Below are 114,352 nucleotides of genomic sequence, written 5' to 3'. Positions count from 1 at the left end.
CGGCAAGCGCATGCGGCCGATCACCGACACGATCCCCAAGCCGCTGGTCAGGATCGCCGGCAAGACGCTGCTCGACTGGGGCCTCGACAGTCTCGCCGCGGCCGGCATCGGCAAGGCCGTCGTCAATGTGCACTATCTCCCCAAACAGATCATCGCCCATCTCGGTGCGCGCCATGCGCCACGGATCGTCATTTCGGACGAGAGCGAGCGGTTGCTCGATTCCGCCGGCGGCATCGTCAAGGCGCTGCCGGAGCTAGGCGAACAGCCCTTCTATATCCTCAACGCCGACACCTTCTGGATCGACCACGGGACGCTCAATCTCAATCGCCTCGCCCTTGCATGGGACGCCGCGAAAATGGATATTCTGCTGATGCTGGCGGATCTCCATCAGGCGACCGGACACTGCGGTAGCACCGATTTCCTGGTGGCGCCGGACGGCACCCTGCGGCGTTCCAAGGGCGATCCGGCGGGCCTGATCTATGCCGGGGCGGCGATCGTCCATCCGCGCATCTTCAAGGGTGCCCTGCCGGAACCGCATTCGCTTAACGCCTACTTCGACAAGGCGATCGCCGCCGGCCGGCTGTTCGGCATGCCAATGCATGGCCATTGGATCACCGTCGGCACCCCCGACGCCATTGCGAGCGCGGAAGCGGCGGTCGCCGACGCGCTAGCCGAGTCGCAATGAGCGGCCCGGGCCGCGTTTTCTCCATTCCTCCCGGTGCGCCGTTTCTGCCGACGCTTGCCGAGGCGCTGCTGGCCGGGCGTCTTGTTCCGGGCTTTCGCTTCGATGGCGACCCGCTCGCCTTGGCCGATGTCACCATCTATGTGCCGACGCGCCGCGCCGCGCGCGCCTTGCGCGGCGTCTTCGTCGACAGTCTCGCGGCGAGAGGCGGCGGCGGTTCGGCGATTCTGCCGGTCATCCGACCGCTCGGCGAATTCGACGAGGACGAGGCCGCGTTCGAGACGGAAGCGTCGGCGGCCATCGACCTCGCGCCGCCGATCGCGGCAACCGAACGCCTGTTGCTGCTGGCGCCGCTGGTGCGTGCCTGGAAACGCCGCTTGCCGGCGCATGTGGCGGCGCTTTTCGACGAGGAGATCGTCATTCCGGCCTCCGCCGCCGATGCGATCTGGCTGGCGCGCGACCTCGCCCGGCTTATGGATGAGATCGAGACGGAAGGCACGGACTGGACGCGGCTCGCCGATCTGGTGAGCGGCAATCTCGCGGGATGGTGGCAGGTCACGCTCGATTTCCTCGGCATCGTCACCGAAGCCTGGCCGAAATTCCTTGGGGAACGGAATCTCTCCAACCCGGCCGCGCATCGCAGCGCCTTGATCCGGCTGGAAGCGGCGCGGTTGCGGCGCAATCCGCCCGCTGGGCCGGTTATCGCCGCCGGTTCCACCGGCTCCATCCCCGCCACGGCAGAGCTGCTGGCCGCCATTGCCCACTTGGCGGGCGGAGCCATCGTACTGCCAGGCCTCGACCGGACGATGGATGAGCCGTCCTTCCAGGCCATCACGGCGCCGGGCGCACGTCCGGCCGTGCTCGGCCATCCGCAATACGGCCTCGCCAAGCTGATCGGCACCATGGGTGTGCTGCGGGGCGATGTCGAGGAGATCGGCGCGGCCGGACATGAACTCGCGCTTCGCGCCGCCCTCGTCGGCGAAGCGCTGCGGCCGGCCGAGACCACCGAATTGTGGGCCGAGACGCGCAGCGGCTTTTCCGTCTTCGACATCGAGCAGGCGTTCGCCGGCGTGAGCCTGCTGGAAGCGGCCAGCGAACGCGATGAAGCCGTGGCGATCGCCGTCGCGCTCAAGCGCGCGGTCGAGCAGCCCGGCCAAAGAGCGGCCCTCGTTACCGGTGACCGTGCGCTGGCGCGCCGCGTCTCGGTCGAACTCGGGCGCTTCGGCGTCGTCGCCGACGATTCCGGCGGTGTGCCGCTTTCCAACACGCCCACCGCCGGCCTGCTTGGGCTGGCGTTGCAGGCGGTGTTCCGTCCCGGTGACCCGGTCGGCCTGCTGTCGCTGCTCAAGCATCCCCTGCTTGCCCTTGGCCTGGACCGGATGAGCGTTCGCCACGCGGCGGAATTGATCGAGCTGGTGGCGTTGCGCGGCGGCACCGGCCGCCCCGACATCGCATCGCTGCCGGACCTGTTCGAAGCCCGCCTGGTTGACCTCGGCGGCGACAGCAGGCGGCCTTTCTGGTTTGCCCGGCTGACCGTGCGCGCTATCGAGGACGCGCGCGATCTGCTGCGGCGGCTGGTGGAAGCCGTGGCGCCGCTTGCCGCCTTTCGGGGTCAAGCCGACGCCGGTCTTGTGGCGCTCGTCGGGGCCAGCGTCGTGGTGCTGGAAAATCTCGGCCGTGCGGCCGATGGCGGACTTGGCGCGCTTTATGCCGGCGATGCCGGCGAGAAACTGGCCGACCTGTTGCGTGGACTGGTCGCGGCGTCGGTGCCGCTGTCGTTTGCCGCCGACGAATGGCCAGACGTCATGGCGGCGCTGGTCGCGCCCGAGACGGTCAAGCCGGCGCAAGGCACAGACAGGAACATTGCCATCTGGGGGGCGCTGGAAGCCCGCTTGCAGAATGTCGACACGCTGGTCATCGGCGGCATGAACGAAGGCGTGTGGCCGCGCAAACCCGAAAGCGACCGTTTCATGTCGCGGCTGATGAAGACCGGCATCGACCTGGAGCCGCCCGAACGGCGCATTGGCCTTGCCGCACATGATTTCCAGATGGCCATGGGGGCGGCGAAGGTGGTGCTGTCGCGCTCCGCACGCGCCGGCGACGCGCCCGCCGTGCCCTCGCGCTGGCTGCAGCGCATTCTCACTTATATAGGGAAGGATCAGGCAGCCAGGCTTGCCGAACGTGGCGAGGAACTCATCGCCTGGGCGCGCGCGCTCGATACCAGCCCGCGGCGGGACTTCGCGCCGCGCCCGCAGCCGAAGCCGCCGGTCGCGCTGCGTCCAACCCATTTCTCGGTCACCGAGATCGAGACGCTGCGTCGCGATCCCTACGCCATCTATGCCAGGCGCATCCTCGGCCTGCTGCCGCTCGACCCGGTCATCCGCGACCCGGGTGCGGCCGAGCGCGGCACGCTGTTCCATGCCATCCTGCATCTGTTCTCGGGCAGCGTGGCCGATCCGCGTGCTCCCGATGCGCTGGCCGGCCTGCTCGCCGCCGGCCGGACCTGCTTTGCCGAGGCAGCACTTCCCGCCGATGTCGAGGCGGTGTGGTGGCCGCGTTTCGAAAAGCTCGCCGCCAGCATCATCGAATGGGAACGCGGCCGCGCTGGGGCCGTGGCCCGGCGCCACGCCGAGGCGCGAGCGAGCAAAACCATGGTCGGCCAATCCGGCATCACCCTGTCGGGCTATGCCGACCGGGTCGATCTTCTCCATGGCGGCATGGCCGACATATTGGACTACAAGACCGGCTCCTCGCCTTCCAAGGCGCAGGCGCACACGCTGCTGTCGCCGCAACTGGCGCTGGAGGGCGCGTTGCTCAGGCGCGGTGCTTTCCAGGAACTCGGCGCGCGCGAGCCCTCGCAATTGGCCTTCGTCAGGCTGAAGCCGAATGGCGAGGTTTTCGAGGAATCGATCCTCGAATACAACCGGCAGCCACGCACCGCCACGGACCTCGCCGAGGAAGCCTGGGCGCGGCTGGAGAAATTGCTCATCCACTATGCCGATCCGGCGGCCGGCTATCTGTCGCGGGCACTGCCGTTCCGCGAAGGCGAGACCGACGGCGACTACGACCATCTCGCCCGCGTGCTCGAATGGTCGGCGGGCGGCGATGCGGATGAGGGAGGGGAGGCATGAAGAAAGCCTACCCCATCCCCGGCGAAACCGCCTCCAGGCAGGCCAGCGCGTCGGATCCGAGGAATTCCGCCTGGGTGTCGGCCAATGCCGGGTCCGGCAAGACCCATGTGCTGGCCCAGCGCGTCATCCGGCTCCTGCTTCGCGGCACCGATCCGTCGAAGATACTGTGCCTGACCTATACGCGTGCCGCCGCCGCCAACATGTCGAACCGGGTGTTCTCGACCCTGTCGGAATGGACCGCGCTCGGGGATGCCGAACTGGCGGTGAGGGTCGAGGCGCTCGATGGCCGCCGGCCCGACCGCGAAACCATGCGCCGCGCCCGCCGCCTGTTTGCCGAGGCGCTGGAAACGCCCGGCGGGCTGAAGATCCAGACCATCCATGCCTTCTGCGAATCGGTGCTGCACCAGTTCCCGCTGGAAGCCAACATCCCCGCGCATTTCGAAATGCTCGACCCGCAGATGGAGGCCTCGTTGTTCGCCGCCGCGCGCCGTGAGATGATTTCGGGCAGTGCGGCGGATCGGCCGGACCTCGCCGATGCCTTCGCCGCCGTGCTCGAGCGCGGTGGCGAGGCAGGGCTCGACGCCCTGCTCGCCGAGATCGTCCGCAAGCGCGACGAACTGGGCGCCTTCATCGGCGAAATCGATCGAGGCGGCCCGAACTTCCAGACGCTGTTCGACGAATTCCAATTCCGCCCCGGCCAGACCGCCGAAGGCATAGCGGCCTCCCTCTGGCCTCTGCCCGGCTTCCTGCCGGATTATTTTGCCGGCTTCGCCCAGGCGGCGGAAACCGCCGACGCCAGGACGGTGCTCAACAACATCTTGCCTCATGCGCGCCTGGCTTTCGCGGAAACCGACCCCGTGCGCCGCCTGCAACTGCTTTCGCGGGCTTTCCTGAAGGCCGACGGCGACGTCTACGATCCAGCCAAGGCCTTCAAAAAGGCGCTGCTCGACCGGCTGCCAGACCTGGCGGAGCGCTATCTCTCGGCGACCGCCGCAATCGTCGAGACGGTCGACCGGCTCGCCCTGTTTCGGATGCTGGAGGGGACGCGCGCCGCGCTGACGCTGGCCGACTGGCTGATCGCCCGCTACGAGCAGTTGAAGCGTGGCCGCGGGTTCCTCGACTTCAACGACCTGATCACCCGCACCGTCAGTCTCCTGGCCAGGCCCGATGCCGGCCCGTGGGTGCAATACAAGCTCGACCAGGGTATCGACCACATCCTGCTCGACGAGGCGCAGGACACCAGCCCCGACCAATGGGAGGTGGTGAAGCGGCTGGCCGAGGAATTCTTCGCCGGCATCGGCGCCCGCGACACTGCGCATCGGACGATCTTCGCCGTCGGCGACGAAAAACAGTCGATCTATTCTTTCCAGGGCGCGGCGCCGGATTCCTTCGCCGACAGCAGGCTCCTGTTTGCGGGCAAGGTGCGCGACGCCGAGGCGCCCTTCGCCGATCTGAAGCTCACCTGGTCGTTCCGCTCGACCGACGATGTTCTGGCCGCCGTCGACCGTGTCTTCGCCGATCCGGTCGTGCGGCGCGGCATCAGCCATGACCCCGACCCGCTGAGCCACAAGGCGATACGCAGTGATGCGCCGGGCTATGTCGAGGTCTGGCCATCCATCGGCGCCGACGTCGTCGACGAGCCGGACGACTGGACGCAGGCAGTCGACCATGCCCGCGCGCCGGCGGTTCGGGTTGCCGAAAACGTCGCCGCCACCATTACCGGCTGGATCGGCAATGGCGAGGTCATTGAAGGCCGCGGCAAGAGGCTGCGCCCCGGCGACGTGCTGGTGCTGGTGCGCAAGCGCGATCGCTTCGTCCATGCCCTGACGCGTGCCTTGAAGCGTCGCGACATTCCGGTGGCCGGCGCGGACCGCTTGAGCCTGCCCGGCCACATCGCGGTCAAGGACCTGATCGCGCTCGGCCATTTCCTGATCCAGCCGCAGGACGATCTGTCGCTCGCCGCCGTGCTGCGGAGCCCGATCTTCGATCTGTCGGAAGAGACGCTTTTCACACTGGCCGCGCAAAGACCGTCCGGCCTGTCGCTGGCCGCATCCCTGCGCCAGCATGCCAGCCAAAGCGAAGCGCTCGCGGCGGTCGCCGCTCAACTCGACATCTGGGCCAACGAGGCCGCCTTCAAGCCGGTGTTCGAATTCTATGCCGGCCTGCTGGCGCACGGTGGCGTGCGCAGGAAGATGATCGCACGGCTCGGGCCGGAAGCGGGCGACATTCTTGACGAATTCCTGAGTTTCTGCCTTGCCGAGGAGCGGACCGGCCTGCCCGGGCTGGAAGCCTTCCTGTCGACGCTGGAGAGCGCCGGCCCCGAAATCAAGCGCGAGATGGACCAGACCCGCGACGAGGTCCGCGTCATGACCGTTCATGCAGCCAAGGGGCTCGAGGCGCCTGTAGTCTTCCTGGTCGATGGCGGTTCGGCTCCGTTCAGCGATCAGCACCTGCCGCGCCTGATGCCGTTCGAGGGTTCGGGGCTGAACTGGAGCGGCAAGGGCTTTCTCTGGCGCTCGGCCAGCGATGTCGCCAACGGCATTTCGAAGGCTGCCGCGGCCAGGGCGCGCGATCTCGCCGATGACGAGTACCGGCGGCTGCTCTATGTCGGCATGACCCGGGCCGAGGACAGGCTGATCGTCTGCGGCTATCACGGCAAGCGCGCGCCGAACACCGGCACCTGGCATTCGCTCGTCAGCCGTGCCCTGGTCGGGGCGCCGGAGAGCGCCGAGTATCCGCACCCGGCCGGCGGCGTTTCAGTGCATCGCTTCCAGGTGACCGGGCTGCCGCCCTTTGCGCCGGTCGCCGAAAGCGAGGCCAGGCAGACGCGGGACTTCGGGCCGCCGCCCGAAACCTTGTTCAGGTCGCTGCCGCCATACGAGGACCTGCCGCGCCCGCTGTCGCCATCCGGAGCCTCGGTCCTGATCGACGAGGGCAAGGAAAGCGTCATCGAAACCGGCTCGCCGGTGCTGGATGGCGACGCCGAACCCGGCTTCGCCGTCATGCGAGGCCTGGCGCTGCACAAGCTGCTGCAGATGCTGCCCGGCGTGGCGCAGGACGAACGCCAGGGCGCGGCCGAACGCTATCTCGCCCGCGCCGGCGCGCAATGGCCGGGTGGAGAGCGCGAAAAAGCCGTCGCCTCGGTGATGGCGATCCTTGCCGACCAGCGCTTCGCGCCGCTTTTCGGGCCCTCTTCGCGCGCCGAAGTGGCGGTCATGGGCAGCCTCGACGTCAAGGGCACGAAACGCTCGATTTCCGGCAAGATCGACAGGTTGGCGGTGACGCCGGACCGCGTATCCATCGTCGACTACAAGACCAACCGGCCGGCGCCCGCTTCGCTGGGAGAGGTTCCGCCCGCCTATCTGCTGCAGCTCGCGCTCTATCGCGCCCTGCTGCGGCCGCTCTATCCCGGCCGCGAAGTCACGGCGGCCTTGCTGTTCACGGAGGCGCCACGGCTGATCGAGCTGCCGGCTCGGGCCATGGATGACGCACTTGCCCGACTCACGCGAGCGTGACACAAGAACTGCTTGAAGAAGGGCGCGGCAACCACCACATTTGGTGCGACGAAAAATTTCGAAAGGATTTCCGCATGGCTACCGTCAAGGTCGACAAGAACAATTTCCAGACCGCTGTGCTCGACGCCAAGGAGCCGGTCGTGGTGGATTTCTGGGCGGAATGGTGCGGTCCCTGCAAGATGATCGCGCCGGCGCTGGAAGACATCGCCAATGAACTCGGCAGCAAGGTGAAGATCGCCAAGCTCAACATCGACGAGAATCCCGAACTGGCAGCGGAATTCGGCGTGCGCTCGATCCCGACGCTGATGATCTTCAAGGGCGGCGAAAGAGCCGATGTGAAGGTTGGCGCCGCGCCCAAGACCGCGCTGTCGCACTGGATCAACGGTAATCTCGCCTGATCCATTCGAAATTCCCGATATCAAGCCCGGCCAATCGCGCCGGGCTTTTTGTTGGCGTCATCGGTCGCCCGTTCTGGCCCTGACATGCGGAGCCTCCATGTTTTCTGCTGACAGCAGAAGCAGGGAGAGAAAAAATGACCGGATCCGCCAAGGCCACCGTCTTCATCGACAATGAGCGCGTCATTGTCACGGAATATCGCTTTCAGCCGGGCGACAACACCGGCTGGCATCGCCATGGCCATGACTATGTGGTCGTGCCGTTGATGGACGGCAAGGTGAAGCTTCTGACCAAGGACGGCGAATCCTTCGCCGAAATGAAGAAAGGCGCGCCCTATTTCCGCAGGGAAGGCGTCGAGCACGACGTCATCAGCGCCAATGAGGGCGAATATGCCTTCATCGAGATCGAGCTAAAATAGCGGCGTTCGCCTCGAATACGGCAGCGGAAATTCATGGAGAGTGTGGCGAGCCATCAATTGCCATCTTGATGGCAGATACAAGCCGGGATACATGTCTTTTCAACAAGGAGTTTGAAATGGCCGAACCCCAGCTCTCAGTCCGTAGCGCAAAGGCACGCGACCTGGCTCATCGACTTGCTCGTCGCGAAAATCGTTCGATAGCGGATGTGGTGGAACGGGCGCTTGAATCGTACGAGATCCGGGAGGCGGGACGCGAGCCTGCCTCCACGTTCTATGCCCGCATTACGGCCAGTTGTGGCGCCGATATTGATCTGGAGGAAGTCATCCGCGACGGGCGCCTGGTTCATCCTGGACCCGAGCTTTGATTTTCGTCGACACCAACGTGATTTCGGAGACACTCAAGAAGGCACCGGACGAAGCCGTTCTGGCCTGGCTTGTCCGCAACGATGCTGAATTGGCCCTTCCCACGGTGACGATTGCTGAAATTGCTTTCGGCATCCAAAAAATCCGACCTGATGAGCGTGCGGACCGCCTAGAGGAGGGACTTTCTCAATGGCGCCGTCGTTTCGCCGACCGGATTTTTGGGCTGACGGAAGAGGCTGCGCTAGCTTACGGGGAGATCATGGGAACCGCCAGCCGCCTAGGCCGTGGAATGTCGGCTCCCGATGGCATGATCGCCGCGATCGCGCGTGTGAATGGTGGTCGGCTGGCGACGCGCAACCTCAACGACTTTGGCGCCGCCAACCTCGACCTGATCTCACCGTGGGATTTCTAGAGCCTTTCACGTTTTGACGGAAGCGTACCCGGCGTTTTCGAAGTAGTTCTTGCATTCGGCTGCCTCGATGGTTTCGACGAGGTGGCCGATGTGGCGCCAAGTTTCCTCGACGGTGCGTTTCTGAGCCTGACGCATCCAGTGTTTGATCTTGGCAAAGGCCTGCTCGATCGGATTGAGGTCCGGAGAGTAGGGCGGCAGGTACCAAAGCCTGGCGCCAGCAGCCTTGATCATCTGCCTGATGGCCGCCGACTTATGACTTCCCAGGTTGTCCATGACGACGATATCGCCGGGCTTCAGCACGGTGATGAGCTGCTGCTCGACATAAGCGCGGAAGCATTGGCCGTTGATTGGCCCGTCGAAGACACAAGGTGCCGCGAGCCGATCCCAGCGCAGCGCGCCAAGGAAGGTCAGCGTGCGCCAATGGCCGTGCGGAGCCAAGCCGCGAAGCCGCTTGCCCCTCGGCCCCCAGCCTCGCAACGGAGCCATGTTGGTCTTGATCCAGGTCTCATCGATGAAGACCAGGCACTGCGGATCGAGACCGGTCTGCCAAGATCGCCATCGCTGACGCCTGCGGGCAATATCGGCGCGCGCCTGCTCAAGGGCGAACAGCGTTTTTTTTGAAGCTCAGGCCCTCGCGGCGCAAGAACAGCCACACCGCGTTGTGCGAGACCTTGACCCCGCGACCAGCCAACTCATCCTTCAGACCGTGCAGCGTCAGATGCGGCATCTCACGTATACGCGCCTCGATGAAGGCACGGTGCGGCTCCAGTAGCCTCTTGCGATGCCCACCCATCTTGCCCGGTGCTACCGAGCCGGTCGTCCCATGACGCTGCAACAGCTTCACAGCGGCCGAAATCGAAATGCCAAACCGTTTGGCGGCAGACCGGCGGCTTTCACCACTCAAAACCGCCGCCACAACTCGCTCGCGAAGGTCATTGGAAAGAGGTCGGGTCATCAGATGCTGGCCTCCACTCCAGCCAGCATCTTGAATCACAAAACCGACAAATCGGGAATCCCCTTCGATTCCATCAAGCCGTGAACCGCTCTAGAGCAATTCCTGGAAAAATGTGTACGGTTTCCCGGAAAACGCGCGTAGCGCTTTCCCTTGGGAGTTGCGCAAAAACAAAGAGATAGAGCGGTTCGCCGTTTCCATGAAACGGTGAACTGCTCCAGCGTTGAAACGAATTCACGCGAAGCGTTTTTGGTATGTTGTGCCATGACGCCCAAGCCGAGATCGCTTCCGGCGCCGGGTAGGATAGATTTCTGATTATCGGTATGTCACGTCGGCGGCGTGCCGTTCTCCGCCAACACCGCTCCAGCCAGATAGAGCGACCCGCCGATCAGGATGCGCGGCGGCGGGCCGTCCCAGGTGTCACGCAGCAACATCAGCGCGCTGGCGACGGAACTCACCGGCTCGGCCGTCAGCCCGGCCTCCGTGGCGCGGGCCGCCAGTTCGTCGTTCGGCACGCTGGCGTCGCTCAGGCTCACCGGCACCGTATAGACGTGCCGGGCGAGGCCATTGAAGGCGCGGAAATAGCCGCTCTGGTCCTTGGTGTTGATCATGCCGGAGATGAGAAAAAGCGGCCTGGGGTTCTTCTCTTCCTGTTCGGCGAGCGCCTCGGCGACGACCACGCCGGCGCCCGGATTGTGGCCGCCGTCGAGCCAGATGTCGGCGCCCTTGGGCGCCAGTTCCGTCAGCCTGCCTTGCGACAGCTTCTGCATCCGCCCCGGCCAGGCGACAGTGGTCATCGCCTTCTCGGCGGCACGGTGGCTGATCTCGAAGCCGGCTGCCTTGACGGCGGCGATCGCCGCGGCGGCATTGGCGAACTGGTGGCGCCCGGGCAGCCGCGGCGGCGGCAGATCCATCAAGCCGTCATCGTCCTGATAGACCATGCGGCCGTTCTCCTCGAAGGCAAGGAAATCCTGTCCATAGACCAGGGTCGGGCAGCCAAGCCGCTCGGCGGTTTCGATCAGCACCTGCTGCGCCGCCTCGGTTTCCTGCGCCCCGATGACCACCGGGCAGCCGCGCTTGATGATGCCGGCCTTCTCGGCGGCGATCAGTTCGACGCGGTCGCCGAGATAGGCTTCGTGGTCCATCGACACCGGCATGATCACCGAGACAGCCGGCCTGGCGATGACATTGGTGGCGTCGAAGCGGCCGCCGAGACCGACCTCGATGATGGCGGCATCGGCCGGATGCTCCGAAAACAGGATGAAGGTGACGGCGGTGAGGATCTCGAAAACGGTGATCTTCTCGCCGCCATTGGCCTTGGCGACGCGGGCGATAGCCTCGGCGAAGATATCGTCCTCGACCAGCCTGCCGCCGCCATCAGCCGCCAGCCGGTAGCGCTCGTGCCAGCTGACCAGATGCGGCGAGGTGTGCACGTGCACGAGCCGGCCGGACGCTTCCAGAAGCGCCCGCGAGAAGGCGGCGCAGGAGCCCTTGCCGTTGGTGCCGGCGATATGGATCACCGGCGGCAGCAAGTCCTGAGGATTGCCCAGCCGCTCCAGCAGCCGTGAAATGCGGTCGAGCGAAAGGTCGAAGCCTTTCGGGTGAAGCGCCATCAGCGCTTCGATTTCACGGTCGGCGGCAAGCGTGGTCATGTAAGAGTCCTAAGCGCGCGATGGATCGCGCGCAATCGCGGTTCGCGGCAAAGAGTGTCGCGTCAGGCCTGCGGCCGTGCTTCCGTGGCGACCACCGCCGGCGGCAGGATTTCCGGTTCCAGGAGCTTGTGCTCTTCCGGCATCTTGAGCAGCATCTTCAAGAGCCGCGCGATGGTCTGGCGCATCTCCAGTCGCGACACCACCATGTCGACCATGCCGTGCTCCATCAGATATTCGGAGCGCTGGAAGCCGTCCGGCAGTTTTTCCCGGATGGTCTGCTCGATGACGCGCGGTCCGGCGAAGCCGATCAGCGCGCCTGGCTCGGCGATGTGCACGTCGCCCAGCATGGCGTAGGAGGCAGTGACGCCGCCGGTGGTCGGATTGGTCAGCACGACGATGTAGGGAAGGCCGGCCTCCTTCAGCCGGTCGACGCCGACCGTGGTGCGCGGCAATTGCATCAGCGACAGGATGCCTTCCTGCATGCGCGCGCCGCCGGAAGCGGCGAACAGGATCAGCGGCCGCTTGCGCTGCACGGCCACCTCGAAGGCATGAACGATGGCGTCGCCTGCGGCCATGCCGAGCGAACCGCCCATGAAGGCGAAATCCTGCACCGTCACCACCACCGGCAGGCCTTCCACGGTGCCCAGCGCGTTGACGATGGCATCTTCCAGGCCGGTCTTGGCCTTGGCGTCCTTCAACCGGTCGGTGTAGCGCTTCTCGTCACGGAACTTCAGCGGGTCCAGCATGACCTTGGGATTTTCGAGCTGCTCATATTTGCCGTCGTCGAGGAAGTATTTCAGCCGCTCCTTGGCCGAGATCTTCATGTGATGGCCCGAAGAGGGGATGACGAACTGGTTGGATTCCAGATCCTTGTGGAACACCATCTCCCCGGTCTCGGGATCCTTGATCCACAGGTTTTCGGGCATGTCGGTGCGCCGGCCGAGCATCGAATTGATCTTCGGGCGAACGTAGTTGGTGATCCAGTTCATCGCTTCGGCTCCTGTCCTGACGAAGAGTTAGAGCAATTCCAGGAAAAGTGTGAACCGGTTTCCGTCCGGAATTGCGGTAAAACAAAAAGATAGAGCGGTTCGGCGTTTCCGTGAAACGGCAAACCGATCCAGGGCATGCCGCCCGGGATGGCGACGTGCACAAGACCTGAGGTAGGAAAACTATTCGGCGGCAGCAAGGCGGGCCGAGCGCACGCCCTGTGCAAGGCCGCTGACCAGCGTGGCGACGGCCTCGGCCGGGTCGGCGGTCTTTTCGCCCTTCGGCCCCAGCACATTGGCGACCGCATTGACGATCGCGGTGCCGACGACGACGCCGTCGGCATTGGCGCCGATGACGCGCGCCTGTTCGGCGGTCTTGACGCCGAAGCCGACGCAGACCGGCAAATCGGTATGGCCCTTGATGCGCTTGACCGCCGCAGCCACCTTGCCGGTGTCGGCCAGCGCGGAACCGGTGATGCCGGTCATCGACACGTAATAGACGAAGCCGGACGTGTTCTGCAGCACCTTGGGCAGGCGCTTGTCGTCGGTGGTCGGCGTTGCCAGCCGGATGAAGTTGATGCCGGCTTTCAGCGCCGGGATGCACAGCTCCTCGTCCATTTCCGGCGGCAGGTCGACAACAATCAGCCCGTCGATGCCGCTGGCCAATGCGTCCTTGAGAAAGCGGTCGACGCCGTAGATGTAGATCGGGTTGTAATAGCCCATCAGAACGATCGGCGTCTCATTGTCGCCGGTGCGGAAGTCAGCCGCCATCTTCAGCGTCTTGACCAGCGTCTGGCCGCCTTTCAGCGCCCGCAAGCCCGCGGCCTGGATCGCCGGGCCATCGGCCATCGGATCGGAGAACGGCATGCCGAGTTCGATAATGTCCGCGCCGGCCGTTGGCAGCGCCTTCATGATCGACAGCGACGTCTGATAGTCCGGGTCGCCGCCCATGAAATAGGTGACGAGCGCCGGGCGGCCTTCGTTCCTGAGCTTCGCCATGCGTCGGTCGATGCGGGTGGTCATGTCTGGCCCTTTGGACGAATTTTGCTCATAATCAACTCCCAAATCGAAACTGTCCAACGGGCCTAGATCTCCATGCCCAGCATCGAGGCAACCGTATGCACGTCCTTGTCGCCGCGGCCGGACAGGTTGACGATGACGATCTGGTCCTTGTCCATGGCGGGCACGATCTTCACCGCATGGGCGATGGCGTGCGCCGATTCGAGCGCCGGGATGATGCCTTCGACGCGCGTGGTCAGCTTGAAGGCCTCCAGCGCTTCGTCGTCGAGGATCGGCACATATTCGACGCGGCCAGAATCGCGCAGCCAGGAATGCTCCGGCCCGACGCCGGGATAGTCCAGGCCGGCCGAGATCGAATGGCCGTCCATGATCTGGCCGTCGGCATTTTGCAGGAGATAGGTGCGGTTGCCATGCAGCACGCCCGGCGCGCCGGCATTCATCGAGGCGCAGTGTTCGACGCCGTCGAGGCCACGCCCGCCAGCCTCGATGCCGATGATGCGGACATCCTTGTCGTCGAGGAACGGATGGAACAGGCCGATAGCATTGGAACCGCCACCGACGGCGGCAATGATGGTGTCGGGCAGCCGGCCCTCCTGCTCGAGGATCTGCGCGCGCGCCTCCGAACCGATCACCGACTGGAAGTCCCGCACCAGCTCCGGATAGGGGTGCGGGCCGGCCGCGGTGCCGATCAGGTAATAAGTGTCCTCGACATTGGTCACCCAATCACGAAGGGCTTCGTTCATGGCGTCCTTCAGCGTGCCGTGGCCGGCGGTCACCGGCCGCACTTCGGCGCCGAGCAGCTTCATGCGGAACACGTTGGGGCTTTGGCGGGCAACGTCGGTGGCACCCATATAGACGACGCAGGGAAAGCCGAAACGGGCAGCGACGGTGGCCGACGCCACGCCGTGCTGGCCGGCTCCGGTCTCGGCGATGATGCGCGTCTTGCCCATGCGCTTGGCCAGCAGGATCTGGCCGAGGCAATTGTTGATCTTGTGCGAACCGGTATGGTTCAGGTCCTCGCGCTTGAAATAAACCTTTGCGCCGCCCCCGAGGCCCTTCGCGGAGGAAACCTCACGAAGATGTTTCGTCAGGCCCTCGGCGAAATAAAGCTTCGACGGCCGTCCAGCATAATGGGTCGAAAGATCGGTGAGCTCAGCCCTGAAATCCGGATCGTTCTTGACCTCGTTCCAGTGCCGTTCGAGGTCGAGGATCAACGGCATCAGCGTTTCGGCAACGAAACGACCCCCGAAAATGCCGAACATGCCCTGTTCGTCGGGTCCCGTACGGAAGGAATTGGGTGTCGCCGGCTTGTTCATCGCCGATCTCCTGGCATCTCGATTTTAGTTGAGCATGTCTTGTCGAAAACCGGTTCCACTTTCCGGGACATGCTCGGGTTTGAGCCGGTCAGGCGGCGCGGTCGTCTCGCGCTGCCTTGACGGCCCGGAAAAACTGCTCGATCAGCGCCGGATCCTTGACGCCCGGCGCGCTTTCCACGCCGGAGGAAATATCAATTCCGGGCGGGCTGGCAAGCCGAAGGGCATCGCCGATATTGGCGGCGTTGAGCCCACCGGAAAGCATGTAATCGAGCCCGGCGTCAAGGCCGGCCAGGATGCGCCAGTCGAACGCAACGCCATTGCCGCCCGGCAGTTCGGACCCCTTCGGCGGCTTAGCGTCGAACAGGAACCGGTCCGCGACCCCGACAAACGGTTTGATGCGCTCGAGATCGGCGGCTTCGCTGAGCGGCAGCGCTTTCATGACCGCCAGGCCATAGCGGGCTTTCAGTTCGGCCACGCGCTCTGGCGTTTCCGAACCATGGAGCTGCAGCATGTCCGGGCGCACGCGGTCGATGATCTCGTCCAGGATGGCATCATTGGCGTCGACGGTAACGGCAACCGCCAAAGCCTTGCCGCGGGCGGCTTCGCGCAGCCGCCCGGCTTCGGCGGGTTCGACGTAACGCGGGCTCTTGGCAAAGAAAATGAAGCCGACATGGCTGGCGCCGCCGGCCAGCGCCGCGGCCATTGCCTGGTCGGTCTTCAAGCCGCAGATCTTGATGTCGAGTGCCATGGCGCGGGAATTGGCATGAAATCGAGGCAGAGTCGAGAAAAAGCATGCTGTTTGCCGGCAAGGCCAAAGGCGCTACCTATTCATGGGAAGCATGCAAGGCGGGAGAACATCATGGCCGACAGAACCGTTGCCGAACTCAGGCAGAAGATCGCGCAGGCGCGCGAAGTGATTGCGCATCTGATGGAGAAGGCCGCCTTCAACGGCGCCGAGGCGCATCGGGCGCTCGACTATTTCGGCGGCGACGCATTCGACCGGAATTTTTTGCCCTGGCCGCATCACGCCGAAGAGGGGCTGCGGCCGGAGGAGCTGAATGCGGCGAATGACGATTGAGCGATTTGCGCCCTGGTAGATGCCCGGCAGGGCAGCGGGGGGCGAAGGAACGCTACCTAGCCATTTAATCGACGGCCGCCTCTGAGCGACGCGTTATTCTATTCAAACACAATCGCCTGCAGGGCGCCGCCATTGCGCTTCAGCCAGTCCTTGCAGCGGTCGGTGTCGGGGCAGAGCTTTTCGCACAATTTCCAGAATTTCGGGCCGTGGTTCATCTCTTTCAGATGCGCCACTTCATGCGCGACGAGGTAGTTGATGACGGGCGGCGGCGCCATCATGATGCGCCAGGAAAAGGACAAATTGCCTTCGGAGGTGCACGAGCCCCAGCGGCTGGACGTGTCCTTGTAGCGGATCGCCTTGGCGCGCTTGCCAAGCGCCTCGGTGTGCCTGGCCACCAGCTTCTCGATCTCCTTCTTGGCCTCGCGTTTCAAAAAATCGGCGATGCGGCGCGGCAGGTGGATGCGCTCGCCATGCACGACCAGCAGCGGGCCGCGCTCGTCGCGCGACACGGTGACGGTGCCGCGCTTTGACGGTTCATGGACGATGCGATGCGGCACGCCGCGTACGGGTATCTTGATGCCCGGCCGTACCTGCGGCCGCGTCGGCACCTTGGCCAGCCGCTGCTCCAGCCAGTCCTGATGACGGTCGAGGAACCGCTCCACCTCGCCGCGACGCAGGCCCGGCGGCACGGTGATACGCAGACCCTGGCCGCCGGAATCGATGCGCAGCGTCAGACGGCGCGCCCTGTCGCTCTCGACGATCTTGAGCGGCAGCGTGCGGCCGGCGACGCAATATTCGCGCTCCACGACAGGCTTGGGCTTCGTCAGATTGCGGAAGAATCCGAGGGTCATGGCCGGACGATACGCGATTCGAGAAAAACGAATAGAACAAAAAAGCAACGGCGCCGCTCGCGCGGCGCCGTTTTTTTGCAATCAGCTCTGCCCTGCCGCGCCACGCGTCCTGTGGGACGCACAAGCGACAGTGTAGCACTTAAAAGTGGCGCGCGACCCTCTCCGAAAATCGGTTCCGGTTCTCGGAGACATGCGCCGGGCTTCAGTCGTCAAGCAGGTTCGAGCCCTTGCCGCGCTTGGTGGGGGCCGTGCCGGTGCTTGGGTCGGATTTCGCCGGCGCGGTCGACTTGTTGCGGTTGGCCATGAAGCGATCGAACTCGTCCTGATCCTTGGCGCGACGCAATTCGCGGGCGTAGTCGTCGAACTCGGTCAGCATCTCGTCGAGCTTGCGGCGTTCCTCTGCCAGGCGCTCAAGCTCCTTTTCGCGCCAGTCATCGAACGCGACGTTGCCGGTGCGGGCGGAGCCGTGGCCCCAGCGCGCGGCTTTGTCGGAACCGCGGCGGCAGCCGGCGAAGATGCCGTCGGTCGCGCGGTTGACGTCACGCTTGAAGCCCTCGAGCCGGTCGCCCCAGATGATGTAGGCGAGCATGGCGAAGCCGAGCGGCCAGAACACCATGAAGCCGATCACCATCAACGCGATGGTTGCCGGCGTCCAGGCCGGGCGGATCAATGCAGATGTGTTCATTTTCTCCCATTCCTTCGGTTGGAGACAGCCAGGACCGGCTGCGTGGAATCGAAATGGGAAGGCAAAAACGGCGATTCAAGACAATGTCGGCTAAAACCGGACAAGCTGCTGAAATGATTATCGCTTTTTGAGCATATCGAGGAAAAGCACGACCAGCCCGGCAATCAGTCCCCAGAATGCGGCGCCGACGCCGAACAAGGTCAGCCCGGAGGCGGTGACGACAAAAGTGACGGTGGCGGCCATGCGCTCGCTTTCGTCCCTGAGCGCGATCGCCAGCGCGTTGGCCAGCGAGGCCATCAGCGCAAGACCCGCAACCAGCACGATCAGGCTCTGCGGCAGGACGGCGAAGATCGCCACCAGAGAAGCGCCGAAAATCGCGAAGATCAGGTAGGCAAGCGCATAGAACGGCCCTGTCTTCCAGCGCTCGGCGGGATCGGGATGAACGTCGAGCCCGGTGCAGATAGCCGCCGAAATTGCCGCCAGATTGGTGGTCGAGCCGCCGAACGGCGCCGAAAGCAGCGAAAACAGGCCGGTGATGCCGATCAGCGGACCGGGTTCCGGATGGTAGCCGGCGGCGCGCAGCACGGCGAGGCCCGACAGGTTCTGCGAAGCCATGGTGACCAGGTAGAGCGGCACTGCCAGGCCGATTATCGCCTTGCCGGTGAACACAGGCGCAATCACAGTGAGCGTCGACAGTTCAGGAGTGGGCAAACCGCCGACGCGGCCGGTGAGAAACGCGGCGAGCCCGCCGCCGACCAGCACTGCCAGCACCGACAGCGCCGGATTGAACAGGCGGATGACGAAGAAGGCAGCGATCAACGGCAGGATCAGCCAGGGGTCGACGGGAACAGTCTTGACCGCGTTGAGGGCGAAGGTGACGACAATGCCGGCCAGCATTCCTGAAGCGACCGAGGGCGGTATCCCCGAGATCAGTTTCGTCAACGGCCGAAACAGCCCGGTGGCGACCAAAAGAATGGCGGTAACGATGAAGGCGGCGACGGCCTCGCCGATCGAAAAGCCGCTCGACGCCGCCATCAGCGCCAGGCCCGGCGTCGACCAGGCGGTGATGACGGGCATCTTCGTTCGCCAGGACAGCCACAGGCTTTCTACCGCCATGGCCAGGCAGATGGTGGTCACCCAGCTCGCCGTCTGAATTTGCGTCGCGCCGACCGCGTGGGCGGCGGCAATGACGATGGCCAGCGTGCCGCCGAAACCGACGATGGCCGCGACAAAAGCTGAGACCGGGATGGAAAGGCGCATCGTCACTTGCCCCGCCCGGCCATGTCGCCGACCGCCCGCACCAGCATGTCGAGATCCTGCGGCCGCGACAGCCGGTGGTCGCCGTCGGGGATCAGCGACAGCGTCACATCGTCGGCCGGCAGCAGGCTGACCAGCTTCAGCGCATGGCTCGACGGCACGTCCCGATCGGCCAGCCCCTGCACGATGTGGACGGGGCAATGCGTGTCGAGCGGGCCGGTCATGACCAGGTTGTCGCGCCCATCCTCGATCAGGGCGCGCGTGTAGATGTAGGGCTCGGTGGAATAGTCCGACGGCTCCTCGAAGAAGCCTTTTTTGGCAAGGTCGCGCTTCTGCGCCTTGGTCAGCGCCGGTTCGACCAGTTCCGCGGTAAAATCCGGCGCCGGCGCCAGAAGCACCAGGCCGACGACGCTTGCCTCGCCTGCCTTGCGCAATTCCTGCACCATGCGCAGCGCGATCCAGGCGCCCATCGACGAGCCGACCAGGATCTGGCTGCCGCTGGCGAAATGCCGGAACACGGCCAGGCTTTGCGAAAGCCATTTCGAGATCGTGCCGTCGGCAAAGGCGCCGCCGGATTCGCCGTGTCCGGAATAGTCATGACGCAGGAAGGCGCGGCCTTCTTTTGCCGCCCAATCCGATAGCGTTTCAGCCTTCGTGCCCATCATGTCCGACTTGTAGCCGCCGAGCCAGACGACGCCAGGCGTCGCGCCCGCAATATGGCGCACCGCGATGTTCGATCCGTCGACATCCAGAAAGACAGGGGCAGTCATGGCTTTTTCCTCGCGCCGTCGTTCGGCGCAGGGTCTTGTGACACAGCCTGTGGCGTGGCGAAAAGTGCTCGCGATCTTTCTTTGTTTGGTGCAGGCAGCGATCAGGTGATTTTCTGTCAATGCTGTGCTATTGACTCCGCCCGCGCGCTCCCCACATTGGCGCGTCCACATATCAAGACCTGCAAATCCAGAACGAAACGGCCAAGGAGACCACGACCATTCGCAGACCTTTCAAAGCAGCGGCGCCGACCAAGGATGGGCCGCGCTCCAATCGTGACATCCGGGTTCCCCGGGTCCAGCTTATCGACGCCGAAGGCCAAAACCGTGGCGATGTTTCCATCAACGACGCATTGCTGCTCGCCGAAGAGGCAGGGCTCGATCTCGTCGAGATATCGCCCAACGCGCAGCCGCCCGTCGTAAAAATCCTCGATCTCGGCAAGTTGAAATACGCCAACCAGAAGAAGGCGGCCGAGGCGCGCAAGAACCAGAAGGTCATCGAGATCAAGGAGATCAAGATGCGCCCCAACATCGACAGCCACGACTATGAGACCAAGATGAAGGCGGTGCGCCGCTTCTTCGAGGAAGGCGACAAGGTCAAGCTGACATTGCGCTTCCGCGGCCGCGAGATGGCGCATATGGAGCTCGGCATGCAGCTTCTGAACAAGGTGCGCGAGGAAGTGGCTACCATCGCCAAGGTGGAAGCGGAGCCGAAGCTCGAAGGCCGCCAGATGATGATGGTGCTGGCGCCGCGCTAGATCACGATGACGTCAGGCTCGGACATCGCGCTCTAAATCCGCCTGAATTGTGCTACAGGGCGTCCCGGCGATCGGCGGGACGCCTTATTTCTTGGCTCAAAGCTGCGATCGCCGGCAAAGCTCTTCGACGATCGGATTCCTCCCTTGGACAAAAAACTCAAATACGGGCTGGGTAGCTACCAGCGCACCCGCAGGCTGGTGCTTGCCGTGCTCGTGGTGGTGCTCTTCGCAGCCCTGCTGTTCGGGCAATCGACCTTCCCGCCCGACACGGCGATGCATGAAACGATCGAGATGTTCGGCGTGCTGCTGATTTTCCTGGGCATCGTCGGGCGCCTTTGGTCAACACTCTACATAGGTGGGCGCAAATCTTCCGAAGTGGTGACGGGCGGGCCCTATTCGATCACCCGCAACCCGCTCTATGTGTTCTCGACCGTGGCCGCGGCCGGCGTCGGCGCGCAGATCGGCTCGTTTTCCGGCATCATTCTGTTCGCTGTCCTGTGTGCGGGCGCCTTCCATATCGTCATCCTGCGCGAGGAGAAATTCCTCAAGGAAGCGCTCGGCGCGCCCTATCAGGCCTATCTGGCAAGAGTGCCGCGCTTTTTCCCGAAGCTTTCCCTCTACCAGGAGGGCGACACCGGCAACTTCAAGCCGCGTCTGCTGTTGAACACACTTCTCGACGGCCTGGTATTCCTCATCGCGCTGCCAGCCTTCGAACTGATCGACGGCGCCCAGCAGTCGGGTATGCTGCCGGTGTTGTTTACGCTCCCCTGATCGAGGACCGAGCGACGCATCCCGGCGTCGGTAAAGCGCGGCGCGGGGGTGTGGTGCGGGGGGTGTTGCACAGCCGCCTGCTTTGACGTATAGGACCGCCGTTCCAAGAAAACCGCCCGGCAGGGCATGCCGTGGCGGTTTCATTTGCTTTTCGGGCTTTGGTCGGCCCGAAGCGAACAAAACAAGAGGCGTGAAGTGCCGCAGGCACGACAGGGACCTCATAGAAACGGAGTAGCAAAATGCCCAAGATGAAGACCAAATCGGCCGCCAAGAAGCGGTTCAAGATCACCGGTACGGGTAAAGTCCTGTCGGCTGCGGCCGGCAAGCGTCACGGCATGATCAAGCGTTCCAACAAGTTCATTCGAAATGCCCGCGGCACGATGGTTCTGGCTGAACCGGATGGCAAGAAGGTCATCAAGAATTTTCTGCCGAACGGCCTCTGAGCATTCGGCCGAACACGAATTTGTTTTACGCAATTCCGAACGGAAAACCGCAAGGCACTTTTCCTGGAATTGCTTTTAAGGAGATCATGACATGGCACGCGTAAAAAGAGGCGTCACCTCGCACGCCAAGCACAAGAAGGTCCTGAAAGCCGCGAAAGGCTTCTACGGCCGCCGCAAGAACACCATCCGCATCGCAAAGCAGGCGGTGGAAAAGTCGTTGCAGTACGCTTACCGCGACCGCAAGAACCGCAAGCGCTCGTTCCGCGCCCTGTGGATCCAGCGCATCAACGCCGCGACCCACGAGCACGGCCTGACCTATGGCCGTTTCATCGACGGCCTCAACAAGGCTGGCATCGAGATCGATCGCAAGATCCTGTCGGACATGGCCATCCACGAGCCGCAGGCTTTCGCCGCGCTCGTCGCCAAGGCCAAGGTTGCTCTTGAGTACCTCAAGAACACCACCCCGAATGCTTTTGAAAGCGCTGTCGCCTAGGACCAGCGCTTCCCAAGCATTCGAAATTCTGATTTGGGGAACCCGCGCTGGCACGGCTGGCGCGGGTTTTTTTCTTATGCCTGATGTAACCAAATTGGTGACACGCCCGGTGATGGTGGGTTGCCCGATCGAGAGAGTTTCGCCGTGAACGCCACCGCTGGAAATCTTGAAACCCTGGAAGCTTCGCTGCTCGCCGACATAGCGTCGGCTGCTGATGAGGCCGCGATAGAAGCCGTGCGCGTCGCGGCGCTGGGCAAGAAGGGATCGATCTCGGAAATGCTGAAGACGCTCGGCTCGATGAGCGCCGAGGAGCGCCAGGTCAAAGGCCCCGCCATCAACGGCCTCAAGAACCGTGTCACCGAGGCGCTCACCGCGCGCAAGGCGGAACTCAGGGATATCGCCATCACCGCCCGGCTCGCCGCCGAAAAGGTCGACGTGACACTGCCGGTGCGGCAGTCGCCGGCCGAGCGCGGCCGCATCCATCCGATCAGCCAGGTCATCGACGAAATCGCGGCGATCTTCGGCGATCTCGGCTTCGCCATCGCCGAAGGGCCCGACATCGAGACCGACTATTACAATTTCACCGCGTTGAATTTCCCGGAAGGCCATCCGGCGCGCGAGATGCACGACACCTTCTTCTTCCAGCCGGACGAGAAGGGCGAGCGCAAGCTGTTGCGTACCCACACCTCGCCGGTGCAGATCCGCACCATGGAGAAGCAGAAGCCGCCGATCCGCATCGTCATTCCGGGCAAGACCTATCGGCAGGATTCCGACGCCACCCACTCGCCGATGTTCCATCAGGTCGAAGGGCTGGTGATCGACAAATCGGCCAACGTCGCCAACATGAAATGGGTGCTGGAAGAGTTCTGCAAGGCCTTCTTCGAGGTGCCGTCGGTCAAAATGCGCTTCCGGCCGTCCTTCTTCCCGTTCACCGAGCCAAGCCTCGAGGTCGATATCCAATGCGACCGCTCGCGGCCCGGCGAGGTGCGCTTCGGCGAAGGCTCCGACTGGATGGAGATCCTCGGCTGCGGCATGGTGCACCCCAACGTGCTGAGGGCCGGTGGGCTCGATCCGGACGAGTACCAGGGCTTTGCCTGGGGCATGGGCATCGACCGCATCGCCATGCTGAAATACGGCATGCCGGACCTGCGCGCCTTCTTCGATGCCGATGTGCGCTGGCTGTCGCATTACGGTTTCCGGCCGCTCGACATGCCGACCTTGTTCGGAGGCTTGAGCGCGTGAGAGCCAAGACCCTTCCTGCTGCGATACATTACGGAACAGCATCATGAAATTCACCCTCTCCTGGCTCAAGGATCACCTCGAGACCGATGCTTCGCTCGATGAGATCGTCGAGCGGCTGACCTCGATCGGCCTCGAGGTCGAGCATGTCGACGACAAGGCGAGCCTGAAGCCCTTTGTCATCGCCAGGGTGTTGACGGCGGTGCAGCATCCCGACGCCGACCGGCTGCGGGTGCTGACCGTCGACACCGGCGACGGCAAGCCGCCGGTGCAGGTCGTGTGCGGCGCCCCCAATGCACGCGCGGGCCTGATCGGCGCCTTCGCCGCGCCCGGCACCTATGTGCCCGGCATCGACGTGACGCTGACGGTCGGCAAAATCCGGGGCGTCGAAAGCCACGGCATGATGTGTTCCGAGCGCGAGCTGGAGCTTTCCGACGAGCACGACGGCATCATCGACCTGCCCGAGGATGCGCCGGTCGGCACCAGCTTCGCCGCTTATGCCCATCTCGACGATCCGGTCATCGAGATCAATCTGACGCCCAACCGACCGGATGCCACCAGCGTCTACGGCATCGCCCGGGATCTCGCGGCGAGCGGTCTCGGCCGCCTCGTCGGCGGCGCAATCATGCCGCATGTCGGCAATGGAATGTGCCCCGTCAAGGTGACGATCGAAGCGCCGGAACTCTGCCCCGGCTTCGCGCTCAACCTGGTCAAGGGCGTCAAGAACGGTCCCTCGCCGAAATGGCTCCAGCAGCGGCTGATCGCCATTGGCCTCAGGCCCATCAGCGCGCTGGTCGACATCACCAACTACGTCACCTTCGATCGTGGCCGCCCGCTGCATGTCTTCGATGCAGGCAAGGTCGCCGGCAATCTCGTCGTACGCCGCGCCAGGGATGGCGAAAAGGTACTGGCGCTCGACGGCCGCGAATACACGTTGACGCCGGAGATGTGCGTCATCGCCGATGACAATGGCGTGGAATCGATCGCCGGCATCATGGGCGGCGAGCGTTCCGGCTGCGACGAGAACACGACCGACGTGCTGATCGAATCCGCACTCTGGGACCCGATCACCACGGCCCGCACCGGGCGTGCGCTCGGCATCATCACCGATGCCCGCTATCGTTTCGAGCGCGGGGTCGACCCCGAATTCATGGTGCCGGGCGTTGAGCTCGCGACCCGGCTGGTGCTCGATTTCTGCGGCGGCACGCCGACGGAAATCGAGGTGGCCGGCTATGCCGGCCATCAGCCCAAGATCGTCTCCTTCCCGCTGTCGGAAGTGAAGCGGCTGACCGGCATAGAAGTGCCGACGGCGGAAAGCCTCGATATTCTCACGCGTCTCGGCTTCAAGCCTGAGGGCTCGGGCGATGTCGTCAATATCGCAGTGCCGTCCTGGCGCCCCGATGTCGACGGCAAGGCCGACCTGGTCGAGGAGGTAATGCGCATCCATGGCGTCGACAACATCGCTTCGCAGCCGCTCGGTGCGCATGACGCGGTTAACGGCAAGATCCTGACGACGCTGCAGATCCGCACTCGCGCGGCCAAGCGGGCGCTGGCCGTGCGCGGCATGATGGAGGCGGTCACCTGGTCGTTCATCCCCGCCAGGCACGCCGAACTGTTCGGCCGCGGGCAGGCGTCGCTCAAGCTCGCCAACCCGATCGCCGCCGACATGTCCGACATGCGGCCCTCGCTGCTGCCCGGCCTGATCGCAGCCGCCCAGCGCAATGCCGACAAGGGCATTGGCGACGTGGCGTTGTTCGAGGTCTCCGGCACCTATGAGGGCGACGGCGCCGACCAGCAACGGCGCGTCGCCGCCGGCGTGCGGCGCGGCACCGCCAAGCTCGACGGTTCCGGCCGCAACTGGGCTGGCAATTCCGGTCCGGTCGGCGTGTTCGACGCCAAGGCTGATGCCATCGCCGCACTGGAAGCCTGCGGCGCGCCGGTCGAGCGGCTGCAGATCGAGGCCGGCGGCCCGTCCTGGTACCATCCTGGTCGCTCCGGAACGATCAAGCTCGGACCGAAGACGGTGCTCGGCACGTTCGGTGAATTTCATCCCAAAACGCTGGAAGGCCTCGACGTCTCCGGCCCGCTCTGCGGCTTCGAAGTGTATGTCGATGCCGTGCCCGAGCCCAAGGCAAAGCCGACGAAAACCAAGCCCAGGCTGGATCTCTCCGCCTTCCAGGCGGTGAAGCGCGACTTCGCCTTCGTCGTCGACAAGGCGGTCGAGGCCGGCACGCTGGTACGCGCGGCGCTCGCCGCGGACAAGAAGCTGGTCACCGGCGTCTCGGTCTTTGATGTTTTCGAGGGTGCGTCACTGGGCGAGGGCAAGAAGTCCATCGCCATCGAAGTGTCGATCCAGCCGGTCGAGAAGACGCTGACCGACGAGGATTTCGAGGCTCTGGCCAAGCGCATCGTCGAGAATGTCGGCAAGCAGACCGGAGGCGTGCTCAGGGCATAGCCTCTTTCCGGGATTGCGGGAACGTGGCGAATCGCCCTCCAAAGGGCGATGGACCATCTGCGCTATTCCGGGCTCCCGTTCGAAACACAGCGTGCTGCGTTTCTCGATGTCGTGTCGAAGGACGTCTTGCTCCATGACGCTCTGGCTCGGGCACGTCGCCTTGCTCTGCCCGACTGGCTGGTGGTCTCCGGCGTGCTCTACAACTCGGTCTGGAACCATCTGACGGGGAAGCCGTCGGGTTATGGCATCAAGGATGTCGACCTGTTCTATTTCGACGACAGCGACCTGTCCTACGAGGCCGAAGACGCCGTCATCCGCCGGGCGGCGAAGCACTTCCAAGGCTGCCCCTGCCGGTCGAGGTGCGCAACCAGGCGCGGGTGCATTTGTGGTACCCGCAGAAGTTCGGGCGGCCCTGTCCGCGTTACACGAGTTCGAGCGAGTCGGTCCGGTTCTTTGCGTCGAAGACGCATGCGGTCGGGCTGCGATACGACGCGGATGGTCAACTGGAACTTGTGGCGCCGTTCGGTCTCGACGACGTCTTCTCGTTCCGCATCACGCCGAACCGGGTAATGGACAATCGGCGAACGCATGAGGTGAAGGGGGCACGAGCCAAGGCGAACTGGCCGGAGATCACGGTAGTGCCGTGGTAGGGGCGCACAGATCAAGAATGTCTGAGCGAGGCATCCCCCTCTGCCCGGCAGGGCAGAGGGGGGCGTCTCGCACCAACGCCTCAGCCAAAGGCGCCGAGACTCCTCACCCATTCACCAACGCCAGCAATTCCTCGGTGTAGCGCTTGCCCATGACCTTGTCGGGCGACAGGGCATCGCCGATCGCCGCAACCTCCGCCGTGCTCAGCTCGATCGCCGCCGCCGCCGTGTTCTGCTCGAGATGGCGGATTTTCCGCGCGCCGGGGATCGGCACGATGAAATCGCCCTGGTGCAGCACCCAGGCCAGCGCCAGTTGCGCCGAGGTCACCCCCTTTTCGGTCGCCAGCTTCTCCAGCGTAGCGACAACCTTGGCATTGGCTTCCATGGCGTCGGCCTGGAAGCGCGGCAAGGTACGGCGCCAATCGTTGTCATCAAGCGTTTCCGGCTTGGCGATCGTGCCGGTGAGCAGGCCACGGCCGAGCGGGCTGTAGGGAACGAAGCCGATGCCGAGTTCGCGGCAGACGGCGAACACATCGTCCTCGGGGTCACGGCTCCACAGCGAGTATTCGCTCTGCACGGCCGCGATCGGATGCACCGCATGCGCCCGGCGGATGGTGGCGGCACTCGCTTCCGAAAGGCCGAGCGCGCGCACCTTGCCTTCGCGCACCAGCTCGGCCATGGCGCCGACCGTATCCTCGATCGGCACGTTCGGGTCGACGCGGTGCTGGTAGTAGAGATCGATGACATCGGTGCCCAACCGCTTCAGCGACGCCTCGGCGACGGCCTTGACGTGCTCGGGGCGGCTGTCGACACCCGCCATCCGATCGGTGCCGGTGCCTTCCTCCAGGATCTTGAAGCCGAATTTGGTGGCGATCGTCACCTTCTCGCGCACCGGCTTCAGCGCCTTGCCGAGCAGGATCTCGTTCTCGTAGGGCCCGTAGACCTCCGCCGTGTCGAAGAAATTGACGCCGATCTCGACGGCGCGATGCAAGGTGGCGATCGCCTCGGCTTCCGGCTGGCCGCCATAGCCAAAGCTCATGCCCATGCAGCCGAGGCCGACCGGGAAAACTTCCAGTTCAGTACCGAGTTTGCGGGTTTTCATCACGCGTCTCCTTGTTGCGATGCTCAGGAGATAGCGCCTTGCCTTATGTTCGATAATCGGCTCATATGTGCACGGGGCATTCGAGAAAATAGATCAATGAACCGAGCACATCTTTCACAGCTTGCGGTGCTGGCAACTGTTGCCCAATGCGGCAGCTTTCGCGGCGCGGCCAGGGAACTGGCGATCGCGCCGTCGGCGGTCAGCCATGCCGTATCCAGCCTTGAGGCGCGGCTTGGCGTGCGGCTGTTGGCACGCAGCACCCGCAGCGTTGCCCCGACCGAAGAGGGCGCGCGGTTGCTGGAACGATTGCGGCCGGCCCTGTCGGAGATCGATCTGGCGCTGGAGACGGCGGTCGAAGCGCGCGACCGGCCGGCCGGCAATCTGCGGCTCAGCGTGCCGCGCACGGCAGCACACCTGGTGCTGACGCCACGGCTCGGCGCCTTTGCATCAGCCTATCCCGATATCGTACTGGAGATCGTCATCGAGGACCGCTTCACCGACGTGGTGGAAGGCGGTTTCGATGCCGGCGTGCGGCTTGGCGAAAGCCTGCAACGCGACATGATCGCGGTGCGCATCGGGCCCGATATCCGCGGCGCCGTGGTCGGTGCTCCCTCCTATTTCGACACCATGCCCAGGCCGCGCCATCCGCGTGACTTGTCCGACCATCGCTGCATCCGCTTCCGCTTCTCCAGCGGTATTCTCTATCGCTGGGAATTCGCCAAGGATGGCGAGGAGATCGAGTTGGCGGTCGAGGGACCGTTGATTCTCGACGAAGACCAACTGATCGCCCAGGCGGCGGTCGACGGGACCGGGCTTGCCTTCGTCTTCGAGGATTATGTCCGCGGGCCGCTCCGCGATGGCCGGCTCGTTCGCGTGCTGGAGGATTGGTGTCCATCCTTCGACGGTTTCTTCGTCTACTATCCGAGCCGCCGCCAGATGCGTCCGGCGCTCAGGGCTTTTGTCGATTTCTTCAAGGTGAGCGGATAGGCTCTCCTCTCCCTTGTAGGGAGGGTGGAAGAAAGCCGACGCGGCATTCGTTCGCCTTCCATGCGAGCTTCGATCATAAATACCCCGACCCGCTACGGCTGGGCGGCAATCCTGCTTCACTGGCTGATCGGGCTGGTCTTCATCGGCCAGTTCGCACTCGGTTTCGTGATGGTCCGCATCAGCAGCCAGCGCGCGGCTTTCGAGCTCATCCAGTTGCACAAGTCGCTGGGATTCCTGCTGCTCGGCCTTGTCATCCTGCGCATCGCCTGGCGGCTCGGCAATGCGGCGCCGGCCTTGCCTTCCTCGGTCGGAACCTTGGAGCGCCGGGCGGCGCCGCTCGCTCATCTGGCGCTTTACGCTTTCCAGCTTGCTCTGCCTCTGTCCGGCTGGGCGCTGGTCTCGGTCTCGACGCTGGAGATCCCCAGCATGCCGTTCAACCTGTTCGTGATGCCCAATCTGCCGCTTGCCGAATCCGACGCCGCCGAAAATTTCTGGGCGGCTGCGCACTGGTATCTCGCCTATGCCGCCGCCGCGCTCGTGGCGCTGCATGTCGCAGCGGCATTGCGCCATCATTTCCGGCTGAAGGACGATGTGCTCGCGCGCATCGTCACGCCTTCCTCAGGCCGGGAATAGAACGGGTTTTGGCCTCGTTTGTAAGCGAGGCGCGAAGAGCGTTGCCTCCAAAAAGGAAATAATCTCATGTATGCGCGCATCCTCGGATCGGCGGTCCTTGCCACTTGCCTTGCCTTGCCCGCCTGGGCAGCAGTTGTCCTTGGCGATGCCGCCGGCAGCTATACGATCAGCCAGGCTGCCTCCTCGATCCGCTTCACCATCGGCAAGGCCGGCGGCGGCGGGTTCGATGGCTCCTTCGCCCGCTTCAAGGGAACGATCCGCATCGACAACAGCGATGTCGGGCGCTCGAAGGTCGACCTCACCATCTTTCCCGAAAGCGTCGGCACCGGCCAGGGCCGCATCGACGCCTTCCTGCGCTCCGACGCGGTGTTCGACGCGGCCAACAGCCCCGAAATCCAGTTCCGCTCGACCAGCGTGACCCGCACCGGCGATAGGACGGCCCTCGTCACCGGCCGGCTGACGGCGCGCGGCAAGACGTTTGCGGAAAAGTTCACCGCCGAGCTCGACAGCCTCAAGTCCGGCACGATCAAATTCCACGTCACCGGCAAGGTGCTGCGGTCGCGCTACGGCATGGATGTTGGCACGCCGCTCTATTCCAATGTCGTCGACTTCGACATGACGCTGACGGGAAAGAGGAGTTAGCCTTGGCGAGTTGGTCATGCCGAGGCGAAGCAAGAAACGAAGCGATGCAGCGCAGATGACGGCGGCGCAGATTGGCTTTTTCCCTGAATTAGGGCACACCTCCATCGACATAATCGACATGGAGAAGCCTGATGTTCCGATGGGGTGTATTGTCGACGGCCAAGATCGGCCGCGAGCAGCTTTTGCCGGCGATCGTGGAGGCGGAGAATGGCGTGCTGTCCGCCATCGCCAGCCGCGATCACTCGAAGGCTCGTGCGCTGGCCGACCGCTTCGGCGCGCCGCATGCTTTCGGTTCCTATGAGGAGTTGCTCGCCTCGAGGGAGGTTGACGGCGTGTATATCCCGCTGCCGACATCGCAGCATGTCGAATGGACGGCCAAGGCCATCCAGGCGGGAAAACATGTGCTGGTCGAAAAGCCGTTGGCGCTCGACGCCAAGGACATCCCGCCGCTGATCAAGCTGCGCGACCAGAAGAAGGTGCTGGTCTGCGAAGCCTTCATGGTCGTCTACCACCCGCAATGGATCAAGGTGCGCGACCTCATCGCCAGCGGCGCCATCGGCCGGCTGCGCCACGTCCAGGGCGCGTTTTCCTATTACAATGTCGACCCCAACAACATGCGAAACCAGCTCGATCTCGGCGGCGGCGCGCTGCCCGACATCGGCGTCTACCCGACCGTGTCGACGCGCTTTTCCACCGGCAAGGAACCGCTGCGCGTGCAAGCGACGATCGAGCGCGACAAAAAATTCGGCACCGACATCTATTCCTCGATCCGCGCCGATTTCGGCGACTTCGAACTGTCCTTCTATCTCTCCACCCAGATGGCCGCGCGCCAGGTGATGGTGTTCCATGGCGAGAACGGGTTCATCGAGGTGTTCTCGCCCTTCAATGCCGGGCTCTACGATCACCACCGCATCGAGCTGCACAATCAGAACCACACCGAGGCGCAGGTGTTCCGATTTCCCGGCACGCAGCAGTATCGGCTGGAGGTCGAGACCTTCGCGCGGGCGGCCCAGGGCGGCAAGGAGCGGGTCTTCACGCTGGAGGAATCCGTGCTCAACCAGAAGGTCATCGACGCCATCTTCCGCGCCGGGGGCAAGGACGGCTGGGAGGCGGTCTGACCAGCATTGATATAAATCCGGTTCGGGATCCATACATTAGCCAGCTAAGGGGAGGGGGAATTGGCTGACGACGCGGATGTGATCATTGTCGGCGCCGGCCTTGCCGGGCTGGTTGCCGCGGCGGAGCTGGCCGAGGCCGGCAAGAAGGTCGTCATCGTCGACCAGGAGCCGGAACAGTCGCTGGGGGGCCAGGCCTTCTGGTCGTTCGGCGGCCTGTTCCTCGTCGATTCGCCCGAGCAGCGGCGCATGCGCATCCGCGATTCGCACGAGCTGGCGCTCGAGGACTGGCTGGGCACCGCCGCTTTCGACCGGCCGGAGGATCACTGGCCGCGCCAATGGGCGGAAGCCTATGTCGGCTTCGCTGCCGGCGAGAAGCGCTCCTGGCTGCTCGAGCGCGGCATGAAATTCTTTCCCGTGGTCGGCTGGGCCGAGCGCGGCGGCGGCAATGCCATCGGCCATGGCAATTCCGTGCCGCGCTTCCACATCACCTGGGGCACCGGTCCCGGCGTGCTCGAGCCCTTCGTGCTGCGCGTACGCGAGGCCGAGAAGCGCGGATTGATCTGCTTCAAATTCCGTCATCGGGTCAACGAACTGACGCGGACCGGCAACGCCGTGACCGGTGTGCGAGGTGACATCCTCGAGCCGAGCACCGTGGAACGCGGCCACAAAAGCTCGCGTGAGATATCAGGTGATTTCGAGCTTCGTGCGCAGGCCGTGATCGTCGCTTCCGGCGGCATCGGCGGCAACCATCAGCTGGTCCGGGAAAACTGGCCCAAACGGCTGGGTGGGGCACCCAGGCGCATGATCACCGGCGTGCCCGATCATGTCGACGGCCGCATGCTGGCGATCACGGAAAACGCCGGCGGCAGCGTCATTAACCGCGATCGCATGTGGCACTATGTCGAGGGCATCAGGAACTGGGCGCCGATCTGGACCGACCATGCGATCCGCATCCTGCCCGGTCCGTCCTCACTGTGGCTCGACGCGCGCGGCAAGCGCCTGCCGGTGCCGCTTTACCCCGGTTTCGATACGCTCGGCACGCTCAGCCACATCATGAGCACCGGCTTCGATTATTCCTGGTTCATCCTGACCAAAAAAATCATCCAGAAGGAGTTCGCGTTGTCGGGCTCCGAGCAGAACCCGGACCTGACCGGCAAGAGCTGGCGCCAGGTGCTCGGCCGCGCCACATCAGGCATTCCGGGGCCCGTCAAAGCGTTCATGGACAAGGGTGAGGATTTCATCATCGAGGCCGAACTGCCCGATCTGGTGGCGCGCATGAACAAGCTGGCCGGCGGTGAACCGCTGCTCGACGTGGCGCAAGTCGAGCGCGAGATCCGCGCCCGCGACCGGCAGCTCGACAATCCCTTTTCCAAGGACATGCAGATCACCGCGCTGCACGGTGCGCGGGCCTATCTCGGCGACCGGCTGATCCGCACGGCCAAGCCGCACAAGATGCTCGATCCCGCCAACGGCCCGCTGATCGCGGTCCGCCTCAACATCCTGACCCGCAAGACGCTGGGCGGCCTGCAGACCGACCTCGAAAGCCGCGTGCTGAGAGCGGATGGCGAGCCGGTTCAGGGCCTCTATGCGGTCGGCGAAGCCGCCGGTTTCGGCGGCGGCGGCGTGCATGGCTATGCGGCGCTGGAAGGCACGTTCCTGGGAGGCTGCATCTTCTCCGGCCGCAGCGCCGGCCGGGCGGCGGCGCGTTCGGTGGCCTGAACTCCGGACAGCCGCATTTCGGGACAGGATTGCATTGCGGATAAGCCGCGCGATCAGACCGGCCGGCCGAACGGATTTCCGGCACACGCTGGCTTGGTCATCTTCTGTCAATTCCCATGCGAGGAGCTCTCACCAGATCCACTCGCCCCTTGCCGAGCGCCGACACCGCCTCGACGATGCGCGTGAAGCTGGCGCGGGCGCGGCCGACCGTGTGCCTCGCCCTGAGATAGCCGTGCACCAGCCCTTTCTCCTCCAGCCAAGTGGCCCGCCCGCCGGCCGCAACGATCCGGTCGCGATAGGCCTCGCCGTCCGACGACAGCGGGTCGCACTCGGCGGTGATCAGCACCGTTGGCGGCAGGTTGGCGAAATCGGCGTCGGCGAGCGGATACAAGGTGATGTCGCCGGTCTGGTCCACGCCGCCGGTACGGATGTGCTTGTAGAATTCCAGGTCGCGCGTGGTCAGCATCGGCGCTTCGGCGTGCCTCACATAGGAACCGCGCGAACGGTCGCCGCCGAGCCCTGGATAGATCAGCACCTGCCCGATCGGCCTCTTCGCGTGGCCGCGCGTGGCATGGCTGACCGCCGCGCAGAGATTGCCGCCGGCGCTGTCGCCACACAGCAGGACCGGTTGCGCATAGGAAGCTGCCGCCCATTCGAAGGCGTTCATCGCGTCGTCGAAGGCGGCCGGATGCAGATGCTCCGGCGCCAGCCTGTAGTCGACCGAGACCACCTCATAGCCGGTGCGGCCGCAAAGCTCGGCACAGACGTCGTCATGGCTGTCGAGCCCGCCAAGGATGAAACCGCCGCCGTGGCAATAGAGCACCGTTGCCGTGGCCTGCGATGCGCTGCGGTAGATGCGGATCGGGATATTGCACGCCGGCCCCGCAATAGCGGTGGTTTCCGCTGTCACCCCCTCGGGATAGCCGGCAAAGAACTCCCGGCACATGCGGTCATAGATCTCGCGCTGTTCGGCAATCGTGTAGTCGATCGTATCCGGCGGATAATAGGAACTGGTCCGCTCGATGAAGGCCCGGGTCTCGGCGTCGATGAGGATTTTGTAATCGGTCATCTTGACTGGGCCAATTGCCAACGTCGAGTCTGCGCGCCCCCCTCTGGCCTGCCGGCCATCTCCCCCTCAAGGGGGGAGATCGGATGTCGCGAAGGCTTTCGCCAACCTTCTACGTCGCCGGAAAAGCGCCGAGCCTGAAGCTGCCAATCTCCCCCCTTGAGGGGGAGATGGCCGGCAGGGCAGAGGGGGGTGCTTGGCGCTGTCATCTCCGCAGAGTCACTTCCCCTTCCAAACCGGGTCGCGCTTTTCGGCGAAGGCCCGAAAACCTTCCATGTTGTCCTCAGAACCATAAAGCGCGTCCACCGTCGCTAACTGCCGGCGCGTCACTTTGTTCATCGCGTCCTGGAAGGTGAGCGCTTCCGCCACGCGCGCGGTTTCCTTGATCGCGGCGAAGACAAGCGGTGGGCCGCTGGCGAGCAGGCGGGCGATCTCCCAGACACGGTCTTCCAGCTTCTCCTTCGGCAGCACCTCGTTGACCAGGCCCCAGCGATGCGCCTCGGCAACGTCCATCCAGCGGCCGGTGAGCAAAAGGTCCATGGCGACATGGTAGGGGATGCGCTTCGGCAGCTTGATGGTCGCGGCGTCGGCAAGCGTGCCGGCGCGGATCTCCGGCAGCGCGAAGGAGGAATGGTCGGAGGCGTAGATGAGGTCGCAGGACAGCGCCAGTTCGAAGCCGCCGCCCACCGCCATGCCGTTGACGCAGGCGATGACCGGCTTGTTCAAGTCGCGCAGTTCCTGCAGCCCGGCAAACCCGCCAACGCCATAATCGCCGTCGACCGCATCGCCGCCGGCGGCCGCCTTCAGATCCCATCCGGCGCAGAAGAACTTGTCGCCTGCGGTCTTGACGATGGCGACCCGCAGTTCCGGATCGTCGCGGAACGCCTTGAAGGTCTCCCCCATCAGCCGAGAGGTCTTGAGGTCGATGGCGTTGGCCTTGGGCCGGTCGAGCGTGACCTCGAGGATCGAACCTTCACGGCGGGTCGAAATGACGTCAGGCATTCTTGTTTTCTCCCAGCACCAGAAGCGCGTCGGCGATCCAGGCGCCCTTGCCTTCCGCGCAGACGATCAGCGGATTGATGTCGAGTTCCTCGATCTCGCCGGCATTCGTCTGCACGAAGGCAGCAATGCCCGAGATGGCGTCGATGGCGGCCGCGATATCGGCCTTGGGCCGGCCACGGTAGCCTTCGAGCAGCGGGAACAGTTTGAGGCCGCGAAGTGCGGCCTCGATGTCGTCGCGCGTCGCCGGCAGCATCAGCGTCACGCTGTCGCGCAAGAGCTCGACCAGGACGCCGCCGGTGCCCAGCGTCATGACAGCGCCGAACATTGGATCGCGGGTGAAGCCGACGATCAGCTCGGCGACGCCGTCGCGCACCATGCGCTCGACATAGAGGCCCGTGCCGAGCGGCAAAAGGTCGTGCGCCGCCGTGCTGACGGATTCGGCGTCCCTGAGGTTGAGCCTGACAGCGCCGACCTCGGATTTGTGGGTGACACCCAGCGCCTTCAGTGCGACGGGGAAGCCGAGCGCCATGGACGAGATCACCGCCTCGACGGCACTGCCGGCGCGCTCGCCCTTGGGCACGGGCAGCCCGGCCTTGATCAGCCGCGCCTTGGCTTGCGCCTCGTCGGGCGTGACATGCCCGCCGCCGGCAGCACCGGAGGCGGAGGTGTCGACCGGCTGCGCCTGCGGCTCGCGCCAGGCCCAGCCAATGAAGGCGGCCGCCTGGGCGGCATCCATCGCCTCGGAGATGCCGAATAACGGCACCATGCCCCGCGCCATCAGCTCGGCGGTGTATTCCTCGGGCAGGTTCTCGGGCAGTGACGAGACGATCGCGCCATGCGCCTTGTTGGTCTTGAGCGCCGATTCGAAGGCGCGCAGCGTCGCCCACCAGTCGGTCACCGAGCAGCGGTCCGGGCGCGGAAAGTCGAGCACCAGCATGTTCAAATCAAAGCCGCCCGACACCATGGCGGTGAAGGTGGCGGTCATTGCCGGTTCGTTGTTCCAGATGAAGGTGTGGTAGTCCAATGGATTGGCGACCGCGACCAGTGGCCCGAGCGTCGACTTGACATGGGCGCGGTGTTCTTCCGTCAGCACCGGGAAGTTGACCCAGCGGCCTTCGGCGCTGTCGGCCATGACCGACGCCTCGCCGCCCGAACAGCTCATCGATGACAGGCTGTAGCCGGGCAGCGGGCCGGTGACATGCAGCAGCTTCAGCGCCTCGATGAAGGCGGGGATGGAATCGACGCGCGCGATGCCCAGGCGTTTCAGGAAGGCCCCGGACGCTGCGTCGGAGCCGGCGAGTGACGCGGTGTGCGAGACGGTCGCTTGCCTGGCCTGTTCCGAGCGGCCTACCTTCATGGCGATGATCGGCTTTTTCAATTCCCTCGCACGTGCCGCCAGCCGCTCGAAGCCGGCTACCGAATCGAAAGCCTCGATGTGCAGGCCGAGCGAGGTGACGCGCTCGTCCTCGATCAGCCCGAGCGCCATTTCGGAGAGCCCGGTCTGCGCCTGGTTGCCGGCGGTCATCAGGAAGGCGATCGGCAGGCCGCGCTTCTGCATCGTCATGTTGATTGCGATGTTGGACGACTGGGTGATGATGGCCACCCCCTTGCCCCCGTCGGCCAGCCTGATGCCGCCATGCTGGTCGGGCCACAAAAGCGCGCCGTCGGCATAGTTGATCAGACCGTAGCAGTTCGGCCCGATGATCGGCATCTGGCCGGCGGCGGCGACCAGTTCGGCCTGCAGCCGCTCGCCATCGGCGTCATAGGCTTCGGTTTCGAGGAAACCGGCGGCAAAGCAGACCGCGCCGCCGGCGCCGCGTTCGGCCAGCGCCTTGATCACTTCGATGGTCAGGTGTCGGTTGACGCCGACAAAGGCGGCGTCCGGTGCGCCGGGCAGGTCGGCGACCGAACGATACGCCTTGCGGCCGGCGACCTCGTCCTTGCTCGGGTGCACCGGCCAGATCTCGCCGGCAAAGCCCATCTTGATCGACTGTGCCACGACCGCGGCGGCCTGCGCGCCGCCGAACACGGCGATCGATCTAGGGCGCAGAAGGCGTTCAAGCTTGTGCATCGATCAGGCTCCGAACGGGCGCAGCAGCGCCCGCGAAATGATGTGGCGCTGGATCTCCGACGTGCCTTCCCAGATGCGCTCGACGCGCGCATCGCGCCAGATGCGCTCCAGCGGCAGGTCGTCCATCAGCCCCATGCCGCCATGGATCTGGATGGCTTCGTCGGCGACGAAGGCAAGCATTTCGGTGGCCTTCAGCTTGGCCATGGCCATGTCCTGGTCGGTGACGGTGCCCTGATCGTACTTCCAGCCGGCTTCGAACACCATCAGGTCGGCGGCCTTGAGCTCCGTCGCCATGTCGGCGAGCTTGAACGACACGCCCTGGAACTTGCCGATCTGCTGGCCGAATTGCTGCCGCTGCGCGGCGTATTCGAGCGCGTGGCCAAGCGCCCGCTCCGCGCGGCCGAGACAGGTGGCGCCGACCTGCAGGCGCGTGGCCCCGAGCCAGGAATTGGCGACGTCGAAGCCTTTGTGGACTTCGCCCAACACCTGGCTTGCCGGAAGGCGGCAATCGTCGAATTCCAGGATGGCGTTGGTGTAGCCGCGGTGCGAGACGTTGCGATAGCCCTCGCGCACCGTGAACCCCTTGGTGCCCTTGTCGACGAAGAAGGCGGTGATCTTCTTGCGTTTGCCGCGCGGCGAATCCTCTTCGCCCGAAGCCATGAAGACGATGGCGAAGTCGGCGAGATCGGCGTGGCTGATGAAATGCTTGGTGCCGTTCAGCACCCAATCGCCGCCATCCTGAACGGCCGTCGCCTTCATACCGCGCAGGTCCGAACCGGCACCCGGTTCGGTCATCGCCAGGCAGTCCCATTTCTCGCCGCGGATGCAGGGAAACAGATATTTTTCGCGCTGCTCCGGCGTGCCGGCCAAAAGGATGTTGGAGGGGCGCGCGACGCAGGTCCAGTGCAGCGCATAATTGGCGCGGCCGAGTTCCTTCTCGTAGAGCAGCCAGGTCACCGTATCGAGCCCGGCGCCGCCGACGTCGGCCGGCATGTTGGCGGCATAGAGCCCGGCTTCGATCGCCTTGGCCTTGAGTTCCTCGATCAGTTCGCGACGCAGCACGCCGGTGCGCTCGACCTCGCGCTCATGCGGGTAAAGCTCATTCTCGACGAAGGCGCGCGTCGTCTCGACAATGAGCTTCTGTTCCTCCGACAGACCGAAATCCATGGTCTCAGCCTTTCTTCTTTTTCTTTGGCTTTTCCGCCTTCTTCACCGGCTTGGAGGCCTTCCCCTTCTCGGCCGCCTTGGACGCAGCCGGCTTTTTCGCCGCCAGCTTAGCCAACTGCCTAGTATAGTCCTTGTGCAGTGCGCCTGCGCCCCAGCCCTTGCCCTTGTTCTGCTTCGAGAGCGCATCCATGATGGCGACCAGATTGTCGTCGCGGATCTTTTCCAGTTCCCGAATCGACAGGCCATGCGCCTGGTCGTCCGACTGCGTGGCGATCAGGTCGACCAGCTCGTCGTTGAACTCCGGTACGTCCATCAGCTTGGTCCACGGCCATTTCAGGCAAGGGCCGAACTGCGCCATGAAATGGCGCATGCCGGCTTCGCCGCCGGCGACGCGATAGACCTGGAACATGCCCATCTGCGCCCAGCGCAGGCCGAAGCCATAGCGCATGATGTCGTCCAGTTCCTCGACGGTGCAGATCCCGTCCTTGATCAGCCACAGCGCCTCGCGCCAGGCGGCTTCCAGCAGACGATCGCCGACAAAGGCCTCGATTTCCTTGCGAATGACGACAGGCTTCATGCCAATCGAGGCATAGATCTCCCTGGCGACCTCGATCGCCTCGGGAAAGGTCTGGTCGCCGCCGACGATCTCGACCAACGGCAGGAGATAGACCGGGTTGAACGGGTGGCCGACGACCAGCCGCTCCGGATGCTTCTTCATCGCCACCTGCATATCGGTCGGCTTGATGCCTGATGTGGACGAGCCGACGATGGCGTTGGCCGGCGCATGGGTGTCGATCTCGGCCAGCACCTTGTGCTTGAGGTCGAGCCGTTCCGGCACGCTTTCCTGGATGAAATCGGCGTCGGCGGCCGCCTCGGCGATGGTCTTGGCGAAGGTCAGTCTGCCCTCCTTCGGCAGGCCGCCTGGAACCATCTGCTTATAGGCGCGGCGCGCGCCCTTCATCACTTCTGAGACCTTGCGCGAGGCTTCGGGATCGGGATCGAAGATCGACACGTCGATGCCATTGAGGAGCAGCCGCGCCACCCAGCCGGCGCCGATGACACCGCCGCCGATGGCGGCCGCCTTGTTGATGATGCTCATTGTCAGGCTCCGGTTCTTTTGCTGGCTGTCTGTGGATCCGACAGAGGCACGCGCTCGCCCGCACGGATCACCGATGGGTCGTAGGCCTTGCGGGCGAAGACTTCGAGCACGAAAGGCCGGAAGAACTCGATCGGCAGCGTCTCGTAGTCCGGATCGAAGCTCGACTGGTCCCAGCGCTCGCAAAACTGGTCGCAATCCTCGAAATAGGCATGGCCGGCGAAGCGGTCGCGCGCGTGGCGGTTGCCGCCGAGATGATGGGCATAATAGAGGCGCTGGAAGTCGCCGTGCTTTTCCACCACCCAGGTGCATTGCTCGCGCACGAAGGGTTTCAGGATCGAGGCGGCATATTCGTCGTGATTGTAGGGCGCGTAGATATCGCCGATGTCATGCAGCAAGGCGCAGGCGATCCAGTCGGTGTCGGCGCCATCACGCCAGGCCCGCGTCGCCGCCTGCAGCGAATGGCCGAGGCGGGTGATCTTGTAGCCCGACAGGCCCTCGTCGAGCTGCACCAGCGCGTCGAGCAGCCGCTCGCCGGTCCTGGCGGCATAGTCGATCTCGTGCGCGGTCAGGAATTCGTAGTCTTCCCTGTCGCCATCCTTCATCGCCGTGAATTTTACGGTAGCCATATCGACCCTCCCTGCGAATAATTTATGCCGCCAGCGGCGCCCGCTTCGTCAGGTTCAGCTTCTTGCGCACCTCTTCCGGGCCGAGGATCCTGGCGCCGAGATTGGTGACGATGCTGGCGGCGCGCTCGACCAACTGCGCATTGGTCGCCAGCACGCCCTTGTCGAGCCAGAGATTGTCTTCGAGCCCGACGCGGACATTGCCGCCGGCCAGCACCGCGGCGGCGGCATAGGCCATCTGATTGCGGCCGATCGAAAAGGCCGACCAGCTCCAGCTCGACGGCACGTTATTGACCATGGCCATGAAGGTGTTGAGGTCGTCAGGCGCCCCCCAGGGCACGCCCATGCAGAGCTGCACCAGCGCATCCGGCTTCAGCACCTTTTCCTCGACCAACTGCTTGGCGAACCACAGATGGCCGGTGTCGAAGGCCTCGATCTCCGGCTTGACGCCGAGCGCGGTCATCATGCCGCCCATGGCGCGCAGCATGCCGGGCGTGTTGGTCATGACATAGTCGGCCTCGGCGAAGTTCATGGTGCCGCAGTCGAGCGTGCAGATTTCCGGCAGGCACTGGCGCACATGCTCCATGCGGTTGGTGGCGCCGCCCATGTCGGTGCCCTTTTCATTCAGCGGCAGCGGCGCCTCGGGCGAGCCGAACACCATGTCGCCACCCATGCCGGCGGTGAGGTTCAGCACCACGTCGACATTTGCCTCGCGGATGCGCTCGGTCACTTCGCGGTAGAGATGAACGTCGCGCCGGGGCTTGCCGGTTTCGGGGTCGCGCACATGGCAGTGGACGATTGCCGCACCCGCCTTGGCCGCGTCGATGGCTGAATCGGCGATCTCTTTGGGCGAGCGCGGCACATGCGGGCTGCGGTCCTGCGTGCCGCCGGACCCGGTCACGGCACAGGTAATGAAAACCTCCCGGTTCATCGCAAGCGGCATGAAACTCTCCTCCCAATCGAAACAGGCGCCAAGCATCGCCCGGCTTGCCGAAAACTGCTTTGCGTTTTACGAAGCTTCCATGACTAAAGGCGAAAAATTGACGATCTTTCGCGCCGAGCGCTCGCCGCTCAAGGTGACGCTGCTGGTGTTTTCCGGCTCGTCCATCATGTGCGTGGCCTCGGCGGTCGACCCGCTGCGCGCCGCCAACCGCATATCCGGCGAGACATTGTTCGATTTCAAGCTGGTTTCCGTAACAGGCGAGGCGCCGGTCACCACCTGCGGCCTGCCGGTGGCGGTCAGCGGCCGCTTCGATGCGGCCGAGCCGACCGACGTTCTTGTCGTCGTCGCCGGTTTCGGCACGCAGAATTATGCGACGTCGGCTCTGCTCTCGGGTCTGCGCCGTGCGGCACGGATGGCCCGCGCGTGCGGCGGCGTCGAGGCCGGTACATGGCTGGTCGCGCGGGCCGGCTTGCTCGAAGGCCGCAGCGCCACCACCCACTGGGAAGACATGGAGGAGTTTTCGACCGCCTTTCCCGGCGTCGACGTCCGCCCGGACCGTTACGTCATCGACGGGCCGGTCTTCACCTCGGGCGGCGCCTCGCCGACCTTCGACCTGATGCTGCACCTCGTTCGCACCCGCCTTGGCATGGCCGTGGCGCTCGATGTGGCGAGCGTCTTCATTTACGACCAGGCCCGTGCGGCCACCGACGCACAGCCGCTGGTCTCGCTTGGCCGGCTCGACGGCTATGACCCGCGCCTGGCGCAAGCCATCCGGCTGATGGAAGCGCATGTCGACCAGCCGTTGACGGTTGCCGCCGTTGCAAAGCGCGCCGGGGTTACGGCGCGGACACTGGAGAGCATCTTCCGCAAGTCGATCGGCGAGACGCCGGGCGCCTATTATCTCAGATTGCGCCTGGGCGCGGCGCGCCGGCTGGTGGTCGACACCAGGGTGACGATGGCCGACATTGCCGGGCGGACGGGATTTTCGTCCGCCGCGGCATTTTCGAGAGCGTTTTCAAGAGCTTTCGGCGAGGCGCCGGTCAGGCTGCGCCGGGGTTGACGTGCATGTCGCGCAAAGCATGCCCACGGGCTTGACCCGAGGGTGGGAAGCGGTTGATCAGGCAGCGTTCTGCCGGTCGCCGCCACTATCGATCTGCGAGCGCATCTGTCTTGCCAGATGGGTCTCGAAACGGCTGGCAACGGCGCGGTCCCATTCGTTGGAGCGGCGCGCGCCATCCTTCGGATGCGGCATTGCCATCAGCCGGTCGATGATCGACCCGGCCTCGCCATTTGAGAGCAGGGCGTCGATTTCACGTTCGTGCTGCATATCGTTTCGCCTCCTTCTTTCCTCTCCCGCCACGAGCCCTTCTTATAGGAGATTCGTGACGGCCGTTTGAAGGCAAGAGCGAGGCGATTGAGGGGCGATGCGGGGCAAAACCTTGCTGTTGGTCTTGGCCCCGAGCGCAAACGATTCTAGGCATCAAATCCGGCTGTCAGTGAGGATTTCCGGCGAATCGTTTCTCACACATAGCGGTTGACGATGTTCTCCAGCAGTTCCTGGCGGCCGGAGCGCGGCTGCGGCTCGATCTTCTTCTTCACGACGCGCTCGGCGATGTCCTCCAGCGTACGCTTGCCGGCAAGCATCGCTTTGGCCTCGGCGCTGTTCCAGCCCGCGTAGCGCTCGGCAAGCGGAGCCGACAGCGCCTTGTCTTCGACCATCTTGGCGGCCGCTTTCAGGCCGCGCGCGCAGGCATCCATGCCGCCGATATGGCCGATCAGCAGATCCTGCGGATCGAGCGACTGGCGGCGCAGCTTGGCGTCGAAATTGGTGCCGCCGGTCTTGAAGCCGCCCGCCTGCAGGACCTGGTAATAGGCCAGCGCCATCTCCGGCACGTTGTTGGGGAACTGGTCGGTGTCCCAGCCCGACTGGTAGTCGTTGCGGTTCATGTCGATCGAGCCGAAGATGCCGAGCGCGTTGGCCAACGCCAGTTCGTGCTCGAAGGAATGGCCGGCCAGGATGGCGTGGCCCTGCTCGATATTGAGCTTGACCTCCTTCTCCAGGCCGAAGCGCTTGAGGAAACCATAAACGGTCGCGACATCGTAGTCATACTGGTGTTTTGTCGGCTCCTGCGGCTTCGGCTCGATCAGGATGGTGCCCTTGAAGCCGATCTTATGCTTGTAGTCGACGACGAGGTTGAGGAAACGGCCGGCCTGCTCCTGCTCGCGGGCAAGATCTGTGTTGAGCAGCGTCTCGTAGCCCTCGCGTCCGCCCCAAAGCACATAATTCTCGCCCTTCAGCCGCTTGGTGACGTCGATGCAGCTCTTCACCGTCGCCGCCGCATAGGCAAACACATCCGGATCGGGGTTTGTCGCGGCACCCGACATGAAGCGGCGGTGGGAGAACAGGTTCGCCGTGCCCCACAGGAGCTTGACGCCGGTCTGCTTCATCTTGGTGGCGAAATAGTCCGCGATTTCGTCGAGGCGGGCGGAACTTTGTGAAAAATCCTTACCCTCGGGCCGCACGTCGGCGTCGTGGAAGCAGAAATAGGGCACGCCGAGCAGCGAGAACATCTCGAAGGCTACATCTGCTTTCAGTTTTGCCAGTTCCATCGTATCGACGCCGCCGGCCTTGGGGAACCACGGCCGATCGAAGGTCTGGCCGCCGAACGGATCACCACCCGGCCAGGCGAAGGAATGCCAGTAGGCCACGGCGAAGCGCAGATGGTCTTCCAGCCGCTTGCCGGCCACCAGCTCGTCCGGGTTGTAGAACCGGTAAGCCAGCGGATTGGTCGAATCCGGCCCCTCATATTTGATCTTCTGGATGTCGCCGAAAAAGCCGCTGCTCATGGTTTCCTTCCTCTTCGAAATGGTTCCGCCGATTACCTCAGGCGTAATTGGTTCCGTTCTTCCATTGGGCGAAAAAGGTCATGTCAAAGCCAACGAAGGAGACAGATCATGACCGATCTCAACAAGATCGCCGAAAGCTACATCACCGCCTGGAACGAGAGCGACGCCGCGCGCCGTCAGGCCCTGCTCAGGGCGACCTTCACCGAAGACGTCAGCTATCGCGATCCCATTATGCAAGGCGACGGCCATGAAGGCATCGCGGCGCTGATCGACGGCGTGCAGCAGCGCTTTGCCGGCTTCCGCTTTTCGCTGAAAGGCACACCGGACGGGTTTGCCGACAAGATCCGCTTTTCCTGGAACCTCGGCCCGGAAGGCACGCCTTCCGTCATCGAAGGCACCGATATCGGCATCATCGAGAACGGCCGCCTGAAGAGCATCACCGGGTTTCTGGATAAGGTTCCTGCGCAGTGAGGCTTTGCTGTTAGGATGGGCGCTAGGCGCCCCCCTCTGGCCTGCCGGCCATCTCCCCCTCAAGGGGGGAGATTGGCTGTCACGCAGACTTTCGCCAACGACCAACGTGGAAAGAAATGAGGCATCGCCAAGCCTGCCGATCTCCCCCCTTGAGGGGGAGATGCCCTGCAGGGCAGAGGGGGGCGCCTCACGCAGACTCACGCCGTGGCGCCCTTGATGGCCGGGTACAGCGCCCGATATCGTTGATAGGCATCGGCGTAGGCGCCACCGAGCTTGGCATCCGGCTCAATGGTCGCATCCGTCCTCGGTGCCGTGCAGATGCTGAGCGGATCGGTGCCTGTCGCCGCGATCAGCCCCAGCCTGGCCGCGCCGAAGGCGGCGCCGAAATCGCCGTCAGCCGGGATATCCACCGGCACCTGAAGCGCGGTGGCGATCGCCTTCAGCCAGTAGCGCGAACGCGAGCCGCCGCCGATCGCCGTCACGCGTGTCAAGCTCGTGCCGGCCGTCCGCAACGCTTCGAGGCTGTCGCGGAAGGCGAACGCCACGCCTTCAAGCACGGCCTGGGTCAGCACGGCGCGGCTCGATTCATGCGCCAGTCCGGTGAAGGAGCCCCGAATGACAGAATCATTGTGCGGCGTACGCTCGCCCGAGAGATAGGGCAGGAAGGATACGCCGGTCGGCGCCTTCAGCGTGTCGCCAAGTTCTCCGGTCAGGTCGCCGGCGCTCTTGCCCGAGATTTCCGAGAGCCAGTTGAGCGAATCGGTCGCCGACAGGATGACGCCCATCTGGTGCCAGGTATTGGGCAGCGCGTGGCAGAAAGTGTGGACCGCGCTTGCCGGGTTGGGCAAATAGGATGCGTTGGCGGCAAACAGCACGCCCGACGTGCCCAGCGACACGAAGGCATGGCCGGCACGGACCGTGCCCATGCCGCAGGCGGAAGCCGCATTGTCGCCGGCGCCGCCGGCAATCGGGATGCCGGCTTCAACGCCCCATGTCGACGCCAGCTCGGCGCGCAGCCCACCGGCCTTCTGCGTACCCTCGACCAGGGACGGCATGTGCTTTTCATCGAGCGACGTCGCCGCGAGCAGGTCGGCGGACCAGCGTCGCTTGCCGACGTCGAGCCAGGAAGTGCCGGCCGAATCCGACATTTCCGAAATATGCTCGCCGGTCAGCCATAGCCGCAGGAAATCCTTGGGCAGCAGCACCTTGGCCACCTTGGCGAAGACGGCGGGTTCGTTGTTCTTCACCCAGGCGAGCTTCGGCGCGGTGAAACCGGGAAAGACGATGTTGCCGGTCAGCTCGCGAAACCGCGGGTCGGCGTCGAGCGCGGCCGCCTCGACATGGCTGCGCGTATCGTTCCACAGGATGCAGGGGCGCAGCACCTTGTCAGAGGAATCGAGCAAGGTCGCGCCATGCATCTGGCCGGATAGGCCAATGCCTTTCACCGCCGCGAACTGCCGGGGATGGGAGGCCTTCAGTTCGGTGATTGCGTCTTCGCAGGCGCGTATCCAGTGGTCCGGATCCTGTTCGGACCAGCCGGGATGCGGCCGCGAAACATCGAGCGCGCCATGGCCGGAACCGATGATGGTCTGTCCGGCATCGATCAGCAGCGCCTTGACGCCCGACGTGCCCAGGTCGAGGCCGAGATACATGGTTTCCTCCCCTGCCATTATTTTTTTCGGATCTCGAAAAAATCTGGCCGAGCCAGTTTTTAAGGCAAGATCCGTCGCGGGTCAATTCTCTGACAAATCGATCGCGCGTCGCGAAAACAATGCCGACAGCGGACTGTCCGGCCGGGCCAGCGCACGCTCGGCTGCCAACGCCTTCGCCAGGGCACCGTCGCCGGCCCGCAACGCCGCCTCGATCAAGGTGAGATCGATGATGTCGCGTTGCGCGTGGCTGCCGCCGAAACGGTGTGCGATCGCCCGGATCGGCCGGATCAGGCGCACGGTCTCGCCGAAATCGCCCTTGCCGAACGCTTCGGTCGCCCGCGCCAGCGGATAGCCGACGTCCCGGGTGAAGGCGGCATTGTCGTCGCTGCCGCGCATCGCCTCACGCTGAGCCTCGAGCAGGGTGTGTGCCGGCGCCTCCAGGCCGGCGCCGACAAAGGCCATCATCGCATGCACGTCGTTGAGGGCGTAGTTGCCGGCGCCTGCCTTTGGCAGCCAACTGGCGGCGAGCGTTGCCCAGCGATCGCCGACATCGACGCCGCCCAGATGCAGCCGCCACAGGATCGCCGAGGCATCGACCATGTTGAGCGCCAGCGTCGAGCGGGTGCCGTAGACCGGCCCGTCATAGAGCGCCAGCACCTCGTCGGCCTCGCCGAGATCATAATGAAACAATGCCAGATGCCACCAATTGTGCACCTGGAGAAAGCTCTCCTTCGTCCACGCGTCCGGGTTGGCCCGCATCCAGGCAATGCCGTCCCTTTGCCGGCTTTGCATCTCCATCACATGGGCAACGGCATGCTGCGCCCAGCCGTCGCGCGGCTCGATCTCGACCGCGGTCCGCCCGAACGTCTCAACCCGAAGGCCTGCATGCCGAGAATGGCGTGATAGCCGGGCATGTCGCTGCTCCAGGACGGCAGGGCGCGGGCTATGCGGTCGCGCAGCATACGCGCATTGCCGGTGAAGAAATCGATCTGGTGGCCGGCCTGCAATGCAAGTGCGTCGAGCGGCGTCTCGATGGCGATGTCCTCCAGAACGCCGGCGGCGTCGTGCCAGCGCCCGTCGGCGAGATGGCCGAGAGCCGCGACATGCGCCTTTTCGCGCATTGTTGCCGCAAGCGGCAGCGCCGCCGCGTGACATGCGCTTGCGATAGCCGTCGCCTCGCGCTCGGTGGCCAGGCCGAACAGGTAGCCCTTCAGCACATGCGCCATGACGAAGCCGGGATCCTGCGCGATGGCGCGGTCGACTGAGCCGACGGGATCGCCGACGAAACATTGCAATTCGCGCAGCGCCTGGCTGTAGGGCATGAACCCCGCTTCCGTCGCGCCCGAAAATGTCAGGCCGAATGCATCCTTGATCGCCATACCGACTTTCGACGTCCTGCTGATCGAAATCAGATGCTAGAGCATCGACGGTCGGACCGCCAACCGAAGAGGTCGGACCTCATCAACTCAAGCTGGCGGCGCGTGTCCTCAATTCCCCGAACGCATTGCCACCGTGGCGATGCCGGCGCCGACCAGCAGCGTGCCGCCTGTGCGGTTGAAGACGCGGATCGCCCTGGGGTTGCGCACAAGGTTGCGCGCCCGCGACGCGATCAGCGCGTAGCCGAAGGCATTGGCGAAGGCGAGCGCCAGGAAGGTCGTCTCGAAGATCAGCATCTGCGTCCAGAAATCGGCGTGCCGGTCGAGGAACTGCGGCAGGAAGGCGACGAAGAAGGTGATGCTTTTCGGGTTGAGCGCGGTGACCAGCCAGGCATGCCCCGTCATCCTGGCGGAGGACACGGCATCGGTGCGCGGCTCGGCCTTGAGCGCGCCGCCGGCGCGGAACAGTTTTACGCCGAGATAGACCAGATAGGCCGCGCCGATCAGCTTCAGGATCGTGAAGACGGTGGCCGAAGCCGCCAGCAGGGCGCCGATGCCCAGCATCGACAAGGTCATCGCCGTGAAGTCGCCCAGCGCCACGCCGACAGCCATCGGCAGTGCGGTGCGCCAGCCCTGGCCGAGCGCATAGGACACGACCAGAAGGATGGTTGGTCCCGGAATGACAAGGAGAATGGTCGAGGCGGCAGCGAAGGCGGCCCAGTTTTCGAAGGACATGCTCGTCTCCCTTGAGCTCAAAGAAGAGGATAAATCCTTGGGCCCGGGAGAATGTAAAGAGGTTTGTTTCCACGCAACTCCGGACGGAGAACCGCCTCGCATATTTCTGAAACCGCCGGCATTCAATGCCGCCAATGGCAACTCGGCGTCAGTTCGCGCCGCCCAGCATGGCCACGACATCGGCAAGGCTGACATTGGCACCGAGAACTGTCGCAGCCGAGACAATGGCCGCGGCAAAAAGCTTGATGTCGGTTTTTAAGGTCTTGCACATGGAACCCCCTCGCTGGTCACCAGGAGAGGTAGGAAGCACCGGTGCCGGGATTATGACCCCGACCGAGGTGATTTTGTGCAGGCGACGCTGGTTGGCGATCACGGAAGGGGCGCCACGGCGCCCAGCCAGCCCGCAAATGCAGGCGGCGCAAGGCCTTCACGCTTTATCAACCATGAATGATGAAAATGCCTGTCATCCGGCCGGACCGTGCTTCCCGCCGACAGCGTAGGGTTGGGTACATGCGTGAGTTGCCGCAAGGTCTGAGGCCGCCGCGAAACGGCCAAGCAATCGAAACCGATAGTCTTCTCTCCCGCCGCGCCGTTTTATCCGGGGCAGGGGCATTGGCCTTGCTCGGCGTCGCCGGCTGCTCGACTTCGGGCGGCGGCCTGCCGGCGCTCGAGCTCGACGACACGGTCACCGGTTCGCTGCGGCCGATCCGGCCGAGCATCAGCGTCGACAAGAACATCACCAGCCCCGACCTCATGTACGCATCCCTGAGCGACGGCGGCTTCAATGTGCCTGAGGTGCCCTACCTCAAGATCAAGCCGGAATTCCGCCGCCAGATCGTCGTCGACCAGACGGGCGAAGCGCCCGGCACCATCGTCGTTCATCTCAACGAGCGCATGCTCTATCTTGTCCAGCCGGGGGGCGATGCCATCCGCTACGGGGTCGGCATCGGCAAGGACGGCTTCCGCTGGTCCGGCCGCGCCAACATCCAGTACGGAAGGGAATGGCCGACCTGGACCCCGCCGCCGGAAATGATCGCCCGCAAACCGGAATTGGTAAAATGGCAGGGCGGCCAGCCCGGCGGCCTCACCAACCCGCTCGGCGCTCGCGCGCTCTATATCTATCAGGACGGCAAGGACACCGGCTACCGCATCCATGGTTCGCCCGAATGGTGGAGCATCGGCCAGGCCATGTCGTCGGGCTGCGTGCGCTTGATCAACCAGGACATCATCGACCTCTACAGCCGCGTTTCCAAGAAGAACCAGGTCGTCGTCGTCTAGCTAATGCCTCACCTCCCGGCCGCCGGCGTGGCCGGTCGTTTCTGCCGTTGCGCGATGGCCAAAGACAGGCGAAGGTGCCTGAAATTCAATCGCCCGGGAGAATTTCACCAATGGCCGGAACTTTCGTCATCGCGCAGGGCGGCGGCCCGACGGCCGTCATCAACCAGACCGTGGTCGGAGCGACGCTGGAGATCCGCAAGCGGCATCCCGGCGCCAAGGTCCTGGGCTCCATCCATGGCGTGCGCGGTATCCGCGACGGCAATTATGTCGATCTCTCCGCCGTCCCGGAAGATCGCCTGCGGCTGATCGCCGGAACGCCGAGCGCGGCCCTTGGCTCGACGCGCGACAAGCCGGATGCAGCCTATTGCGAGGTCGTCCTCGACGGCCTGAGGAAGGCCGGCGCGGATGCCTTCATCTATATCGGCGGCAATGACACGTCGGGCACGCAGCAGATCCTGACCGATGCCGCCGGCGGCAAGATCGCCTTCGTCCACGCGCCCAAGACCATCGACAATGATCTCGAGGAGAACGACCACACGCCGGGCTTCATCTCGGCGGCCGAGTTCGTCGCCGGCGCTTTCCTGTCCGTCGATCTCGATTTCCGCGCTCTGCCCGGCATTTATGTAGGCATCGTCATGGGCCGGCACGCCGGCTTCCTCACGGCCGCGGCCGCGGCCTGGCAGCTCGATCCCGACAGCGGTCCGCATCTCGTCTACGTGCCGGAGCGGCCGTTCTCGGCCGCCGCCTTCATCGAAGACGTGCGCGCCACGCTCGACCGTCATAAGCGCTGCATCGTCGCCGTCTCGGAAGGGGTCAGCACCGCCGACGGCAAGGCGCTGGTTGAAAGCCTGGTGCCGCCGGAAAAGCTGGAGCGCGACCAGCACGGCAACGTCAAGCTGTCGGGCAGCGACCTGCCGGCAGCACTCGAGCGGGCGCTCGCCGAAGGGCTGCCAGGCAAGCGCGCCCGCGTCGATGCGCTGGGCTACATGCCGCGCGGCTATGTCGGCGCCATCAGTGCCGTCGACGCGCAGGAGGCGTTCGACGCGGGAGCTTTCGCGGTCACCGTGGCCGAACAGGGCGGCGGCTCCGTGGCGCTGCAATATGACGGCACCAAAACCGTGCTGAAGAAGGTGCCGCTGAAGAACGTGGCCGGCAAGACCCGTCACATGCCCGAGAACTTCATGAAGCCGGACGCCAACCATTTGTCCGACGCCGGCATGGCTTACCTGAAGCGGCTGGTGCCGGAAAAATACAAGGTCGGAAAGCCCTTCGTCTGATCCCAGGCTCACACCTGATGCCAGGCTCACACCTGATGCCAGGCTCACACTTGATGCCGGGCCGCTTCTGATGGAGAACTGGTTCAGCAGGAGCATCGTCGACGACAAGACGACCATGCTGACCGAGCCGTTCGTGCATGCCTATGTGCGCGCCAACATATGGCACCTCACCGGCCGCGACGCCGACCTTTTGGTCGATACCGGCATGGGCATCCGCCCGCTGGCGCCGGAGATCGAAACCCGGGCCGGCAAACCGCTCATCGTCGTCGCCACCCACATCCATCTCGACCATGTCGGCTCGCTGCATGAATTCCCGCTGCGCGCGGGACCGAGGATGAGCGCCGCGCAATTCGAGAGCATGGATGAGGCGGCGACCTACGCCTACATGTTCCATGACCTCAACGGCGCCGTCTCGCAACTGCCGGCGCCGGGCTGGAAGGCTGCGGATTACAAGATCCCGCCAGCGCCGCTGACGCGCACCCTCGATGAGGGCGACGTCGTCGATCTCGGCGATCGCCGCTTCCGCGTGCTGCATCTGCCCGGGCATTCGCCGGATTCGATCGCGCTGTTCGACGAAGCAGACGGCCTGTTCTTCAGCGGCGACGCCATCTATGACGACCGGCTGATCGACGACCTGCCGGACTCCGACAAGTCGGCCTATCGCCTCACCATGCGGCGCCTGCTCGATCTGCCGGTCCGCATCGGCCATGGCGGTCACGGCCCGAGTTTCGACGGCGAGCGCATGCGCGACATCGCCTCGGCCTATCTCAGCCGAGCGGCTTGTCCATAAGCCGGCTCTAAAATTAAATCTTCGTAAGGTCGCCCGAAAACCCTAAATCGGGCCAATCCGCACCCTAGATGCTGGTTTGTCGATCCGGCCGGCTGCCATGCGCGGCGAGACAGGCAATCCGGCTGTCGACAGCCGACGGATGTTTCCCAGAACCATCCGCGGCCCAGGATCAACTCTCGCCCGGACAGAACGACCATGTCACCTTTCGATATTCTTCGCAGACATCGCGTCGCCGCCCTGCTGGGCGCCGCGCTTATTATCTCCCCCGTTGTCGTCTCATTCGCTCAGAATTCCGGCGGTGCCGGCACGAGCAACGCGGTTGCGACCACCCAAACCCCGGTTCCCGGGATAACTGCTCCCAACGGTTCATTCGCTCCGGTCGTGGCCACGGCCAAGCCGGCTGTCGTGACCGTCACCACGGTCATGAAAACACAGTCGGAAGCAATGGGCGACGCTTCGCCTTTCGATGGCAACTCGCCCTTCGACGACTATTTCCGCCAGTTCTTCGGCGATCAGGGCATGCCGATGCCAAAGACGCCGCCGCAGCGGCAGGGACCGCGGTCCGAAGCGCTCGGCTCCGGCTTCATTGTCAGTGCCGATGGCACCATCGTCACCAATAATCACGTCGTCGACGGCGCTTCCTCGATCAAGGTGACGCTCGACGACGGAACCGAGCTTCCGGCCAAGCTCGTCGGCCGCGACGCCAAGAACGATCTCGCCGTGCTCAAGGTCAAGGCGAGCAAGCCATTGCCGACCATCAAATGGGGTGATTCCGACCGGCTGATGACCGGCGACCAGGTGCTGGCGATCGGTAACCCGTTCGGCATCGGCACCACGGTCACCGCCGGCATCGTTTCGGCCCGCGGTCGCGATCTGCACAGCGGACCGTTCGACAATTTCATCCAGATCGACGCACCGATCAACCACGGCAATTCCGGCGGTCCGCTGGTGGATGTGAGCGGCCATGTCGTCGGCATCAACACGGCGATCTATTCGCCCAATGGCGGCAGCGTCGGCGTCGGCTTCGCCATTCCGTCCGACCAGGCCGAAAAGGTGGTCGCCAAGTTGATGAAGGACGGCTCCATCCAGTATGGCTATCTCGGCGTCGAGATCCAGCCGGTAACGCCCGATGTAGCCAATGCCATCGGCCTCGACCATGCCGGTGGCGCACTTGTTTCGCGAGTCAATGACGGCTCGCCCGCGGCAAGCGCCGGCATCGAAACCGGCGACGTCATCACCAGCTTCGCCGGTCAGGACGTGAAGGATCCCAAGGACCTGTCACGGGCGGTGGCGGACGTCTCGCCCGGCGCCAAGGAATCGCTCGAGGTCTGGCGCAAGGGCAAGGCCATGCAGATCTCCGTCGAGGTCGGGCGCAACGGCGACGATGTGAAGTCGGCATCGACCGACGACTCCGGCGCGCCGGGCGTCGAGCAGGGCCGACGCGCGCCGGCGATAGGCCTCGGCCTGATGGACATCACGCCCGACATTCGCCAGCAGATGAACCTCGCCGACAACGAGCACGGCGCGGTGGTCGCCAGCGTCAACCCCGACAAGCCGGCAGCGGCTGCCGGCATCCAGCCGGGCGATGTCATCGTCGCCGTCAACCAGGCTCCGGTCAAGAGCGCGAAACAGGTAACCCAAGCGATCGCGCAGGCCGGCAAGTCAGGCCGCAAATCGGTGCTGCTGCTGGTGGAACGAGGCGACGCCCAGATCTATGTCGCCGTGCCCTTCGCCAATGGCTGAAAGATGGCCGTTGAGGTAAAGGCGGGCGCGGCAGGCTCGGTCGTCGCCTGGACGAGCCTGCCGCGCCCGCCAAGATAAAGGTTGCCCGCCACCGCTTCTTCGAGAACACTGCGTATGGCCGACACAAGGCTCGACATCCGACGCAGGGGATTGCCGCAATGGTCACGCGAGGTTTCTTTTCAGGGCGGCGTCCACCGACGGATGGCGACGCGCGCATCCCGCCCGGCCAGTATCTCGAGCAAGGATTTCCGGTGCTGTCGGCGGGACCGACGCCGCACCTGCGCACCGAGGACTGGTCGTTCACGCTGAAGCACGGACCGCGCCCGATCAAGAAGTGGAATTGGGCCGAGTTCAACGCATTGCCGCTGAGCAAGATGACGCGCGACATCCATTGCGTGACCGCGTGGACCAAATTCAACACGGCCTGGCAGGGCGTGCTGGTCGACGATATCCTTGCCGATGCCGGTATCGAGCCGCCGACCGCCTTCACGCTGGCGCTGTCCTTCGACGGCTACACCACCAACGTGCCGACAAAGGATCTCACCGCCGGCAAGGCGATGGTGGCGCTGCTTTATGAAGGCAAGCCGATCACGCCGGACCATGGTGGCCCGGCGCGGCTGCTCGTCCCGCATCTCTATTTCTGGAAATCGGCCAAATGGCTGAATGGCCTGCAATTCACCGAACGCGACGAGCCCGGCTTCTGGGAACTGCGCGGCTATCACATCTATGGCGACCCGTGGCGCGAACAGCGCTATACGGACGATCCATGAGCGAGGTGCCATCGGTACAATCACCTGGGCAGACGGAGTCGCCTGGGCAGACGGGGTCGCCCTGGCAGACAGCCAGGATCGTCCGCGTCGAAAAGCGCACGCCGCGTGTCACCAGCTTTTTCTTCGAGCCGTCGCGGCCGTTTGCCTACCGGGCCGGACAGCATGTCGATGTCAGATTGACCGCGCCCGACGGCTATCAGGCGCGCCGCGCCTATTCCATCGCCTCCGCGCCGGAGGCCGGTCCGGTGATCGAACTGGCGATCGAAAGGCTCGAGGACGGCGAGGTCTCTCCCTTCTTCCACGAGGTCGCCGCGGTGGGCGACGAGATCGAGCTGCGCGGCCCGCTCGGCGGACATTTCATCTGGCCCGATGACGATGAGGGACCGCTCCTGCTGGTCGGCGGCGGCTCCGGCGTCGTGCCCTTGATGTCGATGGTCCGCCATCGCGCCGCGCGACGATTGACAGTGCCCGTCGTCCTCGTCTTTTCGGCGCGCGTGTGGGACGAAGTCATCTTTCGTGACGAATTGATCGGCCTCGACGATCGCGGCAACGGCTTCAACCTTGTGCTGACCCTGACGCGTGAGGCTGCGCGCCGCCCGGCGGATTATTCCCGGCGGGTCGACGTCGCCATGATGGTGCGATCCATGGCGCGGCTGCGCCGGCCGCCCGGCCTCGCCTTTGTCTGCGGCTCCAATGCATTCGTCTCCGCCGCCGCCCAGGCGTTGATCGATGCCGGCGTTCCGGCGGATGTCATCCGGACGGAACGCTACGGCGTCTGAGATGTCCGCCTGGCGCCGCTCCTTGGCTGCGGCTGCACGCGGGCTGGATTCTCGCCCGTCCCAGCCTTGCAGCGGCGAGGTCCGAAACCCTCCTGGCAAGAAGAAGCGGCTTCGCCGCCGGTCACGCCTCGATGTCAAGCGCCGAAAGCGGCTTGGAGCAGCAGGCGAGGATGAAGCCATCCTCGATCTCGTGATCGAGGATGCCGCCATTGTGGCTCATCTCGACATCGCCCGAGACCTTCTTGACCTTGCAGGTTCCGCACAGGCCGAATTCGCACGCGGCGGGGATTCTGACTCCCGAGGCGCGCGCCGTCTGCAGCACCGTCTGGCCGGCGACGCATGCGGCATCGACATCCGAAAGCAAGAACCGGACCGGCGTCGCGGCTTCGACAGGAATGGCCGCGCCGTCTCCAGCCGGCGAGGCGAACGGCGCCGGAATTTCCTCCGTCAGAGGCGCTGCAAAGCTTTCCTGATGGTATTTCGCAATGTCGAAGCCGGCGGCTTCAAGCATGCCGCGCACGGCACGCATGAAGGGGTCGGGGCCGCAGCAGAAGATTTCCCGGTCGCGGAAGTCGGGCGCCAAGAGCGGCAGCCGGATGGCGTCGATGCGGCCCATATGGCCGAACCAACCCTCCCGGCTCGACCGTTCCTCGATCATGAAGCCGAGCGACAGGCCTGGCATGCGGCTGCCGAGCAATTCCAGTTCCTTGCGGAAGATGATCTCTTCGGGCCGGCGCGCGCAATTGACGAAGCCGACATCGGTCCATGGCGCGCAGTCGTTCAGCCAGCGCAGCATAGACATCATCGGCGTCACGCCGGAGCCGGCCGAGATGAACAGATATTTGGCTGCCGGGTGGCTGTGCAGCGAAAAGTCTCCGGCCGGCCCATAGGCCTTGACGTGCGAACCGGGCCTCAAATGGTCGAACATCCAGCGCGTGCCGGTGCTGCCGGCCTGCGCCTTCACCGTCACCGCGATCGAGAACGGCCGCGAGGGCGAAGACGACAGCGTGTAGGTGCGCATCAGCGGCCCATCCGCTATCGGCAGTTCCAGCGTCACGAACTGGCCCGGCTTGTAGCGGAACCAGGTCTGGTTATCGGAGCGGAAGGTGAAGGTCTTTACATCAGGCGCCTCATCGCTCACGCCGATCACTTCCAGCACCTGGAGCCTGTCGTTCCAGGGCGTCATCTGATCGAGATGGCGATAGAGGCCGAGATCCGTCATCGCATTCATCCCTCACCTCTCAAGCAACGCTGCGCAGGGCCGGCCGGCCGCCTTCGGCGAGGCGCGGACCGATGAAACGCGCGTACCAGTCCACGAACTGGATGACGCCGCCTTCGTGCAGTTCGGAATAGGGGCCGGGTTCATAGGCCGGCGACAGGATGCCGAAGGCGTTTTCCTCGACGATGCGGCGGTCTTGGTCGTTGGTCTCGGTCCAGACATGGGTGAGCTCGGCGAGATCGTAGTCGACACCCTCGACCGCGTCCTTGTGAACCAGCCATTTGGTCGTCACCGCGGTCTCGGTGGCGCTGATCGGCAGCACCCGGAAGGTGACGGCGTGGTCGCCGAGGATGTGGTTCCAGGTCGTAGGATAGTGATAGAGCAGCAACGAGCCGATGCGGTCGGTGGCAACGCTGTCGGACAGGTTCTTCTTGACCGCGCGTTTTCCCGTCATCGTGTAACTGACGGCATCGCGCAGCAGCGGCGCGCGGGTGGCACGGTATTGCCCGGCCGGGTCGATGCGGAATCTGCTCGGCAGGCCGGCGGCCTCGCATTTGGCCCAGTGAGCCAGCATCTCCGGGTCGCTGTCGGCGCCTTGCACGCCGGTCACGGTCGGCGCCTCAGGAAAGGTCTTGCAGAGCTCCGGATGGTTGCCGGCGCAATGATAGCATTCGCGGTTGTTTTCCCAGACCAGCTTCCAATTGCCCTTCTCGACGATGGTGCTCTCGAAGGCGACCTTTGCTTCGCGCAGCCGATGCGGCAGCAAATAGGGTTCGATCATCGTCCGCATCGGCACGAAATCCGCCGGCTCGTCGGCGAGGCAAATGAAGATGTAGCCGCCGACGCTTTCGCAGGCGACCGGCTTCAGGCCGAACTGGCTCTTGTCGAAACCCTCGGCCATCTGCCTGGCGAACAGCAGCCTGCCGTCCAGTTCGTAGGTCCACTGATGGTAGGGGCAGACGAGCTTCGCCGCCGTGCCCTTGTCGGTGTTGCAGACGCGGCTGCCGCGATGGCGGCAAGAATTGTGGAAGGCGTTGATGTTGCCCTTCTGGTCGCGCACCAGCACCACAGGATAGTCGCCGATCTGCACGGTGATGAAGCTGCCGGGCCTGGGCAGTTCGCAATCATGACCGATGAACAGCCAGTCGCGGTACCAGATCAGCTCCATATCGAGCTTGAAGTATTCGGCGTCGGTATAGAAGGGCTGCTCGAGTGAGAAGCCGTCCCTGCGGCCTTGCAGCCGTTTCAGCATGTCGTTGCGCGCATCCATGTCCTGTCCTCGCATTGAAGTCCTGTCCTCGCATTGAAGGACTGAACGGAGGGGAGAGAGGAAGGATCAAGCCGCGCGCCGGCTTGCGCCGGACATGCACCATCCGCCTCTTGACCGCCCGCCGCGATCAGTCGAGTCCAACATCTCAGGCTGGTTTCCGGGCTCTGGAGCTGTCCTTGCGGACTGTCGCGACACCTTCCCAGGCCTTTGCCCAGTGGTCTCCCGTCGCGACCTGAACTCCACCACCGTTGCGGGGGCAGCGCCGGATTCTGACCGGCTTCCCAATTCTCCGCCTCGTCGTCACGTGGCGGCACCCGAGATGGCAGGATCTAACCATGATCGCCGACTTGTCGTCGGCATGAAAACGACATCGCATCAATGCCGCGCGACACGCATTGGAAACGGTGCGGCCGTCGTTGAAGGGGCAGAAAGGCTCGGCTCGCCGCCTCGGAATTCAACTCGTGGCGGAGCCAAAAAAGGTTAACGGTTTCGAAAAGTGACTATTAGCGCCCTCTAAAATCGAACCGAACGGTTCGTTTCTGTTGACGATGCGTGCAGGACGGTGTGAACACTGCGCCTTCGACACAGTTGGTGATCGCACGATCAGTTTACCTAACTATCTGATAGTAAACGGAAAAAAACGAATGTAGAAGGCCCTGGCACAATTTCAAGTGGTGGAAACTTGGTCCACGCGGAAAAACTTCGTGATTGGAAATGGCGGTATGGCTTTCCCACATCGGGGCTGTCCGAACGACGCGATTTCCTCCCAAGACACGCCGCTAGACGGACGGGAAAAATACTGGAGTATCAAAAATGAAAAAGATCATTCTCACTGCCGCCGCCCTTCTGGCTGTTTCCGGCAGCGCCTTCGCTGGTAGCGACCACTATGGTTCGAATGCCCCTGCGGCCACCGCCGTCGACAGCCCGTACACCGCTTCGACCAAGAAGTCGGAACCGGCTGCCCAGACGCCTGTCCAGGGCGCCGATCGCAACCTCTTCGGCAACAACTAATAGCCGATCTCCAGTTGACGGCGGGCTTTTCCGCCGTCCTGGCGAAATTTGAGAATTCAGGAGACTTGAAATGAAGAAGATCGTTCTTGCTGCCGCCGCCGTTCTGGCCGTTTCGGGCAGTGCTTTCGCCAGCAGCGACAACTATGGCTCCAATGGCGCCAACCAGCCTGCCGTCACCTCGGTCGACAACGCGCACACGGCTTCGGTCCAGAAGTCCGCGCCGTCTACCCAGGCGCCTGTTCAGGGTGCCGACCGCAACCTCTTCGGCAACAACTAACAGCCGATCTCCAGTTGACGGCGGGCCTTCCGCCGTCCTGGCGAAATTCGAAAATTCAGGAGACTTGAAATGAAGAAGATCATCCTTGCTGCCGCCGCCGTTCTGGCTGTTTCGGGCGGCGCTTTCGCCGGCAGCGACAATTATGGCTCCAATGGCGCCAATCAGCCCGCGGCCACGTCGACCGACAGCTCGTACACCGCTTCGACCAGGACGTCGACTCCGGCTGCTCAGGCCCCTGTTCAGGGTGCCGATCGTAACCTCTTCGGCAACAACTAACAGCCGATCCTTCAGCAGCTGGCGGGTAAGCCCGCCACTGCGGTGGAATTTGAGAATTCAGGAGACTTGAAATGAAGAAGATCATCCTTGCCGCCGCCGCCGTTCTGGCCGTTTCCGGCAGCGCTTTGGCCGCCAGCGACAATTACGGCTCCAATGGTGCCAACCAGCCTGCCGTCACCTCGGTCGACAAGTCGCACACGGCTTCGATCCGCGACAGCGGTTCGCCCGTCTACAAGCTGCTCAATTCCTCGGGTGACGTACAGAAGTCCGCCCCTCAGGGCAGTGACCGGAATCTCTTCGGCCACTAACAGCCGAAGCTGATATCAAACAGGAGAGGCGGGCTTTGCTCGCCGCTCCTGTTTTTGCGTGGCCGGCAATTAATTCATGCAATTCATGGCCTGCTCTCAGGCCGCCTTCGCTTCCGTCTCGTGCAGCGCGAAGGATCGCCCATCCGCGTCGAAGATATGAAGGTCTCCGGCGTCGGCGCTCAGCCGCAGCGTCGCCCCGCGCTTGACCTCGACATTGCCCGGCAGCTTGGTCACCAGCGGTAGGTCGGCGCGGCCGATGTCGACATAGACGAGTTGCACCTCGCCGAGCTGCTCGACATAGTCCACCGTCCCTTCGAAGAGATAGTCCGTGCCGCTGGCGATCGTCAGGTCCTCCGGCCGCACGCCGAAGCTCACCGAGGCGCCCTTGGCCGAGGCCGGCGTCGTGATCGGCACCGTAGCCTTGCGGCCGCCGACATGACTGATGACGGTCGGATTGCCTGATTTGTCGATGGTCGCCGGCAGGATGTTCATGGCCGGCGAGCCGATGAACTGGGCAACGAACAGATTGCCGGGTTTCTTGTAGAGCTCCATCGGTGTGCCGACCTGCTCGATATGGCCCTCCTTCAGCACCACGATGCGGTCGGCCAGCGTCATCGCCTCCACCTGATCGTGCGTGACGTAGATCATGGTGGTGTTGGGCATCGATTCCTTGAGCTTGGCGATTTCGATGCGGGTGGCGACGCGCAGCGCGGCGTCGAGGTTCGACAGCGGTTCGTCGAACAGGAACACTTTCGGGTTGCGCACGATGGCGCGGCCGATGGCCACGCGCTGGCGCTGGCCGCCCGACATCGCCTTGGGCAGGCGGTCGAGATAGTTGGTCAGCTGCAGGATCTCTGCCGCCTGGCGCACGCGCTTGTCGATCTCGGCCTTGCTTTCCTTGCCGATCTTCATCGAGAACGCCATGTTGTCGTAGACCGTCATATGCGGATAGAGCGCGTAGGACTGAAACACCATGGCGATGCCGCGCTTCGACGGCGGCACGTCGTTGACGACCTCGCCGGCAATTCTGAGCTCGCCCGAGGTGATCTCCTCAAGCCCGGCGATCGAGCGCAGCAATGTCGACTTGCCGCAGCCCGACGGACCGACGAAAACGATGAACTCGCCCGATTTGATGTCGAGGTCGATGCCGTGCAGAATATTGAGATTGCCGTATGATTTCTTCACTTGCCTCAGCGTGACATCGGCCATGTTTCTCTCCAGTGGTCCCTAGAATTCAGTCGATACGCCCGAACCAGGCGCCGTAGCCGCCGAGACGGATGGAGCTGGTGCTCGCCTGTCCCGAAAATCCGTGTCCGGGCAAAGGTTGCAGCGATCGGCCGCCAAGGTCAACCTCCGCCGGCCCCGATCCCAGGTTGAAGACGCAGACGATCTGCTCGTTGCCCGCGCGGCGCGTGAAGGCGACAGTGTCGCCCTGGCTTGCGATGAAGCTGATATCGCCCTTGGCCAGCGCCGGATGGGCGCGGCGGAAGCCGAGAAAACGCCGGTAGTGTTCGAGCAGCGAATGCTCGTCGCCTTGCTGCACATTGACGGCTTGCGACAGGTGCTTGGCCGGCACGGGCAGCCACGGCTTTGCCTGGGAGAAGCCGCCATTCCTGGCGTTGCCGTCCCACACCATCGGCGTGCGGCAGCCGTCGCGGCCCTTGAATTCCGGCCAGAAGCGGATGCCGTAGGGATCTTGCAGATCCTCGAACCGCAATTCGGCTTCGCCGAGCCCCAATTCCTCGCCCTGATAGATGCAGACCGAGCCGCGCAAGGACATCAGCAATGCCGAGATAACCTTGAGATAGGCGGTCGGGTCGGCTTCGTTGGCGGCCCAGCGCGAAGCCGGGCGCATCACGTCATGATTGGAGAAGGCCCAACACGACCAGCCGTCGCTGGCAACTTTGCCAAAGGTCTCCAGCACCGAACGGACCTTCGCGGCGCTGATCTTTTCCGGCGCCAGGAAATCGAAGGAATAGCACATGTGCACGCGCTTGCCGCCGGCTGTATAGGCCGCGACAACGTCCAGCCCGCGCTGTGAATCGCCAACCTCGCCGACCGCGGCCGTTGCCGGATATTCGTCGAGCAGGGCGCGGAAGCGTTCGAGGAAGCCGAGGTTCTCCGGACGGCTCTTGTCGTAGATGTGGTCCTGGTAGTTGTAGGGATTGACCGCGGGTGCGGTCTGGTCGTTGCGCTGTTCCGGCGGCAGCGGCGGGTTGTTTTCCAGCCCCTGGCTGTGGAAGTAGAAATTGATCGTGTCGAGGCGAAACCCGTCGACACCGCGCTCCAGCCAGAAGCGGGTGACGTCGAGCAGCGCGTCCTGGACTTCACCGTTGTGGAAATTGAGGTCCGGCTGTTCCGCGAGGAAGTTGTGCAGGTAGTATTGCTGGCGGCTGGTGTCCCATTGCCAGGCCGATCCGCCGAAGATCGACAGCCAGTTGTTGGGCGGCGTGCCGTCCGGGCTGGGATCGGCCCAGACATACCAGTCGGCTTTCGGATTGCTGCGATTCGATCGGCTTTCCCTGAACCAGGGATGGATGTCGGCGGTGTGCGACAGCACCTCGTCGATCATCACCTTCAGCCCCAGCCTGTGCGCCTCCGCCGTCAGCGCGTCGAAATCGGCCAGCGTGCCGAACATCGGGTCGACGTCGCAATAATCCGAGACATCGTAGCCGAAATCCTTCATCGGCGATTTGAAGAAGGGCGAGATCCAGATGGCATCCGCGCCGAGCGCGGCGATATAGGCAAGCCTGCCGATGATGCCCTTGAGGTCGCCGATGCCGTCGCCATTCGAGTCCTGATAGCTGCGTGGATAGATCTGGTAGATCACGGCACCTCGCCACCAGTCGCTATCGACGGCGAGATCGGGCCTCGAACTGGCTTTCAAAGCGGATTGCATGGTTTCAGCCTCCTTTCACCGAGCCTGCGAGCAGCCCACGGACGAAATAGCGCTGCAAAGAGAAGAACACGATCAGCGGCACGATGATGGTCACGAAAGCCGACGTCGTCAGGATCTCCCAGTCGCCGCCACGCGAGCCGAGCAAGGCATTGAGCTTGGCGGTCAGCACGATCTGATCCGCCTCCGTGCCAAGGAAAACCATCGCCACCAGGAGATCGTTCCATACCCACAGGAACTGGAAGATGGCGAAGGACGCCAGCACGGGAAATGACAGCGGCAGCACGATCTTGACGAAGATCTCGAAATCGCTGGCGCCGTCGATGCGCGCCGATTCCATGATCTCGCGCGGCAGGCCGGCAATGTAGCTCCGCAAGAGATAGATGGCGAAGGGCAGCCCGAAGCCGGTATGCGCCAGCCAGATGCCGAGATAGGTCTTGGAGGGCACGCCGAAGAAGGCGCCGACGCCGTTATAGAGCTTCAACAGCGGGATCAGCGACATCTGCAGCGGCACCACCAAGAGGCCGATGATGACCGCGATCAGAAGCGCGCGCCCGGGAAAGCGCATCCAAGCCAGAGCGTAAGCCGCAAAGGCGGCGATGAGGATCGGGATGACGGTCGCCGGGATAGTGACGGTCAGCGAATTCATGAAGGAGCGGCCGATGCCTTCCGAAAACAGCACGGTCCTGTAGTTGTCGGTGGTGAATTTCGGCGGCGCCGAGGAGGCATAGTAGACGCGCTGGCCGCGGTCGCCCTCGAACGCCTTGGGCGAGGTCATGACGAAGCTGCCGTCGGCATTGAGCTGCAAGGTAACGCCCTCGCCGAGATCGGCCGATGTGCCGGCCGGAAATTGCGTCGGTGCCGCCGACTTGACGCCGAAGGCGCTGATCTCGCGCGCCGCGCCATCGCCGAAAATGTTGCCCTGGAGGACGAACTTGCCGTCCTTCTCGACCTGCGCCGAGGCGGGCGGCAGGCGTCCGGCTTCGGTCTGGCTGGAACTGGCGAACGAGTTCCACCAGCCCGAGGCGATGATCTGGTCCTTGTCGCGCAGCGACGATACCAGAATGCCGAGCGTCGGCATGGTCCAGATCGCAACGAAGACCAGCACGGCGATGTGAACGCCGAAGCGGCTGGCGAAGGAGTTTCCGGTCGCGACGGTCATCTCAATGTCCTCCCGTCTCTTTGTTGGCCTGGCGTATGTTCCAGACCATGATCGGAATGACCGCGATCATGATGATGATGGCGATTGTCGCGCCGCGGCCGAAATCACCGCCGCCGCGGAACATCCAGTCGAACATCAGATTGGCCAGCACCTGGCTGTTCCATTGGCCGTTGGTCATGGTCAGCACGATGTCGAATACCTTGAGCACCAGGATGGTGATCGTGGTCCAGACCACGGCGATGGTGCCCCAGATCTGCGGCACCATGATTTTCCAGAAGATCTGGAACGGATTGGCGCCGTCGATGACGGCGGCCTCCAGCGTCTCTTCCGGAATACCGCGCAGCGCCGAAGACAGGATGACCATGGCAAAGCCGGTCTGGATCCAGATCAGGATCACCATCAGGAAGAAATTGTTCCAGAACGGCAGCGATATCCAGACCTGCGGCTGGCCGCCGAAATGCTGGATGATGGCGTTCAGGATGCCGATCTGCGTCTGGCCGTCGCCGCGATACTCATAGATGAATTTCCAGATGACGCTGGCGCCGACGAAGGAGATCGCCAGCGGCAGGAAGATCAGGCTCTTGGCGATCGTGCCCCACCAGATCTTGTCCGTAAGCACGGCGATGATCAGGCCAAGGAAGGTGCAGGCGGCGGGCACTACGGCCAGCCAGAGCACATTGTTGAGGATCGAATTGCGGAACTCGCGGTCGCCGAAGGCCCATTGATAGTTGGCCAGGCCGACGAAATTGACGCCGCCGCGATCGAGGAAGGACAGCCGCAGCGTCTCGACCACCGGATAGATGAGATAGATGGTCAGGATGATCATCGCCGGGCCGACGAACAGCCAGGGCCGGATCAGCCCCTGCCGGCGCAGATTGTCGACGGCGGCGGCCCCCGCGACGCCGCGCGAGGGAAAGGTGACGTCGAGCAGTTTGTTGGCGCCCCAGAAATAGGCGACGCAGCCGCCGACGCCGATGATGATGACGAATATGGCCGAGAAAATCTGAGCCGCCATGGGTCCCTCTCCCTGCACGACCCGCCAGGATGGAAACGATCCTTGCGATTGCGCCGCGCGCCGATCTCGTTGTTTGAGCGCGAGCAGGCAGGGAAGCGTGTGGCTCCGTGCCCGCCGCATGCCGGAATGTCTACGCCGTCACGACTGGAACCTGATCCGTCCCGGTCGGCCGGGCTGGGATGTTGCGATGGGCCGGTCGGATCCGGGCCAGTTTGGCCCGGATCCGCTCGGGAGGTGGAAGCCTAGGCCTCCGCGGGTGCGGCTCTTACTTGATCGCGTCCCAGCTCTTCTGAATGTCGGTGGCGACGTCCTGCGCCGACTTGCCGCCGACCAGGTCGATCATGCCGGTCCAGAAGGCGCCGGCGCCGATCTTGCCCGGCATCAGGTCCGACCCGTCGAAACGGAAAGTCGAGGCGTTGGCCAGGATCTCGCCCTGCTTGCGCAGCGCATCGCTGGCATAGGCATCCTTGTTGACCGCCTTGAACGGGGTGACGAAACCGCCTTCGGCCATCCAGATCTCATGAGCGAGCGGCATCTTCAGGAATTCGATGAAGGCGCGGGCGGCCTTCGAGTCCTTGGTGATCATCGCCAGCGTTCCGGCGCCGAGCACGGGAGTGCCCAGTTCGGGCTTGGACGCGTAGGGCGGGAAGTAGAAGAAATCCGCATCCTGGCCGATCTTCGTGCCTTCCGGGAAGAAGGTCGGGATGAACGACGCCTGATGGTGCAGGTAGCATTTCGGCGGCACCGCGAAGAGGCCCTTGGGGCTGTCGCGGAAATCGGTCGCCGCAACCGCCTTGGCGCCGCCATCGACCATCTTGTCGTCGGTCGCGATCTTGCCGAAGATATCGATTGCGTTGACCACTGCCGGGTCGTTGAACGGGATCTCGTTCTTCACCCATTTGTCGTAGGTTTCCGGAGACTGCGTGCGCAGCATGAGGTCTTCCACCCAGTCCGTCGCCGGCCAGCCGGTGGCGCCGCCCGATCCGAGCCCGATGCACCATGGCGTACCGCCGTCGGCGATGATCTTCTTCTCGAGGTCGGCGAGTTCTTCCTGCGTTTTCGGCACCTTGTAGCCGGCTTCCTCGAAATTGTCGGGCGAGTACCAGACCAGCGATTTCACGTCGGCCTTGTAGGGGAAGGCGAAGAAGCCCGGCTTGCCGTCCTTGTCCTTGAAGGTGCCGAGGTCGACCCATGACTGGCCGGCGCCGTAATTGTCCTTGACCCATTTGGCGGTGTCGTCGCCGAGCGGCGTTAGGAGACCCTTGGAAGCGAGATCCTGGATCAGGCCGGGTTGCGGCAGAACGGCGATGTTGGGCGGGCTGCCGGCCTGCGTGTCGATGACGATCTGCTGTTCGTAATTTTCCGAGGAGGAATATTTGATCTCGGCGCCGGTGGCTTCCGAGAAATAATCGAGTACACCGCGAACCAGGGCCTCGTCCTCGCCGCGCCATGGCCCGAAGATCGACAATGTCTCGCCCTTGAGGTCGACTTTCTTGAGCTCTTCGTAGTTTGCCCAGTTGAAACGCTTGTCCTCGCCCGGCTTGAATTTCAGTTCGGCCTGCGCGGGCGCGCCGAGGGCGAGCACGGCAAGCGCGGCGCCCAGCAAAAGCATTTTCTTCATCGGTATTCCCTCCCAGTGGGTCACAAACACCGGACGGAACCTCCATTCCGCCCGCCGACGCCGCAGGACTGTGACTCAGTCGGAAAGGAACCGCAACCTTTCGAAGAGTCTTCCAAAGCGCTTTGGCTTTTTCGATCTCGCCATTGAATCGTCCTGAAGTCAAGAGGTGCAACAAGTTAATCGATTTAATCTCGGGGTTCGATGCCTGGGATATCGCGCTGCAGCACGCTTTTTTTGGCAATGCAGCAGCAATTTATGTTTCAAACCTGCCCCAAGCCCGCCTATGGTCGTCATGGTGTGCCGAGCCTGTTGCAAGACTTGGGTCGATTCAATTTAAAAGCGCTTTGAGGAATGGAGGCCTCTCGTGAACCTGAAGCAGCTCGCGCATATGCTGGCGCTTTCGCAGACCACGGTAAGCCGGGCGCTGAACGGCTATCCCGAGGTCAACGAAGAGACGCGCCGGCGCGTCATGGACGCCGCCAAGCGCCATGGCTATCGCCCCAATCCGAGCGCGCGCCGGCTTGCGACCGGCAAGTCCGGAATGATCGGCTATGTCTTGCCGACGGGTGCTGCCGTCGACATCGACCCGCACTTCGTCGAATTCCTGTCCGGCCTTGGCGACTATGCGCGCTCGCACGAGCTCGACCTGGTGCTGTCTCCCGCCGACGCCGACGACCAGGAGACGACTTACCGGCGCATCGTCGCCAACCGCCAGGTCGACGCCGTTTACATCTCCTCGCCGACGCCGGCCGACCGGCGCGTGGCGCTGGTCAATACGCTCGGTATACCCTTCATCATCCATGGCCGCAGCGAAGGTTTCGATTTCGACTATCCCTATCTCGACATCGACAATGAGGGCGCGTTTCACGAGGCGGCGCGACTGCTCGTCCAGCTCGGCCACCGGCGGCTGGCGCTGATCAATGGCGATGACCGCGAAACGTTCGCCGTGCATCGCGAGCGAGGTGTGCGCCGGGCGCTCGCCGCGAGCGGCCTGACCCTGGGCGACCGCCATGTCTGTTCCGTCGCCATGACCGAGGAGAACGGCTATCGCGCCGCCCGGCGCCTGCTCGAACAGGATGGCGCGCCCACCGCGATCGCCTGCTCCAGCCTGATCATGGCGCTGGGAGTCGTGCGCGCCGTGCGCGACCTTGGCCTGAGCATCCCCGGCGACATCTCATTGATCGCCCATGACGACGTCTTTCCCTGGCTGAAGCCGGAGAACTTCTCCGTGCCGCTGTCGACGACGCGCTCCTCGATCCGGCTCGCCGGCGCCCGCATCGCCGAGCGCCTGGCGGCACGGATATCGGGGCTGGAGGAGGGCCCGCGCGGCGAGGTCTGGCCGGTCGATCTGGTGATCAGGGGATCGGTCGCCGGAGCCCCTGCTCTGGGATAGAGCCAGTCGCTCCGGTGGGCCGAGTTAGACCGCTTGCGGGCGTTGCCGGAAGATCGGTTGCAGTGTCATGGATAGTGGTCTGCCTGCACCGCGCTTGCTTTGGCTTTTAGAGGGTGGCAACCAGTAAGCCAAAGCCATCAACCAGTTCTCCTGGATGCCCACTTGCCGATATTCCCGTTCTCCGAAATGGATCCAATCCAACATCCTGGCCCACCGCCGAAGCGTTCGGAGGTGGTCATCATTGGTGGCGGCATCATCGGCGTAACGACGGCTCTTTTTCTGGCGAAGCGGAACATTCCGGTCACGCTGCTGGAAAAAGGCCGCGTTGCGGCCGAACAATCGTCCCGAAATTGGGGCTGGATTCGAAAGCAGGGGCGCGACGCAGATGAACTGCCAATTGTCATCGAGGCTTTTCGCCTATGGCGGCAACTGGCTGAGGAATGCGGCGAAGACATCGGGCTGGATCAGACAGGTGTGACCTATCTGGCGAACTCCGACAAGGACATGGCCGGTTTCGAAGAGTTCATGAAGATCGCCGCGATCCATGGGCTCGACACTCGCCTCCTGGACGCGGACGAAACCGCGAAACTCATCAAGGGCATGTCGCGCAAGTTCAAGGGCGCAATGACGACGCCCTCCGACATGCGCGCGGAGCCTTGGTTGGCGGTGCCTGCGCTTGCTCGTCTTGCCGTCCGAAAAGGCGCCAAGATCATAGAGAATTGCGCAGCGCGAATCCTCGAAATCTCAGCTGGCAGGATCAGAGGAGTGTGGACCGAGGCGGGATATATTGAAACCTCCAGCGTACTGGTCGCGGGCGGCGCCTGGTCGTCCCTCTTCCTGAGAAGACACGGCGTCTCCATCCCCCAACTCAGCGTCAGGGTAACCGTAGCCGCAACGGAGCCTATGCCTGAAATCTATGCAGGTGCGGCAGCGGACGAACACATCGCTTTCAGGCGCCGACAGGATGGCGGATACACGCTCGCCCCCGGAGGCAGTAATTTGCTCTACCTGGGGCCTGACGCATTCCGGCACGCCACCAAGTACCTTCCCGCCCTCATGGCCAATCCGCTCGGAACCCGCTACTTTCCGTACGCTCCATCGGGTTACCCTGACAGCTGGTCGATTCCGCGCGATTGGACCCCGGATTCCCGGAGTCCTTTCGAAAGAATGCGGGTGCTCAACCCGGCCGCTGAATGCTCCGGTCTCCGTTCTGTAGAGCGCAATTTCAGACGCCTCTTTCCACAGTTCGAAACAGTTCGCTTGAAGGCAGGGTGGGGAGGCATGATCGACGCCATGCCCGATGTCGTCCCCGTCGTGGACCACGCGCGGGCAGTCGTCGGTCTTTTCGTCGCGACGGGAATGAGTGGTCACGGATTCGGTATCGGACCTGGAATCGGTCGCGTCGTTTCCGACCTGATTCAGGGTAACGCGAGTGGGCATGATCTCAGCCGCTTTCGGCTGTCACGCTTCTATGATGGAAGCGCCGTTCGGTTGGGTCCGGCCCTCTAGATGTTTAGTCCAGCATTCGCTCCGTCTCGGCCGTCGCAAATAGCCGTCGACTGAATTTAGGGGCGTGTCGCCAAGGATCATTCCTTCGCTGTCTCGGCGGCCTTGATGTCCAGCAGCCCGTAGCCGAAATCATCGTCCCGCCCTTTCGAACCGAGATCCCGGGCCGTTGCGGCAAGCGCCTTTTCGATGGCGTCGGCCGATCGGTCGGGCGAAGCATGGATGAGATTGGCGATGGCACCACTGACGATCGCCGCCGCAAAAGAAGTGCCGGTGACCACATCCGAGCCCGCGCCGCTCGGCGCCACCATCTCGACGCCCGGCGCCGAGATGAAGACATAGGCGCCGCGATTGGCCTGCGGCATCAGCCCATCCCGGGCGTCGGTGGCGGTCACCGCGATGACGCCGTCGAAGGCGGCCGGGTAGCCATAGGGCGCCTTGGGCCCGTTGTTGCCGGCGGCGGCGACAAGAACCATGCCGAGCGCGCGTGCATTGCGGCAGGCGACGCCGAGCAGGTCGTTTTTCGGACCGACGAAACTCATATTGATGATGCGCACGTCTTGGCTTGCCGCCCAGTCGAGCGCCGACAGGATGACGTCCATGGTCGACTTGCCGCCTTCGAAGGCACGTGCGTGATAGATCCTGGCGCCGGGCGCCATGCCCTTGAGCGCGCCGACGCCGGCGATCAGCCCGTCGATCGAGGTACCGTGATCGCGCTTTTCGACCGCCACGTCGGGCATGGCGTCGAACTGGCCGGCGATGACCCCGGCCAGTGCCGGATTGGTCTCATCGATGCCGGTGTCGATGACAGCGACGCGGACGTTCTCGCCGCTCGCCTGGCTGGAATCGAGCGCGATGCGCTCGAACGCATAGTTGACGATGCCCGCCGCCTGCTGCAGCGAATAGATATGGTTGGGCTCGCGCCGCTGCGTGCGGCCGTCGGCAGCAAGCTGCGCCAGCACGACGCCGACCGGGCGGCCGTCGGGAATGCCGAAGCGCACAAGTGTGGTGCCGAGCAGAAACGATTGGCGCTGCGAGCGCACATCGAGGCCGAAGGAAGCGGCGATCTGCTGCACGGCGCCCGCATCGCCATCGACGGTGACCAGCACCTCGTCGGGCACGAAATCGCCGGCCACGGCGCGTGGCGGCTGAACGGCGATGAGATCGCTCGGCGAGACGATCGGCCCGCCCGAAGGCGGTCCGGCCTGCGTGCCGGCGGGCGGCGCCACCGGGTCCGGCCGTGGCGTCGGCACCGGTGCCGCGGGAGCGGCCGGATTGGGGAACAGGTCGACGATCAGGGCGGGAAGAAACACGGCGTCCGCCGCGCCGCCACTGTCGCCGCCGGCGTTGCCGTCCTTGGCACAGTCGGGGCCTGCCGCATTGGCGCCGTCGCGGCAGTCGATCTTTCCCCGGTTGGCATTGGTGTCGTTGCCTTGCGCCGACGCAGGCCCGGTGGCGATCGTCATCGCCGCCGCAAGGATTGCCGCAAATCGAATGACCGCCTCAGCCGCCATCGGCCGGTTTCCTTCCCTCGATCACGGTGTCGGTGAAAGGCTGGGCGGCAACAAGGCCGAGTTGCCTAGTATAGTCGGCCGCGTTCGCGGCCGGAATGCCAAGCCGGAACACGCCCCCGGCGGCCGGTCCGTCCAGGATCTTCAGTCCGCTGCTGTCGAGAAAGGCGGCGATGTCGGACATTTTCGCGTCGGGCTTGAACTTGACCAGGGCGAACGGCATCTTCGCCATCTCGTCCTGCGCGCCCGCGATCTCGAAATTGCCGCCCTTGCCGCCGGGCTGCACGAACGACTGCACCATGACCAGCGCCAGCAGAGCCGCGGCCGCCGCCCAGGCGACGCCGACCGGCAGCGCCATGAAGCGGCTCCAGACCTGCGCCAGCCAGGACGAACCGGCGGCGGCGCGCACCGGGCCAGCCTCGGCATCGAGCGCCCTGGAAAAGCGGCTCAGCGCATCGGCCGGCGGACGGATCGCCTCATTGACGGCCGCGGTGCTGGAGAATTCGGCCTCCGCCTCGCCAAGAGCCGCCATCGCCGCCGGATCGTTGGCCAGCCATTCCTCGACGGCCTCCAGCTCCGAGCCTTCCAGCGAACCGTTCAGGTAGAACGGCAGCAGCGTTTCCATTTCATCGCGGCGCGACATCTTTTCAGCGGCGCTCATGGCCACCCCCTGTCGTAACCGGCGGCCTTGAGGGCCTCGCCGAGTTTCTTGCGGGCATAAAACATCCGGGTCTTGACGGTCGCGACCGGGATGTCGAGCACCTCGCCGATCTCGGTCACCGATTGCCCCTGATAATAGGCGAGATCGATTACCACACGATGCTCATGCGGCAAGGCATCGATGAAGCGGCGCAGGGCGGTGCTCTTGTCCTCCTTCATGGTAACGATCTCGGGCGTATCGGCGCTGTCGGGCACCGCGGCGGCGGCCTCGTCGTCGATCCAGTCTTCCTTTTTCTTGCGCAACAGGGACAGCGCCTTGAAGCGGGCGATGCCGAGCAGCCATGTCGAGACTTCGGAACGTCCCTCGAAACCCGGCGCCTGGCGCCACAGTTCGAGGAACACCTCGTTCGCGATATCGTCAGCCATCATTTCCGATCCCGTCTGGCGCGCCACGAAGCGGTATATCCGCGCGTGGTGGCGCATGAACAGGAGCCGCACAGCGGCCCGGTCGCCCTTCGCGACCCGCTCGACAAGCGCGCGATCGGTTTCCATCGCGGCCGTCATGGCCGATCGAGCCGCCTGGCTCCTGCCTGCTCTGTCGCTGGTCGGTCCAAAAAGGTTCATCCTCCGCCAAGGAATTTGCGGAGGCTAACCGAAGAAGATGAGCGTTGCCAGTAGGTGTGCTTTTTCCTTCTCCCCTTGTGGGAGAAGGTGGATCGGCGCGCTAGCGCCGAGACGGATGAGGGGTGTTCCAGCGGAGTGAGGCGTTGGTGTTCTCTGGAGCACCCCTCATCCGTCGCCTTCGGCGACACCTTCTCCCACAAGGGGAGAAGGGGAGCTAGCGCAGGAAAGGCTTCGCCTTCATCGTCGCCGGCACCGACACGCCAAGCCGGCTCAGAACCGTCGGTGCCACCTGCAATTGGTCGAGCAACGTGTCGGCATCCGGTCCGTTGCCGCCGCCGAAATAATACAGCGCGAAATCCTGCATCTCGTCATCATGGCCGCCATGGTGGCCGCGGTCGGTCTGGCCATGATCGGCGGTGACGATCACCTCATAGCCGGCATCGCGCCAGCGCGGCAGGAATGCAGCCAGCATGCCGTCCATCGCGTAGCAGGCATGGTCCATCTCATGACAGTCATGGCCGAAACGATGGCCCATCGAGTCCAGCGTGCAGGTATGCAGGATGCCGTAGTCTATGCCGTGGCGGCTGCTCAGCATGGTCAGCGTCGCGAACAGGTCGACATCGCTCGGCGTCATCTGGTTGCGCGCGTTGTAGCCGGTCATGGTGTGGAAGCGGCCATGCGTGATCGGCCCGCCCGGCTCGTCATACTCCATGTCCTCGACGAGGTCGAACGGGTAGGAACGGAAGAACTCCGACCAGTAGGAGTGGGTGACCGCGCCGGTTGTGCCGCCGGCCTTGGTGACCTCCGAGAAGATGTCGGGCTGGCTGACGCGGAAGCGGTTCTCGTTGGAAAGAATGCCATGTGCCTGCGGCGGCACCCCGGTATGGATCGAAGCGTAGCAGCAGGCCGAGGTCGACGGCAGCACCGAGCGCATCTTCCATACCCGCGCTTCGCCCGACTGCACCCAGCCTTCGAGATTGCCCATCAGTCGGCGCCAGTTTCGGTACGGCACGCCGTCGAGGATGATCAGCAACAGTTTGGTCTTGAGCGCCACGAACTGCTCCATGCGATTGTCGGGTGAAACGAGCGCGCCGCGTGTCGCACGGACGCGCGGCGCTTTCGGCAGGGACCTGACGTCAGGCGTTCAGCCAGCATTCGCCAAGCGCGTAGCCGTCCATCATCTCGCCGATCGGGCTCTTGGCGAAGCCGCCGACCTTGTTGGTGGCGGCGTCGATGAACTGGTTGAAGAAAGGGACGATCAATCCGCCTTCGTCGCGCATCAGCACGGCCATGTCGTGATAGATCGCCTTGCGCTTTTCCTGGTCGAGCTCCCCGCGCGCCGCAAACAGCATCTTGTCGAACTCGGGCCGCTTGAAGCGCGTGTCGTTCCAGTCGGCGCTCGACACATAGCCGGTGGAATACATCTGGTCCTGCGTGGCACGCCCGCCCCAGTAAGACAGCGAGAAAGGCTGCTTGTTCCAGACCTCCGACCAATAGCCATCGCCCGGCTCGCGCTTGATCTCGATCTTGATGCCTGCCTTGGCGGCACTCTGCTGATAGAGCTGCGCCGCATCGACGGCCCCGGGGAAGGCGACGTCGGAGGTGCGCAGCAGGATCGAGCCGCTGTGGCCCGACTTCTTGTAGAGCGCTGCAGCCTTTTCCGGGTCGAACTTGCGCTGTTCTATGGCCGAAAACAGCGGATAGGCCTCGTTGATCGGGAAGTCGTTGCCGACCGAACCATAGCCGCGCAGGATCTTTTCCAGCATCTCGTCGCGGTCCATGGCGAGCTTGAGCGCCATCCTGAGATCGCCATTGTCGAAGGGCGCGGTGTCGCAGAACATGTTGAATGGGTAATAGCCCTTGCCCGAAACGTTCTCGATGCTGACGCCGGGGATGCGCTTGACGAGATCGACCACCTTGGGCTCGACGCGGTTGATCATGTGCACCTGGCCGCCCTGCAGGGCCGCCAGCCGCGCCGTCGCATCGTTGATGACGACGATCTCGACCTGGTCGGCATGGCCCGCCTTGTCGCCCTGCCAGTAATTGGCGAAGCGCTCGCCGCCATGACGCACGCCCGGCTGGTTGACGGTCACCTTATAGGGGCCGGCGCTGATGCCCGCGTTCGGATCGTCCTTGCCGCCATTGGGCTGGATGACGAGATGATAGTCGGCCATCAGATAGGGGAAGTCGGCATCGGCGTCGGCAAGCGTGACGACGACCTCCTTGCCGCTGGCCTTGATGCCCTTGATGTTCTTGAGAATGCCGAGTGCGCCCGACTTCGACTTCTCGTCGGCGTGGCGCTCGATGGTGGCCGCGACATCCTCCGCGCCGACCGTCTTGCCATTGTGAAACTCGATGCCGTCGCGGATCTTGATCGTCCAGGTCTTGGCATCCGGGGAAGCGCCGATGTCCTCGGCGATCAGGTTGACCAATTTGTTGTCGGGGGTGAGGCGGACCAGATATTCGCCCCACTGCTTGCCGAAGCTGAAGGTGACCTGGCTTAGATTCAGCGCCGGATCGAGGCTGTTGGTGGATTCGCCGCCCTGCAGGCCGGCCTTGAGAATGCCGCCCTTGACCGGCGTCTGCGCGAAGGCTTTCCCGGCCAGCGTCGTTGCCAGCGCCGCCGACACGCCCAATGCCGCGGTGCGGCCCAAAAAGTCACGCCGCGATATCCGGCCCTGGCCGGCGAGTTCCGCGAGATGGTCGAGTTCAGTCTTCATGTCCTACCCCTTTTTGAAACAACCGCACACAGGCGCTGCCCTCCGAAGGACGTGTGGCCCTCCAGTGTTGCATGCGGATGACGTTCGTCATCTCCTTGACTGGCGAACCGCTAGCTAGTTCCCGGCGCTCGCCATGCGTCGCCCCTTGATCGCCTTTTCCAGCCAGCCGATCTCCATTTCCGGAACCGAGGACAACAGGAGGTCGGTATAGGCATCGAAAGGCGGTGTGAGCACCTTGCTTTTGGAACCGTAACGGACCACCTCGCCGCGATACATCACCGCGATCGAATCGGCGATCGACCTTACCGTCGCAAGGTCGTGGGTAATGAAGAGATATGCGACCTTCTCATGCTGCTGCAGGTTCAACAAAAGCTTGAGAATGCCGTTGGCCACCAGCGGGTCGAGCGCCGAGGTCACCTCGTCGCAGATGATCAGCTTCGGTTTGGCGGCGAGCGAGCGGGCGATGCAGACGCGCTGCTTCTGGCCGCCCGACAGCTCCGCCGGATAGCGGTCGATGAAGCCTTTGCCCATCTCGATCTCGTCGAGCAATTCGGCGACGCGCCGGTCGCGCTCACGTCCCCGCATGCCGAAATAGAACTCCAGCGGCCGGCCGATGATGGTGCCGACGGTCTGGCGCGGGTTCATGGCCACGTCGGCCATCTGGTAGATCATCTGCAGCTGCCGCAGATCCTCCTTCGGCCGGTCGGCAAGCCGGTTGGCCAGCGGGCGCCCGTCGAAGGTCACCGTGCCCTGTTCGGGCGGCAGGAGCCCTGTGATGGCGCGCGCCAGCGTCGACTTGCCAGAGCCGGACTCGCCGACCACTGCCAGCGTCTGGCCGGGATAGATATCGACGGAGACGTTCTTCAGCACCTTGACATGGCCGCCGCCATAGGCGGCGGTGACGTTCTTCACGGACAGGAATGGCGAGGCGCCGGGTTTCTGCTCGGCGTGTTCGATCTCGTGCACAGACACCAGAGCGTTGGTGTATTCCTGGCGCGGTTCCTTGATGATCTGGCGGGTGCCGCCCCATTCGACCAGCCGGCCGTGGCGCAGCACCATGATCTCGTCCGACACCTGGGCGACGACGGCGAGGTCGTGGGTGATATAGAGCGCGGCCACATGCGTGTCGCGGATGGCGTCCTTGATCGCCGACAGCACGTCGATCTGCGTCGTCACGTCGAGCGCCGTCGTCGGCTCGTCGAAGACGATCAGGTCCGGTTCCGAGCACAGCGCCATCGCCGTCATCACACGCTGCAGCTGGCCGCCGGAGACCTGGTGCGGGAAACGCTCGCCGATGGTTTCGGGATTGGGAAGGCTGAGCTTCTTGAACAGCGCGACGGCGCGTTTCTCGGCCTCCGCGCGCGTCGCCCTGCCGTGCAGGAGGGTGGCTTCGACGACCTGGTCCATCAACCTGTGCGCCGGGTTGAACGCCGCTGCCGCGGACTGCGCGACATAGCAGACCTCGCGGCCGCGCAGCTTGCGGAAACCTTCCTTGCCGCCCTTGAGGATGTCGCGGCCGTTGAGGAGCACCTCGCCGCCGGTGATGCGCACGCCGCCGCGCCCGTAACCCATCGAAGACAGGCCGATGGTCGACTTGCCGGCACCGGATTCGCCGATCAGGCCGAGCACCTTGCCCTTCTCCAGCGTCAGCGAGACGTCATGGACGAGCGTGATCGCCCTTGGCGCTTCCCCCGGTGGATAGACCATGGCCTCGATGCGCAGGTTGCGGATATCGAGGAGCGGGCTGGACTTCGCTTTGCTGTCGGCCATCATCCGCGTCCTCCTTTCAGGCTTGTCGTGCGGTTGAGCACCCAGTCGGCGACGAGATTGACCGAGATCGCAAGCGCCGCGATCGCGGCCGCCGGTATGAGCGCCGCGGCAATGCCGAAGACGATGCCGTCCTTGTTTTCCTTGACCATGCCGCCCCAGTCGGCATCCGGCGGCTGTACGCCGAGGCCAAGGAAGGAGAGCGTCGACAGGAACAGTACGGCATAGATGAAGCGCAAGCCGAGTTCCGAGACCAGCGGCGACAGCGCATTGGGCAGGATCTCGCGGAAGATGATCCAGGCGCTGCCTTCGCCGCGCAGCTTGGCGGCTTCGACATAGTCCATGACGTTGATGTCGACGGCGACCGCGCGCGACAGGCGGTAGACTCGGGTCGAGTCGAGAATGCCCATCACCAAGATCAGCGTCACCAGGTTTGTCGGCAGCACCGAGAGCACGACAAGGCCCATGATCAGCGTCGGGATCGACATCAGGAGATCGACGAGGCGCGACAGCAGCGTGTCGAACCAGCCGCCGAACACCGCCGCCGAAAAGCCGAGAATGGCGCCAAGCGAGAAGGACAACGCCGTGGCGAGCACTGCGATGAACAGGGTGATGCGCGCACCGTAGATCATGCGCGACAGCAGATCCCGGCCAAGGTTGTCGGTGCCCAGCCAATGCGCCGCCGACATCGGTTCCCAGACGTCGCCGACGATCTCGCCATTGCCGTGCGGCGCAAGCCAGGGCGCGAAGATGGCCGCCAACACGAACAGGGCCGTCAGCACCAGGCCGACCAGTGCGGGCACGGGGATGCGTTTGATGTCGAGCATGCCCGCCCTCTTCATTTGGGGTGCCTCAGGCGCGGATTGGCGACGATTGCCGCTATATCAGCGACGATGTTGAGGCCGATATAGACGGCGGCAAAGATCAGTCCGACCGCCTGCACCACCGGCACATCGCGCTTGGTGACGTGATCGACTAGATACTGCCCCATGCCGGGATAGACGAAGATCACTTCGACCACGACCACGCCGACGATCAGATAGGCGAGGTTGAGCATGACGACGTTGATGATCGGCGCGATGGCGTTCGGGAAGGCATGTTTGCGGATGACCGCGAAAGCCGAGAGCCCCTTAAGCTCGGCGGTCTCCACATAGGCCGATTGCATGACGTTTAGGATCGCCGCGCGCGTCATGCGCATCATATGGGCAAGCACCACCAGCGTCAGCGCCGCCGCCGGCAGCGCGATCGCCTGCATGCGTTCACCGAAAGGCATGCCGTCATAAACGGTCGAGATGGCGGGGAACCACTGATGCTGAACCGCGAAGTAGAAGACCAGCAAGTAGCCGATGAAGAATTCCGGGAAGGAGGTCGAGGCGAGCGCCAGTCCCGAGATCAGCTTGTCGACCCAGCCATTGCGGTAGCGCACCGCGATCAGGCCAAGCGTTAAGGCTAGGGGAATGGCCACGATCGCCGCCCAGAAGGCGAGGAACAGCGTGTTCCACAGCCGGCCTTTGATCGATGTCGCGATGTCCTGTCCGCTCGACATGGCGGTCCCGAGATCGCCGGTCAAAACGCCGCCGAGCCAGCGGAAATACCTGATATAGGCCGGGTCGTTGAGACCAAGCTGCTCACGCAGATTGGCGAGCGATTCCGGTGTCGCCGACTGCCCCAGGATGGCTTGCGCGACGTCGCCGGGCAGGATCTGTGTGCCGGCGAAGATCAGGACCGAGACGGCCAACAAAAGGAGGATGCCCAGCGCGACGCGCTGGGCCACCAGTTTCACGATAGGTGAGGACATCTGGGCAAGGCCGGCTCAGGCTTCGAGCCAGCACTTTGCCAGGGCGTAGCCATTCATCAACTCCTGGTGCGGATCGTCCACCCAGCCGCCCACCTTGGCGCCGGTGGCGTCGATGAACTGGTTGAACATCGGCAGGATCAGGCCGCCTTCGTCGCGCACCATGACGGCCATGTCGTGATACATCGCCTTGCGCTTGGCCTCGTCCAGCTCGGCGCGCGCCGCCAGCACCATCTTGTCGAAATCCGGGCGCTTGAAACGCGTGTCGTTCCAGTCGGCGGTCGACAGGTACGCGGTCGAGTACATCTGGTCCTGGGTCGAGCGTCCGCCCCAATAGGAGGCGCAGAAGGGCTGCTTGTTCCAGACCTCGTTCCAGTAGCCGTCGCCCGGCTCGCGCTTGAGCTCGATCTTGATGCCGGCCTTGGCGGCGCTCTGCTGGAAAAGCTGGGACGCGTCGACGGCGCCGGGGAAGGCGACGTCGGAGGTCCTGAGCAGCACCGTGCCGTCATGCCCCGACTTCTTGTAGTGGAACTTGGCTTTGTCCGGATCGTATGTCCGCTGCTCGATCTCGGTGAACAGCGGGTAGGAGGCATTGATCGGGAAATCATTGCCGAGCGAACCGTAACCGCGCAGCACCTTCTTCAGCATTTCTTCGCGGTCGATCGCCAGCTTCAGCGCCATCCTGAGGTCGTTGTTGTCGAAGGGCGCCGTATTGCAGTGCATGATGAAGACGTAGTGGCCCGGTCCCGCATGGTTGCGGATGGTGACGCCCGGCACGCGCTTGATCAGGTCGACGATCTTCGGCTCGACGCGGTTGACCATGTTGACCTGGCCGCCCTGCAGGGCTGCCGTACGTGCCGTGGCGTCGTTGATGACGATGATCTCGATCTGGTCGGCATGGCCCATCTTGTCGCCCTGCCAGTAATTGGCGAAGCGCTCGCCGCCATGGCGCACGCCGGGCTCGTTGGTGGTGACCTTGTAGGGCCCCGCCGAGATGCCGGCATCGGCCTTGTCCTTGCCGCCATTGGGCTGGACGATCAGGTGGTAGTCGCTGAGCAGGTAGGGCAGATCGGCATTGGCTTCCTTCAGCGTCAGCACCACTTCCTTGCCGCTGGCCTTGATGCTTTCGATGCCTTTCATGTAGCCGAGCGCGCCGGACTTCGACTTCTCGTCCGAATGGCGCTCGAGCGTGGCGGCGACGTCTTCGGCTGTCACCGTCTTGCCATTGTGGAATTCGACGCCGTCGCGGATCTTCAGCGTCCACACCTTGGCATCGTCGGACGAGCCAATCTCCTCGGCGATGCGGTTCTCGAGCTTGCCCTCGGGGGAAAGCTCGACGATCAGTTCGCCCCACATCTTGCCGAAGGCGAACGGCACCTGCGTCATGAACAGGGCTGGATCCAGGCTGTTGGTGGACTCGCCGCCAACCAGGCCTGCCTTGAGCGTGCCGCCCTTGACCGGGCCGGCTGCTCGCGCCGCGCTCGAAAGCAGCGAGTTGGCGAAGGTCGCGGTGACGCCGAGCGCTGCCGCCCGGCCGAGAAAATCACGACGGCTGAGCTTGCCTGAAGCGACACGTCGGCTAAGGAATTCCAGTTCGTTTGACATTTTGAGTTCCTCACTCTGTTGGTTCGACCTTAGTGGTCGTTTTCTTGTTTCTTGTGAGGGGAATAATGACCGCAAGGGAAAGCGGTAAGCAAGACCGAATGCGACATGCCGTGGCGTAAATGGCACGTCGCAATTGGACCAATGCCTTGCCGCTCAAACAAGCGAGCGAGGAACCGCCTGTTCGAAATCGCGTTCGAAGACGAGTTTTTCGCCTTCGTAAGCTTCAATTCGGGCGCTTACGATGAAGTTTTTGGCGTCCGAGCGTATTTCGGCCGATGTTTCGGTGCGCACCGACCATCCGCTTCGCGACAGGGTTTGCGTCCAATGCGTGCGTCCCCCGGCCGACAACGGATCGTCCGGGTGGATCGTCCAGGTCTCGCGGGCGATGCTGCCGTTCGCCAGGCCATGTGCAAGATCGCGCACCTCGCCGAAATCGTCTTCTATGGAAAGCGTGACGATGCCGGTCTTCTCGTCGCGGTCGACGTGGCGTTCCGAATTGGCCGGGCGGATGGTCTCGGTTGCCCAGGGAGAAGCGGCCTCCGGCGCGGCGAACGTGACCTCGTCGCTTGTCGCCAGCGGGCGCAGCGGCAGCTTCAGCGTCGCCGCCGACAGGCTTAGGCGGACCGGCTCCGGCGAGGGCCAGATCATGGGCCAATAGGCGTTCGAGACGGCTATGCGCAAATGGTGGCCGGCCGGCACGCGATAGGCGCACTGGTCGAGCACGACGCGTGCGGAAACGCTCTCGCCGGGGACAAGCGCTTGCGGGAATTCGTGCGAGAGACGATGCGTGAGGTTGAGTACGCCATAGGAGATCAGCTCGGAGGCGCCATCGGGATGCACGTCGCAGAGCCGCACCGCGATATTGGCCTGCGGGCGGTCGCAGCATAGCCGGACCTCGACTTCCGGCGCGCCGACGATGTCGATCGCCTCGGCGAGTTCCGGCTGGTCGAAACACACCGACAGCGCGTCGTCGGGGCGCTGGTCGCCCGGCAATTCCGGGCCGAAGGTGAACGGGAAATACTCGCCGCCGGCCAGCCCGCAGCTTTGCGGCGAAGCGACGGTGGCGGATTTACCGCCCGCCGGGACCAACTCGATCGTTTGCGTCTTGATGTCGGGCGAAGGCCACTGCCGCTCCGCCACCCAGCGGCCCGGCCGTTCCGGATGCCAGCGCGCTGGCCGCATGCTGTCCATCACATAGGCGCGGTAGGCCGGGTCGGCCTCGACGCCGGTCTCTATGCCCTTCAGCCAGCGATCCCACCAGCGCAGCGCTTCCTGCAGGAAGCCGATTGCCGGCTGGGGCGCGGCATAATGCGGGTATTTGTGGATCCACGGGCCGACGATGCCTTTGACCGGCGCCTCGATGTTGGCGACGAGATGCGAGATGGTGTTGCGGTAACCGTCATGCCAGCCACCGATCGACAGCACCGCGGCTTTGACGGCGGAGAAGTCCTCGCAGATCGAGCCGCGTTTCCAGTAGGCGTCGCGGTGCTGGTGGCTGAGCCACAGCGGCAAAAGGAAGGCCTGGTTCTCAAGCCGTGTCAGCCACAGGTCGCGCCATTTGTTGTTGCCCGCGATCAGCGGGTCCGGTGGCCGTGACGAATAGGACAGCATCGTCGAGGCCCAGCCGAAATTTTCCAGCAGCAGGCAGCCGCCCTTGTAATGGATGTCGTCGGCGTAGCGATCGACGGTCGAGCACAGGCTGATCACCGCCTTGAGCGCCGGCGGCTGCATGGCCGCCACCTGCAGGCAGTTGAAGCCGCCCCAGGAAATGCCCATCATGCCGACATTGCCGTTGCACCAGGGTTGGGCCGCCGCCCAGGCGATGACGTCGCAGGCATCCTGCAATTCCTGCTCGGAATATTCGTCATCCATCAGCCCTTCGGAATCGCCATTGCCGCGCATGTCGACGCGGATCGAGGCATAGCCGTGGCCGGCGAAATAGGGATGCGTCAGCTGGTCGCGAAAGATGGTGCCGTCACGCTTGCGGTAAGGCAGGTGCTCGAGGATGACAGGCACCGGATCGTCGCCAGCGTCCTCCGGCATCCAAATCCGCGCCGACAGCCGGCAGCCATCGGGCATGACGATGCCCATATCGGGCAATTCGACGACCTTGCGGGGAAATTCGGTGACGGTTTTCATGGGCTGGCATAACGCCCCGGTACGCGGCGACTTTCAATCGCCATTCGCGACTGGAGCAGCGAAATATGCGACCTGTACCGCTGCTTGGTGCCCTCAGTTCAGCGGAATGTCATTCTCGGCCTTGTTCGCCTGATAGTCGCCAGAGAGCGCGTCATAAAGTGCTGCAATCTTGCCGATGCGCGCCTCCAGCCGCCCGCGGTCCCCCTCGGGCAGTGCCCGCACCAGCCTGCGTATGGAAAAGCTCTTCCAATAGGCGTTCTCGGCATTGTAGCCGCCGGGATCGAGGGTGAAGACCTCTTTCAGGATTTTCAGATCGTGCGGGATGGCAAAGCTGTCGCGCGAGTCCTCATGAGAGAAAAGGTAGTAGAAATTGTCGAAGCCGGTCCAGGTGATCGCCGACAGGCAGAGCGAGCAGGGTTCGTGCGTGGCCAGGAAGATGGCGTCCTTCGTGTCGACACGTTCGGCTTTGGGCATTTCGTAGAAGCGTTTCAGGCAGTGCACTTCGCCATGCCAGAGCGGGTTTTCGATCTCGTTGTTGGTTTCGGCCAGCACCAGCGAGCGATCGCCTTTCTTCAGGATCGCCGCGCCGAACAGCTTGTTGCCATGGGCGACGCCTTCCTCCGTCTTCGGCACGATGTCGTGCTCGATGACATCGAGCAGGCGGTCGATCAACGAAATGTCGGTCATCACAGGGTCTCGTCGGCGAGATGAATCTCGTAGGCGTGCGAAAAATGGAATTCTTCGAGGTTGGAGCCGTCGCCGCCACGGTCGACGATCAGGAAATCCTGGGGCTCGCCGATCGGCGTCAGCACGCCATGCCAGAGATTGCGGCGGTAGTTGATGCCCTGCCCGGGCGCGGTGATGAAGGCATGCGGCTCCCCCGGACCGTCCTTGCCGTCATGGCAGACGACGACCAGGAACGGTCGTGGCGACAGCGGGACAAAGGCCTGGCTGCCGAGCGGGTGACGCTCGACCATGCGCAGCGTGAGCGGCAATTCGTAAGGCGTGCCGCGCACCATCGAGATCAGCACGCGGGCGTTCGGCCCTACCGCCTCGGCGGTCGCCAGATCATGGTAGCGCTCGGCCTTGCCGCCATTGATCGGGTAGTGGTTGTCGCCGCCCATGTCGATGACATCGCCGAACGGGGCAAAGCCCTCGCGGGTCAGCGGCCGCGCGACGATGGGGGTCACGGCGCACGCCCAGCGATCCCGGCACCGCCGAGCTTGGCGTGCCTGTTGACGTCCTTATAGAGCAGGTAGCGGAATTTTCCCGGTCCGCCGGCATAGCAGGCCTGCGGGCAGAAGGCGCGCAGCCACATATAGTCGCCGGCTTCGACCTCGACCCAGTCCTGGTTGAGGCGGTAGACCGCCTTGCCTTCCAGCACGTAGAGCCCGTGCTCCATCACATGCGTCTCGGCGAACGGAATGACCGCACCCGGTTCGAGGGTGACGATGGTCATGTGCATGTCGTGGCGCATGTCGGCGGGATCGACGAAGCGCGTCGTCGCCCAGCGGCCATCGGTGCCGGGCATCGGCGTCGGCCCGATGTCCTGCTCGTTGGTGAAGAAGGCTTGCGGGACCTCGAGGCCGCCAACGGACTCATAAGCCTTGCGTATCCAGTGAAAGCGGACAGCCGATTTGCTTTCGTTGCGAACAGTCCAGCCGCTCGACGGCGGCAGGAAGGCGAAGCCGCCCGGCTGCAAGACATGTCTTTCGCCGGCAAGCAGGACGGTCAGTTCGCCTTCGACCACGAACAAGGCGCCCTCGGCGCCGGCATCGGGTTCCGGCCGGTCGCTGCCGCCGCCGGGCGCGACCTCGACGATGTACTGCGAAAACGTCTCGGCAAAGCCCGACAGCGGCCTCGACAATATCCAGACGCGGGTCTTGTCCCAGAATGGCAGGGCGCTGGTGACAATGTCCTGCATCACGCCCTTGGGGATGACGGCATAGGCCTCGGTGAAGACGGCGCGGCCGGTCAGAAGCTCACTCTGGCCGGAATGGCCGCCATGTGGAGCATAATAGGTTCGCTCGGGCATCCTGATCGTATCCATGGGTTCAAACCTATTGCGGAAGCATGTCCTTGAGGCGGAAGAGCGCGATGCGCTCGACCTGTTTGCAGGCGGTCTCGAATTCGACGCCGCGGCTGTTGCCGATGCGCCTTTCGAACTCCGCCAGGATTTCTTGCCTGGTCTTGCCCTTCACCGCGACGATGAACGGGAAGCCGAAGGTGGTGACGTAGGCGGCGTTAAGCTTGGAAAACAGCTCGCGCTCCTTGTCGGTCAGCGCATCGAGGCCGGCCGAAGCCTGCTCCCTGGCCGATTCAGCCGTCAGCCGCCTGGCCGTTGCCAGTCTCCCGGCAAGGTCAGGATGGGCGTTGAGCACGCCGAGCCGCTCGGTTTCGCTTGCGGCGCGGAAGACGCGGCAGAGCGCATTGTGCAGACCGCCGGCGCTGTCGTGCGCCGGGCCAAGTTCCAGCTCGTAGGCGCGCTCGGCGATCCACGGCGAATGTTCGAAAACGCCGCCGAAAGCATGCACGAAGGCTTCGAATTCCATCCTCGAAGGGCGCAGCACCGGCGGCTTGTATGGATGGGTCTCGCGCCAATGCCTGGCGATGTCGATGCGCCGCGCCAGCCAGACCCTGTCGTGCGACTTCACATAGTCGACGAAGCGCTTCAGCGCCGCCGCCCGCCCCGGCCGCCCGACAAGGCGGCAGTGCAGGCCGATATTCATCATGCGCGGCCGCCCAGCCTTGCCTTCGGCATAGAGCGTGTCGAAACTGTCCTTCAGATAGGCGAAGAACTGGTCGCCCGAGTTGAAGCCCTGCGGCGTGGCGAAGCGCATGTCGTTGGCATCGAGCGTGTAGGGGATGATGAGCTGCGGCCTGTCGGTTCCTTCATCCGCGAACCAGTAGGGCAATTCGTCGTCATAAGTGTCGGAGACGTAGTCGAAGCCGCCTTCCTCCGCCACCAGCCGCACGGTGTTGACCGACGTCCGGCCGGTGTACCAGCCTGTCGGGCGCGCGCCTGTCACTTCGTAGTGCAGCTTGATCGCCGCTTCGAGGTCGCGGTGCTCGTCCTCGGCGTCGTGGTCGCGGTAGTCGATCCATTTCAGCCCGTGCGAGGCGATCTCCCAGCCGGCATCCTGCATCGCCGTCACCTGGTCGGGCGAGCGGGCGAGTGCCGTGGCGACGCCGTAACAGGTCACCGGCACCTCGGCCTCGGTGAACAGGCGAAGCAACCGCCAGAAGCCGGCCCGCGCCCCATATTCGTAGATCGATTCCATGTTCCAATGGCGTTGGCCGGCCCAGGGAGCCGCGCCGACGATTTCCGACAAGAAGGCTTCCGAAGCCTTGTCGCCATGCAGGACGCAGTTCTCGCCGCCTTCTTCGTAGTTGACGACGAATTGCACGGCCACATGCGCGCCGCCGGGCCATTTCGGATCCGGCGGATTGGCTCCGTAGCCGCGCATATCTCTGGTGTAACGCATCGTCCCTCCCGCGGGGCATCGCCCGAAGTATGATCAGGATATCGAAAGGGTGCTTCTCGCATTCCCCCGAAAATTTTTGAAAGTGTTTTTGTCGCACTCCGCTCGACCGGGACTTATGCATCGCCTTTAATTGGCGCACAATTCATCAGTAATGTTGGCTGTACCGGCCGGTTTGTTCGTATTGGAATGGGAGGCGGACAATGGCAGAAACGTCGAAAGCCGATGGCGGGCGTCTGACGACCCATGTCCTCGACACCGCGACAGGCAAGCCCGCGGCGGGATTGTCGATCGCGCTCTACCGGATCGATGGCTCGGCCAGGACGCATCTGAAGACGGTCGCCACCAACGCCGACGGCCGCTGCGACGCACCGCTTTTGGCCGGCGCGGATTTCCAGACCGGCGAATACGAGCTGGTTTTCGCCGCTGGCGACTATCTGCGGCGCCAGGGAACGAAACTGCCCGAGCCGGCCTTTCTCGACACCGTGCCGATCCGCTTCGGCATGGCGGATGCCGTGCACTATCATGTGCCGCTGCTCGTCTCGCCCTATGGCTATTCGACTTACAGGGGGAGCTGAGACGTGGCCGAGGTCAAGATCCGCAACGACATCCGCTTTATCCTCAACGGCAGGGAGGTCGTACTGTCGTCCGTGGCGCCTGACGCGACCTTGCTCGACTGGCTGCGGCTCGACCGGTCGCTGCGCGGCACCAAGGAAGGCTGCGCGGAGGGCGATTGCGGCGCCTGCACCGTGCTGGTCGGCAGGCTTTCCGCCGGCGAACTGGTCTATGAAAGCGTCAACGCCTGCATCCGCTTCCTGGGTTCTCTGGACGGCACTCATGTCGTGACGGTCGAGCATCTCCGTGGAGCGCCGGGCCAGTTGCACCCGGTGCAGCAGGCGATGGTGGATTTCCACGGCTCGCAATGCGGCTTCTGCACGCCGGGCTTCGTCATGTCGCTTTACGGCCTGTGGATGAAATCGCCGGACCCGTCGGACGCGGCCATCGAAAAGGCCTTGCAGGGCAATCTCTGCCGCTGCACCGGCTATGAGGCGATCATGCGCGCGGCCCGCGCCATCTCCAGCTACGGCAAAGCGCAGCAGGATCCGCTGGCGTTGGAGCGTCGGTCGATCACGGCCAGGCTGGAGGCGATGCGCGACGGGGCACGGATCGAGATCGGCGCCGGCAAGGCGCGGCTCGTCGTGCCGGCTGACGTGGACGATTTCGCCGCCGTGCTCGACAAGGAACCGGGCGCCACCATCGTCGCCGGCTCGACCGATGTCGGTCTCTGGGTGACCAAGCACATGCGCGATATTTCGCCCGTCATCTTCATCGGCAATCTCGACGGGCTGTGCGCCATTGCCGAGGACAAGGGCGTGATCTCGATCGGCGCCGGCGTCACCTATTCCGATGCCTTCGCGATGCTGTCTAAACGCATCCCGGCGCTCGGGCCATTGTTCGATCGCATCGGCGGCGAACAGGTGCGCAACATGGGCACGATCGGCGGCAACATCGCCAACGGCTCGCCGATCGGCGACACGCCGCCGCCATTCATTGCGCTCGGCGCGCGGCTGACGCTGCGCCGTGGAAGCAAGCGGCGCACGCTTCCGCTCGAGGATTTCTTCATCGCCTATGGCAAGCAGGACCGGCAGGCCGGCGAGTTCGTCGAGGCCGTGCATGTACCGGTGCCGGCAAACGAAACGAAGTTCGCCGTCTACAAGATCACCAAGCGCCGCGACGAGGATATCACCGCCGCACTCGGCGCGTTCTTTCTGGTCTTGGCCAAGGACGGCACGGTTGCGGATATCCGCATCGCCTATGGCGGCATGGCGGCGACGCCGAAGCGGGCGGCGGCGGTCGAGAAGGCTCTGCTCGGCAAGCCCTGGACCGAAGAAACGGTAGAAGCGGCGATGGCCGAATATGTAAGGGATTTCACGCCGCTCACCGACATGCGGGCAAGCGCTGAATATCGGGCTTTGGCGGCGAAAAACCTGTTGTTGCGTTTCTTTGTCGAAACCACCGGCACCAAGGCACCATTCCAGGTGTCGCGCAACGAGGCGGCATGATGAACAAGCACGCCGCATCAAATCTAAAGGCCGAGAAGATCGTCGGCGGCGTCGCCACCGACCAGCGCCATGATTCCGCGCACAAGCATGTCAGCGGCAGCGCCGTCTATATCGACGATATGCCCGAACCGGCGGGCACGCTGCATGGCTGCCTCGGCCTTTCCACGGCGACCCATGCCACCATCGTCCAGATGGACCTTTCGGCGGTGCGCGCCGCGCCGGGCGTCGTCGATGTGCTGACGGCAAAAGATGTGCCGGGCGAGAACGATATTTCGCCGACCGGCCGCCATGACGAGCCGATACTCGCAGACGGCAAGGTGCAGTTTTTCGGCCAGCCGATTTTCTGCGTGATTGCCGAGACGCGCGAGCAGGCGCGGCGCGCCACGAGGCTGGCAAGGGTCGAATACGAGGAATTGCCTTTCGTCACCGACATCGGCGCGCTTGATCCGAGCAAGGACAAACTCGTCACGCCGCCTCTGACGCTGAAACGCGGCGACGCGGCTGCTGCGATCCGTCAGGCCCCCCGCCGGCTGAAAGGAAAGATGCGCGTCGGCGGCCAAGAGCATTTCTACCTCGAAGGCCATATCGCGATGGCGGTTCCGGGCGAGGATCAGGACGTCACCATCTATTCCTCGACCCAGCATCCGAGCGAAGTCCAGCACATGGTTGGTCATGCCCTCGGCGTGCCGAGCAACGCCATTACTGTGGAAATGCGCCGCATGGGCGGCGGCTTCGGCGGCAAGGAAACGCAGGGCAACCAGTTTGCAGCGCTGGCCGCGATCGCCGCCAAGAAGCATCACCGGGCGGTGAAAATCCGGCCGGATCGCGATGACGACATGATCGCCACCGGCAAGCGGCACGATTTCCTCATCGACTATGAAGCCGGCTTCGACGATGAGGGCAATATCCTCGGCGTTGACTTCATGTTCGCGGCGCGCTGCGGCTTTTCCGCGGACCTTTCCGGCCCTGTTACCGACCGCGCGCTGTTCCACTGCGACAACACTTATTTCTGGCCGGCGGTGCATGCGCAGTCGGCGCCGCTCTATACCAACACGGTCTCGAACACCGCTTTTCGCGGCTTCGGCGGCCCGCAAGGCATGGTCGGCGCCGAGCGCATCATCGACGAGGTGGCGTTTGCCGTCGGCAAGGACCCGCTCGACATCCGCAAGCGGAATTTCTACGGAACCACCGATCGCAACGTCACGCCCTACCACCAGACGGTCGAGGACAACATCATCCACCGCATCGTCGCGGAACTGGAAGAGAGCGCCAATTACGCTCGCCGCCGGCGCGAGATCTCGGCCTTCAACAACAACAGCCGATTCATCAAGCGTGGCCTCGCGCTGACGCCGGTCAAGTTCGGCATCTCGTTTACCGCTACCCACTACAACCAGGCCGGCGCGCTGGTGCATGTCTACACTGACGGTTCGGTGCATCTGAACCATGGCGGCACCGAGATGGGGCAGGGCCTCAACGTCAAGGTGGCGCAAGTGGTGGCGCAAGAGTTCCAGATCGATCTCGACCAGGTGAAGATCACCGCGACGACCACGGGCAAGGTGCCGAACACCTCGGCTACCGCCGCGTCGTCCGGCACCGACCTCAACGGAATGGCGGCGCAGAACGGCGCCCGCCAGATCAAGGACCGGCTGACCGATTTCGCCGCCGAGAAATACCAGGTGCCGCGCGACCAGGTGCTGTTCCTGCCCAACAGGGTGCGCATCGGCAACCAGGAGATACCTTTCGCCGACCTCGTCAAGCAGGCCTATATGGCCCGCATCCAGCTTTCGGCGGCCGGCTTCTACAAGACGCCGAAGATCCACTGGGACCGCGACAAGGGCGAGGGCCGTCCCTTCTATTATTTCGCCTATGGCGCCTCGTGCTCGGAAGTCTCGGTCGACACGCTAACCGGCGAATATGTGGTCGAGCGCACCGACATCCTGCACGAGACCGGCCGCTCGCTGAACCGCGCCATCGACCTCGGCCAGGTCGAGGGCGGCTTTATCCAGGGCATGGGCTGGCTGACGACCGAGGAACTCTGGTGGGATGACAAGGGCCGGCTGCGCACGCATGCGCCATCGACTTACAAAATCCCGCTGGCGTCGGACCGGCCAAAGATCTTCAACGTAACGCTGGCCGACTGGCCGGAGGCCGGTGAGCCGACGATCCATCGCTCCAAGGCGGTCGGCGAGCCGCCCTTCCCGCTCGGCATGTCGGTGCTGCATGCGCTGTCAGACGCGGTGGCCAGCGTTGCCGATCACAAGATCTGCCCGCGTCTCGATGCGCCTGCGACACCGGAACGCGTGCTGATGGCAATCGAGCGACTGAAGAGCGAGGCGAAGGCCTGAATCCGGCAAAACGTGTAAAAAGGGCCGAAAAAGCCTATATTTCCCAACAGGGAATGTGAAAATGAACGCGAAAGTGCAAAGCCTGAAAGCTTTTCTCGCCAGCGCTGGCCGGGTCGCCCTGGTTGAAGTGGCCGGCACCAAAGGCTCGACGCCACGCGAGAAGGGCGCCTTCATGCTCGTCTCGCAAGCGGCGATATCAGGCACGATCGGCGGCGGCCAGCTCGAATATATGGCCATCGACAAGGCACGGCAGATGCTGGGTGGGGAAGCGGCTTTCGCAGGCTCCCGGACGACGACGTCCGACCCTCCCAAGAAGGGGGAGGGTGAAGAGACCCGCCCCGATGCCGGCGTGATCCTCGACGTGGCGCTCGGCCCGGAGATCGGCCAATGCTGCGGCGGGCGCGTCGAAGTGTCGATCCGCCTCGTCGATGCGACGTTGGCGCAGGAACTGATTTCGGCCGCGGAAGTCGAGCAGGCTGAACTGCCTTATGTCTACATCTTCGGCGGCGGCCACGTCGGCCAGGCGCTGGCCTCCGCGCTCGCCCTTCTCCCTGTGCGCGCCGTCGTCATCGAAACACGGGCCGACGCGCTTGAAGGAATGCCGCAAGCCGTCGAGACGCGGCTGACCCCGATGCCTGAAGCCGAGGTGCGCAACGCGCCCGCAGGCAGCGCCTTCGCCATCCTCACCCATGATCATGCGCTGGACTTCCTGATTGTCGCCGAAGCCCTGAAGCGTGGCGACACCGCCTATGTCGGCATGATCGGCTCAAAGACCAAGAAAGCGACGTTCAGGAACTGGTTCCTGAAATCGGCTGAGGGCACGGAAGCGCAGTTTGCCCGCCTGGTTTCCCCAATTGGCGGTGATGCCGTGAAGGACAAGCGCCCGCCCGTCATTGCCGCGCTCGCGGCAGCCGAAATCATGACGGCGCTGGTCAATCACGGCGCCGGGTCAAATGCCGAACGGCCGCATGATAGGATCATGGCTGGCTAAGGTTACCTCCTGCCTACACCGGTCGTTTCAAGCCCAGATGGTCACGCAGCGTGCGGCCTTCGTAATCCTTGCGGAACAGACCGCGCCGCTGCAGCTCCGGGACGACCAGCGTGGCAAAGGCATCGAGTTCGCCGGGGAACCAGGACGGCATGACGTTGAAACCGTCGGCGGCACCGCCCTCGAACCGCGCCTGCAACTCGTCCGCGACCTGGGCCGGCGTGCCCACGATGCGCCAATGGCCGCGTGCACCGGCGAAATGGCGAGCAAGCTCGCGGATGGAAAGGCCGTCGCGGCGCGATTGCTCGATGACCAGGGCCTGCCGGCTTTTCATGCCTTCGCTATCCGGCAGTTCGGGCAGTGGCCCGTCGAGCGGATAGCGCCGAAGATCGGAGATGCTGAGATAGCTGGACAGCAGAGCCACGCCGACGTCGTCGGGGATCAGCTCCTGCAGCTCCTCGTATTTCGTCCGCGCTTCGGCCTCGGTTTGCGCCACCACCGGGGCGACGCCGGGCATGATCTTGATGTCGTCCGGTTCGCGTCCATAGGCCGCCAGACGACCCTTGAGATCGTCGTAGAAAGCCTTCGCTTCCGCAAAAGTCTGCGCGGCCGTGAACACCACATCGGCGGTGCGTGCGGCGAGGTCGCGCCCGACATCCGAGGCGCCGGCCTGGACCATGACCGGCGCGCCCTGGGGCGAATGCGGCAAATCGAGTGGGTCGCGCACCGAAAAGCTCTGGCCGTCATGGCCGGAAGCTCCGCCGGGGGCACCGCGCCAGAGCGCGGTGACCACCTGTGCGAACTCACGCGCGCGCTCGTAGCGGTCGGCATGCGGCCGCAAGCCAGTCGCGCCGAAATTGGCGGCCTCGATCGGGCTGGCCGACGTGACCAGGTTCCAGCCGGCGCGCCCGCCGCTCAGACGATCGAGCGACAGGAAGGCTCGTGCCAGCCCGTAAGGCTCGTTGTAGCTGGTCGAAGCGGTGGAGACGAGGCCGATGCGACTGGTCTGGACGGCGAGTGCGGAAAGCAGGCTGATCGGCTCGAAGCCGATCGAGCGCGAGGTCTGACTGGCGATGTTGACGTCCGCTTCGCGCAGGCCGGCCGCATCCTCGCAGAACAGCAGGTCGAATTTCGCCGCTTCCGCCGTGCGCGCCAGCGCGATGTAGTGATCGATGTCGATCCCGGCCTTCACATGGGCCTTGGGGTGCCGCCAGGCGGCTATATGGTGGCCTGTCGCCCACAGAAACGCGCCAAGCTTCATCTGGCGCGCGGTCATCGGTCGCCTCCCCCGCTGAGTCCCAGATGCGAGCGCAGCTTTGTGCCCCCATAGCTCTGTCGAAACAGACCGCGCCGCCGCAGCTCCGGCAGAACGCGATCGGTGAAATCGTCGAGCGCTGAAATATGCGCGGACAGCCGGATATTGAATCCGTCGCAATTGTTCGCCCGGAATTCTTCCTCCATCCTGTCGGCCAGCCCGCCGACGCCATTGGCGGCGAGGGATATGTCAGCCAATATCCTCACGGCATCCGGTTCGCGCCCGGACGCGGAAACGCGGCGCCTGAATTCGTCATGGCGTGCCTTGCGCCGCGCTGCCCGCCTTTCGTCCAGCAGGATGACATCGGCTGTGCGCGCGGCAATGTCGAAGTCGCCTGCCGCCAGGCCGGACAGGACCAGCACCGGCGTGTCTTGCGGCGAACGCGCCACGTTCAGCGGTCCGCGCACGGCGAAGAATTCGCCCTTGTGGTCGAGCAGGTGCATTTTCCCGGGATCGTGGAAGCGGCCGCTGTTCTTGTCGAACAGCAGCGCGTCCGCCTCCCAGCCGTTCCACAAACTCTGGACGATGCCGATATATTCCTCGGAGCGGCGGCGAAAATCGTCGCTGGGAAATCCATCCGGCCGGCTGAAATTGGTCGCCTCGCGCGGCGTCTGCGCCATCGTTGCGTTCCAACCGGCGCGGCCGTGGCTGATGATATCGAGCGAGGCGAACCGGCGCGCCAGATTGTAGGGCTGGTGGGCAACCGTCGAGGCCGTGGCGACCAGCCCGATCCTGCTCGTCACCGTCGCCAGTGCGGCGAGCAGCGTCGTCGCTTCGAACAAGCAGCCGGACCCGGCCTTGTCCGGCGCCGTATCGTCGAGGACAATCATGTCCAGCCCGGCCGCTTCCGCCCGCTGCGCAAAGCCGGCCAAGTCGCTGAAGGTGAGCGCGCCGGCCTGCCCGGCCGTGGAGGCAATGTTGAGCGAAACGGTGAGATGCATTGCGGTTAGCTCGTCAGTCGGCGCAAAGCCCATCGACCATGAGGCGGCATCCGCGAACCTAAGTTCGCCTTCGCGCAAGGCAACCCTTTCGACTGGGCCAGGAGCCGCTCACTTGCCGGCCAGTATATCCTTGATCAGCCGCTGGCAGCGCTCGGCCATGAAATCCAGCAGAAGGCGCACCTTCGGGTCCTGCAGCTTCTTGTGCGGATAGACGGCGGCGAACTGCACCGGCGTCGGCGGTGTGGCGGCCAGGATGATCTTCAGCCGCCGGTCGCGGATGAACGGCTCGACCTCGAAGCGCGGCTTGTTGATGATGCCGCGCCCCGACAGCGCCCAGCCGGTCAGCACGTCGCCATCGTCCGTATCATAAGGCCCGTGCACCTCGAATTTCTGCGGCCCGTTCGGCGTCTGCAAGGTCCAGACATATTCGCGCGCGCCGGAATAGCGCAGCATCAGGCAATCGTGCTTCCTGCTGATCAGTTCCTGCGGCTCGGCCGGCTCTCCGCGCGCCTCCAGATATTTGGGCGCTGCGACCAGCACCCGCTCGCATTCCATGATGCCGCGCATCCTGAGGCTGGAATCCTCGATGATACCGAGCCGGAAGGCGACGTCGATGCCCTCTTTCATGATATCGACATTGTGGTCCGAGAGCCTCAGCCGCACCTCGATATCAGGATATTTGTCGTGGAAATCGGGAATGCCCGAGGCGACCAGGCGGCGGCCGAGGCCGAGTGGCGCGGTCACGCGGATGGTGCCGCGCGGCTGGCCGGAAAGGGCCGAGACCGCGGCCTCCGCCTCGGTGATCGCTTCCAGCACCTGCTTGGCGCCGGTGTAGAAGACCGTGCCATGCTCGGTCGGCATCAATTGTCGTGTCGTGCGGTTGAACAGCCGCACACCAAGGTGCTTCTCCAGCTCCTTGATGCGGTTGGAAGCAACTGCCGGCGAAATGCGCATGTCGCGCCCGGCCGCCGACAGATTGCCGAGCTCGACCACGCGGACGAAGACGGCGATGTTGTCGAGATAGGCCATGCGGTTCAGTGGCTTTCAATCAAGCGGCGTGCGAGCAACCTAGTATTTTCCAATTTTTTTTGAAAGTCATCGCACACCTCGCCTCTTTCCGTTTGCGCGCCACACCGTAAAGTCGCTTCATCGGCAGGGACGACTTCAATGATGGATTTCGCTATTTTCTGGGACTGGCTGAGCTTTGCCGTGCGCTGGCTGCACGTCATCACCGGCATCGCCTGGATCGGCTCCTCCTTCTATTTCGTCGCGCTCGATCTCGGTTTGCGCCAGCGACCGGGCATGCCTGCCGGCACCTTCGGCGAGGAGTGGCAGGTGCATGGCGGCGGCTTCTATCACATCCAGAAATACCTGGTCGCGCCGGCCGAGATGCCGGAACACCTCACCTGGTTCAAATGGGAATCCTACGCCACCTGGCTGTCCGGCTTCGCCATGCTGTGCGTGGTCTACTATGCCGGAGCCGACCTGCTCCTGATCGATCCCAACGTGCTGCCGATGTCTGTACCGGTCGGCATCCTCCTGTCGCTGGCGACGATCGGCGTCGGCTGGGTGGTCTATGACCTGCTCTGCCGTTCGCCGCTGGGCAAGAGCGATACCGGCCTCATGCTGGTGCTCTACTGCGTGCTGGTGTTCATCGCCTGGGGGCTGACCCATCTGTTCACCGGCCGCGCCGCTTTCCTGCATCTGGGCGCCATCACCGCCACGATCATGTCGGCCAATGTCTTCATGGTCATCATCCCCAACCAGAAGATCGTCGTCGCCGACCTCATCGCCGGCCGCAAGCCAGATCCGAAATACGGCAAGATCGCCAAGCAGCGTTCGCTTCACAACAACTATCTCACGCTGCCGGTGTTGTTCCTGATGCTGTCGAACCATTATCCCCTGGCGTTCGGCACTGAGTTCAACTGGATCATCGCCTCTCTGGTGTTCATCATCGGCGTGCTGATCCGCCATTACTTCAACACCGTTCACAAGCGCGCCGGCAACCCGCACTGGACCTGGCTCGGCGCCCTTGTCCTGTTCCTCGTCATCATTTGGCTGTCCACCGTGCCGAAGGTGCTGACCGGCGAACCGAAGGCGTCCGCCTCGGCGCAAATCTATGTCGCCTCGGCCCATTTCCCGGCGGTGCGCGACACCGTGCTCGGCCGCTGCTCGATGTGCCATGCCCAGGAGCCGGTCTATGAGGGCATCTACCATGCGCCCAAGGGCGTGATGCTGGATACCGACGCCAACATCGCCGAGCATGCCCGCGAGATCTATCTGCAGGCCGGCCGCAGCCATGCCATGCCGCCCGCCAATGTCAGCCAGATCACAGACAAGGAACGGGCGCTGCTGGTGGCCTGGTTCGAAGGCGCGGGGAAATAGGCATGACATCGACGCTTCTGCGTGGCCGCACGCTGTCCTTCGTGCGCTGGCCCGAAACCATCGATGATCATTCCGCCTGGCGCTACGAGGAGGATGGCGGCCTGCTGATCCGCGACGGCAGGATCGTCGCCGCCGGCGCTTACGTCGATGTTGAAAGGCAGGCAGGCGAGGCAGCGAGAAGGATTGATCACCGGCCGCATCTGCTGCTGCCGGGCTTCATCGATGCCCATGTGCATTTCCCGCAGATGCAGATCATCGCCTCCTACGGCGCCGAACTGCTCGACTGGCTGAACGCCTACACCTTCCCGGAGGAGACGAAATTCGCCAACGCGCAGCATGGCCGGCGCGTCGCACGGCTGTTCCTCGACGAGATGGTGCGCCACGGCACGACGACGGTGGTCGCCTACTGCTCGGTGCACAAGGCGTCCGCCGAAGCCTTCTTCGCCGAATCGCATGACCGCAACATGCTCAACATCGCCGGCAAGGTGATGATGGATCGCAATGCGCCCGATGGCGTGCTCGACACGCCGCAATCGGGCTATGACGACAGCAAGGCGCTGATCAGGGAGTGGCACGGCAAGGGCCGGCAACTTTATGCCATCACCCCTCGCTTCGCGATCACCTCGTCGCCGGAGCAGATGGAGATGGCCGGCGCGCTATGCCGCGAACATCCCGACCTGCATATCCAGACGCATCTGTCTGAAAACCATGCCGAGATCGCCTTCACGCAGGAGCTTTATCCGTGGTCGCGCGACTACACCGATGTCTACGAGCATTACGGGCTGCTGGGGAAAAAGAGCCTGCTCGGCCATTGTATCCATCTGTCGGAGCGGGAGGCGGACGCGCTTTCGGACTCAGGCTCCGTAGCCGTGTTCTGCCCGACCTCGAACCTGTTCCTCGGCTCTGGCCTCTTCGATTATCAGCGCTACCGCACCCGCGATAAAGCCCTCCGCATCGCCGCCGCCACCGATGTCGGCGGCGGCACCAACTATTCCATGCTGCGCACCATGGACGAGGGCTACAAGGTGATCGCGCTGAACGGCGAGAAGCTGAACCCGTTCCAGTCCTTCTGGCAGGTCACGCGCGGCAATGCCGAAGCGCTGTCGGTGGCCGACAAGATTGGCACGCTGGATGAAGGCACCGACGCCGATATCGTTGTGCTGGATGCCAGAGCGACGCCTGCAATGCGGCTCAGGATGGAGACCGCCGAGACGCTGGCGCAGGAACTCTTTCTTTTACAGACGCTGGGCGATGACCGCGCCGTGCGCGAAGTCTATGTGTCGGGACGGGCTGCCAAGAGCGACATAGCGATTTAGGATGTGTCGACAAGTTCCTTGACCCGGCGGCAACCATCGGTCAAAGCGTGCGGCGACGTTGACAGGGGAACGACATGGCCGTTGCCGAAGACATCGCTCTGATCAAGAGACAGGAGGAAGTCCTTGTCTTTCCCGCCTTCGACGAGGCGGTCGCGTTCAGTATCGGCGCCGCGATCCGCGACCGGGCGCTCGCCGAAAATCTCCCGATCATCGTCGATATCAGGACCTTCGACCGGCCGCTGTTCTATGCCGCAATGCCGGGCTCGAACGCTTCCAACCCCGACTGGGCGCGGCGCAAGATCAATGTCGTCAGGCGGTTCCTGAAAAGCACCTACCGCATGGTGCTGGAACAGCAGCGTCCCGATCGTACTTTCAAGATCGGCGAGGGGCTGGATAGTGCCGACTACGTGCTGGCTGGCGGCGGCTTCCCTGTGACTGTGAAGGGCGCCGGCGTCATCGGCGTCATCGCTGTATCGGGCCTGCCAGAGCGCGAGGATCATGGCGTGGTGGTCGATGCTCTGTGTGATCATTTGGGCATCGACAAGCGCGAGTTTTCGCTGCCGCCCGAGGAAAAATCGTGACGTTGACGCCGCCCCTCATCCGCCTGACGGCACCTTCTCCCCGTATAGTGACGGGGAGAAGGAATGCTCACCAGCGCCGGCGACCCCCTCTCCCCGTCTCTTTACGGGGAGACGGTGAGGGGCAGCGCCGACGGTTGCTCAATTCGAAAGACGCCGATGGCGCCAGAGGATGACCTTGTTCGACCCCAAATCCTTTCTCGTTTCAATCTTCGACGCGGCCGTCGCCGCCGCCGATCCGGAGCGCACCATCCGCGATCATTTGCCGGTCAGGCCCAAGGGCCGCACCATCGTCATCGGCGCCGGCAAGGGCTCGGCGCAGATGGCGGCGGCCTTCGAGAAGGCATGGGACGGCCCGATCGAAGGACTGGTCGTCACCCGCTACGGCTATGGCGCGAAATGCGAGCGCATCGAGGTCATCGAGGCGGCGCATCCGGTGCCGGACGCCGCCGGGCTCGAAGCTTCGCGGCGGCTGCTTGAGAGGGTGCAAGGGCTGACATCAGACGATCTGGTGGTGGCGCTGATTTCCGGCGGCGGTTCGGCGCTGCTGCCGTCACCGGCAACTGGCCTGACATTGGCGGACGAGATCGCCGTCAACGAGGCGCTGCTGGCGTCGGGCGCGCCGATCGCGGCGATGAACACCATCCGCAAGCATCTTTCCACCATCAAGGGCGGCCGGCTGGCCGCCGCCGCCTGGCCGGCCAAAATGGTGTCGCTGGTGGTTTCCGATATTCCCGGCGACAATCCGGCGCTGGTCGCCTCCGGCCCGACCGTTCCCGATACCGGCAGCCGGGCGGATGCGCTGGCCTCGATATCAGCCTACGGCATGAACCTGCCGGCCTCGGTCATGGCGCATATCAATTCACCGGCCGCCGATGCACCAGTTCCCGGGGATGAGCGCTTTTCGCGCAACGAGGTGCATCTGATCGCCTCCGCCGGCGTGTCGCTCGAAGCAGCCGCAGCGGAAGCGGGCCGACAGGGCATCGAGGCTGTCATTCTCTCAGATGCCATCGAAGGCGAAGCCCGCGAGGTGGGCGGGGTTCACGCCGCCATCGCGCGCGAAGTGGCGACACGCAACCGGCCTTTCTCAAAGCCGGTGCTGATCCTGTCCGGCGGTGAGACCACGGTGACGCTGCGTGCCAAGGGGAAAGGCGGCCGCAACTCCGAATTCCTGCTCGCCTTCGCCATCGGCATCAATGATGTCAAAGGCATCGACGCCCTGGCCGCCGACACCGACGGCATCGACGGCTCGGAGGACAATGCCGGCGCCTTCGCCGATGGTTCCACGGTCTCGCGCATGCGCGCGGCCGGCATCGACGCCAAGGCGATGCTGGCAGGCAACAACGCCTGGACGGCTTTCAACGCGGTCGGCGATCTGTTCGTGCCTGGCCCGACCGGCACCAATGTCAACGATCTCCGGGCGATTCTGATCCGCTAATCGCTCGGATCAGGCAGCCATCAGCCGCTTCACCTGCTTCATGTCGTCAAGGAACCGTTCTTGCTCGGCCTCCTTGTCCGCACGGTCACGGATGCGCAGGATGAAGGAGGGATGGATGGTGATGAACACACGCATGCCATCTTCCCGCTCGATCACCTGGCCGCGCATCTTCGTCACCGGAACCGCCTTGCCCAGCAGCGACAATGCCGCCGTTGCGCCAAGCGCCACGGCAAGGTTCGGTTTGATCAGTCCGAACTCCTGGTCGAGCCACCAGCGGCACGCCTGAACCTCACCCGCGTTCGGCTTGGAATGGATGCGACGCTTGCCGCGCGGCTCGAACTTGAAATGCTTGACCGCGTTGGTGACGTAAACTTTTTGGCGGTCGACTCCGGCGTCGTCCAGTATGGCGTCGAACACTCTTCCGGCCGGGCCGACGAAAGGAGCGCCGGCGAGATCTTCCTGATCGCCGGGCTGCTCGCCGACGAAAATCACCTTGGCGCCGTCCGGCCCTTCGCCGAACACGGTCTGCGTCGCGTCCCGCCAGAGCGGACAGCGACGGCAGCCTTTCGCCGCTTCGCGCAGTTCGGCAATCGTCTTGGCGTCGTCATCCTCCGGGAGGCCGGCCGGCTGACGCTTTGGCCAATGCCGCGCCTGAATCTTGGCGTGGTGCGGCGCGGGTGCCGTCGGCATTCTGGCAATCATGGCTATAGCGGCCTTGTCCGCTCCTGCGATCAAATCAGGAATGAGCGAGGCCTCGGGAAGGTTCCGCCAATATTTCTTCGGCATCTCCTTCTGCATGGCTTTCACCTTGAGCCGCGCCGGGTTGAAGATGTTCTCGAAATAGGTGCGCCACAGGGCTTCGGTGTCGTCCTGCGCGGGCGCATCGCCCTTGACCGCCCCCGGCCCGATCGCGAGCCTCTCGCCATCCCAGTCTGCGGATGCATAGGGCGTCAGAATCGTCCAGTGCATGCCGGTGAAACGCCGCACGAAGAAATCGGCATTGCGCTCGACGATGTAATGATCGGGCTCGAACCAGGCGACGTAGTGCTCTTCGTCGCCATCACCGATCTTTCGGAAGCGGACGAAGGCATGCATCTTGTGGCTGTCGCGCCGCACCGCCTTTTCCATGGTCTCAAGCCGCCTGATGTCGGGATCCGATGCAATCGCCAGAAGCTTGGGTTCAGTGCGCAACCGCCACAGCAGCCGGTAGAGAAAGGCAAACCGGCCGGGGTCGGAATGGCAGAAGGCGGTTTCGGCATGGCCGATGAAATCGCGCGGAACCACGAGTTGTGCGCCCTGCGGCACGTTTGGCAAATCGCTCAAGGGCCGATCGGAACCGGCTGCGACATGCCAGCTGATGTCCTCGGGCCTGACCTCGTTCAGTGCCAGCCGTCGCGCCGCGTCGCGCCAGCCGGCGAAGTCGGTCTCGCTTTCGAGCCAAACGCTGTGGCGGGTGAGATCGAGTTCACCGGGCTGCATGGTCAAAACAGCGCCAGTTGTTCGCAGGATTGCACGATCTTGCCGCGCAGGCCGGCCTTGTCGGTCAGCGCGCCTGGCGACCAGCCTTCTGCGACGATGAAGGGCCGGAGCTTGGCGATGGAATGGCAGAGCCGGCCGACATCCTCGAGCCGCAGCCGTCGGTGGCGGCGCGTCTCCAGGATTTTTGCGACCACCTTGGCGCCGAGACCTGGAACGCGCAGCAGCAACTCGCGATCGGCGCGGTTGACGTCGACCGGAAAGCGTCCTCGGTTGCGCAGCGCCCAGGCAAGCTTCGGGTCGATCGTGAGGTCAAGCATGCCGTCGCGGCTGCCGGCCAGGATTTCGGGCTGCGAGAACCCATAGAACCGCATCAGCCAGTCGGCCTGGTAAAGTCGGTGTTCGCGCATCAACGGAGGCTTCTGCAGCGGCAGCGACGACGAGGAATCCGGGATCGGGCTGAAGGCCGAATAATAGACCCGCCGCAGGTGATAGCTGCCGTAGAGCCGGGCGCTGGTGTGCAGGATGCCGTCGTCGGAGGTCTTGTCGGCGCCGATGATCATCTGCGTCGACTGGCCGCCCGGCGCGAAACGTTCGTGCTTTTTGGTCAGCGTCGGCTCGGCTTTTTCTTCCATCTTCCGGCGCAGCCTGGCCATGGAAAGGCGGATGGTTTCCGGCTTCTTTTCGGGCGCCAGTCGCTTCACACCCTCATCGGTGGGGAGTTCGACATTGATCGACAGCCGGTCGGCATAGAGGCCTGCCTTCTCGATCAGTTCCGTCGAAGCCTCCGGGATGGTTTTCAGGTGAATATAACCCGAGAACTTCTCTTCCAGCCGCAGCTTCCGCGCCACTTCGACCATCTCGCCCATGGTTTCATCAGGCGAGCGGATGACGCCTGAGGACAGGAACAAGCCTTCGATATAGTTACGTCGGTAGAAATCCATGGTCAGCTTGACCACTTCGTCGATGCTGAAGCGGGCGCGGCGCACATTGGAGGAAGAGCGGTTGATGCAATAGCTGCAATCATAGATGCAAAAATTGGTGAGCAGGACTTTCAACAGCGAAATGCAGCGGCCATCGGGTGCGTAGGAATGGCAGATGCCCATGCCTTCGGTGGAGCCGATGCCGCCGGATTTCAGCGAATCCTTTTTCGCCGCGCCTGATGAGGCGCAGGAAGCGTCATATTTGGCCGCATCGGACAGGATCGCAAGCTTTTCGCGGATGGTGAGCGCGCTCATACGTTCATGATATGTTCCGAAACGGCGCTGCGCCACCTAATTTGAGGGCGGCGGCGAAAAAGTGATCGCCGCGCGATCACTATGGCATCAGACCTCGTGCAGATAGAGGTGATAGTCCAGCTCGCTGACCGTGCGCGCGACGCGCAGGTATTCGGACTGCTTGATCGCCACGAAGGTGCGGTGCAGATCCTCGCCAAGCGCAGCTTTGAGGAAGCTGGATGCTCTGGCCGCCTCGATCGCCGCGCGCCAGTCGACCGGCATGGTCGTGCGCGTCACCGCCGCCTCATAGCCGTTTCCGGTCGTCTCGGGGCCAGGATCGAGGCCTTCGTCGAGGCCTTTGACGATGCCGGCAAGCACGGTTGCCGCGATCAGATACGGATTGGCGTCGACGCCCGACGGCCGATGCTCGATGCGCCGGTTCCTGGCGTCGCCCGCCGGCACGCGCAGCGCCACCGACCGGTTGTTGACGCCCCAGGTCGGCGCCACCGGCGCATAGGATTGCGAGACGAAGCGCCGCCAGGAATTGGCGTGCGGCGCAAACACCAGCATCGATTCCGCCATGGTCTGGATCAGGCCGCCCAGCCCGCGCAGCAGCGGCAGCGACCAACTCTCGCCGCCGGCCTCCGAAAAAACGTTTCGGCCGGCCTTGTCCTGCAGCGAGACGTGGAAATGCATGCCGGAGCCGGCATATTTCTCGATCGGCTTGGCCATGAAGCAAGCGGTGACGCCATGGCGGCGCGCCTGCGCCCGCACCAGCCGTTTCAGCATGACGAGGTCGTCAGCCGCCCGCATCACATCCTTGCGGTAGTTGAGCGTCAACTCGTACTGGCCGGGCGCATATTCGGAGATCACGGTCTCCGCCGGAATGCCCTGTGCCTTGGCCGCGGCATAGATGTCGGAGAACAGCGGCTCCATGCCGTGCAGATGGTCGACCGAGTAGACCTCGGTCTTGCCCGAGACGCGGCCGTCCAGCACGGCGCGCGCCGGCTGCACCTTGCCGTCGCTGTCGCGTTCATTGGCGAGGAGAAAGAACTCGAGCTCGAAGGCGCCGGCCGGGTACAGCCCCTTGGACGCCAATATGTCGACCTGCCTTGCCAGCGCCAGCCGTGGGTCCGATGCCATCGGCGCGCCGTCGAGATGATACATCGCCATCAATACCTGGCCGCGCGGCGGGCTGGTGCCGTGGAGCGGCACCAGGGTACCCGGGATTGGCCAGGCGCGCAGATCGCCGTCGCCGGTGGTCCAGATCAGTCCGGTTTCGTGCACGTCCTCGCCGGTGATGTCGAGGCCGAGGATCGAGATCGGCATGTGCCGGCCGCCTTCGAAGATGGCTTTCAGCTCGTGCCGGCGCACGATCTTGCCGCGGCCGACTCCGTTGGCATCGGTCAGCACGATGTCGAAGGCTTCGATCTCGGGATGGGCGTCGAGAAAGGCTTGCGCTTCGGTGGGCGAGGAGCCGGAAGGTGAGGTGACGGTGGCACTATCCATGGCCGCTTTTCTCATGCCGCAAGCTCCGCCGCAACCGCGCCGAAGGCGGTGATCAGCCGGTTGACCTGAGCGCCTGACGTCGCCGGCGAGATCAGCATCATGTTGTGGAAGGGCGCAATCAGCACGCCGCGATTGACCAGCGCGACATGGATGGCGGCTTCGAGTTCCGGCGCATGCGCGGCTTCCGCCTCGGCACCACTGCGCAGCGGACCGGGCGCGCAGATGAATTCGACGCGGGCACCGACGCGAGCGACATGCCATGGCAGGCGGTAGCGGTCGATGACCGCGGTCAGCCCGGCATCGAGCCGCCGCGCCAGATGCTCCATGCGATCATAATTTTCTTTCGTCATTACCTCTTCGAGGGCGGCGCGCATGGCCGCGAATTGCAACGGGTTGGCCGAGAGCGTCGTCCCCATGCCGGAATAACCCGGCTCTTTCGCCCTGTTGTAGTCGGCGTAGCGCGAGGCGACCTCGTCGCTCATGCCCCAGACGCTTGCCGGCACGCCGCCGGCGATCGGCTTGCCCAGCACGAAGAAATCCGGTTCCAGTCCGTATTTCCCGGTATAGCCGCCTGGGCCGGTCGAGATCGTATGCGTCTCGTCGATCAGAAGCAGCGTGCCCGCCGCGCGCGTCAGCTTTCGCAACGCCTCGTGGAAACCGGGATCGGCCAGCACCATGCAGGAATTGGTCAGCACCGGTTCGGTGATGACGCAGGCGACATCCTGATCCCTGAGCGCCGCCTCCAGCGCGGCAACGTCGTTGAACTCGATGACCTTGGCGGTGCGGGTCAGGTCGCGGAATTCGCCGGCCAATCCCGGCCGGTTGGCTGGCTTGCCGTCGATCAGCCGCACCATCGTCTCGTCGACCGAGCCGTGATAGCAGCCGTTGAAGACCAAGATCTTTTCTCGCCCGGTGACAGCGCGGGCAACGCGCAGCGCGAAGCGGTTGGCATCGGTCGCCGTCGTGGCGATCTGCCAGAACGGCAGGCCGAAGCGCTGTTGCAACAGCGGTCCGATGGCGAGCGCATCTTCCGAAGGCAGCATGTATGTCAGGCCGCGCCCGGCCTGCCGGCGGATGGCGCGCGCTACCGCCGGCGGCGAATGGCCGAACATCGATCCGGTGTCGCCGAGGCAGAAATCGTCGAGCCTGTTGCCGTCGATGTCGGTGATCGTAGCGCCTCCGGCGCTCTCGACCAGGATCGGAAACGGCGTCGGCCAGTCGTTCATCCAGTGCATCGGCACCCCGCCGAAGAAGCCGGGCAGGCCGTTGCCGGCCTTGGCCTGCGATTTCGGCCGCGCCTTGCGGAAGGCGGCGCCCTCGGTGTCGCGCAATGTGGCAATGCGGTCGCGGCTGACGCCGCCAATGGACGTTTTCGACGTGTCGCTGCTGTGCACGAAAAACCCCTCTGGTGGGGAATAAGGCAGTAGCGCAGTAGGGCAGGGCCGTGGAAAGACGTCAGTGCGCACAACGGCACTTCCTGTCCTCACTCGTTGTTCCCCTACTCCCCTACTCCCTTAACCCGTGATGTCGATAACGCCGCAGTCGCCGGCGGTACTGCCGAAAGCGATGCGGCGTTCCTCCCTGTCCCACATCATCGAGGTGATGGCGCCCTTGCCGGGGCGGCGCAACAGCACCTCCTTGGCGTCGGAAAAACGCACCGCCATCACCATGCCGTCCTCATAGCCGATGGCGACGATATCCTGGCTTGGATGGCAGGCGACTGAGGTCACCATCGCATTGCCGCGCGTGCCGAGTTCCAGCGGCGCCTTGCCCATCGGCCCGTCCTTGCCTGAAAACGGCCAGACGATCGCCGCCGGCGCGCCGGAACTCGCCAGCCACTTGCCTTTCACGCTCCATGACAGGCTTTTGACCTTGGCGGGATAGCCGCTCATGCGCATGTGTTTGCCGTCCGCCAGCTTCCAGCCGTGCAATGCGTTTTCCTGCATGGTGGTGACGAGGAAGGCGCCATCCGGCGAGAAGGTGATGCCGGTATGGGCGCCGGCCCATTCGAGCTCCACCGGCTTGCCCTCGGCGGCCGGGAAATGCAGCGTCGCGCCATTGTAGCGCGCCACGCCGAAGCGCATGCCCTTGGGCGAAAAGGCCAGCCCCTCGACCGAACGCGGATGGGCGAACTCTTTTGTCCGGCCGTCGGCAAAGCGCACATAGGCGGTCTTGCCTGTAGCATAGGCGATGGCGCCTTGCGGGCCAGCGGCGACGCTGGTGACCCACTTCTTGCCCGCGCTGGCGAGTTCGCTCACGTCACCGCCGGCTTTGACGGCGAACACCTTGCCGTCCTCGCCGCCGGTGAGCAACCGGTCGTTGGCCGCGTCATGGAAAGCTGCGAGCAGCCCGTCATTGGACTGCACCGTCTTGTGGCCATTGTCGAGCCGATGGACGGTGCCGTCGGCCATCGCGAAATGCGGCACGTCGCCAAGGAAGACGGCGGCGACGCAATGGCCTTCGAGATCAAGCGGGGCGACGGTTGGCATGAGCTTCTTTGTGGGCTGAATGAAATTGCAGAGGCGGCTTACTCGACGTTTGCGGTTCCGACAACCGTCAGGATCAGCAAAGTGATGAGGGAGGCGGGCATCAAAGCAGCCCCCTGGCTCGAGGATCGGCTGCGAATGATGTCAGTGGCATCACCAGGGTCGGATCCGATCCGGTGAGGCGCTCGGCGCCATAGCCGACATACCACGTTGCGGCCCGCTCGCCCTTGGGATCGATGATGAGCAGAATGCCGCCGCCTTCACCCGCAAGCCGCAAGCAGCGCAACGCCGCCGCCGAGACTTAGGCCTGGCAGGCCTCGAAGCTCTTCCTCAGCCGTTCGGCGTCCAGTTCGCGGCCGATGAACACCAGCCGGCTCTCATGCTTCTCGCCGTCTTTCCAGGCGCGCTGGTGGTCGCCCTCGATGATCATGTGCACGCCCTGGATGACGTAGCGCTCGTCGTCGCCCTTCAAGGCGATGATGCCTTTCAGGCGCAGGATGTTCGGTCCCTCCATCTGGGTGACCTTCTCGATCCAGGGGAAGAATTTCTTCGGATCCATCTCGCCCCCGCGCAGCGAAACCGACTGCACCGTCACGTCATGGATGTCGGAGGGGTGCGCGTGATGGTGGTGCCCATCGTGGTCATGATCGTGCCCGTCATGATCGTGGTGGTGATGATCATGGTCATGATCATGATCATGATCATGATCATGATGGTCGTCATGCGCCTCGAGGAAATGGGGGTCGTTCTCCAGCGCCTTGGACAGGTCGAAGGCGCCGCGGTCGAGCACTTCCGACAGCGCCACGCCGGCGCGGGTGGTGCGATGAATCCTTGCGGCCGGGTTGATGGCGCGGATCGTCGCTTCGACCTTGGCCAGTTCTTCTGACGTGACGAGGTCGGTCTTGTTGAGCACCACGACGTCGGCGAAGGCGATCTGGTCCTCGGCTTCCTTGGAATCCTTCAGCCTGAGCGGCAGGTGCTTGGCGTCGACCAGCGCCACCACCGCGTCGAGCTTGGTCTTGGAGCGCACGTCGTCGTCCATGAAGAAGGTCTGCGCCACCGGCACCGGATCGGCGAGCCCCGTGGTCTCCACCACGATGGCGTCGAAGCGGCCAGGCCGGCGCATCAGGCCCTCGACCACACGGATCAGGTCGCCCCGCACCGTGCAGCAGACGCAACCATTGTTCATCTCGTAGATCTCCTCGTCGGATTCCACGATCAGGTCGTTGTCGATGCCGATCTCGCCGAATTCGTTGACGATCACGGCGTAGCGCCTGCCGTGGTTTTCCGACAGGATGCGGTTCAGCAGCGTCGTCTTGCCGGCGCCGAGATAGCCGGTCAGAACGGTTACGGGAATCTGCGTCTGTGCGTCGCTCATGGCTTGCCTCGAATGGATGGGCCTTGAAAGATCTCGGCCTCGAAAGGGATTGTCGGTTCCATATAGGATGTGCGGCTGGCTTTTGCACGAGGCAAACCGCGAATGGCTGTGGCCCGAACCATAGGCCAAGGTCTCCTCGAAACGGCCGGAGCGCGACGCCCCGCAGACTGTGGGATATTCGTGCGCAAAAGGAGCCTGTGGACGATCATGCCGAGCCGATCCACCGCAATCGCTTTCGCGAAAAGTCGTTTGTCATCTAACTGAAATAATCATCTGGCATTAGCCACGGCGGGTACCGCAATGCTTGCCGGCAAAGCTGTTTCAGGCGCCGGAATCTTTTTGATCGTCGATTGCCAACCGGCCGGCTGCGTCTATGCTGCCCGCACCGGTATGGCCGAAGAGGGATGACCATGGCCAAGGCGGACAAGACTGCGACAATGAGCCGGCTGCATTCGGCGGCAAGGCTGGCAAGAACAGCGCTTGCGGCGCGGCTGCTGGCGCACGGCTTCTATGCCGGCCAGGACCAGATCATGCTGGCGCTCGACCGCGAGGATGGCCAGACGCCGGGCAATCTGGCCGGGCGTCTCGGCGTGCGGCCGCCCACCATAACCAAGACCATCAACCGGCTGCAGGCACAGGGCTTCCTGCAAAAGCGCGCCTCCGACGCCGATGCCCGCCAGGCGCATATCTTCCTCACCGACACCGGCCGCGAGACCATCCGCGCCATCGAAAAGTCCGTCAAGAAGACCGAAAAGCAGGCGCTGAAGGGCCTCGACAAGAAGGAACAGAAGGCGCTGTTCAAATTTCTTGCCCGCATCGAGGCCAATCTCTCGAACGAGGAACTGGCCTTGATCGATGAGGACGCCGAGTTGGACGACTGACCGCCGATTCCGGCGATCAGGCCGCGGCGGACCCGCGGATCAGCGAACACCAGCGTCCCGGCGTCATGCCGAATGCCTTCTTGAATTGCCTGTTGAAATGGCTTTGGTCGCTGAAACCGGCTTCGGCCGCGATCTGCGCCAGCGGCTCGCCGACGGCGATCATGCGCCGCGCGCGCTGAAGCCGGCGCATCAAAAGGAAACGATGCGGGCTGGTGGAGAAAGCGGCACGGAAATGCCTGGACAAGGCATAGCGGTCGAACCCGGTAACCGCCTCCAGCTCGTCGGATCGCACGGGCCGGGCAGAGTTTTCCGTGAGATAGTCGCGCGCCAGCGCGGCCGCCCGCCAAGCCGTTCCCCGCACCGCTCTCGCCGGCTGGCCGGCATGGCTGGCGAGCCCTTGCATCATTTGCGCCAGGAAGTCGGCGACGAACAGCTCGTCGAGTTCCTCTTCCAGTGGACCCAGCGCCGAAAGCAAGGTCGCGCGCAGGCGTTCGTCCGCCACCACGGCCTCCCTGACGAAAGGCAGAGATGCGCCGCCGAGGCAGTCCAGCATCAGTGACGGTTCCAGATAGAGGATCCTGTAGCGCAGCCCGTCCTCGGTTCCGGCGCCGCCATCGTGCAGTTCGTCGGGATGCAGGACCATGATCTGGCCGGGCAGGCTATGCCGCACGGCTCCGCGATAGCGAAAGCTCTGCACGCCTTGCAGCGTCACCCCGATCGCATAGGTGTCGTGGCGATGCAGGTCGAAGGCGCTGCCGTGGAATCGCGCCTCGATGCGCTCCATGCCGGCAGGATCGCGGGCAGCAATGATGCAGTTTTCCGCGGCATCCGCGCACAAACGTCCAAGACCCTGGAACGCCTGACTGCCTAGATCGAGCGACATCGCTTCCTTTCGCCTCGAAAGGGCATAACCCCCGAATGGTCACTGTCTCATGTTCGATACGAAATTTGCAATCGTGCTCAGGGATGATCTGCCGGTCTGGCAAAAACTCAACGTCACCGCTTTCCTGACCAGCGGCGTCGTCGCGCAGTTCCCCGATATCATCGGCGAGCCCTATCGTGACCGCGCCGGCAATGTCTACAACCCGCTGTCGATCCAGCCGGTCATCGTGCTGTGCGCCGACCAGACGACACTCGGCGCAATCCACCGCCGCGCCCTGGAGCGCGGAGTAACGAGCTCGCTCTACGTCGAGGAGATGTTCTCGACCGGGTTCGACGCCGCCAACCGCGCCATCTTCGCCGAATTCGCGCCGGAAGACGCCAAGGTGGTCGGCATCGCATTGCGCGCCGACAAGAAGACGGTCGACAAGATCACCAAGGGTGCTCGCATGCACCCCTGACGACCCGGGCCTGAGCCTGTCCGCAGCTCTTGTTGTGCCAGCCGCTTTTGGCTTGCCGCACGCCCGCAATTGCCGCAAAGGTGGGCCTCAGCCCAGCTTTCCATTCGGCCTGCAAGTGAGTGCTCCCCAAACATCTTCAGAAAGCGCGACGCCGCCGGTGGCGATCCTGTGCATGCTTTCCACCTATGTCTTCTTCACCTTTCTCGACACCAGCAGCAAATATCTCGTCCTGGCCGGCGTCTCCGCGCTCGTCGTCGCCTGGGTGCGCTTTGCCGTGCATGTCGTGCTGGTCGGCGCGCTGTTGCGCGGCTGGCGCGAACCGGCGCGGTTCCGTCCGGTCAACCTGCCGGCTCATGTCCTGCGCGGGCTGTTCCTGTTCGGCTCGACCATCTTCAACGTGCTGGCGCTGCGGTCCCTGCAACTGGCCGAGACGACGTCGATCTATTTCTTCGGGCCGATGGTCATTACCGCACTTGCCGGGCCGCTGCTTGGCGAATGGGCGGGCTGGCGGCGGTGGCTGGCGATCCTGGCCGCTTTCGCCGGGGTTCTGATCATCACAAGGCCGGGAGTCGGCGTTTTCGGCATCGGACACCTCTTCGCGCTCGGCTCGATGCTGTCGAACTGCTTCTATGTGATCATGACCCGACGCATGTCGGCGACCGAGACATCGGAAAGCCTCATCCTGTTTTCGGCGCTGGCCCCGGCGGTGGTGCTCCTGCCCATGCTGCCGTTCTCGTTTTCCCTGCCGCACGATGGCTGGCACTGGTTCATCCTGCTCATGCTCGGCGTGTTCGGCGGCGTCGGTCACTGGCTTCTGGTGCAGGCCTATCGCATGGCCACCACCACCGCGCTCGCCCCCTATCCCTATTCGCAGATGGTGTGGATGATCCTTTCCGGGCTCATCGTCTTCAAGCAGTTCCCCGACCGCTGGACCCTGGTCGGCGCCGCCGTCATCGTCGCCAGTGGTCTCTACATCGTCCATCGCGAGCACCGGCTGCGCTTGCGCAATCGCGCGGTGCTGGATGTCGAGGCGGAAGCGCTGGCAAAAAAACTTTGATTTAACCCCGAAGGATGGCATAAGGCCGCCTTTAAACAGTTTAAAAAAACGGCGGGGAGCGGAAGGCTGGCACAGAAGATCAAGCTGTCGACGATCGCGGACGCGCTCGGCGTGTCCACGGCCACGGTATCGCTGGCGCTGCGCGACAGCCCGCTGGTCGCAGGTGGCACCCGCGACCGCATCAAGGAACATGCCCGCGCCATCGGCTACATCTACAACCGCCGTGCCGCCAGCCTGCGCACCTCGCGGTCGGGCATTGTCGGCGTCGTCGTGCATGACATCATGAACCCGTTCTTCGCCGAGATCCTGCGCTCGATCGAAAGCGAGCTCGACCGCAGCCGCCAGACCTTCATCCTGTCCAATCACTACGACCAGCTCGAGAAGCAGCGCACCTTCATCGACACGCTTTTGCAGCTCGGCGCCGACGGCGTCATCATGTCGCCGGCTATCGGCACTCCGGCCTCGGATATTCTGATGGCCGAGGAAAACGGCCTGCCGGCGGTGCTGATCGCGCGCACCGTCGAGGGCGCCGACGTGCCGGTGTTTCGCGGCGACGATGCCTATGGCACCGGGCTTGCCACCAATCACCTGATCTCGCTCGGCCACAAGCGCATCGCCATGATCGGCGGCACCGACCAGACCTCGACCGGCCGCGACCGCTACCAGGGCTATGTCAACGCCATGGAGGCCGCCGGGCTGGAAGTGCGGCCGGCCTGGCGTATCCCCGGCCCGCGCACCAAGCAGGCCGGCTTCGAGGCCGCCGGACAGTTTCTGGCCCTGAAGGACAAGCCGACAGCCGCCTGCTGCTGGAACGACCTCGTCGCCATCGGCCTGATGAACGGCATCGCGCGCGCCGGCCTGGTGCCCGGCCTGGACATATCGGTCACCGGCTACGACGATCTCGAGGAGGCGGCAATCGCCACGCCGGCGCTGACCACGGTGTGGAACGGTCAGCGCGAGGTTGGCCGCCGCGCCGCCAGCGCCCTGCTCGACAAGCTGAACGGGCAGACGGTGCGGCCCTCGCAGGAACTGATCAAGCCGGAACTGCATGTGCGACAGTCCACCGGCAAGCCGGTGGAGCGCGTATGACAAAGCCCGAGCAACTGCAAGCCGTCGCCATCCTGGTGCCGGGGCATTTCAACGACCATGCGGTCGAGCGCATCGACCGGACATTCAGGCGTGTTGGAATCGAGCGCGCCGACCCCTCCCTGGTCACCGATGAGATGCGTGACAACGTGCGCGCCATCGCCTCGTTCGGCGGCATCAGCGCGGCCCTCATGGATGCATTGCCGAAGCTTGAGATCATCGCCAGTTTCGGCGTCGGCTATGATTCGGTCGATGCCCGCCACGCTGGCGATCATGGCATCATGGTCACCAACACGCCGGATGTGCTGACCGAGGAGGTCGCCGACACCGCCATCGGCCTGCTGATCAACACCGTGCGCGACCTGCCGCGCGCCGAAACCTGGCTGCGCGACGGCAGCTGGCAGCGCAAGGGCAACTATCCCCTGAGCCGGCTTACCTTGCGCGGCCGCAGCGCCGGCATTTTCGGCATGGGCCGTATCGGGCTCGCCATTGCCCGCCGGCTGGAGGCGTTCGGATTGCCCGTCGCCTATCACAACCGGCGCCGGGTCGAGGGCCTGTCCTATCCCTACCACCCGACGCTGAAGGGCCTCGCCGAAGCAGTCGACACACTGATTTCGGTGGTCCCGGGCGGCGCCTCGACGGAAAAGGCGGTCGATGCCGAGATCCTGTCGGCGCTTGGCGCCCACGGCGTCTTCGTCAATATCGGGCGCGGCAGCACGGTGGACGAGGCGGCGCTTGCGACAGCCCTGGCCAAGGGCACTATCGCGGCCGCCGGGCTCGATGTCTTCGCCGACGAGCCGAACGTGCCGCAGGCGCTGCTTGACGCGACCAATGCCAGCCTGTTGCCGCATGTCGGCTCGGCCTCGGAGCACACACGTCGCGCCATGGCGGATCTTTGCGTCGACAATCTGGTGTCCTGGTTCAGCGAGCGCCGGTCGATCACACCCGTGCCCGAGACGGCGCATGTGAAGGCGCGCGGCTGAGCGGTCGGGCTGCCATATTTATTAACGTCAGCTTAACCCTTTGAAATCATTCTTCATCCTGTCCGTACGCATGGATGAGGGTCAGCATGAAAACGCTTTCCGCACTGATCGGAGCCGCCGCCCTGTTTGGCGGCGTTCAGCTGTTTCATGGCGGCACTGGCGAAAGCGTGGCTGAAGAGGCCGCGCCGCCCGACACCTACAGGCTGGTCGCCAATGGTGATGAGGGGGCTTGCGCAATCAAACGCGGCGCCACCGTCTCGGACGGCCTGTCGCTTTTGACGGTGGCTCCGAACTGCCGCCGGCTCATGCCAGGCATCGAGCGGGCGAAATTCTGGCGCGAGCAGGAGGACGGCACGGTCGCCTTCAGCGCCAACGGCGTCGATCCGATCGTCACCTTCGCGGTCGCCGATGGCGACGGCTTCGAATCCTACGCCCCCGCGCTGCCGCTGCTGTCGCTGGCGGCGGCCTGGGACCCGAGCACCGACGACTGATTATTCCGCCGCCGCGCGGGCGCCGGCTTTGGCGGCCGCATGCAGGCGAACCGCATCGCCGAAGGCGCGGAAGATCTTGGCCGAGTTACTATCCGACTTGACCCAGTATTCGGGATGCCACTGGACGCCCACCGCGAAAGCGCGGGCACCCTTGACCGAAACCGCCTCGACCGTGCCGTCAGCGGCGACAGCCTCGATATCAAGCTTTGAGCCCAGCCGGTCGATCGCCTGGCGGTGCAACGAGTTGACCTTCATGTCGCCGGCCCCAAACACACCGGCCAGGCAACTGCCCGCCTTGATCGAAACGGTCTGGTGAATCGCGAAACGATCGTCCTGATTGTCGCTCACCGGCGCGCGGTGGTCGAGCGAGCCTTCACGCTCCTGGATCTCGGTGCCCAGCGTGCCGCCCAGCGCCACGTTCAGCTCCTGGATGCCGCGGCAGATGGCAAGCAGCGGCACGCCACGCTCGATCGCCTTGCGGATCAGCGGCAAGGTGGTGGCGTCGCGTGCCGGATCATAGGGACCATTCGCCTCGCTGGCATCGCCGCCATAGAGCGAGGGGTTCACGTTGGATTTCGAGCCGGTCAGCATGACGCCGTCGACCGACGACAGCAGCTCATCGAAATCGAGCCGCTCGCCGAACGAAGGCACCAGCACCGGGAACACGCCGGCGCCGGCGATCGCCGCCTCCAGATATTGCTGTGGGGCGGCATGCCAGGTGTAGTTGTCGAATTGACGGACGTCGGTCGATATGGCGACGAGCGGCTGCTGCATTTTGGCTTTGTTTTCCATCTGGGCCGGGGAATCCTGCCTTCAAAATAGGTGATCCCAGCACATTTTTCCATGACAAGTTTCGGTCTGTCGGATGGGCCACCAAACGGCCCGTTAGACTATAGTTGCAAGGCCCTGCGCACACGCCGTCAAATCAGGCCGCCACGCTGGACTCGACTCCTTGCCCGTGTATTGTTTCGCCAGCCGTGCGGGGCATCGAGCATGCGCCGCACGTCGGTTTTGTTGATCCAAAAGGGAGGACTTCATGGATCGTCGTTCATTCATCCGCAAGGCCGGGACGACCGGCGTTGGCGCCGCCGCGGCCGCCGCCACGCTCGCCGCGCCGGCCATAGCCCAGTCCAATCCAAAGGTGACGTGGCGGCTGGCGTCGTCCTTTCCCAAATCGCTCGACACGATCTATGGCGGCGCCGAGGTCTTCTCCAAGATGCTTTCGGAAGCTACCGACGGCAATTTCCAGATACAGGTCTTCGCCGCTGGCGAACTGGTGCCCGGCCTTCAGGCGGCCGATGCCACCACCGCCGGCACGGTCGAGGCCTGCCACACGGTGGCATACTATTACTGGGGCAAGGACCCGACCTGGGCGCTAGGCGCGGCGGTTCCGTTCTCGCTCAACGCGCGCGGCATGAATGCCTGGCACTATCATGGCGGCGGCATCGACCTGTTCAACGAATTTCTCGCCACGCAAGGCTTGTTCGGCCTGCCTGGCGGCAATACCGGCGTGCAGATGGGCGGCTGGTTCCGCAAGGAGATCAACACGGTGGCCGACCTTTCCGGCCTCAAGATGCGCATCGGCGGCTTCGCCGGCAAGGTTGTGCAGAAGCTCGGCGTCGTGCCGCAGCAGATCGCCGGCGGCGACATCTACCCGGCGCTCGAAAAGGGCACCATCGACGCAGCCGAATGGGTCGGCCCCTATGACGACGAGAAGCTCGGCTTCTATAAGGTCGCGCCCTACTACTACTATCCAGGCTGGTGGGAAGGCGGCCCGACCGTCCACCTGATGTTCAACAAGGCGAAATACGAAGAACTTTCGCCGACTTACAAGTCGCTGCTGCATACCGCCGCGCAAGCCGCCGATGCCAACATGCTGCAGAAATACGACTATCTCAATCCTGCGGCGGTGAAGCGGCTGGTGGCCGGCGGCGCCAAACTGCGTCCGTTCAGCCAGGAGATCATGGCCGCCTGCTTCGAGAAGGCCAATGAGGTCTACGCCGAAATGGAAGCCTCGAACGCCCCGTTCAAGAAGATCTGGGAATCCATCAAGGGCTTCCGTAAGGAGCATTATCTCTGGGCGCAGGTGGCCGAGTATAATTACGACACCTTCATGATGGTCCAGCAGCGCAACGGCAAGCTGTAGGTAGGGATTGGTCCCTTCTCCCCGTCACTACACGGGGAGAAGGTCCCGGCAGGCAGGTGAGGGGCAGCGCCGGCTTCGGCGATTGAATCGCGGGGGCTTGGGTCTAATGCATGTCGCCCAGAAGCGTGCAGCGGTTCCGGGACATCGACATGCATCAAAACAGAGACTTGAAGCGCGTCGCCTGAATCCGTTTCAGCGCCACGCGCTTTAGGGGCAGAAGGCCAACCCTCGTGTCTTATCCACCCACCATTGGCGCTGCCTCTCACCTGCCTGCCGGCATCCTCTCCCGTAGAGTGACGGGGAGAGGGGAGCTGTCATCGACGTTCTCGCCAGCGGCCAACGTTGCAAGACTTTAGGCTCCGCCCGGCACCACCACCACCTTGACCTCGCCGGCGGCAGGCGGGTTGGCGATCACCGTGGCCGCCTCTTCCAGCGGCACCTGCCGGGAGATCAGCCGGTCGATCTCGATCGCGCCCGAAGCGATCAGCTCGGCGGCGCG

The 114,352-nt window shown here is 64.1% G+C and carries 104 protein-coding genes, 3 pseudogenes and 1 riboswitch (2 of these 108 cut by a window edge); of the genes and pseudogenes, 49 read left to right on the top strand and 58 right to left on the bottom strand.

Features of this window, described 5'->3' with window-relative positions; all coding sequences use genetic code 11:
• From FJ964_RS11110 to FJ964_RS11080, 7 genes are all read left to right on the top strand, one after another.
• Window positions 1–685 carry the 3' portion of a nucleotidyltransferase family protein gene (locus FJ964_RS11110; RefSeq protein WP_140550500.1) on the top strand. 17 nt of this gene lie to the left of the window's left edge, so only the last 685 of its 702 coding nucleotides appear in the window; its start codon lies off the left edge, out of view; its stop codon occupies window positions 683–685.
• Complete coding sequence (addB, locus tag FJ964_RS11105) at window positions 682–3,813, top strand: double-strand break repair protein AddB (protein ID WP_140550422.1); 3,132 nt, start codon at window positions 682–684, stop codon at window positions 3,811–3,813. The genes FJ964_RS11110 and addB overlap by 4 nt, the downstream gene beginning before the upstream one ends.
• Window positions 3,810–7,328 (top strand): double-strand break repair helicase AddA, encoded by a 3,519-nt coding sequence (addA, locus tag FJ964_RS11100; RefSeq protein ID WP_140550421.1) that lies wholly within the window; start codon window positions 3,810–3,812, stop codon window positions 7,326–7,328. The genes addB and addA overlap by 4 nt, the downstream gene beginning before the upstream one ends.
• Window positions 7,329–7,402: 74 nt before the next feature.
• Window positions 7,403–7,726, top strand: coding sequence for a thioredoxin (gene trxA / locus FJ964_RS11095; protein ID WP_140491167.1), 324 nt, complete (start codon window positions 7,403–7,405; stop codon window positions 7,724–7,726).
• Window positions 7,727–7,860: 134 nt separating this feature from the next.
• Entirely contained in the window at window positions 7,861–8,142 is a 282-nt protein-coding gene (locus tag FJ964_RS11090) for a cupin domain-containing protein (protein WP_140524093.1), read from the top strand.
• A 116-nt stretch (window positions 8,143–8,258) separates the two neighbouring features.
• Window positions 8,259–8,507 (top strand): type II toxin-antitoxin system VapB family antitoxin, encoded by a 249-nt coding sequence (locus FJ964_RS11085; protein ID WP_140550420.1) that lies wholly within the window; start codon window positions 8,259–8,261, stop codon window positions 8,505–8,507.
• Window positions 8,504–8,917, top strand: a complete 414-nt coding sequence (locus FJ964_RS11080) for a type II toxin-antitoxin system VapC family toxin (RefSeq protein ID WP_140550419.1) — start codon at window positions 8,504–8,506, stop codon at window positions 8,915–8,917. The genes FJ964_RS11085 and FJ964_RS11080 overlap by 4 nt, the downstream gene beginning before the upstream one ends.
• Window positions 8,918–8,923: 6 nt before the next feature.
• Here FJ964_RS11080 and FJ964_RS11075 read toward each other — a convergent pair.
• From FJ964_RS11075 to FJ964_RS11050, 6 genes are all read right to left on the bottom strand, one after another.
• Window positions 8,924–9,872 (bottom strand): IS630 family transposase gene (locus tag FJ964_RS11075; protein WP_140550418.1). Its coding sequence is split into 2 segments (ribosomal slippage): window positions 8,924–9,535 and window positions 9,537–9,872, totalling 948 coding nucleotides; the frame shifts between segments, so codons are not numbered across the junction.
• Between the two features lie 323 nt (window positions 9,873–10,195).
• Window positions 10,196–11,521 (bottom strand): folylpolyglutamate synthase/dihydrofolate synthase family protein, encoded by a 1,326-nt coding sequence (locus FJ964_RS11070; RefSeq protein WP_140550417.1) that lies wholly within the window; start codon window positions 11,519–11,521, stop codon window positions 10,196–10,198.
• A gap of 62 nt (window positions 11,522–11,583) precedes the next feature.
• Window positions 11,584–12,510, bottom strand: a complete 927-nt coding sequence (gene accD / locus FJ964_RS11065; RefSeq protein WP_140550416.1) for an acetyl-CoA carboxylase, carboxyltransferase subunit beta — start codon at window positions 12,508–12,510, stop codon at window positions 11,584–11,586.
• 180 nt (window positions 12,511–12,690) lie between these two features.
• Window positions 12,691–13,530, bottom strand: a complete 840-nt coding sequence (trpA, locus tag FJ964_RS11060) for a tryptophan synthase subunit alpha (RefSeq protein ID WP_140550415.1) — start codon at window positions 13,528–13,530, stop codon at window positions 12,691–12,693.
• 62 nt (window positions 13,531–13,592) lie between these two features.
• The gene (gene trpB / locus FJ964_RS11055) at window positions 13,593–14,843 is read right to left on the bottom strand and encodes a tryptophan synthase subunit beta (protein WP_140550414.1); all 1,251 of its coding nucleotides are present in this window, start codon (window positions 14,841–14,843) and stop codon (window positions 13,593–13,595) included.
• An 88-nt stretch (window positions 14,844–14,931) separates the two neighbouring features.
• The gene (locus FJ964_RS11050) at window positions 14,932–15,591 is read right to left on the bottom strand and encodes a phosphoribosylanthranilate isomerase (RefSeq protein WP_140550413.1); all 660 of its coding nucleotides are present in this window, start codon (window positions 15,589–15,591) and stop codon (window positions 14,932–14,934) included.
• A gap of 111 nt (window positions 15,592–15,702) precedes the next feature.
• Here FJ964_RS11050 and FJ964_RS11045 point away from each other — a divergent pair, with 111 nt between their 5' ends.
• Window positions 15,703–15,921 (top strand): hypothetical protein, encoded by a 219-nt coding sequence (locus FJ964_RS11045; protein ID WP_140550412.1) that lies wholly within the window; start codon window positions 15,703–15,705, stop codon window positions 15,919–15,921.
• 98 nt (window positions 15,922–16,019) lie between these two features.
• On the opposite strand, the gene FJ964_RS11040 is transcribed toward FJ964_RS11045, so the two are convergent.
• The 4 genes from FJ964_RS11040 to FJ964_RS11025 all read right to left on the bottom strand — a co-directional run bounded on the left by FJ964_RS11040 (window position 16,020) and on the right by FJ964_RS11025 (window position 19,484).
• On the bottom strand, window positions 16,020–16,772 hold the full coding sequence (locus tag FJ964_RS11040) for a M48 family metallopeptidase (protein WP_140550411.1): 753 nt from the start codon (window positions 16,770–16,772) through the stop codon (window positions 16,020–16,022).
• A 202-nt stretch (window positions 16,773–16,974) separates the two neighbouring features.
• Window positions 16,975–17,457 carry a DUF2852 domain-containing protein gene (locus tag FJ964_RS11035; protein ID WP_140550410.1) on the bottom strand — a complete coding sequence of 161 codons (483 nt, stop codon included), beginning with the start codon at window positions 17,455–17,457 and terminating at the stop codon, window positions 16,975–16,977.
• A 117-nt stretch (window positions 17,458–17,574) separates the two neighbouring features.
• Window positions 17,575–18,717, bottom strand: coding sequence for a benzoate/H(+) symporter BenE family transporter (locus tag FJ964_RS11030; protein WP_140550409.1), 1,143 nt, complete (start codon window positions 18,715–18,717; stop codon window positions 17,575–17,577).
• Between the two features lie 2 nt (window positions 18,718–18,719).
• Window positions 18,720–19,484, bottom strand: a complete 765-nt coding sequence (locus FJ964_RS11025) for an alpha/beta hydrolase (RefSeq protein ID WP_140550408.1) — start codon at window positions 19,482–19,484, stop codon at window positions 18,720–18,722.
• Window positions 19,485–19,702: 218 nt separating this feature from the next.
• On the opposite strand from FJ964_RS11025, the gene infC reads away from it, so the two are divergent.
• The 7 genes and pseudogenes from infC (at window position 19,703) to FJ964_RS10990 (ending at window position 26,290) form a co-directional block, all read left to right on the top strand.
• On the top strand, window positions 19,703–20,239 hold the full coding sequence (gene infC, locus FJ964_RS11020) for a translation initiation factor IF-3 (protein WP_140491142.1): 537 nt from the start codon (window positions 19,703–19,705) through the stop codon (window positions 20,237–20,239).
• A 144-nt stretch (window positions 20,240–20,383) separates the two neighbouring features.
• Window positions 20,384–21,010, top strand: coding sequence for an isoprenylcysteine carboxylmethyltransferase family protein (locus tag FJ964_RS11015; protein WP_140550407.1), 627 nt, complete (start codon window positions 20,384–20,386; stop codon window positions 21,008–21,010).
• Window positions 21,011–21,249: 239 nt separating this feature from the next.
• Window positions 21,250–21,453, top strand: coding sequence for a 50S ribosomal protein L35 (rpmI, locus tag FJ964_RS11010; protein WP_006201248.1), 204 nt, complete (start codon window positions 21,250–21,252; stop codon window positions 21,451–21,453).
• A gap of 91 nt (window positions 21,454–21,544) precedes the next feature.
• On the top strand, window positions 21,545–21,946 hold the full coding sequence (rplT, locus tag FJ964_RS11005) for a 50S ribosomal protein L20 (RefSeq protein ID WP_006201247.1): 402 nt from the start codon (window positions 21,545–21,547) through the stop codon (window positions 21,944–21,946).
• A gap of 144 nt (window positions 21,947–22,090) precedes the next feature.
• On the top strand, window positions 22,091–23,188 hold the full coding sequence (gene pheS / locus FJ964_RS11000; RefSeq protein ID WP_140550406.1) for a phenylalanine--tRNA ligase subunit alpha: 1,098 nt from the start codon (window positions 22,091–22,093) through the stop codon (window positions 23,186–23,188).
• A 43-nt stretch (window positions 23,189–23,231) separates the two neighbouring features.
• Entirely contained in the window at window positions 23,232–25,640 is a 2,409-nt protein-coding gene (gene pheT, locus FJ964_RS10995) for a phenylalanine--tRNA ligase subunit beta (protein WP_140550405.1), read from the top strand.
• A gap of 48 nt (window positions 25,641–25,688) precedes the next feature.
• Window positions 25,689–26,290, top strand: a pseudogene (locus FJ964_RS10990) (nucleotidyltransferase family protein).
• A 103-nt stretch (window positions 26,291–26,393) separates the two neighbouring features.
• Here the strand turns inward: FJ964_RS10990 and FJ964_RS10985 are convergent.
• Window positions 26,394–27,389, bottom strand: coding sequence for an aldo/keto reductase (locus FJ964_RS10985; protein WP_140550404.1), 996 nt, complete (start codon window positions 27,387–27,389; stop codon window positions 26,394–26,396).
• A gap of 96 nt (window positions 27,390–27,485) precedes the next feature.
• Here FJ964_RS10985 and FJ964_RS10980 point away from each other — a divergent pair, with 96 nt between their 5' ends.
• From FJ964_RS10980 to FJ964_RS10960, 5 genes are all read left to right on the top strand, one after another.
• The gene (locus FJ964_RS10980) at window positions 27,486–28,376 is read left to right on the top strand and encodes a LysR family transcriptional regulator (RefSeq protein ID WP_140550403.1); all 891 of its coding nucleotides are present in this window, start codon (window positions 27,486–27,488) and stop codon (window positions 28,374–28,376) included.
• Window positions 28,377–28,436: 60 nt separating this feature from the next.
• Complete coding sequence (locus FJ964_RS10975) at window positions 28,437–29,009, top strand: cytochrome b (protein ID WP_140550402.1); 573 nt, start codon at window positions 28,437–28,439, stop codon at window positions 29,007–29,009.
• Between the two features lie 66 nt (window positions 29,010–29,075).
• Window positions 29,076–29,651 carry a YceI family protein gene (locus FJ964_RS10970; RefSeq protein WP_140550401.1) on the top strand — a complete coding sequence of 192 codons (576 nt, stop codon included), beginning with the start codon at window positions 29,076–29,078 and terminating at the stop codon, window positions 29,649–29,651.
• A gap of 131 nt (window positions 29,652–29,782) precedes the next feature.
• The gene (locus FJ964_RS10965) at window positions 29,783–30,769 is read left to right on the top strand and encodes a Gfo/Idh/MocA family oxidoreductase (protein WP_140550400.1); all 987 of its coding nucleotides are present in this window, start codon (window positions 29,783–29,785) and stop codon (window positions 30,767–30,769) included.
• A gap of 60 nt (window positions 30,770–30,829) precedes the next feature.
• Complete coding sequence (locus FJ964_RS10960) at window positions 30,830–32,488, top strand: FAD-binding dehydrogenase (protein ID WP_140550399.1); 1,659 nt, start codon at window positions 30,830–30,832, stop codon at window positions 32,486–32,488.
• Between the two features lie 97 nt (window positions 32,489–32,585).
• Here FJ964_RS10960 and FJ964_RS10955 read toward each other — a convergent pair whose 3' ends face one another.
• From FJ964_RS10955 to FJ964_RS10920, 7 genes are all read right to left on the bottom strand, one after another.
• On the bottom strand, window positions 32,586–33,557 hold the full coding sequence (locus FJ964_RS10955) for an alpha/beta hydrolase (protein WP_140550398.1): 972 nt from the start codon (window positions 33,555–33,557) through the stop codon (window positions 32,586–32,588).
• 216 nt (window positions 33,558–33,773) lie between these two features.
• The gene (locus tag FJ964_RS10945; RefSeq protein ID WP_140550397.1) at window positions 33,774–34,556 is read right to left on the bottom strand and encodes a carnitinyl-CoA dehydratase; all 783 of its coding nucleotides are present in this window, start codon (window positions 34,554–34,556) and stop codon (window positions 33,774–33,776) included.
• A complete protein-coding gene (locus FJ964_RS10940) occupies window positions 34,549–36,627 on the bottom strand; it encodes an acetate--CoA ligase family protein (RefSeq protein WP_140550396.1) in 2,079 nt (692 codons plus the stop codon). The genes FJ964_RS10945 and FJ964_RS10940 overlap by 8 nt, the downstream gene beginning before the upstream one ends.
• Before the next feature lie 3 nt (window positions 36,628–36,630).
• Window positions 36,631–37,794 carry an acyl-CoA dehydrogenase gene (locus tag FJ964_RS10935; RefSeq protein ID WP_140550395.1) on the bottom strand — a complete coding sequence of 388 codons (1,164 nt, stop codon included), beginning with the start codon at window positions 37,792–37,794 and terminating at the stop codon, window positions 36,631–36,633.
• Between the two features lie 4 nt (window positions 37,795–37,798).
• Window positions 37,799–38,893, bottom strand: coding sequence for a 3-hydroxyacyl-CoA dehydrogenase NAD-binding domain-containing protein (locus FJ964_RS10930; RefSeq protein WP_140550394.1), 1,095 nt, complete (start codon window positions 38,891–38,893; stop codon window positions 37,799–37,801).
• A gap of 2 nt (window positions 38,894–38,895) precedes the next feature.
• Entirely contained in the window at window positions 38,896–39,519 is a 624-nt protein-coding gene (locus FJ964_RS10925; protein ID WP_140550393.1) for an HD domain-containing protein, read from the bottom strand.
• Window positions 39,520–39,541: 22 nt separating this feature from the next.
• Entirely contained in the window at window positions 39,542–40,459 is a 918-nt protein-coding gene (locus tag FJ964_RS10920; protein ID WP_140550392.1) for a 3-keto-5-aminohexanoate cleavage protein, read from the bottom strand.
• 79 nt (window positions 40,460–40,538) lie between these two features.
• Between FJ964_RS10920 and FJ964_RS10915 the strand changes: the two genes are divergently transcribed.
• On the top strand, window positions 40,539–41,519 hold the full coding sequence (locus FJ964_RS10915) for a GlxA family transcriptional regulator (protein WP_140550391.1): 981 nt from the start codon (window positions 40,539–40,541) through the stop codon (window positions 41,517–41,519).
• A gap of 57 nt (window positions 41,520–41,576) precedes the next feature.
• Here the strand turns inward: FJ964_RS10915 and FJ964_RS10910 are convergent, their stop codons facing one another.
• Together FJ964_RS10910 and xylA are read right to left on the bottom strand one after the other, a co-directional pair.
• Window positions 41,577–41,786, bottom strand: a complete 210-nt coding sequence (locus FJ964_RS10910; RefSeq protein WP_140550390.1) for a hypothetical protein — start codon at window positions 41,784–41,786, stop codon at window positions 41,577–41,579.
• A gap of 194 nt (window positions 41,787–41,980) precedes the next feature.
• On the bottom strand, window positions 41,981–43,306 hold the full coding sequence (xylA, locus tag FJ964_RS10905; RefSeq protein ID WP_140550389.1) for a xylose isomerase: 1,326 nt from the start codon (window positions 43,304–43,306) through the stop codon (window positions 41,981–41,983).
• Between the two features lie 108 nt (window positions 43,307–43,414).
• Between xylA and FJ964_RS10900 the strand changes: the two genes are divergently transcribed.
• Window positions 43,415–43,777, top strand: a complete 363-nt coding sequence (locus tag FJ964_RS10900) for a nuclear transport factor 2 family protein (RefSeq protein ID WP_140550388.1) — start codon at window positions 43,415–43,417, stop codon at window positions 43,775–43,777.
• 197 nt (window positions 43,778–43,974) lie between these two features.
• Here the strand turns inward: FJ964_RS10900 and xylB are convergent, their stop codons facing one another.
• From xylB to FJ964_RS30955, 4 genes and pseudogenes are all read right to left on the bottom strand, one after another.
• Complete coding sequence (gene xylB / locus FJ964_RS10890) at window positions 43,975–45,429, bottom strand: xylulokinase (protein ID WP_140550499.1); 1,455 nt, start codon at window positions 45,427–45,429, stop codon at window positions 43,975–43,977.
• An 81-nt stretch (window positions 45,430–45,510) separates the two neighbouring features.
• Window positions 45,511–46,808 (bottom strand): annotated as a pseudogene (locus FJ964_RS31780) (tetratricopeptide repeat protein).
• A 108-nt stretch (window positions 46,809–46,916) separates the two neighbouring features.
• The gene (locus FJ964_RS10880; protein ID WP_140550386.1) at window positions 46,917–47,540 is read right to left on the bottom strand and encodes a LysE family translocator; all 624 of its coding nucleotides are present in this window, start codon (window positions 47,538–47,540) and stop codon (window positions 46,917–46,919) included.
• 148 nt (window positions 47,541–47,688) lie between these two features.
• Entirely contained in the window at window positions 47,689–47,913 is a 225-nt protein-coding gene (locus FJ964_RS30955; protein WP_181172440.1) for a hypothetical protein, read from the bottom strand.
• A gap of 137 nt (window positions 47,914–48,050) precedes the next feature.
• Here FJ964_RS30955 and FJ964_RS10870 point away from each other — a divergent pair, with 137 nt between their 5' ends.
• The 6 genes from FJ964_RS10870 (at window position 48,051) to FJ964_RS10845 (ending at window position 54,177) form a co-directional block, all read left to right on the top strand.
• On the top strand, window positions 48,051–48,818 hold the full coding sequence (locus tag FJ964_RS10870; protein WP_140550385.1) for a L,D-transpeptidase: 768 nt from the start codon (window positions 48,051–48,053) through the stop codon (window positions 48,816–48,818).
• 110 nt (window positions 48,819–48,928) lie between these two features.
• Window positions 48,929–50,095: a diphosphate--fructose-6-phosphate 1-phosphotransferase gene (locus FJ964_RS10865; RefSeq protein ID WP_140550384.1), complete on the top strand. Its 1,167-nt coding sequence runs from the start codon at window positions 48,929–48,931 to the stop codon at window positions 50,093–50,095.
• Between the two features lie 70 nt (window positions 50,096–50,165).
• Window positions 50,166–50,885, top strand: coding sequence for an MBL fold metallo-hydrolase (locus FJ964_RS10860; protein WP_140550383.1), 720 nt, complete (start codon window positions 50,166–50,168; stop codon window positions 50,883–50,885).
• Window positions 50,886–51,080: 195 nt separating this feature from the next.
• On the top strand, window positions 51,081–52,628 hold the full coding sequence (locus FJ964_RS10855) for a DegQ family serine endoprotease (RefSeq protein WP_140550382.1): 1,548 nt from the start codon (window positions 51,081–51,083) through the stop codon (window positions 52,626–52,628).
• 158 nt (window positions 52,629–52,786) lie between these two features.
• Window positions 52,787–53,398: a molybdopterin-dependent oxidoreductase gene (locus FJ964_RS10850; RefSeq protein ID WP_140550381.1), complete on the top strand. Its 612-nt coding sequence runs from the start codon at window positions 52,787–52,789 to the stop codon at window positions 53,396–53,398.
• Complete coding sequence (locus FJ964_RS10845; protein WP_140550380.1) at window positions 53,395–54,177, top strand: ferredoxin reductase; 783 nt, start codon at window positions 53,395–53,397, stop codon at window positions 54,175–54,177. The genes FJ964_RS10850 and FJ964_RS10845 overlap by 4 nt, the downstream gene beginning before the upstream one ends.
• Before the next feature lie 121 nt (window positions 54,178–54,298).
• On the opposite strand, the gene FJ964_RS10840 is transcribed toward FJ964_RS10845, so the two are convergent.
• Together FJ964_RS10840 and FJ964_RS10835 are read right to left on the bottom strand one after the other, a co-directional pair.
• On the bottom strand, window positions 54,299–55,399 hold the full coding sequence (locus FJ964_RS10840; protein ID WP_140550379.1) for a hybrid-cluster NAD(P)-dependent oxidoreductase: 1,101 nt from the start codon (window positions 55,397–55,399) through the stop codon (window positions 54,299–54,301).
• Window positions 55,400–55,418: 19 nt separating this feature from the next.
• The gene (locus tag FJ964_RS10835) at window positions 55,419–56,666 is read right to left on the bottom strand and encodes an aromatic ring-hydroxylating dioxygenase subunit alpha (RefSeq protein ID WP_140550378.1); all 1,248 of its coding nucleotides are present in this window, start codon (window positions 56,664–56,666) and stop codon (window positions 55,419–55,421) included.
• A gap of 130 nt (window positions 56,667–56,796) precedes the next feature.
• Window positions 56,797–56,999, bottom strand: a riboswitch (cobalamin riboswitch).
• 480 nt (window positions 57,000–57,479) lie between these two features.
• Between FJ964_RS10835 and FJ964_RS10830 the strand changes: the two genes are divergently transcribed.
• From FJ964_RS10830 to FJ964_RS10815, 4 genes are all read left to right on the top strand, one after another.
• Window positions 57,480–57,677, top strand: coding sequence for a DUF680 domain-containing protein (locus tag FJ964_RS10830; RefSeq protein WP_140550377.1), 198 nt, complete (start codon window positions 57,480–57,482; stop codon window positions 57,675–57,677).
• Between the two features lie 70 nt (window positions 57,678–57,747).
• Complete coding sequence (locus FJ964_RS10825; RefSeq protein WP_140550376.1) at window positions 57,748–57,954, top strand: DUF680 domain-containing protein; 207 nt, start codon at window positions 57,748–57,750, stop codon at window positions 57,952–57,954.
• Between the two features lie 69 nt (window positions 57,955–58,023).
• On the top strand, window positions 58,024–58,230 hold the full coding sequence (locus FJ964_RS10820; protein ID WP_140550375.1) for a DUF680 domain-containing protein: 207 nt from the start codon (window positions 58,024–58,026) through the stop codon (window positions 58,228–58,230).
• 71 nt (window positions 58,231–58,301) lie between these two features.
• On the top strand, window positions 58,302–58,538 hold the full coding sequence (locus tag FJ964_RS10815; RefSeq protein ID WP_140550374.1) for a DUF680 domain-containing protein: 237 nt from the start codon (window positions 58,302–58,304) through the stop codon (window positions 58,536–58,538).
• A gap of 96 nt (window positions 58,539–58,634) precedes the next feature.
• Here FJ964_RS10815 and ugpC read toward each other — a convergent pair whose 3' ends face one another.
• The 5 genes from ugpC to FJ964_RS10790 form a co-directional block, all read right to left on the bottom strand.
• Window positions 58,635–59,747, bottom strand: a complete 1,113-nt coding sequence (ugpC, locus tag FJ964_RS10810; RefSeq protein WP_140550373.1) for a sn-glycerol-3-phosphate ABC transporter ATP-binding protein UgpC — start codon at window positions 59,745–59,747, stop codon at window positions 58,635–58,637.
• Between the two features lie 25 nt (window positions 59,748–59,772).
• Window positions 59,773–61,437, bottom strand: a complete 1,665-nt coding sequence (locus tag FJ964_RS10805) for an alpha-glucosidase (RefSeq protein ID WP_140550372.1) — start codon at window positions 61,435–61,437, stop codon at window positions 59,773–59,775.
• Between the two features lie 4 nt (window positions 61,438–61,441).
• Window positions 61,442–62,596, bottom strand: coding sequence for a carbohydrate ABC transporter permease (locus FJ964_RS10800; RefSeq protein ID WP_140550371.1), 1,155 nt, complete (start codon window positions 62,594–62,596; stop codon window positions 61,442–61,444).
• A 1-nt stretch (window position 62,597) separates the two neighbouring features.
• A complete protein-coding gene (locus tag FJ964_RS10795; protein ID WP_140550370.1) occupies window positions 62,598–63,611 on the bottom strand; it encodes a sugar ABC transporter permease in 1,014 nt (337 codons plus the stop codon).
• 265 nt (window positions 63,612–63,876) lie between these two features.
• Window positions 63,877–65,232 carry an ABC transporter substrate-binding protein gene (locus tag FJ964_RS10790; RefSeq protein WP_140550369.1) on the bottom strand — a complete coding sequence of 452 codons (1,356 nt, stop codon included), beginning with the start codon at window positions 65,230–65,232 and terminating at the stop codon, window positions 63,877–63,879.
• Window positions 65,233–65,596: 364 nt separating this feature from the next.
• On the opposite strand from FJ964_RS10790, the gene FJ964_RS10785 reads away from it, so the two are divergent.
• Window positions 65,597–66,625: a substrate-binding domain-containing protein gene (locus FJ964_RS10785; RefSeq protein ID WP_140550368.1), complete on the top strand. Its 1,029-nt coding sequence runs from the start codon at window positions 65,597–65,599 to the stop codon at window positions 66,623–66,625.
• Window positions 66,626–66,787: 162 nt separating this feature from the next.
• The gene (locus FJ964_RS10780; protein ID WP_140550367.1) at window positions 66,788–68,134 is read left to right on the top strand and encodes an FAD-binding oxidoreductase; all 1,347 of its coding nucleotides are present in this window, start codon (window positions 66,788–66,790) and stop codon (window positions 68,132–68,134) included.
• Window positions 68,135–68,211: 77 nt separating this feature from the next.
• On the opposite strand, the gene FJ964_RS10775 is transcribed toward FJ964_RS10780, so the two are convergent.
• The 14 genes from FJ964_RS10775 to puuE all read right to left on the bottom strand — a co-directional run bounded on the left by FJ964_RS10775 (window position 68,212) and on the right by puuE (window position 84,437).
• Window positions 68,212–69,645, bottom strand: coding sequence for a S8 family serine peptidase (locus FJ964_RS10775; protein ID WP_140550366.1), 1,434 nt, complete (start codon window positions 69,643–69,645; stop codon window positions 68,212–68,214).
• The gene (locus FJ964_RS10770) at window positions 69,635–70,303 is read right to left on the bottom strand and encodes an anti-sigma factor (RefSeq protein WP_140550365.1); all 669 of its coding nucleotides are present in this window, start codon (window positions 70,301–70,303) and stop codon (window positions 69,635–69,637) included. Before FJ964_RS10770 ends, FJ964_RS10775 begins: the two co-directional genes overlap by 11 nt.
• The gene (locus FJ964_RS10765; RefSeq protein WP_140550364.1) at window positions 70,300–70,866 is read right to left on the bottom strand and encodes a sigma-70 family RNA polymerase sigma factor; all 567 of its coding nucleotides are present in this window, start codon (window positions 70,864–70,866) and stop codon (window positions 70,300–70,302) included. The genes FJ964_RS10770 and FJ964_RS10765 overlap by 4 nt, the downstream gene beginning before the upstream one ends.
• Before the next feature lie 274 nt (window positions 70,867–71,140).
• Window positions 71,141–71,980: an alkaline phosphatase family protein gene (locus tag FJ964_RS10760; protein WP_140550363.1), complete on the bottom strand. Its 840-nt coding sequence runs from the start codon at window positions 71,978–71,980 to the stop codon at window positions 71,141–71,143.
• Between the two features lie 82 nt (window positions 71,981–72,062).
• Window positions 72,063–73,646 (bottom strand): ABC transporter substrate-binding protein, encoded by a 1,584-nt coding sequence (locus FJ964_RS10755; RefSeq protein WP_140550362.1) that lies wholly within the window; start codon window positions 73,644–73,646, stop codon window positions 72,063–72,065.
• Between the two features lie 114 nt (window positions 73,647–73,760).
• Window positions 73,761–75,416, bottom strand: a complete 1,656-nt coding sequence (locus tag FJ964_RS10750; RefSeq protein ID WP_140550361.1) for an ABC transporter ATP-binding protein — start codon at window positions 75,414–75,416, stop codon at window positions 73,761–73,763.
• On the bottom strand, window positions 75,416–76,240 hold the full coding sequence (locus tag FJ964_RS10745) for an ABC transporter permease (RefSeq protein ID WP_140512801.1): 825 nt from the start codon (window positions 76,238–76,240) through the stop codon (window positions 75,416–75,418). Before FJ964_RS10745 ends, FJ964_RS10750 begins: the two co-directional genes overlap by 1 nt.
• A gap of 11 nt (window positions 76,241–76,251) precedes the next feature.
• The gene (locus FJ964_RS10740) at window positions 76,252–77,211 is read right to left on the bottom strand and encodes an ABC transporter permease (protein ID WP_140550360.1); all 960 of its coding nucleotides are present in this window, start codon (window positions 77,209–77,211) and stop codon (window positions 76,252–76,254) included.
• 15 nt (window positions 77,212–77,226) lie between these two features.
• Window positions 77,227–78,813, bottom strand: a complete 1,587-nt coding sequence (locus FJ964_RS10735; protein WP_140550359.1) for an ABC transporter substrate-binding protein — start codon at window positions 78,811–78,813, stop codon at window positions 77,227–77,229.
• 153 nt (window positions 78,814–78,966) lie between these two features.
• Window positions 78,967–80,952 (bottom strand): CocE/NonD family hydrolase, encoded by a 1,986-nt coding sequence (locus tag FJ964_RS10730; protein ID WP_140550358.1) that lies wholly within the window; start codon window positions 80,950–80,952, stop codon window positions 78,967–78,969.
• Window positions 80,953–81,045: 93 nt separating this feature from the next.
• Window positions 81,046–81,639 carry a nucleoside deaminase gene (locus FJ964_RS10725; protein ID WP_140550357.1) on the bottom strand — a complete coding sequence of 198 codons (594 nt, stop codon included), beginning with the start codon at window positions 81,637–81,639 and terminating at the stop codon, window positions 81,046–81,048.
• The gene (locus FJ964_RS10720) at window positions 81,639–82,142 is read right to left on the bottom strand and encodes an ureidoglycolate lyase (RefSeq protein WP_140550356.1); all 504 of its coding nucleotides are present in this window, start codon (window positions 82,140–82,142) and stop codon (window positions 81,639–81,641) included. The genes FJ964_RS10725 and FJ964_RS10720 overlap by 1 nt, the downstream gene beginning before the upstream one ends.
• Window positions 82,139–83,002 (bottom strand): bifunctional allantoicase/(S)-ureidoglycine aminohydrolase, encoded by an 864-nt coding sequence (locus tag FJ964_RS10715; protein WP_140550355.1) that lies wholly within the window; start codon window positions 83,000–83,002, stop codon window positions 82,139–82,141. Before FJ964_RS10715 ends, FJ964_RS10720 begins: the two co-directional genes overlap by 4 nt.
• A 10-nt stretch (window positions 83,003–83,012) precedes the next feature.
• Window positions 83,013–84,437: an allantoinase PuuE gene (gene puuE, locus FJ964_RS10710; RefSeq protein ID WP_140550354.1), complete on the bottom strand. Its 1,425-nt coding sequence runs from the start codon at window positions 84,435–84,437 to the stop codon at window positions 83,013–83,015.
• 200 nt (window positions 84,438–84,637) lie between these two features.
• On the opposite strand from puuE, the gene uraH reads away from it, so the two are divergent.
• From uraH to xdhC, 4 genes are all read left to right on the top strand, one after another.
• Window positions 84,638–85,012 carry a hydroxyisourate hydrolase gene (uraH, locus tag FJ964_RS10705; RefSeq protein WP_140550353.1) on the top strand — a complete coding sequence of 125 codons (375 nt, stop codon included), beginning with the start codon at window positions 84,638–84,640 and terminating at the stop codon, window positions 85,010–85,012.
• A gap of 3 nt (window positions 85,013–85,015) precedes the next feature.
• Complete coding sequence (gene xdhA / locus FJ964_RS10700) at window positions 85,016–86,497, top strand: xanthine dehydrogenase small subunit (RefSeq protein ID WP_140550352.1); 1,482 nt, start codon at window positions 85,016–85,018, stop codon at window positions 86,495–86,497.
• Window positions 86,497–88,842, top strand: coding sequence for a xanthine dehydrogenase molybdopterin binding subunit (gene xdhB, locus FJ964_RS10695; protein WP_140550497.1), 2,346 nt, complete (start codon window positions 86,497–86,499; stop codon window positions 88,840–88,842). Before xdhA ends, xdhB begins: the two co-directional genes overlap by 1 nt.
• 61 nt (window positions 88,843–88,903) lie before the next feature.
• Window positions 88,904–89,833, top strand: a complete 930-nt coding sequence (gene xdhC / locus FJ964_RS10690) for a xanthine dehydrogenase accessory protein XdhC (RefSeq protein WP_140550351.1) — start codon at window positions 88,904–88,906, stop codon at window positions 89,831–89,833.
• Between the two features lie 13 nt (window positions 89,834–89,846).
• Here the strand turns inward: xdhC and FJ964_RS10685 are convergent, their stop codons facing one another.
• From FJ964_RS10685 to FJ964_RS10675, 3 genes are all read right to left on the bottom strand, one after another.
• Window positions 89,847–91,106 (bottom strand): LLM class flavin-dependent oxidoreductase, encoded by a 1,260-nt coding sequence (locus FJ964_RS10685; RefSeq protein ID WP_140550350.1) that lies wholly within the window; start codon window positions 91,104–91,106, stop codon window positions 89,847–89,849.
• Window positions 91,103–92,086 (bottom strand): LLM class flavin-dependent oxidoreductase, encoded by a 984-nt coding sequence (locus FJ964_RS10680; RefSeq protein ID WP_140550349.1) that lies wholly within the window; start codon window positions 92,084–92,086, stop codon window positions 91,103–91,105. The genes FJ964_RS10685 and FJ964_RS10680 overlap by 4 nt, the downstream gene beginning before the upstream one ends.
• A 108-nt stretch (window positions 92,087–92,194) precedes the next feature.
• Window positions 92,195–93,115 (bottom strand): LysR family transcriptional regulator, encoded by a 921-nt coding sequence (locus FJ964_RS10675; RefSeq protein ID WP_140550348.1) that lies wholly within the window; start codon window positions 93,113–93,115, stop codon window positions 92,195–92,197.
• A 138-nt stretch (window positions 93,116–93,253) separates the two neighbouring features.
• Here FJ964_RS10675 and FJ964_RS10670 point away from each other — a divergent pair, with 138 nt between their 5' ends.
• From FJ964_RS10670 to FJ964_RS10655, 4 genes are all read left to right on the top strand, one after another.
• A complete protein-coding gene (locus tag FJ964_RS10670; RefSeq protein ID WP_140550347.1) occupies window positions 93,254–94,471 on the top strand; it encodes a urate hydroxylase PuuD in 1,218 nt (405 codons plus the stop codon).
• 2 nt (window positions 94,472–94,473) lie between these two features.
• Entirely contained in the window at window positions 94,474–95,787 is a 1,314-nt protein-coding gene (gene guaD, locus FJ964_RS10665; protein WP_140550346.1) for a guanine deaminase, read from the top strand.
• A 74-nt stretch (window positions 95,788–95,861) separates the two neighbouring features.
• Entirely contained in the window at window positions 95,862–96,368 is a 507-nt protein-coding gene (locus tag FJ964_RS10660) for a heme-degrading domain-containing protein (protein ID WP_140550345.1), read from the top strand.
• Between the two features lie 169 nt (window positions 96,369–96,537).
• Window positions 96,538–97,803, top strand: a complete 1,266-nt coding sequence (locus FJ964_RS10655; protein ID WP_140550344.1) for a glycerate kinase — start codon at window positions 96,538–96,540, stop codon at window positions 97,801–97,803.
• 9 nt (window positions 97,804–97,812) lie between these two features.
• On the opposite strand, the gene FJ964_RS10650 is transcribed toward FJ964_RS10655, so the two are convergent.
• The 7 genes and pseudogenes from FJ964_RS10650 to FJ964_RS10620 all read right to left on the bottom strand — a co-directional run bounded on the left by FJ964_RS10650 (window position 97,813) and on the right by FJ964_RS10620 (window position 105,869).
• On the bottom strand, window positions 97,813–99,282 hold the full coding sequence (locus tag FJ964_RS10650) for a UdgX family uracil-DNA binding protein (RefSeq protein WP_140550496.1): 1,470 nt from the start codon (window positions 99,280–99,282) through the stop codon (window positions 97,813–97,815).
• Window positions 99,283–99,284: 2 nt separating this feature from the next.
• The gene (locus FJ964_RS10645) at window positions 99,285–100,517 is read right to left on the bottom strand and encodes a putative DNA modification/repair radical SAM protein (protein ID WP_140550343.1); all 1,233 of its coding nucleotides are present in this window, start codon (window positions 100,515–100,517) and stop codon (window positions 99,285–99,287) included.
• A gap of 87 nt (window positions 100,518–100,604) precedes the next feature.
• Window positions 100,605–102,005 (bottom strand): glutamine synthetase family protein, encoded by a 1,401-nt coding sequence (locus FJ964_RS10640; RefSeq protein WP_140550495.1) that lies wholly within the window; start codon window positions 102,003–102,005, stop codon window positions 100,605–100,607.
• Window positions 102,006–102,016: 11 nt separating this feature from the next.
• Window positions 102,017–103,399: an aspartate aminotransferase family protein gene (locus FJ964_RS10635; RefSeq protein WP_140550342.1), complete on the bottom strand. Its 1,383-nt coding sequence runs from the start codon at window positions 103,397–103,399 to the stop codon at window positions 102,017–102,019.
• Window positions 103,400–103,519: 120 nt separating this feature from the next.
• A complete protein-coding gene (locus FJ964_RS10630) occupies window positions 103,520–104,494 on the bottom strand; it encodes a WD40 repeat domain-containing protein (protein WP_140550341.1) in 975 nt (324 codons plus the stop codon).
• 100 nt (window positions 104,495–104,594) lie between these two features.
• Window positions 104,595–104,792 (bottom strand): annotated as a pseudogene (locus tag FJ964_RS10625) (GNAT family N-acetyltransferase); the annotation flags it as partial.
• Window positions 104,793–105,869, bottom strand: a complete 1,077-nt coding sequence (locus tag FJ964_RS10620; RefSeq protein ID WP_140550340.1) for a GTP-binding protein — start codon at window positions 105,867–105,869, stop codon at window positions 104,793–104,795. It lies immediately after the preceding pseudogene.
• Window positions 105,870–106,279: 410 nt separating this feature from the next.
• Between FJ964_RS10620 and FJ964_RS10615 the strand changes: the two genes are divergently transcribed.
• The gene (locus tag FJ964_RS10615; RefSeq protein WP_140550339.1) at window positions 106,280–106,750 is read left to right on the top strand and encodes a MarR family transcriptional regulator; all 471 of its coding nucleotides are present in this window, start codon (window positions 106,280–106,282) and stop codon (window positions 106,748–106,750) included.
• A 16-nt stretch (window positions 106,751–106,766) separates the two neighbouring features.
• On the opposite strand, the gene FJ964_RS10610 is transcribed toward FJ964_RS10615, so the two are convergent.
• Entirely contained in the window at window positions 106,767–107,633 is an 867-nt protein-coding gene (locus FJ964_RS10610; RefSeq protein ID WP_140550338.1) for an AraC family transcriptional regulator, read from the bottom strand.
• Window positions 107,634–107,682: 49 nt separating this feature from the next.
• Between FJ964_RS10610 and FJ964_RS10605 the strand changes: the two genes are divergently transcribed.
• From FJ964_RS10605 to FJ964_RS10585, 5 genes are all read left to right on the top strand, one after another.
• The gene (locus FJ964_RS10605) at window positions 107,683–108,090 is read left to right on the top strand and encodes a DUF2000 family protein (protein WP_140550337.1); all 408 of its coding nucleotides are present in this window, start codon (window positions 107,683–107,685) and stop codon (window positions 108,088–108,090) included.
• A gap of 172 nt (window positions 108,091–108,262) precedes the next feature.
• Window positions 108,263–109,147, top strand: a complete 885-nt coding sequence (locus FJ964_RS10600) for a DMT family transporter (RefSeq protein ID WP_181172428.1) — start codon at window positions 108,263–108,265, stop codon at window positions 109,145–109,147.
• A gap of 66 nt (window positions 109,148–109,213) precedes the next feature.
• Window positions 109,214–110,236, top strand: coding sequence for a LacI family DNA-binding transcriptional regulator (locus FJ964_RS10595; RefSeq protein ID WP_140550335.1), 1,023 nt, complete (start codon window positions 109,214–109,216; stop codon window positions 110,234–110,236).
• Window positions 110,233–111,216, top strand: coding sequence for a 2-hydroxyacid dehydrogenase (locus FJ964_RS10590; protein WP_140550334.1), 984 nt, complete (start codon window positions 110,233–110,235; stop codon window positions 111,214–111,216). The genes FJ964_RS10595 and FJ964_RS10590 overlap by 4 nt, the downstream gene beginning before the upstream one ends.
• A gap of 86 nt (window positions 111,217–111,302) precedes the next feature.
• Window positions 111,303–111,707 (top strand): hypothetical protein, encoded by a 405-nt coding sequence (locus FJ964_RS10585; protein WP_140550333.1) that lies wholly within the window; start codon window positions 111,303–111,305, stop codon window positions 111,705–111,707.
• On the opposite strand, the gene FJ964_RS10580 is transcribed toward FJ964_RS10585, so the two are convergent.
• Window positions 111,708–112,499: a gamma-glutamyl-gamma-aminobutyrate hydrolase family protein gene (locus FJ964_RS10580; RefSeq protein ID WP_224713267.1), complete on the bottom strand. Its 792-nt coding sequence runs from the start codon at window positions 112,497–112,499 to the stop codon at window positions 111,708–111,710.
• Between the two features lie 244 nt (window positions 112,500–112,743).
• On the opposite strand from FJ964_RS10580, the gene FJ964_RS10575 reads away from it, so the two are divergent.
• Window positions 112,744–113,853: a TRAP transporter substrate-binding protein gene (locus tag FJ964_RS10575; protein WP_140550332.1), complete on the top strand. Its 1,110-nt coding sequence runs from the start codon at window positions 112,744–112,746 to the stop codon at window positions 113,851–113,853.
• Window positions 113,854–114,205: 352 nt separating this feature from the next.
• Here the strand turns inward: FJ964_RS10575 and FJ964_RS10570 are convergent, their stop codons facing one another.
• On the bottom strand, window positions 114,206–114,352 hold the end of the coding sequence (locus tag FJ964_RS10570; RefSeq protein ID WP_140550331.1) for a zinc-dependent alcohol dehydrogenase family protein. The gene runs 882 nt beyond the window's last position; only the last 147 of its 1,029 coding nucleotides appear in the window; its start codon lies beyond the right edge, outside the window; the stop codon is at window positions 114,206–114,208.

It is taken from the genome of Mesorhizobium sp. B2-3-2 (assembly GCF_006442295.1).
Taxonomy (GTDB): domain Bacteria; phylum Pseudomonadota; class Alphaproteobacteria; order Rhizobiales; family Rhizobiaceae; genus Mesorhizobium.
This window is presented reverse-complemented; position numbering and strand designations above follow the sequence as displayed.

Coding starts and splice junctions, on each gene's coding strand:
- FJ964_RS10740 (WP_140550360.1), bottom strand. CDS start 77,211: ATGTCCTCACCTATCGTGAAACTGGTGGCCCAGCGCGTCGCGCTGGGC.
- FJ964_RS10985 (WP_140550404.1), bottom strand. CDS start 27,389: ATGAAAACCCGCAAACTCGGTACTGAACTGGAAGTTTTCCCGGTCGGC.
- FJ964_RS10730 (WP_140550358.1), bottom strand. CDS start 80,952: ATGAAAACCGTCACCGAATTTCCCCGCAAGGTCGTCGAATTGCCCGAT.
- FJ964_RS10880 (WP_140550386.1), bottom strand. CDS start 47,540: ATGTCCTTCGAAAACTGGGCCGCCTTCGCTGCCGCCTCGACCATTCTC.
- FJ964_RS10940 (WP_140550396.1), bottom strand. CDS start 36,627: ATGCACAAGCTTGAACGCCTTCTGCGCCCTAGATCGATCGCCGTGTTC.
- FJ964_RS10575 (WP_140550332.1), top strand. CDS start 112,744: ATGGATCGTCGTTCATTCATCCGCAAGGCCGGGACGACCGGCGTTGGC.
- FJ964_RS11090 (WP_140524093.1), top strand. CDS start 7,861: ATGACCGGATCCGCCAAGGCCACCGTCTTCATCGACAATGAGCGCGTC.
- FJ964_RS11025 (WP_140550408.1), bottom strand. CDS start 19,484: ATGACTGCCCCTGTCTTTCTGGATGTCGACGGATCGAACATCGCGGTG.
- addB (WP_140550422.1), top strand. CDS start 682: ATGAGCGGCCCGGGCCGCGTTTTCTCCATTCCTCCCGGTGCGCCGTTT.
- FJ964_RS10975 (WP_140550402.1), top strand. CDS start 28,437: ATGCGAGCTTCGATCATAAATACCCCGACCCGCTACGGCTGGGCGGCA.
- FJ964_RS10640 (WP_140550495.1), bottom strand. CDS start 102,005: ATGGATAGTGCCACCGTCACCTCACCTTCCGGCTCCTCGCCCACCGAA.
- FJ964_RS10925 (WP_140550393.1), bottom strand. CDS start 39,519: ATGGCTACCGTAAAATTCACGGCGATGAAGGATGGCGACAGGGAAGAC.
- FJ964_RS10715 (WP_140550355.1), bottom strand. CDS start 83,002: ATGGATACGATCAGGATGCCCGAGCGAACCTATTATGCTCCACATGGC.
- FJ964_RS10825 (WP_140550376.1), top strand. CDS start 57,748: ATGAAGAAGATCGTTCTTGCTGCCGCCGCCGTTCTGGCCGTTTCGGGC.
- FJ964_RS11040 (WP_140550411.1), bottom strand. CDS start 16,772: ATGACCCTCGGATTCTTCCGCAATCTGACGAAGCCCAAGCCTGTCGTG.
- xdhB (WP_140550497.1), top strand. CDS start 86,497: ATGAACAAGCACGCCGCATCAAATCTAAAGGCCGAGAAGATCGTCGGC.
- FJ964_RS10675 (WP_140550348.1), bottom strand. CDS start 93,115: ATGGCCTATCTCGACAACATCGCCGTCTTCGTCCGCGTGGTCGAGCTC.
- FJ964_RS10735 (WP_140550359.1), bottom strand. CDS start 78,813: ATGTCAAACGAACTGGAATTCCTTAGCCGACGTGTCGCTTCAGGCAAG.
- FJ964_RS10670 (WP_140550347.1), top strand. CDS start 93,254: ATGATGGATTTCGCTATTTTCTGGGACTGGCTGAGCTTTGCCGTGCGC.
- trpA (WP_140550415.1), bottom strand. CDS start 13,530: ATGACCACCCGCATCGACCGACGCATGGCGAAGCTCAGGAACGAAGGC.
- pheT (WP_140550405.1), top strand. CDS start 23,232: ATGAAATTCACCCTCTCCTGGCTCAAGGATCACCTCGAGACCGATGCT.
- FJ964_RS10620 (WP_140550340.1), bottom strand. CDS start 105,869: ATGAGCGACGCACAGACGCAGATTCCCGTAACCGTTCTGACCGGCTAT.
- FJ964_RS10600 (WP_181172428.1), top strand. CDS start 108,263: ATGCTTTCCACCTATGTCTTCTTCACCTTTCTCGACACCAGCAGCAAA.
- FJ964_RS10770 (WP_140550365.1), bottom strand. CDS start 70,303: ATGAGCGCCGCTGAAAAGATGTCGCGCCGCGATGAAATGGAAACGCTG.
- FJ964_RS10590 (WP_140550334.1), top strand. CDS start 110,233: ATGACAAAGCCCGAGCAACTGCAAGCCGTCGCCATCCTGGTGCCGGGG.
- FJ964_RS11035 (WP_140550410.1), bottom strand. CDS start 17,457: ATGAACACATCTGCATTGATCCGCCCGGCCTGGACGCCGGCAACCATC.
- FJ964_RS10865 (WP_140550384.1), top strand. CDS start 48,929: ATGGCCGGAACTTTCGTCATCGCGCAGGGCGGCGGCCCGACGGCCGTC.
- FJ964_RS10920 (WP_140550392.1), bottom strand. CDS start 40,459: ATGCCGCTTGCGATGAACCGGGAGGTTTTCATTACCTGTGCCGTGACC.
- ugpC (WP_140550373.1), bottom strand. CDS start 59,747: ATGGCCGATGTCACGCTGAGGCAAGTGAAGAAATCATACGGCAATCTC.
- FJ964_RS10955 (WP_140550398.1), bottom strand. CDS start 33,557: ATGACCGATTACAAAATCCTCATCGACGCCGAGACCCGGGCCTTCATC.
- FJ964_RS10755 (WP_140550362.1), bottom strand. CDS start 73,646: ATGAAGACTGAACTCGACCATCTCGCGGAACTCGCCGGCCAGGGCCGG.
- FJ964_RS10915 (WP_140550391.1), top strand. CDS start 40,539: ATGACTAAAGGCGAAAAATTGACGATCTTTCGCGCCGAGCGCTCGCCG.
- FJ964_RS10900 (WP_140550388.1), top strand. CDS start 43,415: ATGACCGATCTCAACAAGATCGCCGAAAGCTACATCACCGCCTGGAAC.
- FJ964_RS10585 (WP_140550333.1), top strand. CDS start 111,303: ATGAAAACGCTTTCCGCACTGATCGGAGCCGCCGCCCTGTTTGGCGGC.
- FJ964_RS11030 (WP_140550409.1), bottom strand. CDS start 18,717: ATGCGCCTTTCCATCCCGGTCTCAGCTTTTGTCGCGGCCATCGTCGGT.
- FJ964_RS10870 (WP_140550385.1), top strand. CDS start 48,051: ATGCGTGAGTTGCCGCAAGGTCTGAGGCCGCCGCGAAACGGCCAAGCA.
- xylA (WP_140550389.1), bottom strand. CDS start 43,306: ATGAGCAGCGGCTTTTTCGGCGACATCCAGAAGATCAAATATGAGGGG.
- FJ964_RS10935 (WP_140550395.1), bottom strand. CDS start 37,794: ATGGATTTCGGTCTGTCGGAGGAACAGAAGCTCATTGTCGAGACGACG.
- FJ964_RS10835 (WP_140550378.1), bottom strand. CDS start 56,666: ATGGATGCGCGCAACGACATGCTGAAACGGCTGCAAGGCCGCAGGGAC.
- FJ964_RS10820 (WP_140550375.1), top strand. CDS start 58,024: ATGAAGAAGATCATCCTTGCTGCCGCCGCCGTTCTGGCTGTTTCGGGC.
- FJ964_RS10645 (WP_140550343.1), bottom strand. CDS start 100,517: ATGAGCGCGCTCACCATCCGCGAAAAGCTTGCGATCCTGTCCGATGCG.
- FJ964_RS11085 (WP_140550420.1), top strand. CDS start 8,259: ATGGCCGAACCCCAGCTCTCAGTCCGTAGCGCAAAGGCACGCGACCTG.
- FJ964_RS10750 (WP_140550361.1), bottom strand. CDS start 75,416: ATGGCCGACAGCAAAGCGAAGTCCAGCCCGCTCCTCGATATCCGCAAC.
- trxA (WP_140491167.1), top strand. CDS start 7,403: ATGGCTACCGTCAAGGTCGACAAGAACAATTTCCAGACCGCTGTGCTC.
- accD (WP_140550416.1), bottom strand. CDS start 12,510: ATGAACTGGATCACCAACTACGTTCGCCCGAAGATCAATTCGATGCTC.
- FJ964_RS10805 (WP_140550372.1), bottom strand. CDS start 61,437: ATGCAATCCGCTTTGAAAGCCAGTTCGAGGCCCGATCTCGCCGTCGAT.
- FJ964_RS10945 (WP_140550397.1), bottom strand. CDS start 34,556: ATGCCTGACGTCATTTCGACCCGCCGTGAAGGTTCGATCCTCGAGGTC.
- FJ964_RS10610 (WP_140550338.1), bottom strand. CDS start 107,633: ATGTCGCTCGATCTAGGCAGTCAGGCGTTCCAGGGTCTTGGACGTTTG.
- guaD (WP_140550346.1), top strand. CDS start 94,474: ATGACATCGACGCTTCTGCGTGGCCGCACGCTGTCCTTCGTGCGCTGG.
- FJ964_RS10790 (WP_140550369.1), bottom strand. CDS start 65,232: ATGAAGAAAATGCTTTTGCTGGGCGCCGCGCTTGCCGTGCTCGCCCTC.
- rplT (WP_006201247.1), top strand. CDS start 21,545: ATGGCACGCGTAAAAAGAGGCGTCACCTCGCACGCCAAGCACAAGAAG.
- rpmI (WP_006201248.1), top strand. CDS start 21,250: ATGCCCAAGATGAAGACCAAATCGGCCGCCAAGAAGCGGTTCAAGATC.
- puuE (WP_140550354.1), bottom strand. CDS start 84,437: ATGCGTTACACCAGAGATATGCGCGGCTACGGAGCCAATCCGCCGGAT.
- xdhC (WP_140550351.1), top strand. CDS start 88,904: ATGAACGCGAAAGTGCAAAGCCTGAAAGCTTTTCTCGCCAGCGCTGGC.
- addA (WP_140550421.1), top strand. CDS start 3,810: ATGAAGAAAGCCTACCCCATCCCCGGCGAAACCGCCTCCAGGCAGGCC.
- xylB (WP_140550499.1), bottom strand. CDS start 45,429: ATGTATCTCGGCCTCGACCTGGGCACGTCGGGCGTCAAGGCGCTGCTG.
- FJ964_RS10745 (WP_140512801.1), bottom strand. CDS start 76,240: ATGCTCGACATCAAACGCATCCCCGTGCCCGCACTGGTCGGCCTGGTG.
- FJ964_RS10775 (WP_140550366.1), bottom strand. CDS start 69,645: ATGGCGGCTGAGGCGGTCATTCGATTTGCGGCAATCCTTGCGGCGGCG.
- FJ964_RS10980 (WP_140550403.1), top strand. CDS start 27,486: ATGAACCGAGCACATCTTTCACAGCTTGCGGTGCTGGCAACTGTTGCC.
- FJ964_RS10970 (WP_140550401.1), top strand. CDS start 29,076: ATGTATGCGCGCATCCTCGGATCGGCGGTCCTTGCCACTTGCCTTGCC.
- FJ964_RS10580 (WP_224713267.1), bottom strand. CDS start 112,499: ATGGAAAACAAAGCCAAAATGCAGCAGCCGCTCGTCGCCATATCGACC.
- FJ964_RS10910 (WP_140550390.1), bottom strand. CDS start 41,786: ATGCAGCACGAACGTGAAATCGACGCCCTGCTCTCAAATGGCGAGGCC.
- FJ964_RS11045 (WP_140550412.1), top strand. CDS start 15,703: ATGGCCGACAGAACCGTTGCCGAACTCAGGCAGAAGATCGCGCAGGCG.
- FJ964_RS10660 (WP_140550345.1), top strand. CDS start 95,862: ATGGCCGTTGCCGAAGACATCGCTCTGATCAAGAGACAGGAGGAAGTC.
- FJ964_RS10840 (WP_140550379.1), bottom strand. CDS start 55,399: ATGACGGATCTCGGCCTCTATCGCCATCTCGATCAGATGACGCCCTGG.
- FJ964_RS10605 (WP_140550337.1), top strand. CDS start 107,683: ATGTTCGATACGAAATTTGCAATCGTGCTCAGGGATGATCTGCCGGTC.
- FJ964_RS10845 (WP_140550380.1), top strand. CDS start 53,395: ATGAGCGAGGTGCCATCGGTACAATCACCTGGGCAGACGGAGTCGCCT.
- FJ964_RS10850 (WP_140550381.1), top strand. CDS start 52,787: ATGGTCACGCGAGGTTTCTTTTCAGGGCGGCGTCCACCGACGGATGGC.
- FJ964_RS10765 (WP_140550364.1), bottom strand. CDS start 70,866: ATGACGGCCGCGATGGAAACCGATCGCGCGCTTGTCGAGCGGGTCGCG.
- FJ964_RS10795 (WP_140550370.1), bottom strand. CDS start 63,611: ATGGCGGCTCAGATTTTCTCGGCCATATTCGTCATCATCATCGGCGTC.
- FJ964_RS10680 (WP_140550349.1), bottom strand. CDS start 92,086: ATGCATCTCACCGTTTCGCTCAACATTGCCTCCACGGCCGGGCAGGCC.
- FJ964_RS10655 (WP_140550344.1), top strand. CDS start 96,538: ATGACCTTGTTCGACCCCAAATCCTTTCTCGTTTCAATCTTCGACGCG.
- FJ964_RS11050 (WP_140550413.1), bottom strand. CDS start 15,591: ATGGCACTCGACATCAAGATCTGCGGCTTGAAGACCGACCAGGCAATG.
- FJ964_RS11070 (WP_140550417.1), bottom strand. CDS start 11,521: ATGACCACGCTTGCCGCCGACCGTGAAATCGAAGCGCTGATGGCGCTT.
- FJ964_RS10930 (WP_140550394.1), bottom strand. CDS start 38,893: ATGAGCATCATCAACAAGGCGGCCGCCATCGGCGGCGGTGTCATCGGC.
- FJ964_RS10630 (WP_140550341.1), bottom strand. CDS start 104,494: ATGCCAACCGTCGCCCCGCTTGATCTCGAAGGCCATTGCGTCGCCGCC.
- FJ964_RS10800 (WP_140550371.1), bottom strand. CDS start 62,596: ATGACCGTCGCGACCGGAAACTCCTTCGCCAGCCGCTTCGGCGTTCAC.
- uraH (WP_140550353.1), top strand. CDS start 84,638: ATGGCAGAAACGTCGAAAGCCGATGGCGGGCGTCTGACGACCCATGTC.
- FJ964_RS10965 (WP_140550400.1), top strand. CDS start 29,783: ATGTTCCGATGGGGTGTATTGTCGACGGCCAAGATCGGCCGCGAGCAG.
- FJ964_RS10855 (WP_140550382.1), top strand. CDS start 51,081: ATGTCACCTTTCGATATTCTTCGCAGACATCGCGTCGCCGCCCTGCTG.
- FJ964_RS10615 (WP_140550339.1), top strand. CDS start 106,280: ATGGCCAAGGCGGACAAGACTGCGACAATGAGCCGGCTGCATTCGGCG.
- trpB (WP_140550414.1), bottom strand. CDS start 14,843: ATGAACAAGCCGGCGACACCCAATTCCTTCCGTACGGGACCCGACGAA.
- FJ964_RS10815 (WP_140550374.1), top strand. CDS start 58,302: ATGAAGAAGATCATCCTTGCCGCCGCCGCCGTTCTGGCCGTTTCCGGC.
- FJ964_RS10685 (WP_140550350.1), bottom strand. CDS start 91,106: ATGACCGCGCGCCAGATGAAGCTTGGCGCGTTTCTGTGGGCGACAGGC.
- FJ964_RS10650 (WP_140550496.1), bottom strand. CDS start 99,282: ATGCAGCCCGGTGAACTCGATCTCACCCGCCACAGCGTTTGGCTCGAA.
- FJ964_RS10830 (WP_140550377.1), top strand. CDS start 57,480: ATGAAAAAGATCATTCTCACTGCCGCCGCCCTTCTGGCTGTTTCCGGC.
- FJ964_RS10860 (WP_140550383.1), top strand. CDS start 50,166: ATGGAGAACTGGTTCAGCAGGAGCATCGTCGACGACAAGACGACCATG.
- FJ964_RS10725 (WP_140550357.1), bottom strand. CDS start 81,639: ATGACCGACATTTCGTTGATCGACCGCCTGCTCGATGTCATCGAGCAC.